General features: G+C 67.8%; 105 protein-coding genes and 2 pseudogenes (2 of these 107 cut by a window edge). 46 read left to right on the top strand and 61 right to left on the bottom strand.

Annotated features, from left to right (window positions below):
- Positions 1 to 1,439, bottom strand: the 5' portion of a protein-coding gene (gene aztB / locus OG405_RS16030; protein ID WP_327147304.1) for a zinc ABC transporter permease AztB. 607 nt of this gene lie to the left of the window's left edge; the window shows 1,439 of its 2,046 coding nt (coding positions 1–1,439); the start codon lies at positions 1,437 to 1,439; the stop codon falls past the left edge of the window.
- Between the two features lie 59 nt (positions 1,440 to 1,498).
- Here aztB and aztA point away from each other — a divergent pair, with 59 nt between their 5' ends.
- The 4 genes from aztA to OG405_RS16010 all read left to right on the top strand — a co-directional run bounded on the left by aztA (position 1,499) and on the right by OG405_RS16010 (position 4,991).
- Entirely contained in the window at positions 1,499 to 2,170 is a 672-nt protein-coding gene (gene aztA, locus OG405_RS16025) for a zinc ABC transporter ATP-binding protein AztA (protein ID WP_327147303.1), read from the top strand.
- 240 nt (positions 2,171 to 2,410) lie between these two features.
- A complete protein-coding gene (locus OG405_RS16020; protein ID WP_327147302.1) occupies positions 2,411 to 2,707 on the top strand; it encodes a DUF6285 domain-containing protein in 297 nt (98 codons plus the stop codon).
- A complete protein-coding gene (locus OG405_RS16015; protein ID WP_327147301.1) occupies positions 2,704 to 3,705 on the top strand; it encodes a phosphotransferase family protein in 1,002 nt (333 codons plus the stop codon). The genes OG405_RS16020 and OG405_RS16015 overlap by 4 nt, the downstream gene beginning before the upstream one ends.
- An 8-nt stretch (positions 3,706 to 3,713) precedes the next feature.
- Entirely contained in the window at positions 3,714 to 4,991 is a 1,278-nt protein-coding gene (locus OG405_RS16010; RefSeq protein ID WP_327147300.1) for an acyl-CoA dehydrogenase family protein, read from the top strand.
- Here the strand turns inward: OG405_RS16010 and OG405_RS16005 are convergent.
- Complete coding sequence (locus OG405_RS16005; RefSeq protein WP_327147299.1) at positions 4,988 to 6,253, bottom strand: cation:proton antiporter; 1,266 nt, start codon at positions 6,251 to 6,253, stop codon at positions 4,988 to 4,990. The two genes, OG405_RS16010 and OG405_RS16005, sit on opposite strands and share 4 nt — an antisense overlap.
- 118 nt (positions 6,254 to 6,371) lie before the next feature.
- Positions 6,372 to 6,833: a DUF7144 family membrane protein gene (locus tag OG405_RS16000; protein ID WP_327147298.1), complete on the bottom strand. Its 462-nt coding sequence runs from the start codon at positions 6,831 to 6,833 to the stop codon at positions 6,372 to 6,374.
- 262 nt (positions 6,834 to 7,095) lie between these two features.
- Here OG405_RS16000 and OG405_RS15995 point away from each other — a divergent pair, with 262 nt between their 5' ends.
- The 3 genes from OG405_RS15995 to OG405_RS15985 all read left to right on the top strand — a co-directional run bounded on the left by OG405_RS15995 (position 7,096) and on the right by OG405_RS15985 (position 9,651).
- Entirely contained in the window at positions 7,096 to 7,515 is a 420-nt protein-coding gene (locus tag OG405_RS15995) for a YciI family protein (protein ID WP_327147297.1), read from the top strand.
- A 12-nt stretch (positions 7,516 to 7,527) separates the two neighbouring features.
- Positions 7,528 to 8,829: an RNA polymerase sigma factor gene (locus OG405_RS15990; protein WP_327147296.1), complete on the top strand. Its 1,302-nt coding sequence runs from the start codon at positions 7,528 to 7,530 to the stop codon at positions 8,827 to 8,829.
- Between the two features lie 141 nt (positions 8,830 to 8,970).
- Positions 8,971 to 9,651 carry a lysophospholipid acyltransferase family protein gene (locus tag OG405_RS15985; RefSeq protein WP_327147295.1) on the top strand — a complete coding sequence of 227 codons (681 nt, stop codon included), beginning with the start codon at positions 8,971 to 8,973 and terminating at the stop codon, positions 9,649 to 9,651.
- Between the two features lie 217 nt (positions 9,652 to 9,868).
- On the opposite strand, the gene OG405_RS15980 is transcribed toward OG405_RS15985, so the two are convergent.
- Together OG405_RS15980 and OG405_RS15975 are read right to left on the bottom strand one after the other, a co-directional pair.
- Positions 9,869 to 10,072 carry a DUF397 domain-containing protein gene (locus OG405_RS15980; RefSeq protein WP_327147294.1) on the bottom strand — a complete coding sequence of 68 codons (204 nt, stop codon included), beginning with the start codon at positions 10,070 to 10,072 and terminating at the stop codon, positions 9,869 to 9,871.
- Complete coding sequence (locus tag OG405_RS15975) at positions 10,069 to 10,953, bottom strand: helix-turn-helix domain-containing protein (protein ID WP_327147293.1); 885 nt, start codon at positions 10,951 to 10,953, stop codon at positions 10,069 to 10,071. The genes OG405_RS15980 and OG405_RS15975 overlap by 4 nt, the downstream gene beginning before the upstream one ends.
- Positions 10,954 to 11,435: 482 nt before the next feature.
- Here OG405_RS15975 and OG405_RS15970 point away from each other — a divergent pair, with 482 nt between their 5' ends.
- From OG405_RS15970 to OG405_RS15960, 3 genes are all read left to right on the top strand, one after another.
- Complete coding sequence (locus tag OG405_RS15970; RefSeq protein ID WP_327147292.1) at positions 11,436 to 11,750, top strand: hypothetical protein; 315 nt, start codon at positions 11,436 to 11,438, stop codon at positions 11,748 to 11,750.
- A gap of 246 nt (positions 11,751 to 11,996) precedes the next feature.
- The gene (locus OG405_RS15965) at positions 11,997 to 12,563 is read left to right on the top strand and encodes a hypothetical protein (RefSeq protein WP_327147291.1); all 567 of its coding nucleotides are present in this window, start codon (positions 11,997 to 11,999) and stop codon (positions 12,561 to 12,563) included.
- Between the two features lie 15 nt (positions 12,564 to 12,578).
- Positions 12,579 to 13,460, top strand: a complete 882-nt coding sequence (locus tag OG405_RS15960; protein WP_327147290.1) for a hypothetical protein — start codon at positions 12,579 to 12,581, stop codon at positions 13,458 to 13,460.
- 122 nt (positions 13,461 to 13,582) lie between these two features.
- On the opposite strand, the gene OG405_RS15955 is transcribed toward OG405_RS15960, so the two are convergent.
- Entirely contained in the window at positions 13,583 to 15,751 is a 2,169-nt protein-coding gene (locus OG405_RS15955; protein WP_327147289.1) for an elongation factor G-like protein EF-G2, read from the bottom strand.
- A gap of 265 nt (positions 15,752 to 16,016) precedes the next feature.
- Here OG405_RS15955 and OG405_RS15950 point away from each other — a divergent pair, with 265 nt between their 5' ends.
- Entirely contained in the window at positions 16,017 to 16,526 is a 510-nt protein-coding gene (locus tag OG405_RS15950; RefSeq protein ID WP_327147288.1) for an MmpS family transport accessory protein, read from the top strand.
- Positions 16,527 to 16,577: 51 nt separating this feature from the next.
- Here the strand turns inward: OG405_RS15950 and OG405_RS15945 are convergent, their stop codons facing one another.
- Complete coding sequence (locus tag OG405_RS15945) at positions 16,578 to 17,687, bottom strand: nuclease-related domain-containing protein (protein ID WP_327152352.1); 1,110 nt, start codon at positions 17,685 to 17,687, stop codon at positions 16,578 to 16,580.
- Positions 17,688 to 18,020: 333 nt separating this feature from the next.
- On the opposite strand from OG405_RS15945, the gene OG405_RS15940 reads away from it, so the two are divergent.
- Both OG405_RS15940 and OG405_RS15935 read left to right on the top strand, forming a co-directional pair.
- Positions 18,021 to 19,124, top strand: a complete 1,104-nt coding sequence (locus OG405_RS15940; RefSeq protein WP_327147287.1) for a molybdopterin-dependent oxidoreductase — start codon at positions 18,021 to 18,023, stop codon at positions 19,122 to 19,124.
- Positions 19,121 to 19,513: a hypothetical protein gene (locus OG405_RS15935; protein ID WP_327147286.1), complete on the top strand. Its 393-nt coding sequence runs from the start codon at positions 19,121 to 19,123 to the stop codon at positions 19,511 to 19,513. The genes OG405_RS15940 and OG405_RS15935 overlap by 4 nt, the downstream gene beginning before the upstream one ends.
- Here OG405_RS15935 and zapE read toward each other — a convergent pair.
- Positions 19,464 to 20,639 (bottom strand): cell division protein ZapE, encoded by a 1,176-nt coding sequence (gene zapE / locus OG405_RS15930; RefSeq protein ID WP_327147285.1) that lies wholly within the window; start codon positions 20,637 to 20,639, stop codon positions 19,464 to 19,466. The two genes, OG405_RS15935 and zapE, sit on opposite strands and share 50 nt — an antisense overlap.
- A 100-nt stretch (positions 20,640 to 20,739) precedes the next feature.
- Positions 20,740 to 22,206: a flavin-containing monooxygenase gene (locus OG405_RS15925; RefSeq protein WP_327147284.1), complete on the bottom strand. Its 1,467-nt coding sequence runs from the start codon at positions 22,204 to 22,206 to the stop codon at positions 20,740 to 20,742.
- Between the two features lie 244 nt (positions 22,207 to 22,450).
- On the opposite strand from OG405_RS15925, the gene OG405_RS15920 reads away from it, so the two are divergent.
- Positions 22,451 to 22,939: an FBP domain-containing protein gene (locus OG405_RS15920; RefSeq protein WP_327147283.1), complete on the top strand. Its 489-nt coding sequence runs from the start codon at positions 22,451 to 22,453 to the stop codon at positions 22,937 to 22,939.
- Positions 22,940 to 23,126: 187 nt separating this feature from the next.
- On the opposite strand, the gene OG405_RS15915 is transcribed toward OG405_RS15920, so the two are convergent.
- The gene (locus tag OG405_RS15915) at positions 23,127 to 23,888 is read right to left on the bottom strand and encodes an ankyrin repeat domain-containing protein (RefSeq protein WP_327147282.1); all 762 of its coding nucleotides are present in this window, start codon (positions 23,886 to 23,888) and stop codon (positions 23,127 to 23,129) included.
- Between the two features lie 201 nt (positions 23,889 to 24,089).
- Between OG405_RS15915 and OG405_RS15910 the strand changes: the two genes are divergently transcribed.
- The gene (locus OG405_RS15910; protein WP_327147281.1) at positions 24,090 to 24,422 is read left to right on the top strand and encodes an ArsR/SmtB family transcription factor; all 333 of its coding nucleotides are present in this window, start codon (positions 24,090 to 24,092) and stop codon (positions 24,420 to 24,422) included.
- A gap of 9 nt (positions 24,423 to 24,431) precedes the next feature.
- Positions 24,432 to 24,977 (top strand): SRPBCC domain-containing protein, encoded by a 546-nt coding sequence (locus OG405_RS15905; RefSeq protein WP_327147280.1) that lies wholly within the window; start codon positions 24,432 to 24,434, stop codon positions 24,975 to 24,977.
- A gap of 32 nt (positions 24,978 to 25,009) precedes the next feature.
- Here OG405_RS15905 and OG405_RS15900 read toward each other — a convergent pair whose 3' ends face one another.
- The gene (locus OG405_RS15900; RefSeq protein WP_327147279.1) at positions 25,010 to 26,005 is read right to left on the bottom strand and encodes a zinc-binding dehydrogenase; all 996 of its coding nucleotides are present in this window, start codon (positions 26,003 to 26,005) and stop codon (positions 25,010 to 25,012) included.
- A gap of 184 nt (positions 26,006 to 26,189) precedes the next feature.
- On the opposite strand from OG405_RS15900, the gene OG405_RS15895 reads away from it, so the two are divergent.
- Positions 26,190 to 27,236 (top strand): NAD-dependent epimerase/dehydratase family protein, encoded by a 1,047-nt coding sequence (locus OG405_RS15895; RefSeq protein WP_327147278.1) that lies wholly within the window; start codon positions 26,190 to 26,192, stop codon positions 27,234 to 27,236.
- 11 nt (positions 27,237 to 27,247) lie between these two features.
- On the opposite strand, the gene OG405_RS15890 is transcribed toward OG405_RS15895, so the two are convergent.
- Both OG405_RS15890 and OG405_RS15885 read right to left on the bottom strand, forming a co-directional pair.
- On the bottom strand, positions 27,248 to 28,255 hold the full coding sequence (locus OG405_RS15890) for a sensor histidine kinase (protein ID WP_327147277.1): 1,008 nt from the start codon (positions 28,253 to 28,255) through the stop codon (positions 27,248 to 27,250).
- Positions 28,256 to 28,262: 7 nt separating this feature from the next.
- Positions 28,263 to 29,687, bottom strand: coding sequence for a hypothetical protein (locus tag OG405_RS15885; RefSeq protein WP_442790563.1), 1,425 nt, complete (start codon positions 29,685 to 29,687; stop codon positions 28,263 to 28,265).
- Between the two features lie 113 nt (positions 29,688 to 29,800).
- Here OG405_RS15885 and OG405_RS15880 point away from each other — a divergent pair, with 113 nt between their 5' ends.
- The 3 genes from OG405_RS15880 to OG405_RS15870 are packed head-to-tail and all read left to right on the top strand — an operon-like array spanning position 29,801 to position 31,844.
- On the top strand, positions 29,801 to 30,472 hold the full coding sequence (locus OG405_RS15880; RefSeq protein WP_327147276.1) for a glycosyltransferase family 2 protein: 672 nt from the start codon (positions 29,801 to 29,803) through the stop codon (positions 30,470 to 30,472).
- Positions 30,469 to 31,203, top strand: a complete 735-nt coding sequence (locus OG405_RS15875) for a TIGR04282 family arsenosugar biosynthesis glycosyltransferase (protein ID WP_327147275.1) — start codon at positions 30,469 to 30,471, stop codon at positions 31,201 to 31,203. The genes OG405_RS15880 and OG405_RS15875 overlap by 4 nt, the downstream gene beginning before the upstream one ends.
- On the top strand, positions 31,200 to 31,844 hold the full coding sequence (locus OG405_RS15870) for a methyltransferase domain-containing protein (protein ID WP_327147274.1): 645 nt from the start codon (positions 31,200 to 31,202) through the stop codon (positions 31,842 to 31,844). The genes OG405_RS15875 and OG405_RS15870 overlap by 4 nt, the downstream gene beginning before the upstream one ends.
- A gap of 10 nt (positions 31,845 to 31,854) precedes the next feature.
- Here the strand turns inward: OG405_RS15870 and OG405_RS15865 are convergent, their stop codons facing one another.
- The 3 genes from OG405_RS15865 to OG405_RS15855 all read right to left on the bottom strand — a co-directional run bounded on the left by OG405_RS15865 (position 31,855) and on the right by OG405_RS15855 (position 36,025).
- The gene (locus tag OG405_RS15865; protein WP_327147273.1) at positions 31,855 to 32,337 is read right to left on the bottom strand and encodes a nucleoside deaminase; all 483 of its coding nucleotides are present in this window, start codon (positions 32,335 to 32,337) and stop codon (positions 31,855 to 31,857) included.
- A gap of 113 nt (positions 32,338 to 32,450) precedes the next feature.
- Positions 32,451 to 34,220 carry a cutinase family protein gene (locus OG405_RS15860; protein ID WP_327147272.1) on the bottom strand — a complete coding sequence of 590 codons (1,770 nt, stop codon included), beginning with the start codon at positions 34,218 to 34,220 and terminating at the stop codon, positions 32,451 to 32,453.
- A gap of 212 nt (positions 34,221 to 34,432) precedes the next feature.
- Positions 34,433 to 36,025 (bottom strand): putative glycoside hydrolase, encoded by a 1,593-nt coding sequence (locus tag OG405_RS15855; protein WP_327147271.1) that lies wholly within the window; start codon positions 36,023 to 36,025, stop codon positions 34,433 to 34,435.
- 119 nt (positions 36,026 to 36,144) lie between these two features.
- On the opposite strand from OG405_RS15855, the gene OG405_RS15850 reads away from it, so the two are divergent.
- The gene (locus tag OG405_RS15850) at positions 36,145 to 37,158 is read left to right on the top strand and encodes a polysaccharide deacetylase family protein (protein ID WP_327147270.1); all 1,014 of its coding nucleotides are present in this window, start codon (positions 36,145 to 36,147) and stop codon (positions 37,156 to 37,158) included.
- A gap of 10 nt (positions 37,159 to 37,168) precedes the next feature.
- Here the strand turns inward: OG405_RS15850 and OG405_RS15845 are convergent, their stop codons facing one another.
- From OG405_RS15845 to OG405_RS15835, 3 genes are all read right to left on the bottom strand, one after another.
- Complete coding sequence (locus OG405_RS15845) at positions 37,169 to 38,134, bottom strand: TIGR00341 family protein (protein WP_327147269.1); 966 nt, start codon at positions 38,132 to 38,134, stop codon at positions 37,169 to 37,171.
- 10 nt (positions 38,135 to 38,144) lie between these two features.
- On the bottom strand, positions 38,145 to 38,342 hold the full coding sequence (locus OG405_RS15840; protein WP_327147268.1) for a hypothetical protein: 198 nt from the start codon (positions 38,340 to 38,342) through the stop codon (positions 38,145 to 38,147).
- Positions 38,343 to 38,461: 119 nt separating this feature from the next.
- Positions 38,462 to 40,978, bottom strand: a complete 2,517-nt coding sequence (locus OG405_RS15835) for a LuxR C-terminal-related transcriptional regulator (RefSeq protein WP_327147267.1) — start codon at positions 40,976 to 40,978, stop codon at positions 38,462 to 38,464.
- 336 nt (positions 40,979 to 41,314) lie between these two features.
- Here OG405_RS15835 and OG405_RS15830 point away from each other — a divergent pair, with 336 nt between their 5' ends.
- From OG405_RS15830 to OG405_RS15810, 5 genes are all read left to right on the top strand, one after another.
- Positions 41,315 to 41,689 carry an SHOCT domain-containing protein gene (locus OG405_RS15830; protein WP_327147266.1) on the top strand — a complete coding sequence of 125 codons (375 nt, stop codon included), beginning with the start codon at positions 41,315 to 41,317 and terminating at the stop codon, positions 41,687 to 41,689.
- Positions 41,686 to 42,837 carry an AI-2E family transporter gene (locus tag OG405_RS15825; protein WP_442790562.1) on the top strand — a complete coding sequence of 384 codons (1,152 nt, stop codon included), beginning with the start codon at positions 41,686 to 41,688 and terminating at the stop codon, positions 42,835 to 42,837. The genes OG405_RS15830 and OG405_RS15825 overlap by 4 nt, the downstream gene beginning before the upstream one ends.
- Positions 42,838 to 42,920: 83 nt before the next feature.
- Positions 42,921 to 43,349 carry a DUF7144 family membrane protein gene (locus tag OG405_RS15820; RefSeq protein ID WP_327147265.1) on the top strand — a complete coding sequence of 143 codons (429 nt, stop codon included), beginning with the start codon at positions 42,921 to 42,923 and terminating at the stop codon, positions 43,347 to 43,349.
- A gap of 200 nt (positions 43,350 to 43,549) precedes the next feature.
- Positions 43,550 to 44,209, top strand: coding sequence for a GAP family protein (locus OG405_RS15815; RefSeq protein WP_327147264.1), 660 nt, complete (start codon positions 43,550 to 43,552; stop codon positions 44,207 to 44,209).
- Positions 44,210 to 44,274: 65 nt separating this feature from the next.
- Positions 44,275 to 45,930, top strand: a complete 1,656-nt coding sequence (locus OG405_RS15810) for a SulP family inorganic anion transporter (RefSeq protein WP_327152349.1) — start codon at positions 44,275 to 44,277, stop codon at positions 45,928 to 45,930.
- A gap of 91 nt (positions 45,931 to 46,021) precedes the next feature.
- Here OG405_RS15810 and OG405_RS15805 read toward each other — a convergent pair whose 3' ends face one another.
- Positions 46,022 to 46,252: a LapA family protein gene (locus OG405_RS15805; protein ID WP_327147263.1), complete on the bottom strand. Its 231-nt coding sequence runs from the start codon at positions 46,250 to 46,252 to the stop codon at positions 46,022 to 46,024.
- 329 nt (positions 46,253 to 46,581) lie between these two features.
- Here OG405_RS15805 and OG405_RS15800 point away from each other — a divergent pair, with 329 nt between their 5' ends.
- Positions 46,582 to 48,405, top strand: coding sequence for an alkyl/aryl-sulfatase (locus tag OG405_RS15800; protein WP_327147262.1), 1,824 nt, complete (start codon positions 46,582 to 46,584; stop codon positions 48,403 to 48,405).
- A 141-nt stretch (positions 48,406 to 48,546) separates the two neighbouring features.
- Here the strand turns inward: OG405_RS15800 and OG405_RS15795 are convergent, their stop codons facing one another.
- From OG405_RS15795 to OG405_RS15760, 8 genes are all read right to left on the bottom strand, one after another.
- On the bottom strand, positions 48,547 to 49,278 hold the full coding sequence (locus OG405_RS15795; RefSeq protein ID WP_327147261.1) for a response regulator: 732 nt from the start codon (positions 49,276 to 49,278) through the stop codon (positions 48,547 to 48,549).
- Positions 49,278 to 51,821 carry a sensor histidine kinase KdpD gene (locus OG405_RS15790; RefSeq protein ID WP_327147260.1) on the bottom strand — a complete coding sequence of 848 codons (2,544 nt, stop codon included), beginning with the start codon at positions 51,819 to 51,821 and terminating at the stop codon, positions 49,278 to 49,280. The genes OG405_RS15795 and OG405_RS15790 overlap by 1 nt, the downstream gene beginning before the upstream one ends.
- 26 nt (positions 51,822 to 51,847) lie before the next feature.
- Positions 51,848 to 52,795 (bottom strand): potassium-transporting ATPase subunit C, encoded by a 948-nt coding sequence (locus OG405_RS15785; protein ID WP_327147259.1) that lies wholly within the window; start codon positions 52,793 to 52,795, stop codon positions 51,848 to 51,850.
- A gap of 1 nt (position 52,796) precedes the next feature.
- A complete protein-coding gene (gene kdpB, locus OG405_RS15780; RefSeq protein ID WP_327147258.1) occupies positions 52,797 to 54,944 on the bottom strand; it encodes a potassium-transporting ATPase subunit KdpB in 2,148 nt (715 codons plus the stop codon).
- Positions 54,944 to 56,614 carry a potassium-transporting ATPase subunit KdpA gene (gene kdpA / locus OG405_RS15775; RefSeq protein WP_327147257.1) on the bottom strand — a complete coding sequence of 557 codons (1,671 nt, stop codon included), beginning with the start codon at positions 56,612 to 56,614 and terminating at the stop codon, positions 54,944 to 54,946. The genes kdpB and kdpA overlap by 1 nt, the downstream gene beginning before the upstream one ends.
- Positions 56,615 to 56,704 (bottom strand): K(+)-transporting ATPase subunit F, encoded by a 90-nt coding sequence (gene kdpF / locus OG405_RS15770; protein WP_327147256.1) that lies wholly within the window; start codon positions 56,702 to 56,704, stop codon positions 56,615 to 56,617.
- A gap of 586 nt (positions 56,705 to 57,290) precedes the next feature.
- Entirely contained in the window at positions 57,291 to 57,722 is a 432-nt protein-coding gene (locus OG405_RS15765) for a hypothetical protein (RefSeq protein WP_327147255.1), read from the bottom strand.
- Between the two features lie 180 nt (positions 57,723 to 57,902).
- Positions 57,903 to 59,228, bottom strand: a complete 1,326-nt coding sequence (locus OG405_RS15760) for a bifunctional o-acetylhomoserine/o-acetylserine sulfhydrylase (RefSeq protein WP_327147254.1) — start codon at positions 59,226 to 59,228, stop codon at positions 57,903 to 57,905.
- A gap of 387 nt (positions 59,229 to 59,615) precedes the next feature.
- On the opposite strand from OG405_RS15760, the gene OG405_RS15755 reads away from it, so the two are divergent.
- Complete coding sequence (locus OG405_RS15755) at positions 59,616 to 60,839, top strand: cytochrome P450 (RefSeq protein WP_327147253.1); 1,224 nt, start codon at positions 59,616 to 59,618, stop codon at positions 60,837 to 60,839.
- Between the two features lie 37 nt (positions 60,840 to 60,876).
- A complete protein-coding gene (locus OG405_RS15750; protein ID WP_327147252.1) occupies positions 60,877 to 61,470 on the top strand; it encodes a TetR/AcrR family transcriptional regulator in 594 nt (197 codons plus the stop codon).
- A gap of 100 nt (positions 61,471 to 61,570) precedes the next feature.
- On the opposite strand, the gene OG405_RS15745 is transcribed toward OG405_RS15750, so the two are convergent.
- Complete coding sequence (locus OG405_RS15745; protein ID WP_327147251.1) at positions 61,571 to 62,692, bottom strand: NAD(P)/FAD-dependent oxidoreductase; 1,122 nt, start codon at positions 62,690 to 62,692, stop codon at positions 61,571 to 61,573.
- 472 nt (positions 62,693 to 63,164) lie between these two features.
- Between OG405_RS15745 and OG405_RS15740 the strand changes: the two genes are divergently transcribed.
- On the top strand, positions 63,165 to 63,962 hold the full coding sequence (locus OG405_RS15740) for an IclR family transcriptional regulator (RefSeq protein ID WP_327147250.1): 798 nt from the start codon (positions 63,165 to 63,167) through the stop codon (positions 63,960 to 63,962).
- Positions 63,963 to 64,043: 81 nt separating this feature from the next.
- Here the strand turns inward: OG405_RS15740 and OG405_RS15735 are convergent, their stop codons facing one another.
- Genes OG405_RS15735 through OG405_RS15720 form a run of 4 tightly spaced genes read right to left on the bottom strand, consistent with a single transcriptional unit; the run spans position 64,044 to position 69,254 of the window.
- The gene (locus OG405_RS15735) at positions 64,044 to 65,084 is read right to left on the bottom strand and encodes an ABC transporter permease (protein WP_327147249.1); all 1,041 of its coding nucleotides are present in this window, start codon (positions 65,082 to 65,084) and stop codon (positions 64,044 to 64,046) included.
- Positions 65,081 to 66,661: a sugar ABC transporter ATP-binding protein gene (locus OG405_RS15730; RefSeq protein WP_327147248.1), complete on the bottom strand. Its 1,581-nt coding sequence runs from the start codon at positions 66,659 to 66,661 to the stop codon at positions 65,081 to 65,083. Before OG405_RS15730 ends, OG405_RS15735 begins: the two co-directional genes overlap by 4 nt.
- Positions 66,643 to 67,815 carry a substrate-binding domain-containing protein gene (locus OG405_RS15725; protein WP_327147247.1) on the bottom strand — a complete coding sequence of 391 codons (1,173 nt, stop codon included), beginning with the start codon at positions 67,813 to 67,815 and terminating at the stop codon, positions 66,643 to 66,645. The genes OG405_RS15730 and OG405_RS15725 overlap by 19 nt, the downstream gene beginning before the upstream one ends.
- 26 nt (positions 67,816 to 67,841) lie before the next feature.
- Positions 67,842 to 69,254, bottom strand: coding sequence for an amidase (locus tag OG405_RS15720; protein WP_327147246.1), 1,413 nt, complete (start codon positions 69,252 to 69,254; stop codon positions 67,842 to 67,844).
- Positions 69,255 to 69,585: 331 nt separating this feature from the next.
- Here OG405_RS15720 and OG405_RS15715 point away from each other — a divergent pair, with 331 nt between their 5' ends.
- Together OG405_RS15715 and OG405_RS15710 are read left to right on the top strand one after the other, a co-directional pair.
- Entirely contained in the window at positions 69,586 to 70,116 is a 531-nt protein-coding gene (locus OG405_RS15715) for a hypothetical protein (RefSeq protein WP_327147245.1), read from the top strand.
- Between the two features lie 76 nt (positions 70,117 to 70,192).
- Positions 70,193 to 70,900 carry a hypothetical protein gene (locus OG405_RS15710; RefSeq protein WP_327147244.1) on the top strand — a complete coding sequence of 236 codons (708 nt, stop codon included), beginning with the start codon at positions 70,193 to 70,195 and terminating at the stop codon, positions 70,898 to 70,900.
- Positions 70,901 to 71,079: 179 nt separating this feature from the next.
- On the opposite strand, the gene OG405_RS15705 is transcribed toward OG405_RS15710, so the two are convergent.
- Genes OG405_RS15705 through OG405_RS15690 form a run of 4 tightly spaced genes read right to left on the bottom strand, consistent with a single transcriptional unit; the run spans position 71,080 to position 75,163 of the window.
- Positions 71,080 to 72,900 carry an acyl-CoA dehydrogenase gene (locus tag OG405_RS15705; protein WP_327147243.1) on the bottom strand — a complete coding sequence of 607 codons (1,821 nt, stop codon included), beginning with the start codon at positions 72,898 to 72,900 and terminating at the stop codon, positions 71,080 to 71,082.
- A 10-nt stretch (positions 72,901 to 72,910) separates the two neighbouring features.
- Positions 72,911 to 73,366, bottom strand: coding sequence for a MaoC family dehydratase (locus tag OG405_RS15700; protein ID WP_327147242.1), 456 nt, complete (start codon positions 73,364 to 73,366; stop codon positions 72,911 to 72,913).
- Positions 73,363 to 74,253, bottom strand: coding sequence for an amidohydrolase family protein (locus tag OG405_RS15695; RefSeq protein WP_327147241.1), 891 nt, complete (start codon positions 74,251 to 74,253; stop codon positions 73,363 to 73,365). The genes OG405_RS15700 and OG405_RS15695 overlap by 4 nt, the downstream gene beginning before the upstream one ends.
- 4 nt (positions 74,254 to 74,257) lie before the next feature.
- On the bottom strand, positions 74,258 to 75,163 hold the full coding sequence (locus tag OG405_RS15690; RefSeq protein WP_327147240.1) for an SDR family NAD(P)-dependent oxidoreductase: 906 nt from the start codon (positions 75,161 to 75,163) through the stop codon (positions 74,258 to 74,260).
- A 127-nt stretch (positions 75,164 to 75,290) separates the two neighbouring features.
- Here OG405_RS15690 and OG405_RS15685 point away from each other — a divergent pair, with 127 nt between their 5' ends.
- Complete coding sequence (locus OG405_RS15685) at positions 75,291 to 75,734, top strand: MarR family winged helix-turn-helix transcriptional regulator (RefSeq protein ID WP_327147239.1); 444 nt, start codon at positions 75,291 to 75,293, stop codon at positions 75,732 to 75,734.
- 24 nt (positions 75,735 to 75,758) lie between these two features.
- Positions 75,759 to 77,273, top strand: coding sequence for an acyl-CoA synthetase (locus tag OG405_RS15680; protein ID WP_327147238.1), 1,515 nt, complete (start codon positions 75,759 to 75,761; stop codon positions 77,271 to 77,273).
- A 196-nt stretch (positions 77,274 to 77,469) separates the two neighbouring features.
- Here the strand turns inward: OG405_RS15680 and OG405_RS15675 are convergent, their stop codons facing one another.
- The 11 genes from OG405_RS15675 to OG405_RS15620 form a co-directional block, all read right to left on the bottom strand.
- Positions 77,470 to 79,203: an FUSC family protein gene (locus OG405_RS15675; protein WP_327147237.1), complete on the bottom strand. Its 1,734-nt coding sequence runs from the start codon at positions 79,201 to 79,203 to the stop codon at positions 77,470 to 77,472.
- A 23-nt stretch (positions 79,204 to 79,226) separates the two neighbouring features.
- Positions 79,227 to 80,204 (bottom strand): glycine betaine ABC transporter substrate-binding protein, encoded by a 978-nt coding sequence (locus OG405_RS15670; protein ID WP_327147236.1) that lies wholly within the window; start codon positions 80,202 to 80,204, stop codon positions 79,227 to 79,229.
- Complete coding sequence (locus OG405_RS15665) at positions 80,201 to 80,980, bottom strand: ABC transporter permease (protein WP_327147235.1); 780 nt, start codon at positions 80,978 to 80,980, stop codon at positions 80,201 to 80,203. The genes OG405_RS15670 and OG405_RS15665 overlap by 4 nt, the downstream gene beginning before the upstream one ends.
- Positions 80,977 to 82,164 carry an ATP-binding cassette domain-containing protein gene (locus OG405_RS15660; RefSeq protein ID WP_327147234.1) on the bottom strand — a complete coding sequence of 396 codons (1,188 nt, stop codon included), beginning with the start codon at positions 82,162 to 82,164 and terminating at the stop codon, positions 80,977 to 80,979. Before OG405_RS15660 ends, OG405_RS15665 begins: the two co-directional genes overlap by 4 nt.
- The gene (locus OG405_RS15655) at positions 82,157 to 82,807 is read right to left on the bottom strand and encodes an ABC transporter permease (RefSeq protein ID WP_327152348.1); all 651 of its coding nucleotides are present in this window, start codon (positions 82,805 to 82,807) and stop codon (positions 82,157 to 82,159) included. Before OG405_RS15655 ends, OG405_RS15660 begins: the two co-directional genes overlap by 8 nt.
- Before the next feature lie 259 nt (positions 82,808 to 83,066).
- The gene (locus tag OG405_RS15650; RefSeq protein WP_327147233.1) at positions 83,067 to 83,201 is read right to left on the bottom strand and encodes a hypothetical protein; all 135 of its coding nucleotides are present in this window, start codon (positions 83,199 to 83,201) and stop codon (positions 83,067 to 83,069) included.
- A 98-nt stretch (positions 83,202 to 83,299) separates the two neighbouring features.
- On the bottom strand, positions 83,300 to 83,623 hold the full coding sequence (locus tag OG405_RS15645; RefSeq protein ID WP_327152347.1) for a hypothetical protein: 324 nt from the start codon (positions 83,621 to 83,623) through the stop codon (positions 83,300 to 83,302).
- 220 nt (positions 83,624 to 83,843) lie between these two features.
- Positions 83,844 to 84,809 (bottom strand): glycerate kinase, encoded by a 966-nt coding sequence (locus OG405_RS15635; RefSeq protein WP_327147232.1) that lies wholly within the window; start codon positions 84,807 to 84,809, stop codon positions 83,844 to 83,846.
- Positions 84,810 to 84,904: 95 nt separating this feature from the next.
- Entirely contained in the window at positions 84,905 to 86,362 is a 1,458-nt protein-coding gene (locus OG405_RS15630; RefSeq protein WP_327147231.1) for a catalase, read from the bottom strand.
- Between the two features lie 297 nt (positions 86,363 to 86,659).
- A complete protein-coding gene (locus tag OG405_RS15625; RefSeq protein ID WP_327147230.1) occupies positions 86,660 to 87,721 on the bottom strand; it encodes a tartrate dehydrogenase in 1,062 nt (353 codons plus the stop codon).
- Positions 87,718 to 89,190 carry an NAD-dependent succinate-semialdehyde dehydrogenase gene (locus OG405_RS15620; RefSeq protein ID WP_327147229.1) on the bottom strand — a complete coding sequence of 491 codons (1,473 nt, stop codon included), beginning with the start codon at positions 89,188 to 89,190 and terminating at the stop codon, positions 87,718 to 87,720. The genes OG405_RS15625 and OG405_RS15620 overlap by 4 nt, the downstream gene beginning before the upstream one ends.
- 235 nt (positions 89,191 to 89,425) lie before the next feature.
- Between OG405_RS15620 and trpB the strand changes: the two genes are divergently transcribed.
- Complete coding sequence (gene trpB / locus OG405_RS15615; protein WP_327147228.1) at positions 89,426 to 90,667, top strand: tryptophan synthase subunit beta; 1,242 nt, start codon at positions 89,426 to 89,428, stop codon at positions 90,665 to 90,667.
- A gap of 298 nt (positions 90,668 to 90,965) precedes the next feature.
- Entirely contained in the window at positions 90,966 to 92,429 is a 1,464-nt protein-coding gene (locus OG405_RS15610) for an MDR family MFS transporter (protein WP_327147227.1), read from the top strand.
- Between the two features lie 134 nt (positions 92,430 to 92,563).
- Here the strand turns inward: OG405_RS15610 and OG405_RS15605 are convergent, their stop codons facing one another.
- From OG405_RS15605 to OG405_RS15595, 3 genes and pseudogenes are all read right to left on the bottom strand, one after another.
- Positions 92,564 to 93,580, bottom strand: coding sequence for a 2-hydroxyacid dehydrogenase (locus tag OG405_RS15605; RefSeq protein WP_442790561.1), 1,017 nt, complete (start codon positions 93,578 to 93,580; stop codon positions 92,564 to 92,566).
- The gene (locus tag OG405_RS15600) at positions 93,556 to 94,494 is read right to left on the bottom strand and encodes a hydroxymethylglutaryl-CoA lyase (protein ID WP_327147226.1); all 939 of its coding nucleotides are present in this window, start codon (positions 94,492 to 94,494) and stop codon (positions 93,556 to 93,558) included. The genes OG405_RS15605 and OG405_RS15600 overlap by 25 nt, the downstream gene beginning before the upstream one ends.
- Positions 94,491 to 95,000, bottom strand: a pseudogene (locus tag OG405_RS15595) (CoA transferase); the annotation flags it as partial. The pseudogene OG405_RS15595 and the gene OG405_RS15600, both read right to left, overlap by 4 nt.
- 184 nt (positions 95,001 to 95,184) lie before the next feature.
- On the opposite strand from OG405_RS15595, the gene OG405_RS15590 reads away from it, so the two are divergent.
- Positions 95,185 to 95,982, top strand: a complete 798-nt coding sequence (locus OG405_RS15590; RefSeq protein ID WP_327147225.1) for a VOC family protein — start codon at positions 95,185 to 95,187, stop codon at positions 95,980 to 95,982.
- 50 nt (positions 95,983 to 96,032) lie between these two features.
- On the opposite strand, the gene OG405_RS15585 is transcribed toward OG405_RS15590, so the two are convergent.
- Positions 96,033 to 97,007 (bottom strand): TIGR03557 family F420-dependent LLM class oxidoreductase, encoded by a 975-nt coding sequence (locus tag OG405_RS15585; protein WP_327147224.1) that lies wholly within the window; start codon positions 97,005 to 97,007, stop codon positions 96,033 to 96,035.
- A 511-nt stretch (positions 97,008 to 97,518) separates the two neighbouring features.
- On the opposite strand from OG405_RS15585, the gene OG405_RS15580 reads away from it, so the two are divergent.
- Positions 97,519 to 98,343 carry a YceI family protein gene (locus OG405_RS15580; RefSeq protein ID WP_327147223.1) on the top strand — a complete coding sequence of 275 codons (825 nt, stop codon included), beginning with the start codon at positions 97,519 to 97,521 and terminating at the stop codon, positions 98,341 to 98,343.
- A gap of 30 nt (positions 98,344 to 98,373) precedes the next feature.
- Here OG405_RS15580 and OG405_RS15575 read toward each other — a convergent pair whose 3' ends face one another.
- Entirely contained in the window at positions 98,374 to 99,591 is a 1,218-nt protein-coding gene (locus OG405_RS15575) for a flavin-dependent oxidoreductase (RefSeq protein WP_327147222.1), read from the bottom strand.
- Positions 99,588 to 100,124 (bottom strand): chorismate--pyruvate lyase family protein, encoded by a 537-nt coding sequence (locus tag OG405_RS15570; RefSeq protein WP_327147221.1) that lies wholly within the window; start codon positions 100,122 to 100,124, stop codon positions 99,588 to 99,590. Before OG405_RS15570 ends, OG405_RS15575 begins: the two co-directional genes overlap by 4 nt.
- A gap of 140 nt (positions 100,125 to 100,264) precedes the next feature.
- Between OG405_RS15570 and OG405_RS15565 the strand changes: the two genes are divergently transcribed.
- From OG405_RS15565 to OG405_RS15545, 5 genes and pseudogenes are all read left to right on the top strand, one after another.
- Positions 100,265 to 101,350, top strand: coding sequence for an NAD(P)H-dependent amine dehydrogenase family protein (locus OG405_RS15565; RefSeq protein ID WP_327147220.1), 1,086 nt, complete (start codon positions 100,265 to 100,267; stop codon positions 101,348 to 101,350).
- Positions 101,340 to 101,855, top strand: a complete 516-nt coding sequence (locus OG405_RS15560; protein ID WP_327147219.1) for a carboxymuconolactone decarboxylase family protein — start codon at positions 101,340 to 101,342, stop codon at positions 101,853 to 101,855. Before OG405_RS15565 ends, OG405_RS15560 begins: the two co-directional genes overlap by 11 nt.
- A gap of 28 nt (positions 101,856 to 101,883) precedes the next feature.
- Positions 101,884 to 102,150, top strand: a pseudogene (locus tag OG405_RS15555) (nitrate reductase); the annotation flags it as partial.
- 92 nt (positions 102,151 to 102,242) lie between these two features.
- Positions 102,243 to 102,722: a hypothetical protein gene (locus tag OG405_RS15550; protein WP_327147218.1), complete on the top strand. Its 480-nt coding sequence runs from the start codon at positions 102,243 to 102,245 to the stop codon at positions 102,720 to 102,722.
- 231 nt (positions 102,723 to 102,953) lie between these two features.
- Entirely contained in the window at positions 102,954 to 103,682 is a 729-nt protein-coding gene (locus OG405_RS15545; protein ID WP_327147217.1) for a phosphodiesterase, read from the top strand.
- A gap of 152 nt (positions 103,683 to 103,834) precedes the next feature.
- Here OG405_RS15545 and OG405_RS15540 read toward each other — a convergent pair whose 3' ends face one another.
- From OG405_RS15540 to OG405_RS15530, 3 genes are read right to left on the bottom strand one after another with little or no spacing between them, the layout of a single operon-like run.
- The gene (locus OG405_RS15540) at positions 103,835 to 104,530 is read right to left on the bottom strand and encodes an NUDIX hydrolase (protein ID WP_327147216.1); all 696 of its coding nucleotides are present in this window, start codon (positions 104,528 to 104,530) and stop codon (positions 103,835 to 103,837) included.
- Between the two features lie 51 nt (positions 104,531 to 104,581).
- Positions 104,582 to 105,226, bottom strand: coding sequence for a transcriptional repressor LexA (gene lexA, locus OG405_RS15535; RefSeq protein ID WP_327147215.1), 645 nt, complete (start codon positions 105,224 to 105,226; stop codon positions 104,582 to 104,584).
- Positions 105,227 to 105,283: 57 nt separating this feature from the next.
- Complete coding sequence (locus OG405_RS15530; protein WP_327147214.1) at positions 105,284 to 105,901, bottom strand: NADPH-dependent FMN reductase; 618 nt, start codon at positions 105,899 to 105,901, stop codon at positions 105,284 to 105,286.
- 244 nt (positions 105,902 to 106,145) lie between these two features.
- Here OG405_RS15530 and OG405_RS15525 point away from each other — a divergent pair, with 244 nt between their 5' ends.
- Positions 106,146 to 106,607: a GNAT family N-acetyltransferase gene (locus tag OG405_RS15525; protein WP_327147213.1), complete on the top strand. Its 462-nt coding sequence runs from the start codon at positions 106,146 to 106,148 to the stop codon at positions 106,605 to 106,607.
- Positions 106,608 to 106,623: 16 nt separating this feature from the next.
- Positions 106,624 to 107,448 carry a hypothetical protein gene (locus OG405_RS15520; protein WP_327147212.1) on the top strand — a complete coding sequence of 275 codons (825 nt, stop codon included), beginning with the start codon at positions 106,624 to 106,626 and terminating at the stop codon, positions 107,446 to 107,448.
- A gap of 10 nt (positions 107,449 to 107,458) precedes the next feature.
- Here the strand turns inward: OG405_RS15520 and OG405_RS15515 are convergent, their stop codons facing one another.
- The 4 genes from OG405_RS15515 to OG405_RS15500 are packed head-to-tail and all read right to left on the bottom strand — an operon-like array spanning position 107,459 to position 112,216.
- Positions 107,459 to 108,436 (bottom strand): SCO2521 family protein, encoded by a 978-nt coding sequence (locus OG405_RS15515; RefSeq protein ID WP_327147211.1) that lies wholly within the window; start codon positions 108,434 to 108,436, stop codon positions 107,459 to 107,461.
- Between the two features lies 1 nt (position 108,437).
- Positions 108,438 to 109,439 (bottom strand): SCO2522 family protein, encoded by a 1,002-nt coding sequence (locus OG405_RS15510; protein WP_327147210.1) that lies wholly within the window; start codon positions 109,437 to 109,439, stop codon positions 108,438 to 108,440.
- The gene (locus OG405_RS15505) at positions 109,440 to 110,354 is read right to left on the bottom strand and encodes an SCO2523 family variant P-loop protein (RefSeq protein ID WP_327147209.1); all 915 of its coding nucleotides are present in this window, start codon (positions 110,352 to 110,354) and stop codon (positions 109,440 to 109,442) included.
- Positions 110,355 to 110,365: 11 nt separating this feature from the next.
- Entirely contained in the window at positions 110,366 to 112,216 is a 1,851-nt protein-coding gene (locus OG405_RS15500; protein ID WP_327147208.1) for an SCO2524 family protein, read from the bottom strand.
- 447 nt (positions 112,217 to 112,663) lie between these two features.
- Here OG405_RS15500 and OG405_RS15495 point away from each other — a divergent pair, with 447 nt between their 5' ends.
- On the top strand, positions 112,664 to 114,235 hold the 5' portion of the coding sequence (locus OG405_RS15495; protein ID WP_327147207.1) for a Na+/H+ antiporter. It continues 30 nt past the right edge of the window; the window shows 1,572 of its 1,602 coding nt (coding positions 1–1,572); its start codon is at positions 112,664 to 112,666; its stop codon lies off the right edge, out of view.

Below are 114,235 nucleotides of genomic sequence, written 5' to 3'. Positions count from 1 at the left end.
CCGGCATCGGCTACGAGCAGATGTCCGCCGTAGGGGAGCGCGGCTCCGCCGAGGACCGGACCCGGTGTGAGGGTGCCCTCGTCGAGCGCCGCCCGGTCGGTGAGGGCGGTGGAACCGTCGCCGAGAACCGGTGCGGCGAGCACGGTATCGCTGTGCGCGGTTCGAACGGACCCCGGTAGTGTGCCGAGGCGGCGTGGCTGGGCCCGGTAGTAGTGCACGTGGTCGCCGTGGTCGACGACCCAGCTGCCGCTGTCGATGATCGTGGTCGATTCGGTGGCCGCGAGATACGCGTACCGGCCGTCGTCCGCGATATGAGCGACGCCCGGGACCGGGTCCTGCGTGAGGACCTCCTCGGTCACCAGGTCCAGGATGCGCACGCCGCCCGAGGACCGCTCGGCGATCACCAGTTGTGCTCGGGCGCCGGCGCTCTCCTCGGCACCCTCGATATATCCGTGGGGCACCGATTCCGTTGTCGTCTCGCTCATGGCGCTGCCGCACGCGGCGACCGGCACGAGCAGCAACGCTGTGGTGACCACCCCGGCCGTCCGTCCGGCCCGGTACTTCCCGGTACGCGGGCGCGGGGAATCCGGACCGGTGCCGGGTCCACCGCGTGACCTACCGCGTAGCGCCGCGCGCAGGCGAGCGCCGGTCGCGACGGTGAAGAAGATGGCCACCGCTGTCGCGGCGATGGTTGCCCCTGCCGCGGTGCGGGCGTGCCAGGAGATGAGCAGGCCCGCGACGGTGGCCAGACCACCGAAACCCGCTGCCAGCAGCATGATCCGTGGAATCCGGTGCGTGCAGTAGGTAGCGGCCGCGGGCGGCGCGACCAGTAATCCGAACACCAGCAGGGTCCCCACGACATGGAACGACGCGGCGATGGCGAGCGTCAAGAGGGCGAGCAGCGCGATCTGCGCTCGGCGCGGCCGCAATCCGAGCGTCTGCGCGGTGCGCGGATCGAAGGCGAGGGCGAGGAAGGCCCGGTGACCCAGCACTGTGATCACCAGGGCGATACCGACTGCGCTCAGCAGGAAGAGGAGATCGCCCGGTCGCGTCGCGAGCACATCACCGAAGAGGAATCCGGTGAGGTCTACCGCGAAAGACTGTGAGCGCGAGATCAGGATGACCCCGATCGCGAGCATGCCCACGAACAGCAGTCCGATGCCGGTATCGGTGGACAGTCGCCGGTTCCGGCTCAGGACCGAGACCCCGGCCGCCATGGCGGAGGCGCTCACCACCGCGCCCAGCAGGAGGTTGCCGCCGAGTAGGGCCGCGACCGCGATCCCCGGCAGCATGCCGTGCGCCATGGCTTCACCGAGAAAGGCCATACCGCGCACCACGACCCAGGTTCCGGCGAGCGCACACAGGCAGGAGACCAGCAGCCCGCCCCATAGGGCTCGTTGTACGAAGGTGACTTCGAACGGGGCGATCAGCCAATCCATGAACAAAGACTCTAAACTGATAACGATTGTCATTACAAGTTATCGGTTGGAGTCACAGTATGCACACCGCGGGAATCGAGATCACCGGCCTATCTGCCGGTTACCGGGGGAATCGGGTATTGCACGAGGTCACCGCGGCGATACCGGGCGGGCAGGTCACCGCACTGATGGGCCCCAACGGCTCCGGGAAATCGACGCTGCTCGCCGTGCTCGGCGGTGTCGTCACGCCCCTGGCCGGATCGGTCACCGGACTCGGCGAGTCCCGGCCGGCGCTGGTCGTCCAGCAGCAGGCGATACCCGCGACATTGCCGATCACCGTCGGTGAAACGGTCGTCATGGGCCGCTGGGCGCACCGTGGCCTGTGGCGCCGCATCACCCGGGCCGATCGGGCGATCGTCGCGGACTGCCTGGCGCGCATGGATATCACCGACCTCACCGATCGCCGCCTCGACACCCTTTCCGGCGGGCAACGCCAGCGTGTGCTGCTCGCCCGCGCACTTGCCCAGCAGTCCGGTCTACTCCTGCTGGACGAACCCGGTACGGGATTGGACGCGACCGCGCGGACGGCCATCAGCTCGGCGATTCGGGATGTCGCCGCCGCCGGGGTCACCGTCGTGCACGCCACCCACGACCCGGTCGAGGCGCGGGACGCCGACCACTGTCTGCTGTTGCGCGGCGGCCGGGTCGTCGAGCAGGGCGAGCCGGAAGCTGTCCTGGCCGCGGCTGCCTGAGGCTCGTCGGGCCCGCGCCGACACCGCCGGCCTTCCCGGCCCCGCCGCGACCTGCCCGGCCTCGCGGCCGTTCGGACGCGGATCCCACGACCCTGGTGCGACGATGAGAACATCCTCTACTGTTTGTCTCACCGCTCGCTCGTAGCGACGACAAGGAGGTCGGATCGTGGTCGCTCCGCAACCGGCCACGGTACCCCCGGCCCTGTCCCGCCGAGCCGGAACCGACCGAGGGGAGCCGTAGTGCAGAACCGCCCGACCGCCGCCGAGCTGCTGGAATCTCTCGCCGAGCTGCTGGAGAACACACTGCTGCCGGCATTGCCGCCCGACCTGCGGCACAGAGCCCGGGTCGGGGCGAACCTGGCCCGCATCCTCGGACGTGAGGTCGAACTGGGACCGGCGGCGGTGCTCCGGGAGCAGGAACTGCTCGCGGCGGTACCGGTCGGCGACGACGAGGCGCTGTGGCAGGCACTCGCCGAGGTGGTCCGCGCCGACCTCGCCATCGCCAAACCGGGTTACGACAGCTGGGAAGGCGAATGAGTGCCGATCCGGTCGCGGGCCTGACCGACTATCTGAGCCGCGCGTTCGGCGATCCGGTCACGATCAGCGATGTCCAGTTCCTCTCCGCCGGCGCCCGGCGGCGCAATATCGCATTCACTGCCACCGCGGTGGATACGCCCCGCCGTCTGGTGGCGACCATCGTGCCGCCCACCGTGGAACTGATGCCGGTCGACGGCGAGGCCGGGGTCCGCGAACTGGCCCGGGCGCACGGGGTCCCGGTCCCGGCCGTGGTCGCGGTCTGCACCGATACCTCCTACGTCGGTGAACCATTCGTGATCTCCGAGCACATCGACGGTGAAACGGTCCCGCGCAGGGTGTTACGCACCCTCGCCGCGTCCGGCAACGCGGCGGAGACCGCGCGCCAGTGGGGTTCGGCCATGGCCCGATTGCACGGTATCGACCCGGCCGCCGCCCCGGAAACGGTTCCGGCTGCCGGTTCCGACCCGGCCGCCGAACATCTGGCCCGGGTGGCGGCCGGTGCCCGCGCGCTGCTCGCCGACCGGCCCGTGTTCGCCCTGGCGTTGCGCTGGCTGGAGAAACGGCTGCCCGGCCCACCACCCGCGCCCGCGCTGGTGCACACCGATATGCGCAACGGTAACTTGATCATCGGCGCCGACGGGTTGCGCGCGGTACTGGATTGGGAGGGGACCCAGCGGTTCGGTGATCCCATGCGTGATGTCGCCTGGCCGGCGCTGCGTATGTGGCGCTTCCGTGAGGATGCCCGTGAATTCGGCGGTTTCGCCGACCGCGAGACCTTCGTCGGCGGCTATGAGGAGGCGGGCGGGAACTTCGATCTGGACCGCTACCGCTGGTGGAAGGTCATGGGCACGCTGTACTGGGGGGTGGGGCTGGCCCAGCAGGCGGCCGCTCATCTCGACGGCACCGTCCATGACATCGTCATGGCCGCCAGTGGGCGCCGCGTATCGGAAATCGAATGGGATCTGCTCATGCAGATCCGGCCCCGCGTGAAAGCATAGGAGAGACAGTGGATTTCGAGCTTCCCGCCGATCTGTCGGCCTATCTCACCGAACTCGACGAGTTCATCGAACGCGAGATCCGGCCGCTCGAACAGGCCGACGACAACATCCGCTTCTTCGACCATCGTCGCGAGGACGCCCGCACAGACTGGGACCGCGGGGGCCTGCCCACCGAGGACTGGGAAGCGTTGCTCGCCGAATCCCGGCGCCGCGCCGACGCCGCGGGCCACTATCGCTACGCCTTCCCCCGAGAGTTCGGCGGCCGGGACGGCACCAATCTCGGAATGGCGGTGATCCGCGAACATCTGGCCCGCCGCGGCCTCGGCCTGCACTGCGATCTGCAGAACGAGCACGCTGTCGTCGCGAACAATGTCGGCCTGCTGTTGATGCTGCAATACGGGACCGCGGTGCAGAAGGCGCAGTGGGTCGACGGCCTCGCCGCCGGAACCCGCTTCTTCGCCTTCGGTATCACCGAACCCGAACACGGATCCGATGCCACCCATATGGAGACCACCGCCGTCCGCGACGGCGACGAATGGGTTATCGACGGCACCAAGACCTGGAACACCGGCGTGCACATCGCCGACGCCGACCTCATCTTCGCCCGCACCTCCGGCGCCGCGGGTGAGGGCCGGGGTATCACGGCGTTCCTGGTGCCCACCGATACGGCCGGATTCCGGGTCGAAGAATATCTGTGGACCTTCAACATGCCCACCGACCATGCCCGGGTCTCGCTCACCGAGGTGCGTGTCCCGGATTCGGCGATCTTCGGCCAGGAGGGTCGTGGTCTGGGCGTGGTCCAGCATTTCTTCAACGAGAACCGTATCCGGCAGGCCGCATCCAGTCTCGGGGCCGCCCAGTACTGCGTGGATCGCGCCGTTGCCTATGCCAACGAGCGCAAACCGTTCGGCAAACCGCTGTCGTCGAATCAGGCCATCCAGTTCCAGCTTGTCGAACTGCACACCCAGTGCGAGATGCTGCGGGCGCTGGTGCACAAGACGGCCTGGTCCATGGACACCTACGGCACCTTCGCGGTGTCGGAGCAGGTTTCGATGTGCAACTACTGGGCCAACCGGCTGTGCTGCGAGGCGGCCGATCGCGCCATGCAGGTGCACGGCGGCCTCGGTTATTCGCGCTACACCCCGTTCGAGCACATCTACCGCCACCACCGCCGCTACCGCATCACCGAGGGCGCGGAGGAGATCCAGATGCGCCGGGTGGCCGGCTACCTGTTCGGGTTCATGGATCGCGCCGTGGTGAAGGGCGTCGGAGCCGCGAAGCCCTAGTCGAAGCTCCATGGTCGCCACTGCCTGTTTCGCGACGACGTCGCGTGCGGCTCATCCGTCGGGGTAGCCGGGCCGCGCACCCACTTCGCGATCAGCGGGAACAACAGAACCGTGGTGGCCCCGGCCGCGACCAGGGTCGAGGCCAGATCCGCGTCGATGAGACCGGACCGGGTCGCTACCTGGGTGACCGCGACGATGATCGGCAACCCGGTGGCCGCGTACAGCGCGAGCTGCACCCGCTCGCGCGGGAATTCCAGATTGGCTCCGTGCGGGACGAACCGCTCGCTCAACCACACCGTCACCCCACGGGCGACGGCGATCGCCAGCACGAAGACGACCCACCGGACCGGTTCGTCGATCACCGACGCCGGGTCGATACCCATCCCGGACACGACGAAGAAGATCGGTATCAATACCCCGTACCCGATCGTTTCCAGCGAAGCCTGGATCTCGGGATGGGTTTCGGCGATGAGCCGGCGCAGGATCAGTCCCGCCGCGAAAGCGCCCAGCACGACGTCGAGATCGAAAACCTCGGCCACCGTCATGAGGATCAGCAACAGGAGGAACACGAGCCGGACCGGCAGCTGGTTGGCGCCGGTGGTCAGGGCGGCGAGGACGCGTTCGGTGCCGGGATGGCGGTCCAGAATGCGTTGCGGTACCCACGAAACCACTCCCGCGGCGGCCGCGAACAGCAGCAGTACCAGCAGGGCGGCCGGCAGGTTCTGGCGGGTGAGCAGTATCGACATCGCCAGTACCGGGCCGAGCTCACCCACCGCGCCGTGCGCGAGCACCGCCCGGCCCAGCGGCTGATCGAGGACACCGTCCTGTTTCACGATCGGTAGCAGGGTGCCCAGCGCGGTCGAGGTGAGGGCGATGGCAACCGCGATGGCGGTGGTGAACCCGGCGCCCGGCGCGGCCAGCCACACCATGAGCAGTGCGAACCCCAGCCCGGCCAGCCAGGTCAGCCAGGCGGCCCGGCCCGGTTTGCCGCGCAGCAGCCGGGTGTCCAGTTCGTAGCCGGCGAGCAGGAACAACATGCCAAGACCGAGTTCGCTCAGCAACTGCACCCCGCCCGCGGTATCGGCCAGCCCGGTCGCGAAGGGGCCCAGCACGATGCCGAGCACCAACAGGACGACTACATCGGGTATCAGCCCGCGGACCAGCCGCGACACCAGCGGCGCGGCCACCGCGGCGGCCGCGATCCAGAACAGCGAGACGATCGCCGACGACTCCTGATCCACGGGGGCCGCCGAGAGCGTCATCCGATCATGGTCGCACCGGCCGACCCGGGAACCGGCCGCCGACACGTTCGCCGTGCGGTGCGGTTTCCGGGCCGCCGCGGTACGGCACCGTACCCGGCGAGCTCAGAGCGGGACCGGCTCAGACCCGATCGGTGTCCCAGGTGGCGATGGCCCAGATGATCACGATATCGATCGCGATGATCAGGATCGACCACAGCGGATACCAGGGGATCCACAGGAAATTCGCCACGATCGACAGGGCGACCAGGCCGATCGCGGTGATCCGCGCCCACAGTGCCCCGGTGAAGAGCGCCAGACCGGTGAGGATCAGCAGGATGCCGAAGACGATATGGATCCAGCCCCAGCTGGTGAGGTCCAGTTCGTACACATAGTTCGGACCGGCGACGAACACATCGTCGTTGGCGGCCGCGGAGATCCCCTGGAACAGGGTGATGAACCCGGAGACCAGAAGCAGTGCCGCCGCCGCTATGGACGTACCGCCGGCGACGGCCTGTTTCACCGGCCGCTCGCCGGTGCCGGCCGCATGTGCCCCGGTGGCCGCTGTTCTACCGGCGGTCGGTGCTGCGGGGTCGGTGGTCATAACAACTCCCTTCGGATGGGAGGGGCCACACCGGACCTCGAGAACTGATCGCCGGTGACGCCCTCATATGCCACACTTCGATTCCTTTGTCCTGATCGAGAATTATGCCACTGGCCAGCGCGTTCCGGCCGATTCGTCGAGGAAACGGAACCGAGTCGCGACTTTCCGAAAAAATCTCCGGCGGGTTGTCGATTCGGGGTCCACCCCGTTCGACCTATAAGTGAAAGGGTCCGGAAGGGGCCCGAGAACAAGGAGACCGGATATGAAATACATGCTGATCATGCGCGCCACCGACGAAGCCTTCGCCGCGATGGGCGATATCGACTTCACCGAGATGCTGGAGACGATCGGCAAGTTCAACGACGAATTGATCCGGGCCGGTGTGCTGCTTGCCGCGGAAGGCCTCGACGACGCCGCCGAAGGAGTCGTCGTCGACTACTCGTCGGCGGACCCGGTGGTGACCGACGGACCGTACGGGGAGACCAAAGAGCTCTTCAACGGCTACTACATCCTCAATGTCGCCTCGAAGGAAGAGGCCGTCGAATGGGCCAAACGGATGCCGATGACCGGCGCCGGCTTCAAAACCGAGATCCGGCGGGTCAGCACCATCGACGAATTCCCCCAGGACAATGTCTGGATCCAGAAGGAACGGGCCTGGCGCGAAGCCACCGGGCAGCTCTGAGGCCGCCCGGTCGTGGATCGGCACGAGGGCCGGGCGGCGGTGGCTGCGGTCTGGCACATCGAATCGGCGCGGATCGTCGGTGCGCTCGCCCGCTACACCGGTGAGTTCACCCTCGCCGAAGATCTCGCCCAGGAAGCCCTTGCCGAAGCCTTGGTGACCTGGCCGCGCGACGGTGTGCCCCGCAATCCCGCTGGTTGGCTGCTCACCGTCGGGCGGCGCCGGGCGATCGACGGGTTCCGCCGCCGTGCCGCTCTAGACGACCGCTACGCCGCCCTCGCCCGGGAACTGGGTGAGGGCGGCGTCGCCGCCGGCAGCGACCCGGCGGACCCGATGCGGGTCGCCGAGCAGGTGCTGTGGGATCCGGACCGGATCGATGACGATGTCCTCGCCCTGATGTTCGTCGCCTGTCATCCGGTCCTGCTGCCGGAGGGGCGGGTGGCCCTCACACTCCGGGTGATCGGGGGTCTCACCAGCGACGAGATCGCCCGGGCATTCCTGGTGCCGACAGCCACCGTCCAGGCACGGATCACCCGGGCGAAGAAAACGCTGGCCGCGGCCCGAGTGCCGTTCGAGATTCCCCCGGCGGCCGAACGCGCGGGCCGGCTCATCTCCGTGCTGCGGGTGATCTACGTGATCTTCACCGAGGGATCGTCGGCCAGTTCCGGTACCGACCTCATCCGATTCGATCTGGCCGCCGAAGCCCAGCGACTGGCCCGGGTGCTGGCTCGGCTCCTTCCGGACGAACCCGAGGTACACAGCCTGTTGGCGTTACTGGAACTGACCGCGGCCCGGTTTCCGGCCCGGACCGGCCCCGAGGGCGAACCGGTCCTGCTGGAGGACCAGGACCGGCGGCGCTGGGACCGCTCGGCGATCCGTCGCGGCCGGGCGGCCCTGGCCCGCGCCGAACGGGCGCGCCGCGGGCTGGGGATATACGGGCTGCAGGCCGCGATCGCCGAGTGTCACGCGGTCGCGCCGTCGGTGGCCGATACCGACTGGGATCGGATCGTCCTGCTCTACGAGGCGTTGGGCCGGCTCGCGCCGGCGCCGGTGGTCGAGGTGAACCGGGCGGTGGCGGTCGCGATGGCGCGGGGTCCGGCGGCGGCGCTGCCGATCGTCGACGAGCTGGAGGCCGCCGGAGAACTGGCGAATTCGCATCTGCTGCCCAGCGTGCGCGGTGAACTGCTCATCCGGTTGGGTCGTACGGACGAGGCACGCGCCGAACTGCACCGGGCGATCGCCCGGTGCGGCAACGCACGTGAGCGGTCGGTACTGGAGCGAAAGATCGAACTTCTGGACCCGGGCACGGTCGCGTGAGGACGGCGGCCGAGCGAACCGGCCGCCGTCCACGTCATGTCCGGCGGGTGAGTAGTTTCCCGGTTCCCGCGCCCCGCTTCGGTGACGATGATCGATCCGGACCGGTGTGGAAGCCCATCGGCAGCGGATTACGGGGTGGACATGAACGAGCGAGTCGCGCGGCCCAAGGGGCTCGGTAAACGCGCCTGGGTGACCACGGAACTGGTCCGGCGGGTACTGCGGATATCGGCGTGGTCGAAATTCGTGCGGGTCACTGTGATCGGACGTGAGCTGGTTCCGCGGACCGGCCCGGTGATCGTGGCCGGCAACCACATCTCCATGCTGGACGCGGTGTTCCTGTGGGGTGCGCTGCGGCGGCGAGCGGTGGCCATTGCGATGGCCGAACTCTGGTCGTGGCCGGTGGTGGGATGGCTGGTGCGGCGGCTGGGGCAGATCCCGGTGGTGCGCCGCGACAGCGCGTCCGGGCAATCAGCGCTGGCCCAGGGCGAGCAGGTCCTCCGACACGGAGGTGTGCTCATCATCTACCCGGAGGGACGGCTGGTCGCGCCCGGCGAGTCCGAACCGTACAAGCCAGGGGTGGCGAAACTGGCTCTCGCGTCCGGAGTGCCGGTGGTGCCGGTGGGTACCACCGGCACCGACGAGGTCATGCCGATGCGGCGGCTCCGGGCCGGTCGCCCGGCCTTCGATCGGCGGCGCCGGGTGACCGTTCGGTTCGGAAACCCCCTCGACCCGGCGGAATTCGACGATCCGCAGCAGTTCCTCGATCGGCTGCGGCAGCGAATCGAGGAATTGCGCGATGCCCCGGAACTACGGGAACCGTGATCGATCGACGAATTCCCCAGGACAATCTAAGGATCCAGAAGCCACCGGGCAACTCTGAGTGAGCGTCCGGCCGTGGATCGGCACGAGGCCGGCCGGCGGTGGCTGCGGTGTGGCATCAGGGCACTTGTTTCAGCACCGCGTTGTTCGTCGATCTCTTCAGACAGAGAGCCCCTGACCTTCAACAGTTGAAGATCAGGGCTCATCCCAGGCGGCCGAATCAGGGGCGGTCGAACTCGCCGTCTTTCGCGCCGCCGATGAAGGCATCCCATTCGCTCGGGGTGAAGACGAGTGCGGGCCCTGTGGGGTTCTTGGAATCGCGGACGCCGACGTACCCGCCATACAGGTGGGCGGCCTCTACGCAATCCCGACCGCCTCCGCTCTTGGTGCTCTTGAACCACCGTGCGCCGGACAGGTCCATCATTTCAGCTCCTTATGTACTCGCAGCATCGCATCCCTGGATGCCGACTCGGACCACGCTACATGCCGAATTCGCTCGGCCTCCTGGGCATACCGATCCAGTTCCGGGCCTCGTTCCATGTAGAGGTCACCGGTCAGCAGCTCTGTGTAGGCCACCGGCGGTTCTTGGAGCCTGCTGGACGATAGGGGTGGGAAGGAGATCAGGACGAAGCTCTTGGCCAGAAGTCCCACCGGATCTGCTTCGGCGAATGGCACGATCCGGATCTCGACGCCGGAGAGCTCGGTCCGCTCGATGAGGTGCTGGAGTTGATCGGCCATGACCGCCGCCCCGCCGATCTGGTACCGGATCACCGCCTCGCTGAGCAGTGCTTCGAAACGGAACCCGGGCTGATCCAGCAAGTCTTGCCGCCGGGTGATCACGTCGAGCTTGCGTTCCACATCTTCGGTGGCGGCGTTCGGGTTCAATGACCAGTCGATGGCCCGACGGTATTCGCGAGTCTGCAACAGCCCGGGTATGACAGTCGTCTGCCAGCTGGTCACCCAGGACGCCGACTCCTCGAGCGACAGGTAGTGATCGAATCCCGAGGCAATCGCGTCTGTGTAACCGCGCCACCAGCTGCCGCCCGACGCCGTAGCTATCCGGATCTCCCGGGCCAGGTCCAGAAGTAGTTGGCGCTCTTCGTCCGTGGCCTTGTAGGCATTGGCAAGGGCGTTCAGTCCGAGATCGGTGACCTTCGTCTGTCGGCCGTCCTCGATCCGGCCGTAGGACTGCGGAGATATCTCGGCTACCCGTGACGCTGCCGTCTGAGTGAGACCGGCTCTATCGCGGAGTTTTCGCAGTTGGCGACCCAAAGCCCGTCGTGGAAGCGTAGATCCGTTTGCCATATTTTCCTTACCTTCGCTAACCGGATGGTCGAAATCTGGAAGCCCGCACATGGAAGCCCAAGCCTCGCAACATCTGTGCAGGAAAACCGCGACTTTCTTTTGGAATCTCCAGGTTATTGCTTCCCAATTAGCTTGGGGCGGAGTTCTACTGATTGAGCACCCGATGCGGGCCACCTCGAATCTCAGTCGAGGACACCAGATCGACGCCAGGATGGCCGAAAGATGGTGGTCCGCATCCAAATAGCTGACGCCACCGTCGGACCCCGCATCGGGTGCTCACCAAGACTATGCCAGGAGCAGGGGATCATGAGCGCCACAGCCCTAGAGCCATTGCCGACCAGACCGCGCGACACCGATGTCTCGGACGGACCGCAGTGGACACCGCCATCGACGGCCGCGTTCCTGGAACATCTCTTGAAGGTTATGCGCAGGTGGGTCGAGGAGGCGGACGCGCAGCAGGGTCGGGCGGTCGGAGGTGGAGCATGGACAACGCGGCGATCGGCCTGATCCGGCCGGGCGTAACGGCGCGCGACGTCGACCTGTACGCACTCGCCGCGATGCACGGATACCGGCTGGTTTTCACGGTCGAGATGGACACGACGAACCCACTGCTGGCGATGCACGGACTGGCCAGGCATGCGGCGGAGTGGGGCGCCCGGGCGGTCGCGGTGCCCGACTTCGCACACTGCCGCGACATCTTCGACCTCATTACCGAGAACGCCGTGCTGGTCACTCCGGGAGATGTCTACCCCCGGGGCTACCGATGGCCGCCGGTATCGAACAAACCCATAGCCTGAGACGCAAAAACCCACCGGGCTCGTGGTCCACCTGGGAGATGAGCGTCGCCACGCGAGCTGCGGTGTTGCAGTTGGCATGGACGAGCGCGGCATTCCATGCCGGGTGAGTTGTGCTTAGCCCGCCACGCTCAGCCGATTGCCCATGGCCTCGGAGCGGTGCGTGCGTCCATAGATCTCCTCTGATGGCGATAAAATGTCGGACACGATGCGCTGACCGGGGCAGCAGCGAGGGGAAGGAATCAGTCAGTGAGCGATGAGATCAACAGGTCGGCGCAAGATGACCCGGAGTGGGTGGTGTGGTCGAGCCCGGAACGCATCTCGGAGCGGATCGACAAGTTGTTCACCGAGACGCTGCCGGGGGTGCCCGCCGACTGGAAAACTCGTACCGGTTCGGCCAAGCCCATCGGTCCGATGCCAGTGGGCGTTGACCGCTACAGCGATGAAATGACGCTGCACTGGCTCGATGACGCGTTCGACTACGTCGTCCCGGACGAAGATGTGCTGTTCGAGCCCGGCAATACCGAGCTGGTGAATGCGTTCGTGGCCTACATCGGCGATTACTTCGTCAGGCACTGCGACGGCCGCTGGATCAACGACCCCGAGATGCAGCTGTTCCACAGCTTCGGTCCTACGATCAGCTACGACTGGACGGACGAGACCGACTACCCGATAAACCTGCTGCTGGACGCCGCAGCCCAAAAGCGCTTCGTAGTGATCACCACCGAGTGGTATTCCAGGTCGGTCGACTACGCCGCAACGCACGGGCTGGAGCACGAAGGTCTAGAGCTACGGCGGAAGCACGGCCTGGCCTGATCGGGGGGCCGGGGGATGTCCGACGAGGATGATGAGCGTCGGCGACGCCAGGTCGATCGCGAGCGTCGAGAGCAGCGCAAACGATCCGAGCGCGCCCGCAACTCCAATGACATCGGGCGCTGGTTTCACAACGGGATCGCAGAAATCCGGGGTGAGACACGCCAAAACGGCTGGGAGAACCAGCGATCCGTCAAGCTGCCGTCCGGCCGAGAGCGGATTCACGACGCCGCCAGGTCCCTGAACGATCACGAATTCAGGGAATACAAGCACGCCAAGTCCGTCGGTGGCGAATTCGTGATGGATCAGATATCCAAGGAGGGCGAACACCTTCGCAGCGATCCGAAAGCCAAGGGCGCGTGGATCGTCATCGAGGGTTCCCCTGATCCGGCCGCCCGTCGCGAGTTGGAGAAGCTGGAAAAGGAATTCGAAGGACGATTCCAGCTCATCGAGATTTCCGCAGAAGAGGCGGAACGGGCACGAGCAATCGGCAGGAACCTCGAGCGAAACCCCAATCAACTGGAACTCTTCGACTCCGGCAAGTTGCGGTCCCGGGAGCGGTTGAAAGAGGCGCGGGAGAAGAGGGAGGAGAAGCAGCGAGTCCAGGAGGCGGTCAAGAAAGCGCAGGAGAAGCAAGAGCGCGAACGGCAGATACGCGAGGAGCGGCGGAAACAACGTGAGGCCGTCGAACGGGTAGCCGAGCGGGCTCGTCTGGATCGAGAGGCAGTGGCCCGTGGGGAAAAGCCGCCCATGAGCCCCCACCAAGCGGCAGACATACTTCGCATCAATCGGCCCACGCCCGGGGTTCGGTCGGCCTTCCGGGAGCCCCCGCAGGTGACTCGCAGCAGGAGGGATGCGCCGGGCAGGGATCGAAACCGAGAACTGGAGCGAGACCGCTGACCAACCTCTCCACGACCGCCGCGAAGGCTTCCTCGATGTCTCGGCGCGGATTCACGCAACCGCGGCGGGAATTCGCGGGTCACCCCGGACCGGGCCGACCACACCCGGACGATGACGGTGGATCAGGTGCGCGCGCCGGTCGGGCGGTCGCGAACTTTCTCCGCCAAGTGGACCGGCATCGGGTCGTGCCGCAGATATTCGCGGGTGAACTGCGCGACCCCGTGCGCGAGTGACCGGAGTTCCGTGGCGTAGTGCACGAGTTCGGATTCCGGCACCTGGGCTCGGATCAGCGTCCGGCCCGGATCGGCCGGTTCGGTGCCCAGGATCCGGGCGCGTCGCACCGAGAGATCGGTCAGCGCGGCACCGAGGTGGTCGTCGGGAACCCGGACCTCCACCAGCGCAATGGGTTCGAGTAGCGCCATCCGGCTTCCCGCGGCAGCGTCACGCAGGGCCAGGGCTCCGGCGGTCTGGAAGGCGGCGTCGGAGGAGTCGACCGAATGCGCTTTGCCGTCGAGCAGGGTGACGCGGATATCGACGAGCGGATTATCGCCGGTCACCCCGTGTTCGGCCTGAGCCCGTACCCCCTTCTCCACCGAGTTGATGAACTGCCGCGGAACCGCGCCGCCGATCACCTTGTCCACGAACTCTATTCCCGAACCCTCAGCGAGCGGTTCGACCTCGATCTCGCATACCGCGTACTGGCCGTGCCCGCCGGACTGTTTCACATGGCGTCCACGCCCACCGGCCTTCTCCGCGAACGTCTCCCGCAGCGGAATGCGGGTCTCCTCCACATCGACATCGACGCCGAACCGATTGCGCAACCGTTCCAGCGCGACATCGCGCTGCGCTTCCCCCAGCGACCACAGCACCAGCTGATGGGTCCGTTCGTTGTTCTCCACCCGCAGCGCGGGGTCCTCCGCGACCAGCCGCGCCAGCCCCTGCGGGAGTTTGTCCTCGTCGGTTCTGCCGTGCGCGCGGATGGCGGTGGGCAGCAGTGGTTCCGGTATCGGCCACGGTTCGATGAGCAGGGGCGCACCGGTGCCGGACAGAGTATCTCCGGTCCGAGCGTGGCCGAGTTTGGTCACATAGGCGATATCTCCGGCCACCGCCTCGCTCATCGGCCGCTGTTCCCTGCCGAAGGGTGCGGTCACCCCGCCGATACGTTCGTCTTCGTCGTGGTCGGCCGCCGTGCCCTGCCCGCCGATATGGACGGTGTCGTCGGCATGCAGCGTGCCGGAGAACACCCGGACCAGCGAAACCCGCCCCACATACGGATCCGACGATGTGCGGACGACCTCGGCGGCCAGATCCCCCGCCGGATCGCAATGTAGCGCGACCGGTTCGGAACCGTCGCTCAGCCGCCGCGCGGAGACCGGATGCTCGATCGGTGTCGGAAATCCGGTGGTGATCAGGTCCAGCAGTTCGATCGTGCCCAGGCCCTGCCGCCCGTCTCCGGTGGCGGGCGCCGCGAACAGCACCGGATGGAAGCGGCCGCGCGCCACTGCTCGCTCCAGGTCCGCCATCAGGGTGGCGAGCTCGATCGGTTCGCCGCCGAGGTATCGATCCATGAGGGTTTCGTCTTCGCTCTCGGCGATGATCCCCTCGATGAGGCGTTCCCGCGCCCGTTCGGCGAGCGCCCGATCATCGAACACCGGCTCGGTCCAGGTGCGCTTCCCGCCGGAGTAGTCGGCGACCCGCTGTTCGAGCAGTTCCGTGAGGCCGGTGGCCGACCGGTGTCCGTCGGCTCCGGCGGGACCGTAGACCGGCAGATGCAGGGCCAGCACGTTCTCCGTCGATCCACCACCGAGCAGCGCCTGACAGGTCTGTCGCATCTCCTCGAAGTCCGCGCGCGCGGTGTCCAGGTGGGTCAACACGATCGCCCGTGGCATGCCCACGCTCGCGCACTCCTCCCACAGCGCCCGGGACGCGCCGCCGACGCCTTCCACGCCGTCGGCCGCGGACACCACGAACAGCGCCGCGTCCGCCGCGCGGAGCCCGGCCCGCAGCTCGCCGACGAAATCGGCGTATCCGGGGGTGTCGATCATATTGATCTTCACGCCGCCCCATTGCACGGGCACCACCGACAACTGCACCGAGCGGTGCCGGCGCTGCTCGATCTCGTCGTAGTCCGACAACGAGGTGCCGTCCTCGACGCGGCCGGCCCGGTTCACCGCGCCGGCGGCCAGGGCCAGCGCCTCCACCAGGGTGGTCTTACCCGACCCGCTACTGCCGACGAACACCACATTGCGGATGTTCTCCGCCCTCGTCACCCCGTTCGCTCTGACACCCATGACTCACCGTCCTCGGCAATCGGCACGCGGTCATCTACGAGCTTCCCACCGCCGCGGCCCGGGGTCCACGGTCTCTTGTCTTCTACCGGGCCGGCTGCGCCGGGCCCAGCGATCCGACCGCGCCATGCCGCGACGCGGCCCGTCTGTTCACCGCCCGGAGAAAAGGCCGTGAACAGCGAAAATAGCTATGTAACATCGATCGGGTCACATGTGATCCACCTCCTAGCGGCTGTGCTGGGCATGCCCCCGACCAGAGGAGTTCACATTGGCCGAGCCTCCCGGCGAGCGGCGGTACCGGCCCGGGCGACCCGGCCGGGACCCCGACGAGGCGTACCCGTCCGAGCCGACGCCCGCGAGCCACCGTCGCGCGCGCATGCGGGCGAGGTGGCCGTGGGCGGTGGGCGGTATCACCCTGTTGATCCTGTGTCTCGCCGGCGGTTGTGTCGCGGTCGTCGGGGGAATCGCGAACGAGGTCGGCGACAGATCCGACCGGGCGGTCACCGTGACCTACCGGGTCGAGGGCACCGGCGGCGATATCTCGATCACCTACCTCGGTAACGACCTGGGGATGGCCACGGAAACGGCGCCCGTGCTGCCGTGGCGCCGCGAGGTGACCATCGACGGATTCGGCACGATTGTCTCGCTCACCGCGATCAACGATGAGAACGGCGGGGAGGTCACCTGCCGGATCACGGTCGGCGACCGAGTCGTCTCAGAACAGACTTCGAGCGGTCCGTACGCATCGGCCGGCTGTTCGGGGGACGCCGCGCGGTGACCGCGTGCTGGACGACAGTGGATAGTCGTGCGCCCGAGCCGGCGCGCCTGGTCAGCAGTTCGGCTGGAACGGAAAACACACCCTGGTGACCGGAGGCGCGGGCGGCGGTACGAGAGGCGCCGGGGGTATTTCCGCGACCGAGCTGATCTGCTGCTGGTCGACCGTTTCCCGGGGCTCGGGCTCTCCACCGCCGCCGCGGGCCAGCAGCCACAGTCCACTCCCGACAACGGCGATCGCGGCGAAAGCGGCCGCGGTCTGCAGATGGGTGCGGCGTCGATCCGAGGAGCGGGCCGGTCCTGTCTGCGCCGCGGGCTCGGCCACCGGCGGCCCGGGTGGGGTAGCGGGCCGCGGCTGCGGTGCCGGTGCTTGCGGCGGTGGCTCGTGCGTCACCCGGGCGGTCGGTCCGCTCGGCTCGGCCCGGGGCGCCGGTGGCGACGGGGCGCGCGCGGTGACCGGCGGGACCGCCGCGCCCGTGGGTTTCGGCGCCGGAACCGGTGCGGGCAGCGCGGCGGGAACCGGCAGCGGTTCGACCGCGGGAAGTGTCGAATCGAGCGGGAAACCTTCTTCGGCCAATTCCGCGATCGTGATCCGTTCACCGTATTCCAGCGCTTCGACCACCGCGTAGGCCTGCTCCGCGGTCCAGACGACGGCACTGCGGTGATGAGCTCGGTGGAACCACGCGCGCAGCGGGTTCTGGGTGTTGCACAGCAGCACATCACAGCCCGGCGGCGGGGCCGATTTCTTCTCCAGCCGCATGGTCGATCCGCGCGGCGGCACGACGACCACGAGACCGGTCACGAACGCGCTACCGCCCACCTGTCCGGCGGTGGCCTTCAGTTTGAACACTCCGTCGCGGACCTGGTCGTAGGGGGTGGTGTCGTTCTCCCGCACACTGACCGGATCGCCCTCGATTCCCGGGACCTTCCAGCGACTGTTGGTGGTGCACTGCAGGACACTGCCGGTGACCTCGGGGTCGACGCCTTTGACCTCTCCGACGACGGTCGTGTACGGGGTGATGATCACCAGATCCACCTCCTGCCCGGAGATGAAGCAGTTGGTGATGGCGACGCCGGGGACCCGGTAATCTCCCTCCCATTTCCGGAGCCAGCCGACAACCCGTTTCTCCGCGCCCGATCTGAGCTTATCGGCGATGACGAGCATCCCGATCACCCCTCCCTGTCGCCGGTGATGTGCACACGATATCGGTAGTCGAACGCTCCGGCGCGAAACCCTTTGCCACAGAGGATCTTCATCGTTGTCGCGCATCCACGGGCAGGCCTTTTACCAGCGGCGTTACCGCCGGCGATCGCGGTAGCGGCATGCCGCCGCCTGGTGGCCGACGCGACGTCATCGTTTTGTCACGGATCTCGCATGCTTTCGCGTCTAGCGTGACACTGTGCCCGCAGATCAGAGCCGAATCGCCGGTCCCACTGTCGCGCTCGGATACCGGAACGGCCCCGGAGCGCCGGTCCGTGATCGAGCCGAGCGGTTGCGATGACGAGCGGCCGGGGACCCGAGGTCGCCGCGCGGGTCGGGCGATGGCTCGGTGCCGCGATCTTGCTCTGCTTCCTCACCGGGTTGCTGAGCCATCTGATCCAGCAGCCACCCGGCTGGTTCCGGTGGCCCGCGAACCCGGCCTGGCTGTACCGGGTCACCCAGGGGACCCATGTGCTGTCCGGTATCGCCGCGATCCCCCTGGTACTGGTGAAACTGTGGGCGGTCTATCCGCGTTTGTTCGCGCGCCCGATCCTGGGCGGGCCGCGGCGAGCCCTGGAGCGACTCTCGATCGCGGTACTGGTCGGGTCGGTGCTGTTCCAGCTCGCCACCGGCCTGTCGAATATCGCGCAGTTCTACTGGTGGGATTTCTATTTCCCGGCCGCGCACTACGCCATGGCTTATCTCGCTCTGGGCGCCCTGGCCGTCCATCTCGCGGTGAAACTGCCGGTGATCCGGGACGCGCTGCGCGCGCGTTCCACTGCCACGACGCAGCCCGATCCGGGCACCCGGTTGTCGCGGCGGGCCGCTCTGGCCGGAGCCGGTACCGCGGCCGTCGTCGCGGTCCTGTCGGTCGCCGGCCAGTCGGTGGGCTTTCTGCGGCCGCTCGCGGTGCTGGCGCCCCGCAGCGGTGCCGGGCCGCAGGGGCTTCCGGTGAACCGCACCGCCGCCCGCGCCGGTATCGAGGTGTCGGCCCGAGACCCCCGCTACCGATTGATCGTGACGGCCGGGGATCGGCACCGCGAATTCACCCGTGCCGATCTGCTCGCCCTGCCGCAGACCACCGCCCGCCTGCCGATCGCCTGTGTCGAGGGATGGAGCGCCACCGCTGACTGGACCGGGGTCCGGCTCCGCGATCTGCTGGCGGCGGCGGGTGCGACCGAACTCGGTGCGGTGCGGTTCGAATCGCTGGAACCCGCCGGTATCTACCGGGTTTCGCGGCTACCGCGCATCCACGTCGTCGACGACCGAACGCTGGTCGCACTCGCGCTCAACGGCGAAACCCTGGATCTCGATCACGGTTACCCGTGCCGCCTCATCGCCCCCAACCGCCCCGGTGTCCTACAGACGAAATGGCTGTCCAGCATGGAGGTGACCCGATGAGTACCGTGCGCATCCTGCTCCTGCTCGCCGGACTCGCCCTCGCGGGATACGGCTTCACCCTGCTCGCCGACCTCGGCCCCACCACCTTTCGCGAGGTCGCGTTGTGGGCCCTCGTCGCGATAGTGCTGCACGATGCGGTGTTCGCTCCGCTGTGCGCTGCCGCGGGGTACACGGCGCGCCGGATCGTTCCCGTCACCTGGTGGTGCTTGCTCACCTGCGGTGCGGTCTGCACGGTCGCTCTGGTATCGGTCGCGCTCCCGGTGCTGCTGTCACCGGCCTCGGGCAATGCGAGCCTGCTCGATCGGAACTATCCGGTGGGCCTGGCCGCGGCGATCGTGATCACCTGGGGCGTGCTGCTGTGTGGTCATCTGCTCGCCCGTCGTCGGTGACCGGTCGATCAGCATCGGCGCCGACCTGGCTCAGGCACTGATCGCCGGCGAGGACTGTCGTGGTGCCGGCACCCGGTAACAGTGCGAGGCGGCTGGCGGTGCGGTGGATGTCGGGCGGCAGGCGGTCGCCGGTGAGACATTCGGCGAGTGGTGCGCAGGCGATGAGGTGGAGACGCCGGTCCCGGTCGCACAGGACGTCCACGAGGTTGGCGAAACGTTGCGCGGCATCGCGGTTTGCGGTGGACAGCCGGGGTAGACCGGACAGCGTCCAGTCCCGGAACCGGTCGGCCAGCCACAGATAGTCGATGGTCGAGTACGGACCATCGCAGAGGTCGATGAAATCGAACCAGACGGCGTCCCCGCGTACCGCCCGGGCGGTCACCGAGCGGCTGCCGAGGGAGATGGGCCGCCGTTCGGCCGGGGTCGGCGGCACCAGGCCGGCCTGGGCCAGCCGAGTGCCGGTACCGGGCCAGAGGAAGCCGCCGCGTTCGAACTCCGTCGCGGTACTTCCGGGCCGGCGCACCCGCCGGTAATCGACGGGACCGGCGACCTGCACCACGTCCAGCGAACTCTCCAGCGTCGCGGCCAGCGGTTCGATCAGATGGTGGAACCTCGGATCGGGCAGCAGACCCGAGGGCGGATAGTTCGAGGTGGCGACCAGGGTGATCCGCTGGGCGAAAAGAGAATCCATGGCCTTGGCCATGATGGTCGCGTCGCCGGGGTCGTGCACGTGGAACTCGTCGAAGCACACCAGCCGGTAGTCGCCGAGCAGTTCCCGGACAGCCCGGTCGCAGGCGCGGTCCTCATGGCGGTGGGCGGCGTAGCAGGTGTGGAATTCGCGGAAGAACTCGTGGAAGTGCACCCGCCGTTTGCGGGTGGTGGGGACAGCGTCGTAGAAGGTGTCGACCAGCCAGCTCTTACCGCGACCGACCGGTCCCCACACGTACACCCCACGGGGCGCGCCTCGTCCGAAAAGAGGGCGCCGGCGCGATATTTCGGCACCGAGTCGTACCAGCTGGGTGGCCGCTTCCCGCTGGGACCGGTCGAGGTCGAATCCCGCTCCCCGGGCAGCTGCCTCGAAAACCTCCGGTGCCCGACCATGCGGTGTCCCGGCCACCTTCGTCACCTCCTCGGTCCCGGAAGCCAGCCTGGCAGGACGAGGCGGCCCAGCCCAGAGACCAGGAGCACATGTGAGGATGATCGCGCGGCAGGATCCGGCGCGGGGCTCAGGTCGTGGGGGTCAGGGTGTAGTCCCGCGGGTCGAGTGTGCGGACGCGGCGGCGATACCGGGTGACCGTCCCCGGCCAATTGTTGGTGATCTTGCCGGCCGCATTGCGATACCAGCTGGAACAGAAGTTCCATGGGGTGCGTTCGAGGCGTTTCTGCAGGGCGTCGTTGAACGCGCGTTCGGTATCGGAGCGCACCTCGAGGGTGTGCCCGGGATTGTCGCCGAGCAGTTGCACCGCTTGCCGGATGTAGCGGGACTGCGATTCGATCATGTAGATGATAGAGCCGACCCCCAGGTTCGTATTCGGTCCATAGACCATGAACAGATTCGGGAAATCGGGTACGGCCATCCCGTAATAGGCGTGCGCGCCCGCGGACCACACGTCGGCGAGTTCGCGTCCACCCCGGCCGGTGATGCGCATGGGCCACAGGAACTCGGTGCCCTTGAAGCCGGTGCCGTAGATGATCACATCGGCTTCGTGCAGGGTGCCGTCGGCGGTCCGCACGCCCTGCGGGGTGATCTCGGTGATACCCGACGTGGTCACCTCGACATTCGGTTGGGTGAGCGCCGGGTAGTAGTCGCTGGAGAACAGCGTGCGTTTACAGGCGATCGGATAGTCGGGGGTGAGTTCGGCCCGTAGTGCGGGATCGTCGACGTTCTCGCGCAGATTGCGGGCCGCGATCCGGGAGACGAGTCGGCCGATGATCGGCAGTTCCACCAAACCCAAGGAGGAGATCTCCGCAGTCAGCCACCAGCCCAGCCGCTCCACCAGCAGCATCCCGGGAATCCGGGCGAACAGTTTGTGCTGGATAGGGGAGTAGTCGGTATCGAATTTGGGCAGCACCCAGGCCGCGGTGCGCTGGAACAGCGTCAGGTGCTCGACCACCGGCTGGATCTGCGGAACGTACTGGACCGCGCTCGCCCCGGTGCCGATGCAGGCGACCCGTTTCCCGGTGAGATCGATATCGTGATCCCACAGCGCCGAGTGGAACGCGGGGCCGGTGAAACTGTCGACCCCCGGGATGGCGGGCAACTGTGGCCGCGACAGCTGCCCGACCGCGGAGATCACCACATCCGCGGTGCGCGGTTCGCCACCGGCGGTGTGCACCGTCCAGGTGCCCGCCTGTTCGTCGAACACCGCTTCGGTGACCTCGACGCCGAACTCGATCCGGTCGAGCAGCTCGTGCCGTTCGGTCACCCCGCGCAGATAACCGTGGATCGCCGCCTGACCGGAGTAGCGCTGGGGCCAGTCGGGCTTCTGCTCGAAGGAGTAGGAGTACAACGGTGACGGCACATCGCAGGCGGCGCCGGGATAGGTGTTCTCCCGCCACACACCACCGAGGTCCTCCGCTTTCTCCAGAATGGTGATGTGGTCGAATCCGGTCCGGCGCAGTTCGATCGCCACACCGATGCCGCCGAATCCGGCGCCGATGATCAGGATCGACACCGGGCGTCGCGCGCTCATACACACTCCTGTCGCCACTGTGGTCTCCCTCACTCTAGGGCGGGAGCCGGGCCCACTATCGGTACTTTCGGCCAAACGTTTCCCGCCTGCGCCGCCCCCGTTCGCGAGGGCGCCGAGCGGGACGTGAAAGACGGAATTCGGCAGGGTCCGCGCGGCCCTACCGAAAATCCGTTTGCCGGGGAACTGTCCGGTCGATAGGTTGTCGCGGTTTGTCCATCCCGATGACCGAAGGAGACGCAACCCCATGGAACCGCTGACCGATCGCGAGATCAGAGCGTCGTTCGTCAATTGCTCGAAAGGCGACGCCAAACGTCTCTCCCTACCCGCTGATCTGGCCGATCGCCCCTGGGCCGACCTGGACTTCCTCGGCTGGTCCGACCTCGGCGCGCCCGGGCGCGCCTATCTCGTAGTGCCCGAGGAACAGGGGCCTGCCGGGATCGCGCTGCGCTACGAAACCTCCGGACCACGGCGTTCGCAGATGTGCACGATCTGCTCGACCACCCACAGCAACGGTGGAGTCGCGTTGATGACCGCGCGTAAGGCGGGTGAAGCCGGTCGGCGCGGCAACTCGACCGGGACCTATATCTGTGACGATCTGGCCTGTTCGCTGTACGCCCGCCGGAAGAAGACGCCCGCGATGGGCCGCGCCTATCGCGACGATTTCGATCCAGAGGTCCGCATCCTGCAGATCCAGGAGAACCTGACCGCGTTCCTGGCCCGGGTTCGCGGCTGATCATCACGGCAGATGACGACTGAGGAGAAAGAGGTAGTGGCTGTGTGCCGATGCTCGAGACCCCGCCCGGGAAGCGCTCCGGATTCCGTGCTACGACAACGGAATCCGGAGCCTTTCGCATCCTCTCCGGCCGGGGCGGACCGGTCGCGCCGGGCCGTGCCGGTCGGAGAGGATGCGCCCGGGACCGTCAATTCGGATCCGGTTCGGCCTGCCCCGCTATGAGATCGCCCAGTAGCTCGGCGATGATCGCGTGCCCGTTCTGCATCGATGCCTCCCCACCCTCTCCTTCGCTCCCGTAACGCAGTGTGATCACGTCGGTGCCGTCACCGGCCGGGCGGCGATGAACTGTGAACTCGCGGCCGGGCTCGCCCCACTGCTCGGCGAGAAGTGCGACCGGGTCCGTGGCGGCGAGTTCGGTCGCGACGGCCAGGGCAGTACAACCCAGTTCGTCCGTACGGGCCGGATCGGCACCGTGGGCCAGGAGTGACTGCACGATCCCGTAGCGGCCACGCCTGGCGGCGATCGTCAGCGGGGTACCGGGGATATTCGGGTCGGCTCCGGCCGCCAGCAGCAGTTCGACTGTTTCCCGATGGCCGTTGCCGACCGCCCACAGCAGTGGTGGCGTGCCGGGACCGATCTGCTCCGGATGCGGTGGTTCGGGAAGGTCGGGGTCGGCTCCGGCGCTCAGCAGTGCTTCGACGACGCCGATATGGTTCCAGCACGCCGCCGCGCACAGCGGCAACCCTTCGTCGGCCGCGCCGCCGGGGAGCTGCGGGTCGGCGCCGTACGAGAGCAGCAGGCGCACCACCTCCGTGGAACCGTGCACCGCTGCCGCGTACAGGGCAGTGGTTCCGTGGTCGTCCGGCTGGTCGGGATCCGCCCCGGCGATCAATAGTTTCCGCACCCGTGCCGCGCTCGCCCAGGTAACGGCCGATACCAGATCTGTCACCTGTTCATTAGAGCTACGGCGTCAATCGGATATTCCGGTCGGGGATTGCGCGCAGTGTCGGCGCCGATGGGTTCAGCGCGTGCGGTATGACCGATCACGCTCTCGTCCGGTGTACCGGACGCCTCGTCCGTGACCTGTGACCGGCGGCCGGGAATATCATATGCCTTGACAGGAATATTCCCTTACGGAAATATGGTTCGCGTGGTACGTGATGTATTCGAGGTTCTTGCCGACCCGACCCGGCGCCGGATCCTCGACCTGTTGCGCGACGGTGAGCGCACCGTCGGTGAACTGGTGGACGCACTCGGCACGGCTCAGCCGAATGTGTCGAAACACCTGCGCATGCTCGCCGCGGCCGCGCTGGTCCGAGTCCGGGTGGACGGGCCGCGCCGGCACTACGATCTCGCGCCCGCCCGGCTGCGCGAGATCGACACCTGGCTCGCCCCGTTCCGGGAGATCTGGGCCGACCGGCTCGACGAGTTCGAGCGCTATCTGGACACCGTGCCCGACGGGCAACGACCCGACGACACCTGAGGAGTGACAATGACCGACGTGACCCAGCGGCTCGGTGAGGTCCTACGCGACGGCGACCGAGTAGGCACCCGCTACGAACGCACCTTGGCGCATCCGCCGGAGAAGGTGTGGCGGGCACTCACCGAATCCGATCATCTCCGGCACTGGTTTCCCGCCGACATCATCGGCGAGCGGCGGGCGGGCGCCGAGGTCCGTTTCCGGTTCTGGCCGGAGGCGGTGGAACGCGCCGATGCCGAACTGGCCGAAGCCGGTATCGATACGGAGGATCCGGAGCTCCCGGGTCGGATCCTGACCTGGGAGCCGCCGCGCCTCTTCGAATTCCGGTGGGACGACGAGCATCTACTGTTCGAGATCGTGCCCGAGGGCACTGGATCCCGGCTGCTGTGCACGGTCTGGTTCGGTACGCCCGGCCCGCACGGGATCTCGGGCACTGCCGCCGGCTACCACGTCTGCCTGGACGAACTCGTCGAGTCCCTCGATACGGGCTCGGCCGGCGTGGTCGACCGGGAACGGGTCATCGCGCTCGAGGGCCGATACGCCGAGGTCATCGGCTGACCGTGCCCCACCGCGGTAGGCGGCCACGGGTATCAGACCAGCAGCAGGGTCCGGCCGAGTGCGGCGCGGGCCTCGATGGCGGCGTGTGCCGCGGCGGCGTCGGCCAGCGGGAAGGTCTGCCCGACCACCACCTCGAGCTTTTCGGTGGCGAGTAGGTCGAGTATTTCCGTGGCGTAGCGGGCGCGGTTGTCGTTTCCGAGGCTCAGGTCGTAGAGGCCGAGCACCCGTACGCCGCGTTCGCGCGCTGCGTCCGCGGCCGTGCCGGCGAATTCGCCTGCCGCCGCGCCGTATCCGATGAAGAGCCCAGCGGCCGGGGTGATCCGCAGGGCGGCGTCGCCGAGGTCGCCACCGGCGCCGTCGAAGACCACATCGGGTTCCTTGCCGCCGGTCGCGGCGAGCACCTGTTCGGTCCAATCGGTTTCGGAGTAGTCCACGACAATCCGCGCCCCCAGCCGCCGGGTCAGGGCGAGTTTCGTCTCGCCCTGGGCTGCCGCGATCACCTGGGCCCCGGCGCGATGGGCCAGTTGGGTGAGCAGCGTGCCGAGACCGCCCGCCGCGGCGGTGATCAGTACCCGTTGTCCGGACCGGATCTCGGCGCGTTCGAACGCGGCGAGTGCGGTATGGCCGTCGTGGACCACGGCGGTCGCCTGTTCGACGGTGACCGCGTCCGGTATCCGGTTCAGTTGATCCACGCCGGCGAGGGCCTGTTCGGCGTAGCCGCCGATGGGCAGACCGCCGCCGACACCGCTGGCGACGGTCCGCGAGGTGACTCTGGTGCCCAGGAGCGCGGGATCGACTCCCGGCCCCACGGCCGTGACCGTCCCGCCGATCCCGCCGCCGGCCACGTACGGCGGTTGTACGGCGAAGAAGTCGGTGCCCCATCCCGAGCGCAGCCGGGTATCGAGGAACATCACATCCGCCGCGGCGACCCGCACCAGAACCTGTCCGGCCTCCGGTTCCGGGACCGGTAATTCCTGGACCTCCAGCACATCCGGTCCGCCGAATTCCCTGACCTGTACAGCCTGCACGACACTCTCCTCGGGTTCGATACGCGTTGAACTCGACCAGTCTGAAACCTTCACATAGGTTCAGGTCAAGGGTCGGCCGGCGACCACCGATTCCGGACGTGTTTCCGGCGGCCGGTAAGGACGAATTCGTGACATCGGCTTCCGGCTGCCCGGCGTGGCGGCATCCGAGGGGCAGGATCGGAGTATGCGAGTACTGCTGACCGGCGCGGCCGGATTCATCGGTTCCCATATCCACGCCGCGCTGCGGGCGGGCGGTCACGAGGTGGTGGCCGTCGACCTCATGCTGCCCGCGGCGCACGGCCCCGGCGCGGAACCGCCGGCGGGTGTGCACCAGGTGGATATCCGCGCGGCCGCCGGCCTCGACCCGCTGCTACCCGGTATCGATGTGGTCTGCCACCAGGCCGCCGTGGTGGGCGCCGGGGTGAACACCCAGGACGCCCCCGCCTACGCCGGACACAACGACTACGGCACGGCGGTACTGCTGGCGGCGATGGAACGGGCCGGCTGCTCCCGGCTGGTTCTGGCTTCGTCGATGGTGGTGTACGGGGAAGGGCTCTACCAGGGGCCGCGCGGGATCGTCGCGGTCATGGGTCGCAGTCGCGAAGATATTGCGGCCGGCCGGTTCGAGCACCGTGACAACGGAACGGACCTCAGGTGGGCACCGGTCCCCGAGGACACGCCGGCGCGGCCGCGGAGCCTGTACGCGGCGAGCAAGGTGGCACAGGAGAATTACGCGACCGCCTGGGCCGCCGCGACCGGCGGTGCGGTCACCGCACTGCGCTACCACAATGTCTACGGTCCCGGAATGCCCAGGGATACACCGTATTCCGGAGTAGCCGCCATATTCCGATCCGCGCTGGCGGCGGGGCGGGCGCCGCAGGTCTTCGAAGACGGACGCCAGGCCCGGGATTTCGTACACGTCACCGATATCGCCGCGGCCAACATGGCCGCGATCGAGGCCGCGCTGCCCGGGTTCGCGCCGTTGAACATCTGCTCGGGACATCCCGTCACGATCGGTGAGGTCGCCCGGACCCTCGCCGCCGCGCACGGTGGCCCGGACCCCGTGGTCACCGGTGCGGTGCGGTCCGGAGATGTGCGGCATATCGTCGCCGATCCGGCCCGGGCTCGGCAGGTGCTCGGGTTCTCCGCGCGGATCACACCCGCGGCCGGACTGATGGAATTCGCGACCGCGCCGCTGCGCCCGACAGCTGCCGGCGCGACGGTCGGATGAGCATTCGGCCGCTAGCCCGAATCGGCCGGTAACCGGATCTCGAACCGGCAGCCCACCTCCCGGTTCGCCACCGTTATCGCACCCCGATGCGCCTGCATGAGACCAGCGGCGATGGCCAGGCCCATCCCGCTACCGGTGGGAATGCCGGTATCCGCCACAGGGGAGTGTGCCGCGTTGCCGCGGTAGGCGAAGACTCGGGGGAAATCGGTGGCCGCTGTCCCGGGTCCGGAATCGTCGACCAGGGTCCAGACCCGACCGTCGGCCTGCTCGGCGGTGATCACCACCTCGCCGCCCGGCGGGGTGTGGGCGATGGCATTGGACACCAGATTGGCCAGCACCCGGCCGAGCGCCTGATCGTCGGCCGCGACCGGTAGCGGTGCGGCCGGCAGGCAGGCGCTGAACCCGACCCCGGCACGGTCGGCCGTGGCGCGAGGGGCGGCGTAGATCTCGTCGATCAATTCGCACAGATCGAGCGGTTCGAGGTCGAGCCGCAACGCACCCGCCGAGATCTCGGACATCTCGAAGAGATCGTCGACCATCCGGGACAGCCGCCGGTTCTCCCGGCCGATCTGCTCGGCGTACCGGGCGATATCGGCCGGATCGGCCACCACGCCATCGCTGAGCGCCTCGGTCATCGCTCGAACTCCGGCGAGCGGGGCCCGCAGATCGTGGCACACCCAGGCCACGAGTTCCCGGCGCGACTGTTCGACGGCGCGTTCCTGTTCGCGGATCTGCCGCTCCCGCGCAATTTTCCGATCCTGTACCCGGCCCAGGAGAACGGCGGCCGGAACGGTGACCGCGGCGACCAGCAGCAGCACGATGGACGTCCGCCGGAATTCGCCGGTGATAGACCCGCCGGTCGCGGTGATCCCGGCCAGGGCGGCCAGCGTCGGGATGAGTACCAGCACCGCCGTGCTCGCGGTGTGCGAACGGTCGCGCAGCGCGCGCAGGGCCAGGACGCCCGCCAGCACCACCGCGAGTGAACAGGCCAGCGTGTAACCGATGATCTCCATGTACATGGATGCCTCACCAATTCGTCATCAGCAGATGGACCAGGAGCAGGGCTCCCGCGGCCTGCACCGTGAGCCAGGGGCGAACATGTCCGCGCGGCAGGAAGGCCGTCGCCGCGAGCAGCCACATATCGAACGGCAACCAGATCCGTTCGGTTTCCGCCTTGCTCAACCCGCTGAGGTCGGCGGCGGCGACAGCGCATACGGCGGCGGCGACCAGCAGTGCGGCCGGGTCGAGCGTACGCAACCGGGCCGGCGCCAGCGCCCGCGACAGGGCCGCGGCGGTCGCGAGTCCGACCGCGCAGATCGTGGCGGCGAGATTGCCCCACCACCAGTAGCCGAAGGGGCGCGTGGCGGCGATTCCCTGGTAGTAGCGCTCGACCACCAGGTGGTAACCGTCCATCCACCAGAAACCGGCGGCGGCGAATCCGGCCACCACCAGGAGCGCACCCGATAGAGCGGGTAACAGCGGGCGGACGGTGCGGGCGCCGATCAGGACGGCGACGGCGAGGAAACCCATCAGGATCAGGCCGTAGTTCAGGAAGATCCCGAAGCCGAACAACACTCCGGCCGCGAACGCGACCGGTACCGCGGCCCGGCGGGTCCCGGGGGGAGCGGGTCCCGGATCCGGGGGCCGACCGGCAGCACGTAGCGATGCAGTTCTGGCGAGATATGTGGATTCGGTGCCCGCGGCGACAGCCAACAGCGCCACCGCCCACGCGGTGACACCAGCGAAGAAGGCATCGGCGGAGACCGCGATCCAGATCGCCGCGGGGGCGAGCACGAGGAAGGGGAGTGCGGTCCGCGCGCGCTCCTCGGCGCCGAGGGCACGCAACGCCACCGCGACCGCGACCGGCGCACTGCATCCGGCGAGGACGCAGACGATGCCCGCCCAGGTGGATCCGCCCAGACCGATCCGATCGAGCAGTACGAAGAACAGCAGGGCGCCGGGAGGATGGCCCGAGACATGTGTGGTCCAGGAATCCGGTTGCCCGTCGACGATCCGGTCGGCGAACGACCGCAGCATCGCCGGAATATCGGTGACACCTGATACCTCGGCGAGATATTCGTGACCATCCGCGAGCCGCGCGGTGAACCCGCGCCGCCACCCGTCCACCAGGGCCAGTGCGAACGCCCATACCACCGCGCAGAGATAGCCGACGGTGAGCAGCCGGCGCCACGGCAGGCGGTCGGCCAGCGCCGGACCTCCGATGATCACGGCCGCGGCGAGAGCCACGGCGGGGAGAGTGCCCCAGCCGATATGCGGCGACCAGTGGCCGAAAACGGGGGCCGCGGCGGCGAACAGGCTGCGCCGCCATGGTTCGCTCGCCAGTTGCGGGACGGTGAACGCCACCGCCACGAGGAGCGCGGCGGCCGCGGCACCGAGTAGTTCGCCCCGGACCCGGCTGCGGGGGGCGGTGATCTCGATCAACTCCGGCACAGAGGCCACCCTAGGCCGGTCCGCCCCGGTGAAAGCGCATTCACCAGGGAACCGGACACGACGTCATGGTTTTGTCACAGGTTTTCCGCCGATTCGGGCTTAGCGTTGCACCTATGCCGACAGAGCACCGCGAACCGGCCGGCATCACCGTGGTGATCCCGTGCCGGAACGAAGCCGAAGCGTTGCCGGCGGTTCTGGCCGCGCTACCGGCCGGATATCAGCCGATCGTGGTCGACAACGGCTCGACCGACGACACCGCCGCCGTCGCGACCGGATACGGCGCCCGCGTAGTCGTCGAACCGCGGCCCGGCTACGGGTCCGCGGTGCAGGCCGGTATCGCTGCGGCCGGGATCGGACTGGTCGCCGTTCTGGACGGTGACGGATCGATGGATCCGGGGGAGTTGCCCCTGCTGGTCGCCGAGATCCGGGCCGGCGCCGATCTCGCGGTCGGCCGACGGTGTCCGGTGAGCGGCGGAATCTGGCCGTGGCACACCCGGCTCGGCAATCGTGTCGTCGCGCGCCGGTTGCGCCGGCGCTACGGATTGCCGGTGCACGACATCGGCGCGATGCGGGTCGCGGACCGGCAGCGGCTGGAATCGCTGGGCCGGTTGCACGATCGCTTCGGTTACCCGCTGGAGCTGCTCGTGCGCGCCGCGGCCGCCCGGTGGGATGTCCGGGAGGTCGATATCAGTTACCGGGCACGGGCCGGTGGGCGATCGAAGGTATCCGGGTCGGTCCGGGGATCGTTGCGAGCCACCCGGGATTTCCTGACGGTCCTGCGATGAGCCGGGCCGGGGATTCGCCCGCCGCCGACGGAGATACCGGCGACACAGCGGATGCCGAGCGCGTGCCGGTAGCGCTCTTGGTGGTCGCCAAGGCGCCGGTCGCCGGATACGCCAAGACCAGGCTGACTCCGCCGCTGACACCGGTGCAGGCGGCCCGGCTGGCGGCCGCCGCCCTGCTGGACACACTCGACGCGGTGGGCGCGTGTCCCGTCGCGCATCGGGCGGTCGCGTTCACCGGCGATCTGGCCGCCGCGGAGTCCGGCGCCGAGATAGCGGCGAAACTGGCGGAATTCGAGGTGATCGCGCAGCGTGGCCCGGGTTTCGCGGTGCGGCTGGCGAACGCCCACGCCGATACCGCGCGTACGGGCCTGCCCGTCCTGCAGATCGGGATGGACACCCCGCAGGTGAGTACCCGGGTGCTCACCGAGGCGGCCCGGGTGCTCGCCGCGGGGTCCGACGCGCTGCTCGGCCGGGCCACCGACGGCGGCTGGTGGGGGCTGGGCCTACCCGATCCACGGGCCGCCCGCCTGCTCGCGGAGGTGCCGATGTCGACCGCGCGCACCGGCGACCACACCCGGGCGGTCCTACGCGCGAACGGGTATCGGGTCGCGGAACTGCCGGCGTTCACCGATGTCGACCACTACGCCGACGCCCTACGGGTCGCCGCCGACTGTCCCGGTCGATTCGCTGCGGAGGTGGCGATCCTCGGCGCGCCGCGGGCCGTGCGGTGATCGGCCGGTTCGATCCCGCTCTGACCGGCCGCGACTGCTGGATTCGTTCCGCCGACGGTGATCGCACCCGGTTGCCGACCCGCCGCTGGCTCGGCGGCACCCGGATCACCGCCGTCGACCGGCATGTGGACTCGGCGCTCGTCGGCTGTTGCGACGGACCGACAGTGGATCTGGGCTGCGGGCCGGGCCGGCTGGTGGAGGCATTGTGCCGGCGCGGCGTCATCGCGCTCGGTGTCGATGTCTCGCCCACCGCGATCGCGGTGACCCGCCATCGTGGCGCGCCCGCGGTGGCCCGCGATATCTTCGGTCCGTTACCCGGTGACGGCCGATGGCACTACGCCCTGCTCGCCGACGGCAACATCGGGATCGGCGGCGACCCGCACCGTATCCTGCGCCGGGTTTCCGGGCTGCTCCGCCCCGGCGGCCTCGCGATAGTCGAATTCTCTTGTCCTGGAACAGGTATCAGTGTCCGGCAGATCCGACTCGAAACCCGCACCGAGGCCGGCGACTGGTTCCCCTGGGCGGAGGCGGGTATCGATCACGCGGCCGGGCTGGCGGGCGAGACCGGATTCGATCTGTTGACCACAGCGGATATCTCGGGTCGCCATATCGCCTGGTTGCGCAGTGCTGCGCGCCGCTGAACCGGCGGGATCAAGCCGGGGCGAAGCACTGTCGATAGAGGGCACGCATCTCCGGTTCGAAATCGGATACCGGCCCCTCCGCGACCACACCGGGCACGACCTGTGCGATCGGCAGCGCGGCAACCGGCGACGACGGCGCGTCCCATTCGCGCAGCCAGCCGGTGAGCTGACCGGACGAGGTGGCGAACACGATCCGGCCGAGCCCCACCCAGCCGTGGGCCGCCGAACACATCGCGCAGTGCTCACCCGAGGTGTACACCGTTGCCGCCGCGCGCGCGGCCGGGCTCAGGTGGGCGGCCGCCCAGCGGCAGATCTCGAATTCCGGATGCCGGGTGGCATCGCCGCCGGCGACCCTGTTGCGGTCCTCGAACAGCACCTCTCCGGTCGCGGCGACCAGTAGCGAGCCGAACGGCTGATCGCCCGCGGCAAGCGCCTCGCGCGCGAGTGCGACACAGCGGCGCAGGTGATCCACATCGTGCGAGGAAAGCGTCATGGGCCCATCCTCGCCGATATCGCCCCGCATATCCGGCGCGATCCCGCGGCGGCCCTGCTCCCGGCACAGATACGGCCGGTCGCGTGTGGCGGCCGGCCGATATCTGTCGCGGATCAACGCGCGGGTTGTTCGGGAGTGGTGGTCTCCTCGGTGGTCGTGCTCGGGTGCGGCGCCCGCGAGGTGCTGTTCGCCGCGATCTGGGTGGGTACGGGGCGGGTGGTCGTGGCTACCGGCGCAGTGGTCGGTTCCGGAGTGGCCGGGGTCGCGCCGATCTCCGTCGACTCCGGGGTGGGGGCGGGCTGCTCGGTCGTGGATGCCGTGGCCGGCGGAGCCGTGGAGCTATCGGTCGTCGACGGCACAGCGGTGGATGAACCGGTCGAGGGTTGCGTGGTGACCGGGGCGGTTCCGCTCGTCGTCGGCGCCGTGGTCGTACCGGTGGCCGGTGTGTTCGTCGGGGCGGTCGTGGTCTCGGCCGCCGCGCGGTAGGCGTCGTCCAGATCTTCGGGCGTGGGCGTCGACTGCGTGTTCACCGATTCACCGGCCTGTGCCTGCTTCGCCAGATGGGTGAGCCAGGCGGCCGCGTATTCGGCCGAGGTCAGCGTTTTGCCGTTGCCCGGATCGGCGTCACGCCAGTAGTCGAAATGGTGACCGGTGGCGTTGGGGCCGAGTGTGAGCTTGTAGGGGTCGGACAGGATCACCGGGATGGTGTTCTGGTTGGTGACGATCAACCCGACGATCTCGTTGAGGACCTTCTGTGGCAGATAGGCCAGCGGTGACATCTCATCGGTCGAGATGGAATCTGCCGGGGTGGGATCCGGTGTCGTGGTCTCGCCGGGCTTGTAGGCCGGGTCCGAGACCCGCAGCAGCACCTCGAGGAATGTTTCGTCACTGGCCATCCAGTTCGGCTGCGACTGGATATCGGCCAGTGCCAGCAGCGCGACCCGGCTGAGGACCACCGCGACATCCTGACCGGTGGCGGGGTTGAGTCCCTCACGTTCGAGGGCGTCGACGTTCATCTGCCGCGCCACGTTGACCACCAGTTGCAGCAGCGAGATATTGTCCGGCGCCGCGCAGGTGAGGTCGCCGTCGGAGCAGAAGGAGGCGATCTTGCCGTTCAGCGAACCGAAGTCGCCGCTGGTCCCGGCGACCGCGCCCTGTCCGGGGACCGGCTTGCCGCCGTTCTGGTAGAGCTGGTCGAAGTTGTCCGGGTTGCCGTGGGGGTTCTGGGCGCCGGGGAACGGTCCGTCGCCGGCCGAGCGGCCGGAGTCGGCGAGGATGACCACACCGGTGACCTTGTTCGGATCGACGATGGCGTAGCCGCCGTCCTGTTGTTCCTGATGGCCGATCTCCATCGCGACCCGGCGCACCACATCGGCGCCCTCGCTGTACCCGACGATCGCGAACTGGGTATCGGGGCAGGCCTGGGCGATCTCGCGCATCACCTGCCGGGTGTTGGCGACACCGGTGGTGACGGCGTCCTCATACGTGGCCATATTCGCCGGGTAGGCGATGTAGACGGCGGCGTACGAGCCGGGGTCCACATCGTCGGCGGGCGCGTTGACCACCGGGTCGACCCATTCACTGCTGTGATCCCCGGACAGCGCGGCGGGCAGCGGATTCCCGTTCGCGTCGACCAGGAGTTTCGTGGTCCCCGCGGCCGGTGTGTCGCCGCGACCGGCCACCGAGACGGTGACCATATCGTGGCATTCGGTGACCGATGCCTTCAGGAGCGTGTCGGCCTGCTGGGCCGGTGAGGTCACCGAGTACGCGGCGGCCACCGCGGCCACCACGCCGAGGGTGGCCGGGGCGGCGATCGCCGTGGCGAGCCGATGCTGCACGAGGTAGGTGCGGCAGCGCACCAGGTAATCACTTCGGAAAGCCATGTCCCGAGCTCCATCCCATTGTTGATAAATGGACGGACAGGCCCCCCGACGGGCCATTGCGTCACCGATGAGTTCGCGCGGCGGGTGCGCAACGTTACGGCGTGCGATCATGCGGTCCGGCGGAGGCCGTAGCGAAGGCGGAGGTATCGCCTTGGCTACGGTGTGTGATCATGCGGTCCGGCGGAGGCCGTAGCGAAGGCGGAGGTATCGCCTCACTTCGGGTCGAGTGCCCCCTCGTGGTAGCTCACCGCCGGGTTCCACAGGAAGAAACTGTCGATCCCAGTCCGACGGGTCGCATCGATCTGTGCTCTGACCTGGGCATCTCCATAATCGGCGCCGTGGCTGAAGTCTTGGAGCCACGGGATCACCTTCGCGTTCGTGCCTTTGGTCACGGTCTGGAAATCCCGGAGCGACGCCGCCACAATGTCGTAGGGCTGGTTGTTCGGATCCGCTACGCCGTACTCTCCGGGACCCCAGTGCGAGGGGTAGATCATCGGTGCCACGAAGTCCACCTGGCGCGCGATGAGCCCGATGTCCTGGGCAATCTGGTCGGGCCGGGAGGCGGCGATACCGTAGACCGCCGCGCTGAGATGGGCACCGGCCGCGTGCACCGGTTCCCGGGCCTGTCCCAAGAAGCCCGCGACAGCCTTGGTGGCCGGTCCGGCCAGTCCGGGAAATTTCATACTCGACAGGCTGCCGTCGGGCCGGCGTACGTAGTCGTACATGATTCCGTCGAAGCCGAGCTCGCCGGCCTCGACCGCGAGCGCGATGTTGTACGCGCGCACTTCGGCATGGGCGAAATTGGTGAACGCGATCGCACCGTAGTGGCTGGAGTAGGGCTGCCCCGCCGGATCCTGGACCACCCAGTCGTGGCGTCCGTTGTGCCAGGCCCAGCCCGCGAGAGTGGGATCGCGGAACGCCACGATCCGGCCGACCACCTGCACACCCATATCGTGTAGCTGCCGCACCGCGTCGCGGGCCCGATAGATCGGGGTGGCGGCGCCGGTACTGCGGGCCAGCGGGACTTGCGAGGCGTAGCCGACCACGCCGTCCTCGTCTTTGATATCGAGCTGGACGGTGTCGATACGGCCCTGCCGGGCCATGTTCAGGACGGCTTCGCGCATACCGGTGTCCGACCACGCATACGCGGTGACGTGGACCGCGCGCATCCGCGGCAGATCGATCCCCGCGGCCAGCGCCCGGCTCGTCGCATTGCCCGCCGCGTCGACCGCGACCACCTCGGAGCCGGAGGGATGGTGCGGCAGTTCGGTCTCGAAGCTGCCGTCCGCCGCGGGCGTCACGGTTGTCGCGCCGATCGAGACCCGTGCGGCGTCGGGTGCGCGACCCCGCACGGTGACGGGGTCGCGATAGGAGGCCGCGGCGTCCGGCGGTGTGACCTCGAGTTGCGGTGCGGTGGTGTCGACGGTGAAGGTCGCCGCGGCGGTGGGACCGTCGCGCAGCCGGCCTAGCGGCCCGCCGGCCGGGATCTCCGCGGTGAAGGTGTGCTCGCCGTCCGCCAGCCCTTCGGGTCGGTAGAGGACCGAGTCGCCGTCCACTCGGCCGGTGACCGCCGTACCGTCCACGGTGAGTTCCACCGCGTGCGGATCGTGACCGGTGGCGTCCACGCGCAGGACCAGATCCCGCAGGGCCGCGGCGCCGACCGGGCCCGGGGGCAGACCGGTCAGGGGGAGTGCGGGGGCCGGAGATCGTCCGGCCCCGATCCCGGCCGAAACCAGCAGAACCGCCAAGAGAACACCGAAGGTCAGGGCCACCAACCGTTTACGATCGACAGCCCGGAACCGCATGAGCACAACGCATCAACTCCCACGAACACTTGTCCCGTCAATATGGACAGATCGCGCGCTTTCCAATCCCTTTCCCGGAGATGGAACGTAAATCGTTGTCGGCACGTAACATTCGGGCGATGGTGCGATTCCCGGGAGCAGTCGGACGGGCAGTCGTGGTGGCTCTCGCGTTCGTGAGTGCCGCTGCCTGCGGGGGAACACCCGAGGCAGCGCCCCCGGCGCCGGCTCCCCCCGCACCACCACCGGCGCCCACACCCGCCTTGCCGGATCCGGCGGCCGTCGGTGCCGACGAACTCGGCCGCGTCCCGATCCTGATGTACCACCAGCTGTCCGCGCGGCCCGGTGGTGAATACGACCAGACACCCGCCGAGTTCCGAGCGGAACTCGACCGCCTCCACCGCGAGGGCTACCGTCCGATCACCGCCGCGCAATACGCCGCGGGGACCGTGGACATCCCGGCGGGCACACATCCGGTCGTCCTGACCTTCGACGACTCCACGACCAGCCAGTTGCGGTTCACCGCCGACGGCGCACCGGCCCCGGACTGTGCGGTGGCGATCCTCGAGGAATTCGCGGCCCGGCATCCGGATTTCCCCGCCCGCGCCACCTTCTATGTCACCGACGCCCCCTTCGGCGGCGATCCGCGGGCCCTGCCGTGGCTGGCCCGGCACGGTTACGAGATCGGTGCGCATACCGCGACCCACCAGGACCTCGGATCGCTGGACGCCGGGGGAGTGCAGCGCGAACTCGCCCAGAACGTGCAGGCGATCGGCGCCGCCGCTCCGGGCACCGAGGTGACCACCATGGCGTTGCCGCTCGGGTCCTCTCCCGCCGATCCGGGGCTGGCGCTCGCGGGGGCCTGGGGCGGCACCCCCTACCGTTTCGGGGCGGTCATGCTCGTCGGCGCGAACCCGGCGCCCTCACCGTTCGGCGCGGTGGATCCGGGCGCGGTACCGCGAATCCGGTCCGGCCTCGGGCGGGTCCCGTTCGATTCGGCGTACTGGCTCGACGAACTCGCCGCGAACCCGGGCGGGCGTTTCACCTCCGACGGTGACCCGGAGCGGATCTCGTTTCCGCGCGCCGTGGCGGGTGAGCTCGGTCCGCGCTGGGCCGGGCGGGCCGCCCCGTACTGACCGGCCGGGATCAGTCGGTGACCCGGGAGCCGACGGTATGGACCACGACCACCCGCGGATCCCACGGCACGAGCGTGTCGACGGACTGCTGTAGCGGCTCGAGCGGTGGCAGGTCCTGTGGCGCGCGGATCTGGAGGGTGGCGGTATCGCCGTGCAGTGTCACCTCGGTGACCTGCGCGCCGGGCACCTCGCGGAGCCACTGACGGGCGGCATCGGCGATCTGCTCGGCCCACAACGAAGTCAGCGAGTTGACGACCATGGGGACAGCGACCAGTACCAGAGCCCCGGCGAGAACCGCGTAAGCCCGGCCGCGACGAGCGGCTCCCGCACCCGCCTCTTGGGCGTATCCGGTGAGCACCAGCACCAGCGCGGCGGTGATGACCATCGCGATCACATTGGAAGCGAACAGCACGAAAGCACCCAGCGCGAGCGTGGGCGCACCCGAACCGAGGCAGACACCGACCACGGCCAGCGGCGGCACGAGCGAGATGGCGATCGCCACGCCGGGCAGCACATCGCCGACATCGCGCCGGGTGACGGCGATGGCACCGACCAGACCGGTGGCCAGCGCGGCGGTGAGATCGACCAGCCGTGGCGAGGTCCGGCCCAGAACCTGGGAATTGTCGAGTACATCGGTGGGATTCGGCAGCACCTGCGCGACCGAAATGCCCAGCACCACGACCACGATCGCCCCGGCCGCCACCGTCAGCAGACTCCGCGCGACGAGCCGGGCGCGCCCCGTGGTGATCCCCAGCCCGATGCCCAGGATCGGCACCGACAGCGGCGCCACGATCATGGCGCCGATCACCGTGGCGGTGGAATCACCCACCACGCCCGATACCGCGATCACACCGGACAGGACGAGCATCAGCCAGAAAGCCGACCGTTTGGCACGGGTATCACCGGCACCCAGGTCCAGGCGTTCGGTGACCTCCGTGAGGTCCCGGCGCTGACTCGCGGGAACCAGCAGCGACATCGCCGCGGCCTCAGTCCGGCAGGCGGCGCATCTCGAGCACGGTGAGCCCGAGATTGTCGATCCGGGCGAGTACCGCGCGGACACCGGTGGGGTCGGTGAGCGGACCGGACAGCACGGTGGTGCCGTGGTCGCGGTCGCCGTCGAGCTCCGGAAAGGCAGCCAGCGCGCGTTCGGAGAGTTCGCCGTCGATGGTGAACTGGTATCGCATCGCCGTCTCCTGACTCGTCCGGACCCTCCGACGGCCGTTGCCGTGGTGGCGAATTCGAGTCTGCGCCGGAAGCGCGGCGCGGCGCATCCTCCGCACCGGGTGAAGCGAGCCCGCCCGCCTCAGAGCAGACCGGTGCGGCGCGCCTCCTGCAGGGCCTCCATCCGGGAGCCGGTGCCGAGTTTGGCGTAGATCCCGCGCATATGGGTTTTCACGGTGTTGATGGAAACGCCGAGATCGTCGGCGATGTGCTGAGTGGTGCGGCCCGAGGGGAGCTGGCGCAGGATGGTCAGTTCGGTCGCGGTCAGCGCGGGATGGTCGACCCGCCGGCGCTGATGTCCGGCCCGGACCGTATCGGCGAACGCGCTGCGGTGACCGAAACATCCCGCGTAGTAGTCGAGTAGTTCGACGGTGCCCGGAACATCGAAGAACGGACGGGCGATCCGGTGCGTGGCGGCGATGCACAGCCCGTTGTCGACCGCTTCGCGGGTCTTGGTGTCGTTTCCGAGCTGGTGGTGGGCCCGGGCGAAGAGCAGCCAGCCGGTCAACTGGGTGACCGGATGCAACCCCGGGGTCGCCGTCAACAGGGGTTCGACCTGGAGAACCACCCCGTGATGGTTGCCCGTGACCGCCGTCAGCGCGGCGCCGGACAGCACCGTATCCGGGGTGCGGCCCAGCACCGTGCGGGCCCGCTCGGTCAGCTGCTGCGCAGTGACGTTTTCGCCCGCGCTCAGCAGTGCCCATACCGCGGAACTGAGCAGGCCGCCGCTCAGCGCGGGCGGCGGGTCGGCGTCGAGAAGCCGGCCGATACTGCGCCGCAGCCGTTCCGCGGCCGCACCCCGGTCGGCCGAATGATGGCAGTCCAGCAGACTGCCCACCACATGCGGTAGCCAACCCGCCACCGGGCCCGGTGTTCCGTCGCGGCGGATGTGCTCGGCGCACAGGATCCGGATATGCCCGGGTTGCGGTTCGGTGCCCTGCAGATAGGCGCCGTAGGCCTCCAGCGCGGTGGCGTGCACGGTTTCCGGGAGGTCCAGCAGATCGTGGTCGCGGGCGATGGCGCAGGCCCGTTCGGCGCGCTGGCGCATGGTCGTGATCGATCCGGCCAGCCCCGCGGTGACCGCGAGCCGGGTCACCGCGATCAGCCGGAGCCGGGGATGGCAGCGGGACCGGGTGCGGGTCAGCGCGATCCGTAATCGTTCCTCGCCGCGGGCCAGTTCACCGCGCAACGCCAGGGCCGTTCCGGTGGTCACCGCGAGATAGCCGTCGAGATCCGGCCGGTCGGCGGGCGGCATCCGGTCCGGGAACGTACCTGCCTCCGCGGCACTGCCCGTGGCCACCGCGAGTTCCGCGTCCACCGCAGTGGTGAGCGCCTCGAGCCGGTACGGGCCCGCCAGTGAGTGTGGGTCGTCGTCGGCGAGCAGGCGGGCAGTGTCCCGGTATGCCTGCGCCGAACCGCTGTCACCGTGCAGCAGCGCGTCGGTGACCTGCAGCAACCGCAGATACGGGTCGGCCAGTACATCCGGCGCCGTCTCCGCCAGCGCGTCGAACAGCGCCTCGCCGTCGCCGGCGAACACCAGGGCCAGCGCGTGCTCGGCCAGAAAACCTGCCAGCGGCCGATGATCGGCCACCGTGAGCAGATGCGGAAGCGCGGCTCGCAGCTCGCCGGCCGACATCAGCTGCCGCGCGGCCCGCAGCCGCAGATCCGCGCACAGATCCGCGCCGAGCCGGTTCGCCTCGGCGAGGAAGTAGGCGCGCAGCATCGGATGGTAGGTGTGCCAGACCTTGCCGCCGCGGGTCGTCGAGGTCATCGGGAAATTGATCCGGTCGAGTTCGTAGAGCCGATGCGCCGAACCGCTGCCGACCATGGCGTCGGCGAGTTCCTCGGTGAACTCCTCCGGGATGCTGGTGCAGGTCAGGAATTGGCGCAACGCCGGCGAGAGCGTATCGATGAGTTCGCCCACCAGCAGGTCGGTGAAGGCGTGTGGCGGCCGCGCCAGCGCGGTGAGGGCGTCGCGATGGTCACCGTCGTGGGCGGCGAGGTAGATCGCGGCGATCCGGACCAGCGCGGCCCAGCCCTCGGTGAGCGACATCAGGGTCCGCAGCGAGTGCTGGTCGAGATCGCAGTCGTGCTCCGCGCACAGCCCGGCGGCCTCCTCCGGTACGAGCGCCAGATCGGGAGCACTCCACCGGGTGAGCCGGGAATGCAGTTCCAGCAGATGCCAGCGGATCGGCGGCTCGAACCGCGCGCACAGCACTGTCGTCACCGTCGGCGGGGCATACTGCAGGAAATATTCGAGTCCGGCCAGTGCGAGCGGGTCGGTGATCAGATGGGCGTCGTCGAGGACCAGCACCGTCGGCGTGGAATCGTCGGCGAGCGCGGCGATCACCGCCTCGGCCTCCCCGACTCCGGCGGCCGGCTGTCCGGTGCCCGGTCCGGAACTGCCCAGGCACGACCGCAGCTCCGGCCACAGCGAAGTCTGATCGCGGATCGTGACCCAGGCGACCCGCGTGTCGTGATGTGTGCGCGGCGCCTGCCGCCCGGCCCACTCCGCCACGGCCACCGTTTTGCCGATTCCCACCGCGCCACAGATCAGCAGGACGCCACCGTTGCCGCTGTCGACCACCGCATCCAACATCGAATGCAATCGTGGCCGTGACACGGGCGTGAAGGGGAACACCGGGATGGGTGATCGGGCCCGGGTTCGCGGTACGGAGCGACCTGTCAGATCCAGTGTCGGCGAAGTGGTCACGGTGCCTCCCGAAGACGTCGTCCGAAGCAGCACAAGCACGCACTCGGCCGCAGCCTACCGGAGCCGCGAGGGCTCTCAGCCGGTCGTGAACCAACCTGTTACCAGGGCGTATCCGGTCGAAATCATCCGCATCGGGTGAGCCGCGCGGCCCCGCGTCGGCCATAGCGTGCAAGTGTCGCCGGAACCCGGGGACCCCTGTACCCGATGTGAACGAGGTGGGCCATGTCCTTCTGGGAAGCGCTCTGGCTGGTTATCGTGAGTTTCGCGTTCATCGCCTATCTGCTGCTGCTCTTCTACATCCTCGGTGATCTGTTCCGGGACAAGCAGACCTCGGGCTGGGTCAAGGCGATCTGGGTGGTGCTGCTGATCGTGCTGCCGCTGCTGGCCTCGCTGGTGTACCTGATCGTGCGCGGCCGGGGGATGACCGAACGCTCGGCCGCCGAGGCCGAGCAGGTCGAGGCGGCGCAGAAGAAGTACATCCAGCACACCGCCGGGACCAATCCGGCCGCCCAGATCGCCGACGCGAAACGGCTGCTCGCCGAAGGCACCATCACCGAGTCCGAATTCGAGCGGCTCAAGGCCAAGGCCATGTCGTGACCGCACCGTCCGACGGTGCGGACGACGCCGCGTCGAAGCGCGCCGGGACGGCACCGGAAGATGCTGTCCCGGCGCAATGGGCGATCCCTCGCGGTCTGATCGTGCTACTGGTCGCGGCGGCCACGGTCGTGGCCATCACCGGGGCGAGGGCTTTCTCCGGTGTGCTCGGCCCGGTGTTCCTGGCGCTGATGTTCGCTATCGCGGCGCAGCCCATCCAGAACCGGCTCCAGCGGCGCGGCCGTCCCGCCTGGCTGGGAATGCTCGCGGCGCTGGTGGTGGTCTATCTGGTGCTGCTCGGCCTGGTCGCCGCGATGGCGCTATCGGCCGCCCAGCTGGCGACCGCGCTACCGGACTATTCCGATCAGTTCTCTTCACTGTTCGATCAGGTCCGCTCGCTGCTGGAACAACTGAACGTGGATCAGAACCGGATAGAACAGGCGCTGAGCGGCTTCGATTACGGTGAGCTGGTCGGGATGCTGGAATCCGCGTTGCGCGGACTCGCCGGCATCTTCTCGAATCTACTGTTCGTGCTGGCCCTGCTGCTCTTCATGGCCTTCGACGGGATGACCATCGGCCGCCGGATGAGTGTGGTGGGGCGAATGCGTCCCGATATCTCGCACGCGCTGAGCACCTTCGCCGCAGGTACCCGCAAATACCTGATCGTCTCCACCGTTTTCGGGCTCATCGTGGCGGTGCTCGACGGTGTCGCGCTCTGGATGCTGGCGGTTCCGTTCCCGATCCTGTGGGGACTGCTGTCGTTCATCACCAACTACATCCCGAACATCGGATTCGTGATCGGGTTGATCCCACCCGCGCTGCTGGCCCTGCTCGACGGCGGCTGGATGAAGATGGTGTGGGTGATCGTGCTGTACTGCGTGTTCAACGTGGTGGTGCAATCGGTGATCCAGCCGAAGTATGTCGGGGACGCGGTCGGGTTGAGCGTCACGGTCACCTTCCTCTCCCTGGTCTTCTGGTCCTGGGTGCTGGGCGCGCTGGGCGCCCTGCTGGCCATACCGCTCACCCTGCTGGCCAAGGCGCTGCTGTTCGACATCGATCCGTCGACCCGCTGGATGGGTGTACTGATCAGTGATCGGCCGCCCGACGACGAACCGGACGAAGAGACCGCCACCCCCGACCCGGCAGGCTGAACCCGGTTCACCCCGGACGGGTGAGGCGGCCCGGCCGCGGCCGGGCCAGAGTCGACGCACACCTGCGCTCGGAAGGAGTGGAGATGACAACCGCACCCGAACCGATGGCGAGCACCTCCCGTGGTCGCGCCCCGGTACGGCAGGGGGTCGCCGCCGGCACCTCCATCGCCGCCGCGATTCTGCTGCTGACAGTCGGCGTGCTGTCGGTCCTGGAAGGGATCGCCGCTGTTGCCGAGGACGAACTGTTCGTCGTCGGTGTCGACTACGTCTACGAGTTCGATATCACCACCTGGGGCTGGATCCATATCGTGCTCGGCGCCCTGTTGATCGTCAGCGCGCTCGGGCTGATGACGGGCACTTCGTGGGGTCGCGGCGTGGCGATCGGTATCGCGGCGCTGTCGATTCTCGCGAATTTCCTGTGGCTGCCCTACTACCCGTGGTGGTCGATCTTGATCATCGCGCTGAACATCGTCGTGATCTGGGCGATCGCCACCTGGCGGCCACAGACCTGAGGCGGGCGCGCGATACCGGCGCCGACCGGTCTCGCGTACCGGGCGGCGAGTACCCCGGCTCGACGGTTGCCGGGGTGCTCGCCGCCGCGCGTCCGACCCCAGGTGAAGCTCCGCCGCGGGTTCGGCCGACGATCCGCGACGACGGTGTTCACCCGCCGCGTATGACGAAATACCCGGCGACCTCGGCTTAGCGTGGCGCTATGGGCACAGTGCTCGGCGATCTGCTTCCCCTGGCGGTGGGGGTTTCGATCTCACCGATTCCGCTGGTGGCTGCGATTCTGATGATCCTGTCGAAGAACGCGTCCGCGGCCGCCGGCGGTTTCGCCGCGGGGTGGACCGGAGGAATCGTCGCGGTGACCGCGGTGTTCGCCGTACTGGCCGCCGCGCTCGGCCTGTCCGCGGACTCCCGACCCGGAGCTGCCGCGGCGTGGATCAAAATCGTGCTGGGCCTGCTGCTGCTGGCGGTCGCCTACACACAGTGGCGACACCGCGCCGATACCGCCGAACCGGGTTGGATGCGCGGTATCGATTCGCTGACCACCGGTAGAGCCGCTCTCCTGGGGGCCACACTCGCGGCGGTGAATCCGAAGAACCTGCTGTTGTGTGTCTCGGCGGGGGTGGCGGTGGGCGCGAGCGGAGTCGGGGTCGGCGCGCAGATCGTCGCGGTCGCCGTGTTCACGGTTCTCGCCGCGGCCAGTGTGCTCGGCGTGGTCATCGGTTATGCCGTCGCGGCCGACCGATTGCGCGGTGGCCTCGAACGCGCCCGGGGCTGGCTGGAGGCGAACAACCATGTCGTGATGGCGATCGTGCTGCTGGTGATGGGCGCGGTCGTCCTCGGCAAGGGGATCGGTAGCCTGTGACCGATTCGGGCGCGGCGAATCCGAGGGCCGGGCGTTCCGGCCTCGCCCGTTCACTGGGTGGCGCGCTGTTCCCCTCCCTGCACGGGTATCGGCGCGTATGGATCCGGGCCGATCTGGTCGCGGGTCTCACCGTCTGGGCGGTGCTGGTACCGGAAGCCCTGGCCTACGCGACGATCGCCGGGGTGCCGCCGGTGATCGGGCTCTACGCCGCGGTCCCGTCGCTGATCCTGTACGCCCTCGCCGGCAGTTCCCGGCACCTGGTCGTCGGGCCCATGTCTGCGACGGCCGCGCTGTCCGCCGCGTTGATCGCCCCGCTGGCCGGCGCCGACGGCGGCAGCTACCTGGCGCTCACCACCGCGCTGGCGATCGCCACCGGAGTGGTGGGACTACTGGCCGGACTGCTGCGCCTCGGGTTCGTCGCGTCGTTCGTCTCCGAGCCGGTACTGAAGGGCTTCATCATCGGATTGGCGCTGGTCATCATTATCGGCCAGGTGCCAAAGCTGCTCGGTATCGAGAAACACGACGGTGATTTCTTCGACCAGACCTGGGGTGTGCTGACCCACCTCGGTGATATCGACGGGCGGACGCTGCTGATCGGCGGGCTGAGCCTGGCACTCGTGCTCGGTGTGAAGCGCTGGCTGCCGCTGGTTCCCGGTTCGCTGCTCGCCGTACTGGCCGGGATCCTGGCCGTGACCCTGCTCGACCTGGACGACAAGGGCGTCGAGATCGTCGGCACCATCGACTCGGGTCTGCCCGCGCCCGGACTACCCGATGGCGTGACGCCCGGCGACTACCTCGACCTGCTCGGGCCGGGTGTGGGTGTGCTGCTGATCGGATTCGCCGAAGGGTTGGGCGCCGCCAAAACCTATGCGGCCAAGGCCGGTTACGAGGTGGACCCCAACCGTGAGCTGCTGGGTCTGGGCGCGGCGAATCTGGGGTCGGGCGTCTTCTCCGGAATGGTGGTCAACGGCAGCCTCTCCAAAACCGCGGTGAACGGGTCGGCCGGGGCGAAGAGCCAGGTGAGCGGTCTGGTGGTTGCTGTACTCACGGTGCTCACCCTGCTGTTCCTCACCGGGCTGTTCGAACAGTTGCCCGAGGCGACGCTGGCCGCGGTGGTGATCGCCGCCGTGATCGAACTGGTCGATATCGCGGCGCTGCGCCGGCTGTACCGGGTCTGGACCGAATGGCTGGGCGGGATCTACGGTCGGGCGGCGCGGGCCGACTTCATCGCGGCGGTGGCGGCGATGCTCGGGGTGCTCTTCTTCGATACTCTGCCCGGTCTGCTCATCGGAATCGGTATCTCGATGGTGCTGCTGGTGTACCGGACCTCGCAGCCACATATCGCGACGCTGGCACCGCAGGGGTCGCTGTGGCTGGATGTATCCCGGCATTCCGGGCTCACCCGGAGCCCGGACCTACTCGTGGTGCGGGTGGAATCGGGGCTGTACTTTGTGAACGCCGACCATGTTCGGCATCGAATCGAGCAGGAGTGCACGGAGCGAACCCGGCTCGTGGTCCTGGATGCCGAGACCTCACCCGCCATCGACGTCACCGCCGCGACCATGCTCGTCGACTTGCGCGACTCCCTCGCCCGCCGCCGTATCGATTTCCGTATCGCGCGGTCCATCGGGCAATTCGGTGACGAACTCGAGGCAGCCGAGTTCGGCAGCAACCGGATCGGGGTGTATCCCACGATCGCGGCCGCGATCCGCACCGGATGACGCGACACGACCGGACGGGCCCGCCGCCGGCAGCACCACCTGATCGGTGCCCGGCCGTGCGATCACCTGCCGGGTGCGGGAGTTCGCCGAATCAGCGGCGGGATCGCCGACCGAGCAGCAGACCGGCCACCAGACCGATCAGGAACATGATCAGCAGGATCAGCCACATCGGTGAGCTCACTGTGACAGGTAGGAACCGGATCTCCACATGGTCGCGGTTCTCGACGATGAAGATCACGGCGACGACGGTCAGGGCGAGCGCCAGCCACTGGTACATCGTGATCCGGGACAGCAGTGACGGCTTGGGTGCGCGTTCGGTCATCGCGGTCCTCCGGGAGGTCGCAGTGGTCGGAATGTCGCAGTGGTCGGAACACTGTGCAGTCTTCAGCGCGGGCCGGTCCGGGGCATCACCCGCTGAGGATGAGCTGTGCGGTCGCGGGCGTGCCCGGAGGACATGTGGTGGGTCCGGCGGGCGGGGCGACAAGGAGGAGGTTCACCCGCCGCAGGTGATACAGCCGGTCCTCACGGTACCTAGCGTGGACGACGCCGGTGTGCCGAAACCGCGACTCGTACGCGCGCGATCGGCCGAGCGGCGGCGAGCGATCGCCCGCACCGGGAACCGAAAGTCGGCCGACAGATCGCGAGGTAACGATGACCGGGCAGTTGGACTTCGACGACACCGCCGACTTCGGCAATGCGACGCGCGGATTCATGGCCGAACTCGACCCGCCGGTGGTCACGGCCGGCGACGGCCGGGTGGTCTACGACATCGGCGCCTACGAATTCCTCGACGGCGACTGCCCGGACACCGCGAATCCCAGCCTGTGGCGGCAGGGACAGCTCTGCAGCAGACAGGGCCTGTTCCAGGTCACCGAGGGTATCTACCAGATACGCAATCTGGATCTGTCGAACATGACGCTGGTCGAGGGGCGGGAAGGCGTTATCGTGATCGACCCGCTGCTGTCGGTGGAGACAGCTACCGCGGGTCTGGCACTGTACCGGGCACAGCGTGGCGATCGTCCGGTCACCGGCATGATCTACACCCATTCGCACGCGGACCATTTCGCGGGCTCGCGGGCGGTGGTTCCGGAGGGGCATCCGCCGGTGCCGATCCTGGCTCCGGCCGGATTCCTGGAACACGCGGTGAGCGAGAACGTCTACGCGGGCAATGCCATGAACCGGCGGGCGGTGTACATGTACGGGGCAGTCCTCCCGAAGGCGCCCGACGGTCAGATCGGTGCCGGGCTGGGGATGACGACCTCCACCGGGACCATCACGTTGGTCCCGCCGACTGTCGACATCACCCATACCGGGCAGGAAGAGGAAATCGACGGCGTCCGGATGGTCTTCCAGCTCACCCCCGGTACCGAAGCCCCGGCCGAGATGAACTTCCTGTTTCCCGACCACCGCGCACTGTGCATGGCCGAGAACGCGACCCACAACATGCACAATGTGCTGACCCTGCGCGGTGCGGTGGTCCGCGACTCCCGGGTCTGGGCACAGTATCTCGACGAGGCCATCGCCCGCTTCGGCGACAAGGCCGATGTGGCGTTCGCTTCGCACCACTGGCCCACTTGGGGCCGGGAGAACTGGACGACGTGGCTGGCGAACCAGCGCGATATGTACGCCTATCTCCACGATCAGACGCTGCGCCTGACCAATGAGGGATACACCGGGCCGGAGATCGCCGAACGGTTCGAGTTCCCGCCCGCGCTCGACAAGATCTGGGCCAACCGCGGCTACTACGGCTCCACCAGTCACAACGTCAAGGCGATATATCAGCGGTATATGGGCTGGTACGACGGTAATCCGGCGCATCTGTGGGAGCATCCGCCCGTCGCGCTGGCACAGCGGTACGTCGCCGACTACGGCGGGATCGACGCGCTCGTGGCGAAGGCACGCGAGTATGCCGACAGCGGTGACCTGCGGTTCGCGGCGACCCTGCTCAACCACGCCGTATTCGCCGAACCCGGCCACGAGGGTGCCAAAGAGGAATTGGCTCAGGTGTACGAGCAGCTGGGGTACGGTGCCGAGAACGGTACCTGGCGCAACTTCTTTCTGACCGGCGCGCAGGAACTGCGCAAGGGCCCGTCCCCGACTCCGATCAGTTCGGCGAGCCCCGAGATGATGACCGCGCTGACGCTGGACATGATCATCGACTCGCTCGCGGTCCGGGTCGACGGCCTGCGCGCCGCCGCAACCGATTTCACCATGGACTGGGAACTCACCGACGAGAACACCGTTCACCGCATCACCCTGTCCAACGGCGCGCTGACCCATCGCGCGCCGACACCGGACGCCCCCGCTGCCGGGTCCGCGGACCTCACCCTGACACTGACCAAGGAACAACTGCTGAAAGCGGTGAGCGGCCAGGGTTTCGACGGTGTGACGATCACCGGCGACCGGAGCCTGCTCGATACGTTCATCGGGCTGCTGGACGCACCCGACCCGCAGTTCCCGATAGTCACACCGTGAGTGGGGACACAACCTCGGACCGATCGCGCCGTACCGGCGGCCCGCCGTCGGTACGGCAACCCACTCGGCAGTCGGTCGCCGCGGTCGCCATCTGGGCGGTCGCGACCTGACATCCCGACGAGATGTAATCCGCGGCCGGCGCTACTGGCGGAACCGGTGGCCCATACCGGGTTCGGTCAGCAGATGTTTGGGATGGGACGGGTCGTCCTCGAGTTTCCGCCGCAACTGGGCCAGATAGACGCGCAGATAGTGGGTTTCGGTCTGGTAGGCCGGGCCCCAGACCTCACGTAACAGTTCGGTGCGGCCCACCAGTTTTCCGCGATTGCGCACCAGCATCTCCAGGACCCCCCATTCGGTGGGGGTCAGATGTACCTCGGTGCCGCCCCGGACGACCTTCTTCGCGGAGAGGTCCACGGTGAACGAATCCGTCACCACCACCGGTTCGTCGGTTTCCACCGACGCGGCCGCGCGGCGCAGCGCCGCGCGCAGCCGGGCCAGGAACTCGTCCATGCCGAACGGTTTGGTGATGTAGTCGTCGGCGCCCGCGTCCAGCGCGTCCACCTTGTCGGCCGAATCGGTGCGGGCGGAGAGCACGATCACCGGCACCCGGGTCCAGCCGCGCAATCCCGCCAGCACCTCGATACCGTCGATATCGGGCAGTCCCAGATCCAGGACCACCGCATCGGGCCGGCGTTCGGTGGCCGCGCGTAGCGCGCCCGCACCGGTGGCCGCGGTCACCACCTCGTATCCGCGCACCGACAGGTTGATCCGCATGGCGCGCAGGATCTGCGGTTCGTCGTCGACGACCAGAACGGTCGGATGCGGTCCCTGCTCCTGCTCCTGTTCCTGGCCGTGCTCCGGCGCGGACTTCATCACGACACCTCCGTAGGCAGCGACTCGTCGCCGACGTTACCGGTCGCGTCCGCCAGTTCGACAGTCACGGTCAGACCCCCGCCGGGAGTGGGCTCCGCGCTGACCGAACCACCCATGGCGACCACGAATCCGCGGACCACCGAGAGACCGAGGCCCAGCCCGCTGGTGTTGTCACGGTCGCCGAGTTGCTGGAACTGGTCGAAGGCCCGTTCGGGATCGGTGCCCGGCAACCCCGGGCCGTGATCGACGACCCGGACGGCTATATGACCGTCCACCGCTGTGGCGTCCACCTTGACCGGGGATTCCGCGCCGTAGCGCAGCGCATTGTCGATCAGGTTGGCCAGAACGCGCTCGAGGAGATCGGGATCGGCCTGTACCACGGTCGGCCCCACCCGCACCGTGACCCGTTCCAGCGCGCCCCGCCGGGCGCCACGCGGGCTGACACCCACGCTGACCAGCGCCCGGTGCACCACCTCGTCCAGATAGACCGGCCGTAGCCGCGGCCGTACCACCCCCGCGGCCAGCCGCGACGAGTCGAGGAGGTTGCCGACCAGGGCGGTCAGCTGATCCGCCGACTCCTCCACGGTGGCCATCAGTTCGGCGCGGTCCTCGGGGGAGAACTCCACATCGACGGACCGCAGGCTCGAGATGGCGGCCTTGACCCCGGCCAGCGGGGTGCGCAGATCGTGGCTCACCGCCGATAGCAAATCGCGACGCAACCTGTCGGCCTCGGTCAGCGCCGCAGCCTGATTGGCCTCCTCGGCCAGTTGTTGTTGCCGGACCAGCCCCACGGCCTGGTTCGCCACCGCCTCGAGGACACGCCGGTCCCGGGCACGCAGGGTGGGCCCGGCCAACAGCAGCCAGTAGTCACCGTCGCCCACCTCCACGGCGGTGTCGGCGGTATCCGGCCGATCCGGAGGATCTTCGCCCACCGCGGCGATCACACCGTCGGTGAGGTGGCGCAAGCTCACCGCACGCTGGCCGTAGGTCTGGCAGAGCCGGTCCAGCAGGTCGGCCAGATCGGCGCCGCGCAGGATCGAACCCGCGAACAACGCGAGCAGTTCGGCCTCCCGGGACGCCTGCCCGGCCTGTTCGGCCCGGCGGGCGGCGGTGTCCACGAGTATCGCTACGCCGACGGCCATGACCAGCAGTAATACGGCCGGCAGGAAATTGTTCGGTTCCTGGATGGTGATGCTGTAGCGCGGATCGGTGAAGAGAATATTGAGCAGCAGGCCCGCGATCAGTGCCGCGGCCGCGGCCGGGAGAACGCCGCCGAACAGGGCCACTCCCAGCACCGCGACGAAGAACACCGCGCTTTCGCTGACCAGCCCGAGGTGGCGGTCCAGCCAGACGGCGAGCAGTACCGCGATGGCCGAGGGCACCGCGAACGCCGCGATCCAGGCGAGCGCGCGCCGGCGTCGGGGCCGCGGCCTGCGGCGCCGACGGCGTCCGGCAGCCTCGTGGGTCACCATGTGCACATCGGTCTTGCCGGAGCGCTGGACCACCTCCGCGCCGATACCCTCATCGAACATCCGCGCCCAGCGCGAGCGCCGGGAGGTGCCCAGGACCAGCTGGGTCGCGTTGACCGTCCGCGCGAAATCGAGCAGGGCCGTGGGAACATCGTCGCCGACCACCGTATGTAGTTCGGCCCCCAGATGCGCGGCCAGCTCGCGCACCGCCGCCATCTGCGGCGCCGCCACACCGGTCAACCCGTCGCCCCGGACCACGTGCACGACGATCAGTTCGGCACTGGATTTGGCCGCGATCCGTCCGGCACGCCGGACCAGAGTTTCCGATTCCCGGCCGCCGGTGACCGCCACGACCACGCGTTCCCGGGCCTCCCAGGTATCGGTGATCCGATGGTCGGCACGGTATTTCGCGAGGGCCGCGTCGACCTGGTCGGCCAGCCAGAGCAGCGCCAGTTCGCGGAGCGCGGTGAGATTACCGCGCCGGAAGTAGTGGGCGAGCGCGGCATCGGCTTTATCCGCCGCGTACACATTGCCGAGACCGATCCGCCGCTGCAGCGCCTCCGGGGTGATGTCGACGAGTTCGATCTGATCCGCGGCCCGCACCACGGCGTCGGGCACGGTTTCGCGCTGGGTGACCCCGGTGATCTGCTCGACCACATCGTTGAGTCCCTCGAGATGCTGGATGTTCACCGTGGACACCACATCGATCCCGGCGGCGATCAGCTCCTGGACATCCTGGTAGCGCTTGCGGTTCCGGCTGCCCGGGGTGTTTGTGTGCGCGAGTTCGTCCACCAGCACGAGTTCGGGCCGTCGCGCCAGGACGGCGTCCACATCCAGTTCGAACTGCACCGTTCCCCGATAGGGGATCGCGATCCGCGGCAGTTGTTCTATGCCCTCCAGCAGTTCGGCGGTCTGGGCGCGACCGTGCGTCTCGACGATCGCGGCCACCACATCCTGGCCGCGGCCCAGCCGGCGATGCGCCTCGCCCAGCATCGCGAAGGTCTTACCGACCCCGGGGGCCGCGCCGAGATAGATGCGCAGCTCACCCGGGGTCCGGTCGTGTGTGGTGCTCACGTCGGAATCATGTCACCGCGCACCGGTCAGGCACCGCCCGCGGGGCCGGAAACCGGATAACGGCGGTCCAGATCGAGGTTGAGTTCCAGCACGTTCACTCGCGGTTCGCCGAGGAAGCCGAGTTCGCGGCCGGCGGTGTGCGCGACCACCGCGTCGCGGACCGCCGCCGGGTCGATATCCCGGGCCGCGGCAATCCGGTTCACCTGGATCTCGGCGTAGGCGGGAGAGATGTGCGGGTCCAACCCGCTGCCGCTACCGGTCACCGCGTCGGCCGGGACCGTCGGATCGGCGGGAGCGTCGCCGGGAACGGGCACGATCCGCCCGGCCGAATAATCCTCGCCGTACTGTGCGCATTCGACCCGCACACCCTGGTATTCGGCCAGGAAGACCTGGCCGGGCCCGGTGCGGCCGGCCACGCAGGGCTCGTTCACGCTGACCACCCGAGTGGGCGTGACCGTTCCGTCGTGTGCGAAGGTTCCCAGCACCGCGAGCACCGCCCCGACACCGTCCGGGGTGCAGAAGGGCCGCGAGCCGTCCACGCCCTCGCGCGCGCCGATCTCGTGGCTGCGGGTGCACACCTGGGTGAGAAGGCTGGGTTCGAATCCGGCCGCCGCCGCATCGGAACCGGCGGCGAGTAAGGCCGGATCGGCGGGAGCGTCGACGATATCCTCGGGCCCGCGGTTGCTGGGGCCCGAGGCCAGCCCGTCGTAGCCGTCCCCGGCGGCGGAGGGCCGGCTCTGGAAATACCAGGTGATCGGCGCACCGTCCGCGTCGGTGAACGACTGGCCGATCAGCGAACTGCCGGCGATACGGCCGTCGTTCTCGATGATCGAACCGTTCGCCTTGTCGCGCAGTCCGGGCAGCTGGCCCACTGCCCAGATACCGGCCGGATAGAGCAGGCCGGTCACCAGGGTCAGCGCCAGCAGCGCGCGCAGTGCCGCCAGGTGCTGCCGGATCAGATCGGAGAGAGACATATCAGGACATCCCAGGGAGGTATCGGACGAAGAGGTCGATGATCTTGATCCCGAGGAACGGGGCAATGATCCCGCCCAGCCCGTAGATCGACAGATTGCGGCTCAGCAAGCTCGACGCACTGCTGGGCGTGTACGGCACGCCGCGCAGCGCCAGCGGGATGAGCGCCACGATGACCAGGGCATTGAAGATGACCGCCGACAGGATCGCCGACTGCGGGCTGGCCAGCCGCATGACGTTGAGCAGGTCGAGTCCGGGGAACAGCCCCACGAACAGCGCCGGGATGATCGCGAAATATTTGGCGATATCGTTGGCGATCGAGAACGTGGTCAACGCTCCGCGGGTGATGAGCAGCTGTTTGCCGATCTCCACGATCTCGATCAATTTCGTCGGATCCGAATCCAGATCCACCATGTTCCCGGCCTCTTTGGCCGCCGAGGTGCCGGTATTCATCGCGACCCCGACATCGGCCTGGGCCAGCGCGGGCGCGTCGTTGGTGCCGTCACCGGTCATCGCGACCAGTCGGCCGCCTTCCTGCTCGCGCCGGATCAGCGCGAGTTTGTCCTCCGGTGTGGCCTCGGCCAGGAAATCGTCCACCCCGGCCTCGTCGGCGATCGCCTTCGCGGTGCGCGGATTGTCACCGGTGATCATGACGGTGCGGATCCCCATCCGGCGCATCTCGGCGAACCGTTCCCGCATCCCCTGTTTCACCACATCCGCGAGGCGGATGACGCCGAGCACGCGGGCGTTACCGTCGGCGATCTCGCCCACCACCAGGGGAGTACCGCCCGCGGCGGAGATCCCGTCGACAATGGTGCCCAGTTCGGTGGGTACCTTTCCGCCCTCGCTGCGTATCCATTCGGCGACGGAATTGGCCGCACCCTTGCGCAACCGGTGCCCGTCCACATCCACCCCCGACATCCGGGACACGGCGGTGAACGGAACCCAGTGGGCGTGGGTGAGTTCACCGGGAGTGCGTTCGCGCAGGCCGTACTCCTGTTTGGCGAAGACCACGATCGAACGACCCTCAGGAGTCTCGTCCGCCAGGCTGGACAGCTGGGCCGCGTCGGCGAGCTGCCCGGCACCCACACCCGCGAGCGGGACGAAATCGGCGGCTTGCCGGTTACCGAGGGTGATGGTCCCGGTCTTGTCCAGCAGCAGGGTGTTCACATCGCCGGCAGCCTCGACCGCGCGCCCCGACATGGCCAGCACATTGCGCTGTACCAGCCGGTCCATCCCCGCGATACCGATGGCCGAGAGCAACGCGCCGATGGTGGTCGGGATGAGGCACACCAGAAGCGAGACCAGCACGATCCCGGTGACCCCGTGGCTGTCGAGCGCGAGCCCGTCCGGCACGCCCGGGTTGTTGCCCTTGGCGTAGATCGCCAGTGGCTGCAGCGTGACCACCGCGATCACGAAGATGATGGTGAGGGCGGCCAGCAGAATGTTCAGCGCGATCTCGTTCGGCGTTTTCTGCCGCGCGGCGCCCTCGACGAGCGCGATCATCTTGTCGATGAAGCTCTGGCCCGGCTCCTGCGTGATCCGGACGACGATCCGATCGGACAGCACCGTGGTCCCGCCGGTCACCGCCGATCGGTCGCCGCCGGATTCCCGGATCACCGGCGCGGATTCGCCGGTGATGGCCGATTCGTCCACCGAGGCGATGCCCTCGACCACGTCACCGTCGCCCGGGATGATCTGCCCGGCCTCCACCACGACGTGATCGCCACGCCGCAGATCCGGTGCCGGGACCGGTTCCTCGGCAACCGTCGCACCCGGCGACCAGTCGGGCAGCAGGCGGGCGACGGTATCGGCTTTGGCCTTGCGCAAGGTATCGGCCTGCGCCTTCCCCCGCCCCTCGGCGACCGCCTCGGCCAGATTGGCGAATACCACGGTCAGCCACAACCAGGCCACGATGGTCCACGCGAAGAAGCTGGGTTGGGCAATCGCCAGCACGGTCGCCCAGACGGCGCCGATCTCCACGATGAACATCACCGGATTGCGCCAGAGCGTGCGGGGATCGAGTTTGCGCACAGCCTGCGGCAACGCGGTCAGCAGCAGCCGCTGGTCCAGCAGTCCGCCGCGTACCTGGTTCCGGCCGGGTCGCGGGCCGGCCGGGAGACCGGGGGATTCGACAGTGGGAGTGGACATCAGTGCAGCCCCTCGGCGAGCGGCCCGAGCGCGAGCGCGGGCAGGAAGGTGAGAGCGACAAGGATCACGGTCACGCCGACGACGAGGCCGACGAACTGCGGTCGATGGGTCGGCAGGGTCCCCTCGGACATCGGGGTGGTGCCCTGCCGGGCGAGTGAACCGGCAAGCGCCAGCACCAGGATCATCGGCAGGAAGCGGCCGAAGAGCATGGCCAGGCCGAGAGCGGTGTTGAACCATTCGGTGTTGCCGGTCAGGCCGCCGAACGCCGAGCCGTTGTTGTTACCGGCCGAGGTGAAGGCGTAGAGCACTTCCGACAGCCCGTGCGGCCCGGAGTTCAGCATGGACGCGCGCTGCCCCGGCAGGGCCATGGCCACGGCGGTACCGGTCAGCACGATCACCGGGGTGACCAGGAAGTACCCGGCGGCGAGTTTGATCTCGCGGGGAGTGATCTTCTTACCGAGGTATTCCGGGGTGCGCCCGACCATCAGCCCGGCGACGAATACGGTGATCACCGCCAGGATCAGCATCCCGTACAGACCGGACCCCACACCGCCGGGCGCGACTTCACCCAGTTGCATATCGAACATCAGCATCATGCCGCCGAGGCTGGTGTAGGAATCGTGTGCGGAATCGACCGCGCCGGTGGAGGTCAGCGTGGTAGCCGCGGCGAAGGTCGCCGAATTCGCCACGCCGAAGCGCTGTTCGACTCCCTCGGAGGCCGCGCCGACCGCGGCCGGCACGGTGCCGTGGTGCTGGAGCTGGAAGAGGTTGACCAGCGCGATGCTGAGCAACGCCAGCACGCTCATGACCGCGGTGATGGCGTAACCCTGTTTCGGGCTGCCCACCATGCGGCCGAAGGTGCGCGGCAGCGAGAACGCGATGACCAGCAGCAGGAAGATCTCCAGCCAGTTGGTCCAGGCGACCGGATTCTCGAACGGATGCGCGGCATTGGCGTTGAAGAACCCGCCGCCGTTGGTGCCGAGGTTCTTGATGGCCTCCTGCCCGGCGACCGGGCCACCGGGCAGAGTCTGTTCGGCCCCACCCAGCGTGGTCACGACCTGATCGTGCAGCTGGAAATTCTGGATCACGCCGCCCGCGATCAGTGCGATGGCCGCCACGGTCGCGATCGGCAGCAGGATCCGCAGCGTGCCGCGTACCAGGTCGACCCAGAAATTACCCAGTTCACCCGCCCGCGAACGGACGAACCCGCGGACGAACGCCATGGCGACCGACATCCCGACCGCGGCCGAGACGAAGTTCTGGACCGACAGCCCCGCCGCCTGAACCAGATGGCCGAGCGTGGATTCGCCCGCGTAGTTCTGCCAGTTCGTGTTGGTGACGAAACTGACGGCGGTGTTCCAGGCCAGCGCCGCGGTCATCGGGGTGCCCGGGTCGGCGGGGACCAGTGGCAGCCTGTCCTGGACCAGCAGCAGGACGAAGAGGAAGAGCACGCTGATCGCGGAGAAGGCGAGGGCACTGCGGGCGTAACCGCCCCAGGTCTGCTCCCGTGCCGGATCGGCGCCGATGATCCGGTAGATACCGCGCTCGATACGGGAATGCCCGGTGCGGGTGTAGACGCGGTACATGTAGTCCCCGAGCGGAACGTGCACCGCGGCCAGCGCGATCACCAGGGCGGCGAGGAACAGAATCCCCGCGGTGGTGGTACTCACTCAGAACCTCTCGGGAAACAGCAGGGCGGCCACCAGGAACGCGGTCACCGCGACGGCCAGGACGAGCCCCACGGCATTGACGGCGTTCACAATCGCTCCACCATTCGCTGCACGAATCCGAGCACACCGAACACCGCGACCGTGACCACCAGAAAGGTCAGGATCGACACTTTCGCCTCCGTTCCGAAACCTGGGGCAGCGTCGTGCGGCCGATCGACCGCTGCTGCCGAACCGAATCGAAGCTACGAGCTGTTCGTCCGCCCGGCCGGGGACGTTGACGCGTCCTTTACGGGCCGCTGCCCCGCATTGACGCCTTCCTTGCGCGTGTCACCCGCCTGTTGTGCGGTGTGTCTCCCCCGGTCGTGTTTGCTGGGGGAGCGGTTGTATCGCACTGTACGTCCTTCCCGACGAGGCGGCCGTGGATGTCACCGGTCGATCATCGCGAGTCGCAACCCCCGATCGGTACCGCCCGGCACGCACAACGGAGGACTGCTCATGCACCCGTTCGCCTATGACCCGATCGAACTGATCCAAGCCGTCATCCTGGCCGTGCGCTGTGTGCTGCACGTGTACTCGTCGGGCACCCCGTGCCTGCCCATCTCATAATGTCGTGAGTGGAATCGGGGGCGCGCCCACCGGTCTCGGGAGGGACCGGCGGCGCGCGGCGACCGGCTCGTCAGAAGCAGTCGTTCGGCTCGCCCACTTTGACCACCGACAGCACCGCCTCGCCTTCGCCGATCGGCGAACCGGCCTCCGGTGTCTGCGCGACCACTACCCAGTTTCGATCCACCACCTGATTACGACCCCGGCCGGTGGCGTCCTCGCTACGGGACAAGAAGACCCCGGTGGTCTGGATGAGATCTTGTGCCGCTTGCAGATTCATGCAGACGACCGCGGGCATCGTCGCCTTCACGGCTGGGGGTGCGGCCTCGGTCGCGACGGGCTGCGGTACGGGCGCGAGTGCGGGTTCGGTGAGGGGGACCGTGGTGATCCGAACCGGGACCGCCGTAGCGACAGTGGTATACGACGCCGGATCCGGCTCGGGAGAGCCGCACGCGCCGAGTACTGCCGCGGATACAACGATTACGCACACGCTGAGAATTCTCATGAGCATCCTCTCGACCTTCGATTGAGTGAGGTGGATCACCCACAGATCGATCGGCTACCGGTACTCGTTACGTATGGATCAATTTCGGTGATTCGCACGCGGATGCGAAGGCCGAAGGGCCGGACCCGCCGCTCGCACGGCGGGTCCGGCCCTTCGGGTCCGATCGGTGAAGGTGCGGGGTCAGTCGGCCACGGCGGCGAAACCCGTGCGCAGGTCGTCGAGGATATCGTCGATCCCCTCGATACCCACGGCGAGCCGGACCAGCCCCGGCGTGACACCCGAGCTGAGCTGCTCGTCCGGCGTCAACTGGGAATGAGTGGTCGAGGCCGGATGGATCACCAGCGAACGCACATCGCCGATATTGGCGACATGGCTGTGCAGGGTCAGCGCGTCCACGAACTTCTTGCCCGCGTCGACACCTCCGGCCAGCTCGAAACCGACCACCGCGCCGGTGCCCTTGGGTGCGAGCTGTTTGCCCCGCTCGTACCAGGGGGAGGACGGCAGGCCCGCGTAGGACACCGAGGTGACCTCCGGCCGTTCGGTGAGGAACTCGGCGACAGCCTGCGCGTTCTGCACATGCCGTTCCACTCGCAGGCTCAGTGTCTCCAGACCCTGGCTGATCAGGAACGCGTTGAACGGTGCGATCGCGGCGCCGAGGTCGCGCAGTAGCTGGACGCGCGCCTTGAGCGCGTACGCCGGGGCGCCGAGATCGGCGAACACGGCACCGTGGTAGCTGGGGTCGGGTTCGGTGAAGCCCGGGAAGCGGGGCGCGTCACCGGCGCGGACGGTCCAGTCGAAGGTGCCGCCGTCGACGATCACACCGGCGATGGCCGCACCGTGGCCGCCGAGGTACTTCGTCGCCGAGTGCACGACGATATCGGCACCGTGCGCCAGCGGCTGGATCAGATACGGGGTCGCGACCGTGTTGTCCACGATCAGCGGCAGGCCCTCGGCGTGCGCGACCTCGGCGATCCCCGAGATGTCGAAGATGTGGTTCTGCGGGTTGGACACCGTTTCGCCGTAGAAGGCCTTGGTGTTCGGCCGGACCGCGGCCCGCCACTCGTCGAGGTTGTCGGGATCCTCGACGAAGGAGATCTCGATCCCGAGCTTGGGCAGTGTGTAGTGGAAGAGGTTGTAGGTGCCGCCGTACAACTTGGGGCTGGAGACGATGTGGTCACCGGCGCCGGCGATGTTCAGGATCGCCAGCGTTTCCGCGGCCTGCCCCGAGGACAGCAGCAGCGCCGCCACCCCACCTTCGAGGGCCGCGATCCGCTGCTCTACCGCGTCCTGGGTCGGGTTCATGATCCGGGTGTAGATATTGCCCGGCTCGGCCAGCCCGAACAGCGCCGCGGCGTGCGCGGTATCGCGGAAGGTGTAGGAGGTGGTCTGGTAGATCGGGAGGGCTCGGGCGTTGGTACTGGCGTCGGGGTCCTGGCCGACGTGGATCTGCTTGGTCTCGAAGCTCCAACCGGCGGACGGGTCGGCCGGCGGGGTGGATTCGGTCATCTCGAAAACTCTCCTGTAGGTGAGGGGGAACGGCAGATCACGCCGGATGCAGCGAATCCGCCTCGTGCAGCACGCTTTCCGGTCGGCCGCGGCCCGATACCTCGCTGCGGCCCGTTCACGCTAGGGGTGGCCGGGCGTAAATGTCCACCCTTATGTTCGGGCTGAGTTCAATGATGCCGTGGGGCACGCGGCGCGTCGACCTTTCCCGCCGGTCCGGCGCCGGACCGGGTTCCGTCGGTCGCGAACGGTGTTATCGCTCGGCGCGGACATGATCGGGGTGCCATCGGGGCCGGTGCGGAGGTCGCCGAAGCGTGCGGGTGGCCCGGGGCGGAGAGCTGATCCGCCGAATCGTAAGACAGAATGTTCAGAGTGTCTTACCGTCGATACATGATGGCAGAAACGCGTCAGGATCGGGCCCGCTTCGAATTGCGCTCCGGGGAGACATGGCGCGAACCGTGGTCCATGTACGCCGCATTGCGGGACCACGATCCGGTGCATCGCGCGGTGCCCACCGACCGGCCGGAGAACGATTACTGGGTGCTCACCCGGCACGAACACGTGTACGCCGCCGCCCGGGACACCGGCACGTTCTCCTCGGGTCAGGGGTTGACGGTCGAATACGGCGAACTCGAGCAGATCGGGCTCACCGGAAATCCGCCGATGGTGATGCAGGATCCGCCGGAGCACACCGATTTCCGCAAACTGGTCGCGCGCGGTTTCACCCCGCGTCAGGTCGCCGAGGTGGAACCGGTGGTGCGCCGGTACGTTCGCGCGCGGCTGGACCGGCTCGCCGAACAGGGCGGTGGCGATATCGTGGCCGATCTGTTCAAACCGCTGCCGACGATGGTGGTCGCCTACTATCTCGGGGTTCCGGAGGAGGACCGTTCCCGGTTCGACGGCTGGACGGACGCGGTGGTCGCGGCCGGTACCCAGCGCACAGCCGAGGCCCAGGCCGCCTCGATGGAGATGCTGGGTTATTTCGCCGAGCTCATCAAACGCCGCCGCACCGATCCGGGCGACGATACGGTGTCGCTGCTCGTGCAGGCCGGAATCGGTGCCGAGGACAGCGATATCGACGGTCTGGTGCAGATTCTGGCCTACACCTGGACCATGGTCGCCGGTGGTAACGACACCACCACCGGCCTCTTGGGCGGCGCGGTGCAACTGCTGCAGCGCTACCCCGAGCAGCGTGCGGCGCTGGCCGCCGATCCGGCGGGCATCCGGGTCGCGATCGAGGAATTCGCCCGGCTCACCTCCCCGGTGCAGGGCCTGGCCCGGACCAGCACCCGGCCCGTGGAGCTGGCCGGGGTAACGATTCCCGCGGGCCGTAAAGTGCTGCTCGTGTACGGCTCGGCGAATCGCGACGAACGAGTCTTCGGCACCGATGCCGCGGAACTCGATATCGAACGGAACCCGCAGCGCATCATGACCTTCGGCCACGGCCCGCACCACTGTCTAGGCGCGGCCGCGGCACGGATGCAGGCCCGGGTGGCGTTGGAGGAACTGCTGGACCGGTTCCCGGACTACCTGGTCGATATCGACGCCGTCACCTACGCCCCGGGGCCCTATGTCCGGCGGCCGACCGGTGTCCCTTTCCGGTGCGTGCCGTGACCGGAGCACACGGCTGGTCGAGGGCCGGGGTGCTGTGGTGACCGGTGACTGGCTGGCCGGTGGCCGGGTCGAACTGGCCGGCGAACGGATCCTCGACGCGGTGCGCACCCTGGTGATCGACCTGGGTGCCGGGACGGTCGGTATGGCCCAGGTGGCCGAGGCGGCAGGTTGCTCGAGGGCGACGCTGTACCGCTATTTCGCGAACCGGCAGGCGCTGTACGTGGCCTTCGCCGGCCGGGAGGCCGCCCAGCTCCTCGCGCGGGTCTGGCGCGACCGACCACTGGACGGCCCGGATCGCGCCGAACTACTGCTCGACGGTATGACCGCCACGCTGGCCGAAGTCCGCAGGACGCCGCATCTGGCCGTGTGGTTCGAACCGGCGAATGTGGGCATTGTGGCGCGGCTGTCGGACTCCTCGGAGGTGATCGACGAACTCGTAGCCGTGTTCGTGGCGCGACTGCGTCCCGAACTGTCCGCCGCGGCGGCGCATCGGCTGGGCGGGTGGGCGATCCGGGTGATGATCTCGTTGCTGACGCTGCCGTTGCCGAGCGACGACGAGGAGCGCGCCCTGCTGCGTGATTTCCTGCTTCCGTTCCTCTCGGAATCCGGTCTCGCGGTGCCGCCCAGCTGACTGCCGGGCGGCCCTCTCGGTGTCCACTACCCGGGTGAGCCTCAGAAACTCACCGCTCGGCTCGGTGTGAGCGATATCCGTACGCGTGGCCTCGGACCGCTCACACTTCGCGTCCTCGAATCTCCCGGGCCGCGGAAAGTATGGCGTCGGCGTCGTCGACCGGTGGGTGAATCAGTTGCATTATGTATTCTTTGATCTTCTTTCCCTCGGAGCCGGACGCCTGCACTCGGCGGTCCCAGCCTTCTGCCAGCACTGCGCCGGCCGCACCCAGGTCGAGGCAGGTCACATAGGGGTCCGGTGCGAATGGCAGGGCCGCGAGGCCGAGAAGGTCGGCGGCAGCGTTGTGTCCGGCGGTCTTGCCGAGCGGGACCGCGTATTGGCAGCTCTGCACCGTCGAGTGATCCGGATCGATTCGGGCTGCGGCCGTATCACCCGCGGCGAAGACATCATCGGTGACCCGCAGCCACTCGTCCACCTCCAACCGGCCCAGATGATCCCGAGGACCTGGGATCTGCAGGGTGAGCGGGCTGGCCTGCAAGCCGGCGGTCCACACTACCGCGTCGGTGTCGATCCGCGAGCCGTCCGACAGTGCTGCGAAGCCGTCGCCGACCTCGGTGACCGTGACGCCGAGCCGGCATGCGATACCCAATTCGTCGAGCGCCATCAGGATCTGTGGCCGCGGGCCCGCGCCGAGCTCGGGACCGACGTCGGTAGCGCGGTCGACCAACAGGACTCGACCTCTGGACGCGAGTTCGGTCGCCAGCTCCAACCCGGTGAATCCGGCGCCGACCACCATCGCGTGAAATCCTGGCCGTTCGCCCAGGTGGGCCTGTAAACGCTGAGCCCCGTCCAAGGTGTCGATATCGAACAATCGATCCGCACCGGGTAGCTCCGGCCGAATCAGGCGACTGCCGCTAGCCAGCACGAGACGGTCGTAGTCGATATCGCGACCGTCGTCGGTGGTCACCCGGCGTCGCGCGACGTCGATCCGGCGAACGCTCGCGCGGACGTGTTCGACGTCGATCGGTTTCACTATGCGGTCGAGCGCGACAGTGGCCCGGCCCGGGTCTGCTTCGTACAGTCGGGGGCGCAGCACCAGATCGCTATTGGGCGCGATCAACGTAATCCTCAGTTCGGCACCGGTCGAGTGCCGAACCTGCGCGGCCGACGCTGCGCTCCATACGCCGGCGAATCCGCCGCCGATGACAACGATATGAGGCATCCTCGATTCCTTCTCTTTCGGTAGTTCACCGCGAACCGATGCCCTCGTTGGGAAACGGTATCCCGTTTCTCGGTAGAGGGATTGATGGGTTCCGGCGGGATGAGCGGGAGTAGTGATGGTCGCTGGTCGGTCGGCACAGCCGGGCTTCATCGAGATGCCACAGGTCCCGGTTCCGGAGCCGGTAGAACTGCTCGGATCGGTCCAGCTGGATTGTGTCGCCGCGTGTTCGGACGACTGTTTTCTACCGGCATCGGATCACCGATCGCGGTCCGCGACGATATCGGAAAATTCTGTCCGAAAACGCGATACAGCGCAGTCGATGCCCAGTTCGGTCCGCGCCGATATGAGGCGGTCCCGGTGGCGACCGGGACCGGGTGGCTGAACGAGGTCGGTCATAAAACTCCATCGGGCCTGATTTACGGTCTCGCACTATCGTGGCCGACTTCGATATAAAGGAACAGCGTATTCTGGATTGCAGAAGATTGGAGCAACAATGGCGGGCCCTCTCAAGAAGCAGCCGTCATACGCGATTACCAGTGTCGACCACGCCCTCCACATCGCCGTGATGTTGCAACTCGAGGGTGAAGTCACCGTGTCGCAGATCGCCGACCGCCTGGGTGTGGCGAGGTCGACCGCGCACCGCCTCCTCGCGATGCTGGTGTATCGCGATTTCGCGGTACAGAGTGAGAACCGTTGCTACCGTGCCGGTCCGGTACTCGAGTTGGCCGCGCACTCGCATTCCCGGACATCGCAGCTACGCACGGCGGCCCTCCCGCATCTCCATCGGTTGGTCGATGTCCTGGGGGAGTCGGCCAACCTCATCATCCGCACCGGCAACACCGCGCGGTTCATCGCGAGCGTGGAAAGCCCACGAGCGTTGCGGATCGGAAGCCGCGAAGGCATGGTTTTTCGCGCCCACAAGATCACCGGAGGCCTGCTCTTGCTCGCCGAGTTATCCGACGAGGAGTTGCAGCAGGTCTTTTCCGATAGTAATAAGTCAGGCCAGCCCGATGACGACCGGCCTGATCTGTCGCAGCTACGCCGGACCCTGGGCCAGATCCGCAAAAACGGGTTCGTTGTCAACAAGGATGTGTCCGAGCGTGGAGTTACCGCGATCGGACGCCTCATCCGTGCCGATGACGGTCATGCCTTGGCCGGTGTGTCCATCTCCATGCCGAGCGTTCGCTACGACCCGGAAAAGCTTCCCGCGATCGTGGCGACACTCGCGCTCGCCGTGAAAGCGATCCAGGCCGACTTCACGAAGAGCTGAACGAACTCGAACCAGCCTCCGAACAAGGCCGTATCCGGCGATAGCGCAGATGAGTTCGTCGACTCGACCGCGTGAGTCGAGTCAACCGGTGCGTGCTCTCGACCGGCCGATGTTCCCGATGCTCGACACGCCGACGGCGACGAGCAGAGCGGCCCCGTTGAAGAACTGGCCTACCCACGCCGGTGCTCCGATCAAGGTCAGTCCGCTGACACTGACTGCCAGGAACAGCACGCCGATGACCGTCCCCAACACCGACGGCCTCCCGAGGTGTACGACGATCGTGCTCAATAGAACGGCCGTCAACGCGGGAAACAGCATGCTCATTCCCGGGTCGGACGTCGCCGAGCCCTGCCGGGCGAGCAGTAGAGCACCCGCGGCGCCGGCAACGAGACCGGACAGGGCGAAGGAGATGAACTTGACTCGGACGACATCGATGCCGGTGAGTCGAGCCGCGTTCGAGTTGGAACCGACGGCGAAAAGATAGCGCCCGAGCGGTGTGTGTTCCATGACGAACCACACCCCGAAGGCAATCGCCACGGACACGACCACGATCCTCGGCATCCCGAACCACGTCCCCGAACCCAAGGCAGTGACCTGGGGTGAAATCCCATTGGTGATCTGCAGGCCATCGGTGTACGCGAGGATCACCCCGCCGAGCAGCGTGGCCATCCCGAGCGTCGCGATGAACGGATTCATCTCGAACTTCGCCACGAGCAGACCGATGAACCCGCCGATTGCCACTCCGCCGAGCAATGCCATGCTGATGGCCGCCAGGGGCGGAAGACCGAAGTGCGCCATCGCCGCCGCTGCGGCGACACTGGTGGTCGCGGTCACGGCGCCGACCGAGAAGTCGAGGAACCCCGCGGCCATCGGGAAAAGTAATGCGAGTGCTACCACCAGCCCGACGGCTTGGTTCGCCACGAGCGCCCGCAGGTTGGCTTCGCTCCGGAACGCCGCACCGGATTCGGGGAGAACGGCGAACATAGCGGCCATGGCGACGAGTAGGAGCAGCAGTCCGTACCGCTGTACAAGGCGAGGCCAGCCGGGAAATTTCCGGTTCACAACGTAGGTATCGGATGCGGCCGCCGGCGTGGCAGCAATGGCCTGGTCAGTGTGAATCACAGGTATTCTCCTTCAACTGCATGTGAGAGCGCCGAGAGGCGTCCCTCGGTTGCCTCGGCGGCATCGAGCTCGGTGCGTATCCGCCCACCCGTCACCACGATGACGCGATCGCAGAGCGCCGCCAATTCCGCGAAATCCGACGACACGACGATCGCGGCGTTGGCACCGTCGCGAACATGTGATCGAAGGGCAGCGTGGATCTCGGTGCGGGCTGTGACGTCCACGCCCTGGGTCGGCTCGTCGAGCAAGAGCACTTTCGGTCGTCGCCGGATCCATCGAGCGATGACGACCTTCTGCTGGTTACCGCCGGACAGCGTGGTGAAAGTGGTGTCCGGCCCGGCTGCCCGGACGTCGAACTCGGCCATCAACTCGCCGGCCTCCCGGCGCTCGAGGCCATGGGCCATGCGCCAGATCCGCCAATATCGACCGACGATCGACATGGAGAGGTTGGTTACCAGCGACTGCTCGAGAAACGCCGCATCGCGCGCGCGGTCTTCGGGTACAAAGGCGAATCCGGCACGGATGGCATCACCGGGTCCGCTGAACTCGACGGCCGCGCCATCGACCTCGATCCTTCCTCCGTCGATCGCACGCGCGCCGAACAGGGTGCGCAGCAAGGTTGATCGGCCGGAGCCGAGCAGCCCCGCGACACCGAGGATCTCACCTCTGCGCACCTCGAAACTCACCGATTCGAGCGGGCCGGCCGCGAGGTCGCGCACCGCCAGCAACACCGGGCCCTTGGTAGCCGGCGTCTTGTCACGCCGCTGTGGTCGAGGAGCGGAGCCGGTCATGAACTCGATCAGCGCGGCTTCATCGAGATCGGCGTGGGCATCGGCGGTGGCGACTATCGCGCCGTCGCGCAGTACGGTCACACGATCGGCCAGGCGCAGGACCTCGGGCAACCGGTGGCTGACATAGATCACCGTCTGCCCGCGCGCCCGCAGCTGCTCGACCGCCTGCAGCAACAAGTCGACCTCGTGGCCGGGCAGGCTCGCCGTGGGTTCGTCGAGGACCAGTGTCACGGTTTCGCCGGTGTCGGTATCGCGGAGTGCGCGGGCGATGGCAACCAGGGTCCGGTCGCTCGGACGTAGCTCGCGCACGAGTGTGCGAGGATCGATATCCGACCCGATATGCGCGAGTTGCTCTGCGGTAGTTCGATGGAGCGCGCGCCAAGCGATCGCCGGCCCGAGCCGCCGCGGATAGCCGGACTCCAGCGCGAAGTTCTCGCTGACCGTGAGATCCGGCACGAGACCGAGATCCTGGTGGACAAACCGCAGGCCCGCTGATCTCCCGACCGCCGGACTGTATGCGTTCCACGCGTGCAGATGACCGTTCAGTCCGATGGTTCCGCCACGATCGGCCTGATGAACACCCGCGAGGATCTTCAGGGTCGTCGACTTACCGGAGCCGTTGCCGCCGAGAAGTGCGTGCACCGTTCCCTGGGCAACTTCGATGTCGATGCCGCGGAGGACGCGCACACCGCCGAAGGTCTTGCTGATACTCCGCAGGTCGACCGCGGGCGGCCTGCTTTCTCTGAATTCTCTCTCCTCGACAGCGGTCATCGCGATCGTCCCCATGCCTGCTGATAGTGACTCGAGAAGTCGATCGTTCCCACGTACTCCGAACCCGGAGCGGGCAGGTTGTTGTCAGCGTCCACGATCTGCATGCCTACGCCTGCCGGAACGGCTGCCGCACCGTTGAACACCCGGTTGAGCGAATCGATGGATGCGTAAGAGCGGTAGCCGCTGGACACGCCGACACAGAGTTCCTCGCCCTGCCCGCTCCGGATGTAGTCGAGGTCGTTGCGTTGACACTCGCTGCCCAGCACCAGCAGCCCCGGGCGGCCGGCGGTGACGAGAGCCTGCTGGATCCCGGCGACGAAGAAGTAGTCGACATCGACCGCGACGACACTGGCTTCGGGATGTCTCGCCAGCGCCGTTTCGAACCGCTGCCGGATGTTGGGGACGTCCGGCGGCACGATGGACACGGTGTCCACGATCGTGCAACCGCCACATTTCTCTATCCGCTTTCGGAAGCCATCGGCGAGATAGGTCCCGAATGCCACGTCCTGGAAGGCGACGTGCAGGACCTTCGCGGAACCTCCGGTCTTCGAGATGACGATGTCGGCGCGCAGCTCACCGAGTCGGGTGTAGAGGTCCGCGATCGAACCGCCACCGGCGAGGTAGCTCGCGGGGGCGTCGAACAGTGGAGTACTTGCGCCCTGAGTGGGGTCATCGCAGTCGAAACCGCTGAAAGAGGCGATCTTCACGTTTGCCTGCCGTGCTTCGACCAGTGCTTGTCGGACAGGAGCGCAGTCGACGGAGACCAGGACGATGCCTTCGGCCCCCGCCGCGGTCGCTTGGCGGATACATTCCGACCACCCGCCGTTGACGTTGTTGCGGCCGTCGCACACTCGCGTGGTCCAGCCGATCGCCGTGCCGGCTTCCACAAGTTGTTCGGATTGGTAAGCCAGGGCATGTACCTGCTGGAAGGCGGAGATGATCCATATCTCCTTGTCGGCAGCCGGTGCTGGTGCGGTGGCCGGGGGCTCCGTGGAGGAACCTCGGTACGCGGCCTCGGTCACCGCGGTAGCCTCGGCGACGAGCCCGGGATCAGTGCCTGCACTTGCCGGATCCGCGGCGTTGCCACCCTCCGAGGCGCACGACACGAGCAGTGTCAAGGCGAGGGCGATACCGGTCAGTGCGGTCCGACCGGGGGTGATCCACTTCATTTTCTGATGCCTCCAAAAAGCCTGATTCACCGGAAGTTCTCCGGAATACGAGTCGTCCAGGCGACGTCACGTTCGAGGGCGCTTGCCAGGCGCAATAGGGTGGACTCATCGAACGGCGACCCGATGAGCTGCACTCCCACCGGTAGTCCGTCCGGACCGAGATGGACCGGCAAGCTGATGGCCGGTAGCCCGCTGATGCTCGCAACAGTCGTGAACGCGACCATTGCCAGGGCGCTCGGCCGTGCTTCGTCGGGATATCGGTTCGCTTCGTCGACGATGGTTCCCGCCAGCGGGGGTGTGCAGGCCATGGTGGGCGTGAGTAGGACGTCGAAGTCCCGTTTCCATTGCGCGACAACCATTCTCGACTCGGTCTCGAGAATGCGCGCGGCCTGTACATATTCACCGGCATGCGTTCGCCGGGCCTGCAGCCACCGGTGTCGGTTGTACGGTTCGGCGAGTTCCGGATCTTCGAACGGGTAGGTGTAGAGCGAAGCCGGAATCACTGTTTCGACGTATGCGCGGATGGCGTTGCCGCTGAACAGCTCTGGAGCTACCGGCTCGACGATGTGCCCGTATCCCTCGAGCAGTCGCGCCGTCTGTATCGTCGCCGCCTCGCACTGTGGATCCACCGGCTGCCCCGTCGGCGCGTCGAGCAGCAGACCGATTCGCAACCTGCCGGACTCCCGGCCGATCTCGTCGACGAATGCCCGCTCGGGTGGCGGTGCCTGGAACCACGACAGCGGGTCCGGCTCGGAGATGCAGTCGAGGACTGCCGCGGTATCTCGGACCGTTCGTGTCAGCACACCGTCAGTGGTGCAGTAGAGCCACCAGGACTGGACGCGCTGCGGAACTCGCGCGCGGCTCGGCTTCAAACCGACCAAACCACAGGCCGACGCCGGCATGCGCAGTGATCCGCCGCCGTCGTTGCCGTGTGCGATGGGGGCGAGGCCGGCGGCGACGGCAGCCGCCGCACCCCCACTCGACCCGGCCGGTGAGTATCGGACGTTCCACGGATTCCGGGTGATTCCGTACCGCCGATTCTCGGCGACGGTCATGACACCCATCTCGGGGGTGTTGGTCCGGCCCGTCAAGTTGAATCCCGCCCGCAGAAACGCATCGACCACCAGTTCGTTCTCCGGTTTCGGCTCGTTCGAGATGCCGAGCGAGCCGCGGGTATCGGGTTGACCGGCAGCTGCGGTCAGGTCCTTGAGTGGCAGCGGGACGCCGTGGAAGGGTGGTAACTCGTCTCGCCGGATCACCGCTTGCTCCGCCGCCCTGGCCGCGGCCAGAACCTGGTCGTCGTTTCGCCAGACGAATGCGTTGAGTTCACCGTCGAAGCGGTCGATGCGGTCGAGATACAACTCCGCGACCTCAACCGGACTCACTTCACGAGTGCGGATGAGCCGAGCTACTTCGACTGCCGACATGAACGGGTCCACAGTTGATCCGCCTCCTTTGGGCTCGCCCGCGCTGAACGAGGTCGTGTCGAGCTCTCGGAGCGGGGGATTGCAACGATATCCAGATTCCGTCTGGCCGTACTCGAGATTCTGGATGAAAGAATCTTTGCCTCGGCAAAGCAGTTTTCCGGTGCTGCGGCGAAGATCTTGGATCAAGTGAAAACCGCACATTCTGTTGTGCAGAATATTCTCACGTCGAATGTGATCCGGACCATATTGTCACCCACTGCGGGCACATCGTTCCACATTTCGGAACACAAACCAGGTTTGCCGCAATTGTCATCGGCAAGTCCCGACCTGTTTATGAGGAGCTATGAAAACGACCACGCGATTCACGGCCGCGGCGACACTTGTCTTCGCCGTCACGACATTCACCGTGGGGGTGGCGTCGGCCACGCCCACCGAGCCCACTGAGCTCGCCGCACCGGCCATCGTGTCGGACGTCGGCGACTCCATCGAAGCGGCAGGCGTTAACGGGGCCCCCTCCGCTCCGTTGGACCGCGGCGCGGAGATCGACAAGGCTGTCGCAGCGGCAGGTGGCGCATACGCCGCGGCCAAAGGCGACGGTCAATTGTTCGGGACGGCTGCGGGCATCATCGTGGGCTGCCCACTCGGCGCGGTGACCGGCGGCTCGCTCACCATGCTGGTGAGCGCGGGAGCCCTGACTCCCCTCGGCGTGATCGGCGGCTGCATTCTGGGTGGCGGTGCTCTCGGGTTCCTCGGCGGCACCATCGGCGGCGCCGTCACCGGTCTGCCTGCGCTCGCGGCCGCCGCAACCGAACAGTACAACGGATTGCAATCCAAGGGCCTCGTTTCGGCGCCTACCGCGATGCCGGCCTCCTGACGCCGACCCACCAAGCCAATAATTCTTCGATTCCTGTGTTCCGGATCGATCCGGAACACAGGAATCCGGACCAGATATGAGTATCGGAATGAACACCATCAGCAAAGCCACTGTCCTCACCGCCTTCACTGCCCTCGCGGTCACCACACTCGCCACCGCGACAGCCGGTGCCGACCCGGGCCGGCCGGCAGCCCCGCAATCCTCCGACCGTCACCCCGTCGGAGTCGAGGCGCTCCCCGGCGTGCACTACACCGGTTACGCTCCGGAAAACCGCAGTGTGCTCACCACCCCCCTGGGGACTTTGACCATGCGCGGAACCGAATTGCATGCTGCGGATACCTCCGGCCGGCCACTGCTCGGCAACCCTGCCGCCGCCACGGCGGATATGGCGGCGGCCCCCATCGAGAGCTCGGCCGTAGCCGTCCAGGTAGCCGCTCCCGGTGGGGACTTCCTCGCTGACGCCCGCGCCGCGTGGAATGCCGCGGGACCGCACACCGGCCTTGCCGCCGGTACCGGGGCAGCGGCCGGCGGCCTGATCGGCATCGCGGTCGGCTGCCCGCTGGGTGCGGTCACCGGCGGTGCTCTCACCACCGTCGTCTCGGGCGGAGTGCTGACCATTCCCGGCGCGATCACAGGGTGTGTCGTCGGTTCGGTCGCCGTCGGCGGATTCGGAGCTTCGGTCGGCTCTGTAGCAGTCGGACTTCCCGTCGGCATCGCCGTCGCTACACAGAAGTACAACGACATCCAGGCCCAGCGAGCAGCACACGCAGCGCCCGCGCAATAAACATTTCGGCCGGTCTACCGGAAACGGAATTGCTGTAGGTAGCTTATTCGCCGGACCAGGAGGGAGCGTCGTCGGCGGCCATCGAATTCCCCACTTTTACCTGAAACTCGCAGCCGAGATCTGAAGAACACAAGCCCGAATGTCATCGCGAGGGCAATGAAATCCAGTCGACCTGCGCGTCAGAATGCCTCCGGGGATAGTTCGGTGAGCTCGTCGTCGTCGACGACGATTTCCCTGCGCGCAGCGAGTTCAGGAAGTACAGAACGCGCGAAGAAGCGTGCGACCGATATCTTCGCCTCGTAGAAGGAACGGTCGTCGCCCGCTTCTCCCGCAGCAAGCTGTGCGTGGGCGACCGTAGCGTGCCGAAGCAACAGATAACCCACGAGCAGGTCGCCTACCGAGAGCAGGAGTCGCACAGATTCTTCGCCTACTCGACGGGCATACCGCGCCGCGTCGTGTCGCCGCGCCCACCGGTCGGTCAGGACCTCGATCATTTCTGCGACATTGTCCAGCGCCCGATCCACCTCCCTGCTCGCGCGCCGGAGCTCCTCGCACGAGCCGGCGGCGGCCGCGTGCGAACGGATCTCCGCGGCGAGCAGGCGCCACGCCCGTCGGTCGTCACGGATCACCTTGCGCAATAGCAGATCGTTGGCCTGGATCGCCATGGTGCCCTCGTACAGGGAATCGACCTTCACATCGCGGACGTACTGCTCCATCGGGAAGTCCTGAAGGTACCCGGACCCGCCGAATACCTGGAGTAGTTGCGAGAGCTGCTCGTCGGCCCGTTGGGCTCCGGCGCCCTTCACAACAGGCAGTAGGAAATCCACGATCGCTGAGGCATCACGAGCGTTGCTGTCCAGTTCGTCGCCGGTCGCGAGCTCTTGCCAGGACGCTGTATAGAGGACCAACGCGCGCAACCCTTCGGCGTAGGCCTTACCGAGGAGCAGGGTCCGGCGCACTTCGGGATGTTCGATGATCGCGACCCTCGGCGCATCGGCATCGTTGAAGTGCCTCTGGTCTGCGGACTGCACCCGGGTCCGCGCGTATTCGACAGCGTTGAGATAGCCGGTCGAAAGGGTAGCGATCGCTTTGGTTCCCACGAGCATGCGTGTATGCCGGATTATTTCGAACATCTGCTTCATTCCGTCGTGGACGTCACCGACGAGCCACCCGAGGGCCGGTTCCCGCGCACCGAACGTCAGCTCACATGTCGCCGAAGCCTTGATGCCCAGCTTCTGCTCCAAGTTGGTGGCGTACACGCCGTTTCGGGCACCGAGTTCCCCTGTTCGCGGATCGACGTGGAACTTCGGCACCATGAACATGGACAGCCCTCTGGTCCCGTTGCGCGCTCCGACGGGCCGCGCGAGAACGAGGTGCACGATATTCTCGGTGAGGTCGTGCTCCGCCGAGGTGATGAACCGCTTGACACCCTCGATATGCCAGGAGCCGTCGAGCTGCTGGACGGCACGGGTTCTGGCCGCGCCGACGTCCGAACCTGCTTCCGGCTCGGTGAGAACCATGGTGGCGCCCCAGCCTCGCTCGATGATCCGAACGGCCATGCGACGTTGTGCGGGGGTGCCGTGTCTGTGCAGGGTCGAGGCGAAAACGACAGAGGCGAGGTAGAGCTGCAACGCCGGGTTGGCTCCGACGAGGAGTTCGTTGACCGCCCACGCCAGCGGCCGCGACACGTCGATGCCCCCGAGTTCCTCGGGCACATCCACGCGCCACCAACCCGCGGCGTGCAGGACTCGGAAAGCGGCCCGTACCGGCTCGGGGAGAGTGACCGAACAGGTTCGAGGGTCGTAGACGGGTGCTTGCCGATCACCATAGGTGAACGAGGCCGCAATCGGCCCCTCCGCCAGCCGAGCCGCCTCGGCCAGCACCTCCCGCGCGGTTGCCTCGTCGTCGAGTTCGCGACTCGGCCGCGACGTCCGCGCGGGCCCGAGGACCTCGAACAGATTGAAGTAGAGATCTCGTAGGTTGCTGCGGTAATGATTCACCTGGAGGCCCTCATTCGTACAAGCGGAAGACCTGCTGTGCGACACATACCGGCTTCTCGACCCCCTCGGCCTCGACGGTCGCGTCGAGGAGGATCTGCTGTCCGCCGGCGATATGCGTCGCATCACGCAGGACGACACCGAGTCGGACACGGGAGCCGACCGGGGTCGGCGCGGGGAACCGAACCCGCTCGAGCCCGTAGTTCACTTTCGTCGTCACACCGGTGATCGTCACGAGTGCCTCCCAGAGCGGGATCACCAGCGAAAGCGTCAGGTATCCGTGGGCGATTGTGGTACCGAAGGGACCGTGCGACGCACGAGCGGGGTCCGTGTGGATCCACTGGTGATCATCGGTCGCCGCGGCAAAGGCGTCTATTCGGTTCTGCTCGATCGACAACCAGTCGCTCCGACCGAGATGTTCCCCGATCAGTTCGGGCAGCTGCGTCAGCGGTATCCGGCGCGACATCATCTACCTCCGGAGGGGGCCAGCCCGAGTACCCGTATCGCGTTGTCACGCAATATTTTCGGTCGGACCTCGGGTTTCATGTCGAGCCGTTCGAAGTCCGAGAGCCACCGCTGCGGCGTGATCACCGGGAAGTCGGAACCGAACAGCACCTTGTCCTGCAGCAACGAGTTGGCGTGCCGCACGAGGTTGGGCGAGAAGTACTTCGGCGACCACCCGGAAAGGTCGATGTAGACGTTCGATTTGTGCGTCGCGATCGCCAGCGCCTCGTCCTGCCAGGGCACCGACGGGTGCGCCATGATAATCGTCAACTGGGGGAATTCGGCCGCGACCTCGTCGAGCAACATCGGATTCGAGTTGGACAGCCGGATACCGGCGCCTCCGGGTAGTCCCGCGCCGATGCCGGTCTGCCCGGTGTGGAAGACGGCGGGTACCCCGAGCTCGGCGATGGCCTCGTACAACGCGAAGTGCGCGGTATCCGATGGGTTGAACGCCTGGAGGCTGGGGTGGAATTTGAACCCGCGAACGCCGTGGTCGGTGACGAGCCGGCGGGCCGCGGCGACCGCTTCTCTACCGCGCGCGGGATCGACGCTCGCGAACGGGATGAGCACGTCCGGATGTCTCGCTGCCGCTTCCGCGACGAATTCATTGGCGATGGGGGGATGTCCCGTAGCCGACTGGTGATCGACAGTGAAGACAACCGCGGCCATCCGGAGCTCACGGTACCGCTGGGCGATCTCGTCGACGCTCGGAGTTCGGTCCCCGGCTCCGAAGTAGTCCGAGGAGGCGTCCATGAGTTCGGGACCGAGCGACTGATGACCGGCGTCGTCCACTTCTATGTGCACGTGCACATCGATTGCCTCGAGGTTGTCGAGATTCAGTGACAGTGGCATGTGCTCAGGCCTTCCGCTGGAGTTTCGGGTCTCCCACGGACTGGAGGTGATGCCGGAGCAGGTCGTCCCAGACGTCGTGGAGATCATCGGCGGACCACCCTTCATCTGTCACCGCAGTCACGACCTCCGTGGGATGCGACCAGACCGTCACCCGGTCTCCGCCGATTCCGATTGCCTGACCGGTGATGTAGGACGCTGCGTCGGACGCCAGAAAGGTCACGAGGCCGGCGACATCCTCGGGCGACCCGAAGCCGAGGCCGCGACGAACCTTCGCCGGTAGCGCTTCTCCGGCCTGCAGCGCCGCGGCATAGGGAGCGAGAAACGGAACGGTCTCCGTCATTCCCGTGGCGGCTACCGGGACTATGGCATTGACCGTCACCCCGGCCTTCTGGAGTTCCATGGCCCACGTGCGCACCATCCCGACGATGCCTGCCTTGGCGGCGGCATAGTTCGACTGACCGAAGAGCCCCTGCTGACCGGTCGGTGATCCGACGCAGATGATGCGACCGCCCGCACCTTGCTCGCGCATGACATTCGATGCCGCGCGTACACAGGTGAATGTGCCGCGTAGATGGACTTCGATCACCTTGTCGAAATCGTCATCGGTCATCTTCCAGACGACGGAGTCCCGCAGTATGCCCGCGTTCGCGACGAATACATCGAGGTGTCCATAGGCCTCGACGGCGCGTCGGACGATCCGCTCGGCGACCTCGGTAGCGCCCACCGCCCCGACCTCGGCGACCGCCTCTCCACCGTCGCGGCGAATGTCGGCGACCAACTTTCGAGCGTTTTCCGCATCGATGTCGTTGACGACGACTCGCGCCCCCGCGTGTGCGAGTCCCAGGGCGTACGCGCGCCCCAAACCCTGCCCGCTGCCCGTGACGACCGCCACTTTGCCCTGCAGATCCATCTTGCCTTCCCTGATACATCTAGGTAGATTCGTTGAACATCTCAATAGTTGTTTATCTAACTGATAGTAGATGTGACTGTCAATAGATGACAGTTTCAATCATTTATGAATGTATGGAGGTGCACGGATGGGCCAGCTGACAGACTTCGAAGCGCTTGCCGAGGACGCGGGTTTCCTGCTCGCCAGGTTGAGTGGAATCGTCGTACGCAAAACGAACGAACACCTCGTCCCCCATGAGCTCAGAGTCCGCCAGTTCGCCATGCTCGCCCTCCTCTGCGCCAATGAGGGCATCCCCCAACGCCGACTCGCAGAACAACTCGGGCTCGACTCGAGCCAGGTCGTCGCGCTGGTCGACGAGCTAGAAGCAGCCGGTCTCGCGGAACGCACCGTCGATGCGGCCGACCGGCGACTTCGCCAGGTCACCGCGACGCAGCAGGGAAGGATGACCCAGCAGCGAGCGCAGGCGGCGATCACGGCCGCGCGGGAAGAGGCCCTGCGCATGCTCGCACCGAGCGAGCAGCAAACACTGCTGACCCTGCTCCGCAAGGCAATGACCGAACGCCCCACATAGGGCCCTACAGGAGGAACTCGAACAATGAGGAATCAAGGTGTCGGCTCCTGGCCGGCCCGTCGGAGCCGCGGCTCATCCGGACAGACCGCGCTGATCTTCGGCGATCAGCGCCGCACATACGCCGAATTGCACGAGCGCGTCAACCGGCTGGGAAACGCACTGCGGGGGCTCGGGGTCGAGAAAGGCAGTCGGGTCGCGTATCTCGGCCCGAACCTGCCCTCATTCGTCGAGTCGATGTTCGCCGTCCAGGCACTCGGGGCGATCTTCGTCCCGCTCAACACTCGACTGACCACCGCCGAGCTTCGCTACCAGCTCGACGATTGCACCGCACAGGTGTTGATCGCCGCGCCTGCGAATACAGCGACCGCACAACAACTCCTGGGCGGTACGGTTCGAATCCTCATCAGCGAGAACGCTGCATCCCCGGCCGATACCCACGACTACGAGACCCTGCTACAGGGTGCCGACTCGACCGAACTCGACGAGGCGGTGGACCTGCGTGACCCTGCCCTCATCCTGTATACGTCCGGCACCACCGGGAAGCCGAAGGGCGCCACACTCACGCACGGAAATATCACCTGGAACTGTATGAATGTCGTCGTCGACATCGACGTCGCCAGCACCGAGATCACGCTGGTGAGCGCACCGCTGTTCCATGTCGCCGCGTTGAACATGACGATGCTGCCGACCATTCTCAAAGGTGGCACCGCGGTTCTGATGGACCGCTGGGACACCGATGCCTGCTACGACCTGATCGAGCGGCATCGGGTGACTTTCATGTTCGGCGTGCCGAGCATGTTCGCGGGCCTCGCTGATACGCCTCGCTGGACCACAGCGGATCTCTCGTCGGTCCGCTTGCTCGTGACCGGTGGAGCTCCTGTGCCGCGTGGCCTGATCGAAACGTTCCAGCAGCGCGATCTGACCTTTCTGCAGGGCTTCGGAATGACCGAGGCAGCACCCGGCACCATGATCGTCGGCAGTGTGGCCAGCACACAGAAGATCGGTACTGCCGGGGTCCCCCATTTCTTCACCGACGTGCGGATCGCCCGCGATGAGCTACGGAATGTCGAGGTGGGGGAACCGGGGGAGATCCTCATTCAGGGGCCGAACGTCATGCCCGGCTACTGGGAGGCGCCCGACGCGACAGCCGCAGCGTTCACCGATGACGGCTGGTTCCGCAGCGGCGACGTCGCGGCCTACGACGAGGAGCGCTACATCTACATCATCGATCGGATGAAGGACATGTACATCTCCGGCGGCGAGAATGTCTATCCGGCCGAGGTCGAGTCGATTCTCGAACAGCATCCTGCTGTGTCGGAATGCGCGGTGATCGGCGTCGCGGACGAGACCTGGGGTGAGGTCGGCCATGCCTTCGTCATCCTCAACGGACAAGCCGAACCTTTCACAGGCGATCTCCGCGCCTATCTGGAATCGCGCTTGGCGAAGTACAAGCTGCCGCGCTTCGTGACCTTCGTCGACGACCTCCCCCGAACAGGGTCCGGCAAGGTCGCCAAACATAAGCTTCGTTCACCGGCCTGAGTGGGTGCTCGACGGCCCGGCGCCCACAGCCGGTGCGGTATTCGGGGACCGCCGAAGGGCCGGCACTGCTGCGGTGGGGGCGGGCGAGTGCGGAAGAGGCGGACGTTGCCGTGTCGGGTGACCGGGACGAGATCGATGCGATCCTGCGCCGGCCCATCGTGCCGTGATATCCGCTCGGTTGTGCCCGACCGGCGGGCTATGCCAGTTCGGCGAGGCTGCTCGACCAGCGACCCAGCTGTGCGGTATCACCGGGGATATTCCCGTTCCCCGGGGCCTGCCGGGTCGCAGCGAGCACTTCGTGGCCCAGTCGACGGATGCGCTGATGCCGAGTCCAGTGCGCACGCGCCCATTCGGGTTCGTTGTGGGCGGCGTCGATCGCGCCGAGGGTGGAACCCATCAGTTCGAATTCCAGCTCCCGCCGCAGGACCGCTGTCCCGGGTGCCACTGTGTGGGCATGCGGTGATGCGGGGTGCCGAGGGCTGGGGGCGATGTCCCGTTCGGCCCGGCTCGGTGCTATCCGGGGCAGGAGCCGATCGAGGACTTCCAGCACCCGCTGATCGTTGCGCAGCAGGACCCGCCGGTGAGCACGCCGGTCGATCGCCCACAGGGCGGTCAACCCGATCGCCACTCCGATCAGGCTCTCGAGCAGGCGGTCGCGCAGCACCGGGAAAATATCGCCGTATTTGCCGCCGCCGCCCATCAGCAGGGCGAGCGGAGTGATGAACACGACCGCGAGCCCGTAGTTGCGGGCCACGAACATTTCGATCGCGAACTGCAAGGTCATCAGGATCAGTATCAGCGCCCAGCCCCGCGGCTCCAGGGTATAGAGCGCGGCGAACAGCACCAGCCCCAGCGCGGTACCGCCGATCCGGTGCACGCCGCGATAGGTGCCGCGCACCCGGTCCGGGCCCTGGTGCAGCAGCACGGTGACGGTGAGCACCGCCCAGTCCGGTCGGCCGAGATCCAGTGCGACCGTCGAACAACCGGCGAGCACCGCGGCGATTCCGATCCGGTTCGCCGACACCACCGCATGACTGTCCGGGGACAGTGACCGCAGTATCCGGTAGCGCAACGACGGCCGAGGGGTCGGTGCCGGACGGCCGGTATCGAACAGCAGATCCGATTCGTCGTTGCCGGACCCGTTGCGGTGGAGTGCTCCGGCGAAGGTGCGCTGGGCGTCGGCCAGCGTAGCGGCGAGCGGGTCGTCGCCGGTGCGCCGGGCATCGTCGAGCAGCGCCCAGGCCGCCTGCATCTTCATCGCGGTCGCGTACCGCGCGTCCACCCGATCACCGGCCACGGGATCGAGTGCGGCATAGTCGCCTACCGCCGCGACCGCGGCCACCACCGCCCGCTCTTCCGGGCTGTGCGTCCTGGTCAGCGCCGCCGACATCCCGACCAGCAAAGCGCTGACCCCACCGATGGCCGTCCACAGCGCGGCCTGACCAGGCGGGACCCCGTGCCCCACGATCAGCGCGCCGACACCGGCGGCCAATACGAAGAAGAAACCGCCCGGGGGACCCAGACGCAGTGCCGAGTTCACGAAAGTGCCGGTCACCGCTACCGCCGACATCAGCAGGACGAGCAGTAACTGCCACCAGTGCGAGCCGCCCGCGGCGATCCGCTGGTGGATCAGTTCGCCGGTCAGGCCACCGGCGAAGCCCGAAATCGTGAGGGACAGCGCGGCCGCGCCGACAATCCGCCACCGTCGGCGGTAGACCTGACCTTCCCCGAAGATCACCGCCAGCGCGCCGGTCGCCGCCATCAGACCCTGCTGTTCGTGCCCGAGGGCGACCGCGATCAGTGCGGGAGCACCGAAAGCCAGGGCCGCCCGCGCCGCACCGGGCAGCCGCCGACCGGCCGGCGGGAGCCCGAAGAGCACCGATCGGGCCGGAGCGGGTGAGGGAAGCTTCGGGCCGTCCGGGGCTACCATCCGTCAACTCCTTGTCCGGCCGTTTACTCCTCGGTGACGAACCCTTGTTCGATCATCCAGTCGCGAGCCACCTCCGCGGGCTCGCGGCCCTCGACATCGACCTGCCGGTTCAGTTCGGTGATCGACTCGTTGGTCAGCAGCCGCGAGATGGGCGCCATGACCTCGGCGACCCGCGGATGCGCCCGGGCGAAGTCCGCGCGCATCACCAGAGCGGCATTGTACTTGGGGAAGAAGGATCGGTCGTCACGCAGCAGGACCAGGTCCAGGCCCGGGATGCGGCCGTCGGTGGCCGCGACCGAGCCGAATCCGCACTGGGTGGCGTCGGCGGTCGCCTGGTAGACCACCGCGTCCTGGACAATGCGTTTGGGCACCCGGCCGCCGTCGATACCGTAGGCGCGGGTCACGCCGGGGAACCCGTCCTGACGCACATTGAACTCGGTGCCGACACAGGTGCTCGCCGCGGCGGGGTCGGTGGCGACGAGATCCGCGTAGTCCGACAGAGTCCAGGTGCCGGTGCGTTCGGCGGTGCGCCGCGCGGTCGCCAGGGCGTAGGTGTTGTTCATCGGCGCCATCGCCGTCCACAGCATCGCGTGCGCGGCCAGATCGGCGTCGCGCACGGCCTCGAACTGTCCCTGTTCGTCCGGGACGGGTTTCTCGTTGCCGAGATAGTTGACCCAGCCGGTACCGGTGTAGTCGTAGGCGATATCGATCTGGCCGTTCACCTGGGCGTCGCGCAGACTGTTGGAGCCCTGGATATCGGTCAGATCCCGGACCTCGGCCCCGGCGGCGACCATCGCGAATTCGATGATGTAGCCGAGGATGTTCTGTTCGGTGAAATCCTTGGACCCCACGGTGATCGATACGCCCGCGAGTTCTGGTGCCGGGCGGATGCTGCCCGGGCCCACCTGCAGCGGCACCGCGCTACCGGCTTGCAGACCGCATCCGGCCAGTAGCAGTACGGCCACCAGGAGCAGAAGTCGCGGTGATCGAGTGGCTCTCATTTCAGCCCCCGTGGGCCGAGGAACTGTTCGGCCACCGCGCCCAGCCAGTCGACCAGCAGCGCCAGCGCGACCGCCAGGACCGCGCCCACCACCAGCGTGACATTGTCACGCAGCTTGTAGCCGGTATCGATGAGGATCCCCAGACCGCCCGCGCTGACCAGGAACGACAGTGTCGCGGTGCCCACGGCCAGTACCAGCGAGGTGCGCAATCCGGCCAGGATGTAGGGGACCGCGAGAGGGAATTCGATCCGGCGCAGCACCGTCGCCGCCGACATTCCCTGTCCGCGCCCGGCGTCCACGAGCAACGGATCCACCTCCTGGAAACCGAGGATGGTGTTGCGCAGCACCGGGAGCAGCGAATAGAACGCTATCGGCGCGACCCCGATCCAGAACCCCGTGGTCCGCGTGACGAGGTAGAAGAGCACGATCAGCCCGATCGCCGGTGCGGCGGCACCGATATTGGCGATACCGACGAAGAACGGGGCGAGCCGGCGATACCCGGGCCTGGTGAGCAACGTGCCCAGCGGTACCGCGACGACCACCACGAGCGATACCACCGTCGCGGTGATCAGCACGTGCTGCCGAGTGACGGTGGCGATATTGCCCGCGTTGAGACTGGCCTGCTGGGTGATCGTCAGGTCACGCCGGAACGCCCAGAGCAGGACTCCCGCGGTGAGCAACACGACGAGCACCGGCTGGATCAGCAGCCGCAGCCGTTCGGCCCGCCACTGCGCGGTTCGCTTTCCGGGCACTCCCGCCGTCACAGTGGCGGTCATGCCGGCACATCCGCGGCCGGTGCACCCGCGCCGTCAGCGGAACGCAGCGCGGCCAGATGACCGACGAGGGTGTCGATGGTGACCAGTCCCGCGTACTCGCCGCGCGGCCCGGTGACCACCGCGGTCGCGTTCCCATCGCCGAGCAGCGCCGCCAGCGCCTCCTGCAGGGTCGCTTCCGCGGGCAGTGTTTCCACCGGTGTGGACAGGGCTTCGCTGATCGAGCCGGCGTGGGCGAGATGCTCGGCCGCGATCCAACGCAGCGGGCGGCCCGCCGTGTCGAGTACCAGCGCGCGTGGCTGCTCGGCGAGCGCCGCGCGCGCCGCCTCCACCGGAGCGTCCTCGGTGACGGTGGCGCATGCGCCCAGCGCCACTTCGTGGATACGGGTCAATGTCAACTGTTTGAGCGAGGCGTCGGATCCGGCGAATCCGGCCACCGTATCGTCGGCCGGGTCGGCCAGGATCGCGGCCGGCCGGTCGTACTGCAGGATCCGGGAGTGATCGCCCAGCACCGCGATCCGGTCGCCGAGTTTCACCGCCTCGTTGAAATCGTGGGTGACGAAAACGATCGTCTTGCCCAGTTCGGCCTGTAGCCGCAGCAGTTCGTCCTGGAGCAGCCCCCGGGTGATCGGGTCCACCGCGCCGAACGGTTCGTCCATCAGCAGGATCGGCGGATCGGCGGCCAGCGCCCGTGCGACTCCCACCCGTTGCTGCTGACCGCCGGAGAGTTGGCGCGGATACCGGCGCCGGTAGATATCCGGGTCCAGGCCGACCAGTTCCAGCATCTCGTCGGTGCGGGCGGCGATCCGTTTACGTTCCCACCCGATCAACCCGGGGACTGTCGCGATGTTCTTCGCCACGGTCATATGCGGGAACAGACCGGCCTGCTGGATCGAGTATCCGATCCCGCGGCGCAATCGGTCGGCATCGATTCCGGCGGCGTCGTGGCCGTCGATGGTGACCGTCCCGGAGGTGGGTTCGATCAACCGGTTGATCATCCGCATGGTGGTGGTCTTGCCGCAGCCCGACGGCCCGACCAGTACCACGATCTCACCCGCCGGAATCGTCATCGTTACCGCGTCGACAGCCGGATCACGTTGGCCCGGATACTGTTTGGTCACGGCGTCGAGCACGATCTCCACACCGGACACCGCCGGTGCGCCGGTACGGGTCTCGGAATCAGGCACGAATTCCCCTCGGGATGGTGAAACGACCGACGAGGACGAAGATCCCGTCGAGAACCAGGGCCAGCACGACGATCAGTACTGTGCCGGTGAGCGCCTGCGGTACCGCGTTGGGGCTACCGAGCCGGGCCAGACCGGAGAAGATCAGATTGCCCAGACCGGGGCCTTTCGCGTAGGCGGCGAGCGCCAGAATGCCCATGATCAACTGGGTACTCACCCGCATACCGGTCAGGATCGACGGCCAGGCCAGCGGCAGTTCGATCGCGGCGAGCACCCGTAACCGGTTCATCCCGACCCCGCGAGCGGCGTCCACCACCGCGGTATCGACCGAGGAGAGACCGATGAGCGTATTGCGCAGGATCGGTAGCAGCGCGTAGAGCACCAGAGCGGTCACTGTCGGCGCGACACCCAGGCCCATCAGCGGGATGAGCAGACCGAGCAGGGCGAAGGAGGGAACGGTCAGAATCGTGCCGGCCGCGGCGGTCGCGGCCGCTGATCCGAACGGACTCCGATAGACCGCCACCCCGACGAGAACCGCCACCGTTGTCGCGATGAGCAGCGACTGAACGACCGCCGATACATGCAGATAGGAGTCCACGAAAAGCTGATGCCGCCGTCCCACGACGAAGTTCCACCACGTATCCAGGATCCGACCTCCCCTTCCGGGCCTGCAGCGAGGCTATCGCGACCTCGCCACGCCCGGACCGGTTTTCCCGGAGCACGTGCGACCGTCGAGAGTAGGCGCGGACCCGGCGGCTGCCCACCGCGTCCCGCGGGGAGAGTGCCCCGGGTGGGCGGAATCGAAACACGGTAGGCCCGGTGTACCGCTTCCGAGGTGGGCACCCCGCACCGGCGCGGCGCGGCTCGCCGACGTCGCGCCGCTGTGGGACGCGGAGTCGGGCAGGCTACTGGTCGTCGCGGTGCGGGTTGCCGTCGTTGTCCGGGGAATCGAGGGCCCCCGGCCGCTGCCCCTTCCACATCCGGTACCCGACCACTGCGGCGACCAGGATCGCTATCGCGAGGATGATCAGTAGTTCCATACGGTGCGCTTACCCTTGCCCGGCTCGTTCAACCAGCGGATCGGCGCTGTTCAGCGTGACTGTGAGGGACGAGCCCGGTGACTCGACCCCGGCGCTGATCAGTGGCCACGCGGTTCCCGCAGGGGCACACCCTCCTCGGCCTTGATGCGCCGATGCTCGGCCACCACGATCAGTCCACCGGCGATCAGGCAGATCACGCCGGCGATCCCGGCGATGACCGCCCAGCCGGCGAAACCGTAACCGGCCGCCGTCAAGGTCAGGCCCACCATCACGATGCCCACGGCAGCCAGAATGATGCCCGGCCAGTTGCGCCGGTCCTCGATGGATTCTCCGGCGTGCGAGCGCGTGGTCCGTGCGTCGTCGGGGAAACGATGTTCACTCGGGGAATTGCTCTGATTCGGATCGTCGTGTCCGGCGACCATGGTCATGTCCTTCCTGTCGAGCCTGCGACCAGGGACATCGCAGCGAATACCCGTTGGGCGACGGTTGAATCAACCGGCCGGCGGCGGGTCCGGGCCGCCATGGCGCGGCCGAACCAATCGCTCATCCGTATGGAGATCCAGCGGTGGGGTCCGATCGCCACCGGTGGATTCCCGCCCGATCTCGACACCGCGGCCTGACCGATCACCCGGTACGCGCCGGTCAGGGCGCGACGGCGCCGATCCGTCGTCCCGCCGCGCGCATGGCGTCCGTGTCGGAGGCCACGATGATCTCGGCGAACCGTGATCGAAAGTCGCCCAGATCGGCACCGACCGAGCCCACCACCGCGTAGACCGGGACGGTCCCGGCCCGCGCGAGGACAGCCGAGATGATCTTGCCGGCCCGGGTCTGACCGTCGAGCCGGCCTTCGCCGACGACGATCGTGCTCGCCCGGTCGGCGAGAGTGTCGAATCCCGCGCTGTCGAGCACATACTCGGCGCCCGAGCGCAATTCGGCCCCGTACTGTGCCCACATTCCCCCCGAGAAACCGCCCGCCGCCCCGGTCGAGTCGACGTCGGAGGGGTCGCGCGGCAGTGTTCGAGCGGTATCGGCGAGGCGCCGGGTGAGTAGTTCGACCGTGGCGGGATCGGCACCCTTCTGCGGCCCGAAGACGCGTGCCGCCTCCACATAGCGGGTGGTCACATCGGTGAGCACGATGAGGGATGCCCCGCCGAGGCCACCCGATTCCTCGATGGCCGCGATCGCTCCGGCGCCGCCGTCGGTGGTGGCCGAACCGCCCGCAGTCACCACGATCCGCCGCGCCCCGCGCCGCACCGCCTCCGCGACCAGCATGCCCGTGCCGTAGGTACTGGCGGTGACGGGATCGCGCGGGCCGTCGTGCGGGGTGGTGATACCGCTGGCCGCGGCGATCTCGATGACGGCGGTGCCGTCCCCGGACAAGCCGAAGGTCACCGCGTGCGGGGCGCCCCAGGGGTTTCGTGCCGCGGCCGTCACCGTGCGGAGTCCGAGTGGCGCGGTGAGCGCGGCGAGGGTGCCCTCTCCGCCGTCGGCGACCGGGAGCCGAACCGCGGTCGCCCCGGACTCCTCGGCGCCCCCGGCGATGGCGTCGGCGACCTCGGCGGCGGTGAAGGTGCCTTTGAAACTGTCGGGACAGATGAGGATGGTCATATCACGCACACGCTCATGGCGGACGACTCTAGCGGGCTCGAATCGGCCCGGCCGAACGACGGCCGCGGGGGCTCCCGCGGCCGTCGTCGCGGCGATCAGGACTTCGCGGCGACACCGTTCTCTACGCGGTCACCGAGTTCCTTGTCGACATTGCGCCAGTATTCGAAAGCACGCTCGAGCACCGGCCGGCTCACACCGTCCAGCAGATGGCCGACGATATTGTGCACCAGCCGCTCCCGGGCCGCGTCGTCGAGGACATCGCGCACCATGGTCCCCGCCTGCCCCCAGTCGTCGTCCTCGGCGTGCAGCGTGTAGGCGCCGCGCACCAGATCGCCGTCGGTATGCCAGCCCGCCGGCTCACCGTAGCGGGCGGTATCGGGTCGCGGTCCGCCCTTGGAGTTCGGCGTGTACACCGGATCCGAGACCGGATGGATACGCATCGCGCCGTCCTTGCTGTAACTGTGCACCGGGACGTGTGGCGCGTTCACGGGGATCTGCTGGTAGTTGGAGCCCAGCCGGGCTCGGTGCGCGTCGGCGTAGGAGAAGATCCTGGCCAGCAGCATCTTGTCCGGACTGGGGCCGATACCGGGCACCAGATTGTTCGGCTGGAACGCCGCCTGTTCGATCTCGGTGTGGTTGTCGGTGGCGTTGCGGTCCAGCGTCATGCGGCCGACCTCGATCAGCGGATAGTCGCTGTGCGGCCACACCTTGGTGAGGTCGAAGGGATTGAACCGGTAGTTCTGTGCTTCGCCGAACGGCATGATCTGCATGTAGAGCGTCCAGCTCGGGTATTCGCCCCGATCGATGGACTGATAGAGATCACGCATGTGATAGTCGCTGTCGGCGCCCGCGAGGCGGTCGGCTTCCTCCTGGGTGAGGAAATCGATGCCCTGGTCGGTTTTGAAGTGGTACTTGACCCAGAACTTCTCACCGCCGGCATTGACCCACATATACGTGTGGCTGGAGTAGCCGTTCATATGCCGCCAGGTCTTGGGGATACCGCGATCGCCCATCAGCCAGGTGACCTGGTGCGCGGACTCCGGCGACAGGGTCCAGAAATCCCACTGCATATCGTGGTCGCGCAGATTGTTGTCCGCGCGGCGCTTCTGGGAGCGGATGAAGTTCTGGAACTTCATCGGGTCGCGCATGAAGAACACCGGAGTGTTGTTGCCGACCATGTCGTAGTTGCCCTCGCCGGTGTAGAAGCGCAGGGCGAAACCGCGCGGGTCGCGCCAGGTATCGGGGCTGCCGCGTTCCCCCGCGACCGTGGAGAACCGGGCGACCATCTCCGTCTCGGTACCCGGCTGGAAGACGGCCGCCTTCGTGTACGCGCTGACGTCGTTGGTCACCTGGAAGCGGCCGAAGGCGCCACTGCCCTTCGCGTGCGGCTGACGCTCCGGGATCCGCTCCCGGTTGAACTGCGCCATCTGTTCGATGAGGTAGTGGTCCTGCAACAGAATCGGCCCGTCCGGGCCGACGGTGAGTGAATGCTCGTCGCTTTCGACCGGAATGCCGGCATCGGTCGTCAGGATTTCGGGCTGCTCGCTGGTCATACTCTCGGCGTCTCCTTCCGAGCGAATGGACCGGCTCCGGGGCTGCGGAACCGGTGGCCTGATCGCGTGGCCGAATCGAGCGCGAGGAAGCGAAACCTGGCCCGGGCCGTCCACACACTAGCTCTTCCCAGAATGTCACCGGGCAATCAGGAAGGAAAGAAACGCGGCTGTCGATACGGTTGTATACGCAGGTCACCGTACATCGAGCAGTATCGCAGGGGGTCGGAGCCCAGGGCCCGCCCCGGGCCGAGAGGTGTCCGGGACCGACGGGCGACGGCGTCGGTCCCGGATCCGTGCTCAGACGTGCAGCAGCGCCGACGCGCGGTCGGCGATCTCGGTCCCTACCTCGGTGGTGGTCGCGGTGCCGCCGAGGTCCGGGGTGCGCGGACCGTCGTTGCCTAGGACATCGGTGACAGCCCGGTCGACCGCCGCGGCGGCGACGTGCTCGCCGAGGTGGTCGAGCAGCATGGCGCCCGCGAGAATCTGCGCCACCGGGTTGGCGATGCCCTGGCCCGCGATATCGGGCGCGCTGCCGTGGACGGCTTCGAACATCGACGGCGCGTCCCGGGCGGGGTTGATATTGCCGGAGGGGGCCAGCCCGAGACCGCCGGTGACGGCGGCGGCCAGGTCGGAGAGGATGTCACCGAAGAGATTGGAGCCGACGATGACATCGAGCCGGTCGGGGTGCAGCACGATTTCGGCGGCCAGCGCGTCCACGTGCATCTGCCGGGTCTGCACCGCCGGATACTCCGCGGCGATCCGCTCGAACACCTCGTCCCAATAGGGCATGGAGTGGATGAGGCCGTTCGATTTCGTGGCCGAGCAGACCCGCCCCGCGCGTTCGGTCGCCCGCTCGAAGGCGTAGCGGATGATCCGCTCGCAGCCGACCCGCGTGAAAACGGACTCCTGCAGAACGAATTCGTCCGGTCGGCCGGGATTGTGCCGGCCGCCGATCTCGGAGTACTCGCCTTCGGAGTTCTCTCGCACGATGAGCAGGTCGAGATCGGCGGCGGTGCGATCGCGCAGCGCCGAGGTGGTGCCGGGCAGCAGCCGGACCGGGCGCAGGTTCACGTACTGGCCGAAGGCCCGGCGCAGTGGGATCAGCAACCCCCACAGCGAGATGTGGTCGGGTACTCCCGGGAAACCGACCGCGCCGAGCAGAATCGCGTCGAACCCGGCGAGCTGCTCGGGACCGTCGGCGGGCATCATCGCGCCGGTACGCAGATAGTTCTCGCAGGACCAGTCGAATTCGGTCCATTCGATTCCGGGCAGTACCCGGTCGAGAACTCTCACCGCCTCGGCGGTGACATCGACGCCGATGCCGTCGCCCGGAATCGTCGCGATCCGATAGGAATTCACAGTGGCACTCCGATGTATTTGATCTCGAGGAATTCGTCGATGCCGATCAGGCCGCCTTCGCGGCCGAGACCGGATTCTTTCACCCCGCCGAACGGGGCCGCCGGGTTGGATACGACGCCCTGGTTCAAGCCGACCATTCCGGTGTCCAGAGCTTCGCAGATCCGCAGACCACGCCGCAGACCTTCGGTGTACACATAGCTGACCAGGCCGTAGGGGGTGTCGTTGGCGCGTTCCACGGCCTCGTCTTCGGTATCGAAGGTCGCGATGCTCGCGACCGGGCCGAAGACTTCGGTATGACAGATCTGTGCCTCGTCGGGCACATCCACCAGGACGGTGGCCGGGTAGAAGTGCCCGGGGCCGTCGAGTAGTTCACCACCCAGTAGGGCGCGGGCACCGCGGGCGCGGGCGTCGGCGACGAGTTCGGTCACCTTGGCCACCGCGTCGGCATCGATCAGCGGGCCGACCACGACCCCGGGTTCGGTACCGCGTCCCAGCGGCAGTTCGCCCATCCGCGCGGCCAGCCGTTCGGCGAATTCGCCGACGACGCCGCGCTGCACGAAGAACCGGTTGGCGGCGGTGCAAGCCTGGCCGATATTGCGCATCTTCGCTGCCAGCGCTCCTTCGACCGCCGCGTCCAGGTCGGCATCGTCGAAGACGATGAAGGGGGCGTTGCCGCCCAGTTCCATCGAGGTACGCATCACGGTCCGCGCGCACTGCTCCAACAGTTTCTTGCCCACCGCGGTCGATCCGGTGAACGACAGTTTCCGCGAGCGCGGATCGTGGATCAGCGGTGTCATCAGTGCGCTCGGGTCCGAGGTAGTCACCACGTTCACCACCCCGGCGGGAACCCCGGCTTCGTGCAGGATCTGGGCCAGCGCCAGGGTGCACAGCGGTGTCTGCTCGGCGGGTTTGACCACGCTGGTGCAGCCGGCGGCGAGCGCGGGCCCGATCTTGCGGGCGCCCATGGCCATCGGGAAGTTCCACGGCGTGATGAGCAGGCTGGGGCCGACCGGCTGCTTGGTCACCAGGAATCGGGCGCCGCCGCCGGGCGCGGGCATGTAGCCGCCGTCGAGGCGGACGGCTTCCTCGGCGAACCAGCGGAAGAACTCGGCGGCGTAGGTGATCTCACCGCGTGCTTCCGCCAGCGGTTTGCCCATTTCGAGGGTGGCGATCAGCGCGAGCCGATCGGCGTCGTCGAGCAGCATGCGGTGCGCGCGCATGAGGATCTCGCTGCGCTCCCGCGGGGCGGTGCGTGCCCAGTCGGCCTGTGCGGCCGCCGCGGCATCGAGTGCGGCCAGGCCCTCTTCGGGACCGGCGTCGGCGACGTCGCACAACCGGTGTCCGGTAGCCGGATCGAGAACGGGCATGGTTTCGGCGGTCGCACGTACGTGGCCGTCGATGAAGAGCCCGGTGGGTACCGACTCGACGGCTTTCCGTTCGGCGGCGGTGAGTATGGCTTCCGTGAGCATGGTGGATGCTCCTCCCTGTCGGCGGCCGGCCAGCCTGGCCATATTGTCGACAATCCTACAATACGGGGCAGTTCTCGTGGTGGGGAAGGGTCGGATTGCGCACATCGCGACGTCGCGACGACAATCCATCCATTTAGGACTGTTAACTAATTCGTTGCCGGGAAGTGACCCGAAGCTCGCGCCGGGCCGACAGACTTTCCGCAGCGGAATCGGGAACAGGGAATGTGAGTGTTGGATGGTCGTCGGTCACGGGGTCGAGCGGAATATCTTTCGTCCCGGGGATTTCCCGGATGAGCGCGGCAGATACGGGAGATTCGGCGGCAGATACGTCCCCGAGGGTCTCATGGCCGCACTGCTCGATCTGGAGAACGCTTACGATCTGGCGCGGGTGGACCCGGCTTTCACCCGGGAACTGACCGGATTGCTGCGGACTCGCGTCGGCAGACCCACATTGCTGCACCAGGTGCCGCGTTTCGCTGCGCGACTGGGAGCGGCGGCACCGAAGGTCTATCTCAAACGGGAAGATATGGCCCACACCGGGTCGCACAAGATCAACAATGCGCTCGGTCAGGGGTTGCTGGCCCGGCGGATGGGCAAACGCCGCCTCGTTGCCGAAACCGGTGCGGGGCAACACGGAGTAGCGGTCGCGACAGTGGCGGCGATGCTCGGTTTGAGTTGCACCGTATATATGGGTGCCGTGGATGCTGAACGGCAGCGGCCGAACGTGATCCGGATGCGGCTGCTCGGTGCCGAGATCAGGGTGGTGGAAACCGGGAACCGCCGGATCAAAGAGGCGATCACCGAATCCGTCCGGGATTGGGTCTCGCAGGTGGATACCACCCACTATCTACTGGGCAGTGCGGCCGGGCCGGCCCCTTACCCGCGTATCGTGCGGGATTTCCAGTACCCGATCGGAGCCGAGGCCCGGTCCCAGATCCTGACCGCCGAGGGCCGGTTGCCCGACTATGTGATCGCCTGTATCGGCGGGGGTAGCAACGCTCTCGGCGCGTTCCGGCCGTTCGTGGCCGATACCGGTGTCCGGTTGGTCGGCGCGGAGGCCGCCGGGCGCGGCATGGAGACCGGGGCGCACGCGGCCGCGCTGAGCGCCGGCAGCCCCGGGGAGATCGACGGCAGTTTCAGTTACCTGCTACAGGACGAGGACGGCCAGATCGCGGCGACGCACAGCGTCGCCGCGGGACTGGATTATCCGGGAGTCGGCCCGGAACTCAGCTACCTGAAGGACAGTGGCCGGCTCAGTTCGCTCCCCGTCACCGACGACCTCGCCTTACGCGGGATGCAGGAACTCGGGCACAGCGAGGGGATCATTCCCGCCCTCGAGTCGGCACACGCCGTGGGCTGTCTGATGGCCCTCGCCGAGCGCGGTGAACTGGCCGCCGACGCGGTCGTCCTGCTCTGTCTGTCCGGGCGCGGCGACAAGGACCTCGATATCGCCGCCCGGCAACTGGGCCTGTCCTGACCCGTCGGTAGCCGTGGTCGGGGCCGGCGGCCCGCCGGACGAACCGGCATGACCTCACTCACATGAGCCCGAGGGCCGGTCGGCGCCGGCCCGCCCGGACCAGCCGGTTCCGGCTGTGACCGGGAATACGGACGCCCGAAAACCGATTGATCCCGTGCGTAGCCGTCAGAAAAACTGGCTCGTCACCGATGAGCGCAGCGCAGCTCACCCGTCTGTTCTCACGTATACGCCGGCCAACGGTCCTCGCCGACCGGGCCGGGTGACATGCCAGTTCGCTCACGACCGCCGGAGGTAGCCGATGCCCGCCCTGTTATCCGTTCGCCGGACCGGAGGAGGTACCCCGGCCGTCGTCCGGTTGCTGGTCATCGCGACCTTCGTGGTGATCCTCAACGAGACCATCATGATCAATGCGATCCCGCGCCTGATGAACGACCTCGAGGTCACCGAGCGGGCTGCCCAGTGGGTCTCCACCTCCTTCATGCTCACCATGGCCGCCGTCATCCCGGTGACCGGCTGGTTCCTGCAGCGGGTCACCACCCGGCGGGCCTATGCGCTGGCGATGGGCATCTTCCTCGCCGGCACCGCGCTGTCGGCCGTGGCGCCCTCGTTCGCGGTGCTGCTCGTCGGCCGGATCATCCAGGCCGGCGGTACCGCGGTGATGATGCCGCTGCTGATGACCACGCTGATGACGGTGGTGCCCGAACGCGACCGCGGGCGGGTCATGGGCAATGTGACGCTGGCGATCTCGGTGGCACCGGCCATGGGCCCGGTCGTCTCCGGCCTGGTATTGCAGGTCGCGTCGTGGCGCTGGCTGTTCGTACTCGTGCTGCCGATCGCGGGTGTGGTCACCTGGTTCGGGCTGCGGCGGCTGGAGGACATCGGGGAACCGGAGACGGGTGCGATCGACTGGTCCAGCGTGGCTTTCGCCGCCCTCGGCTTCGGGAGCCTGGTGTACGGGCTGAGCCGCTTCGAGGCCGGTACGGTGACCACCCCGGCGCTGATCACCCTGGCCGGAGTGGCCCTGGTCGGCCTGTTCGTCGCCCGGCAGCTGTGGCTGCAGCGGCACGGTACTCCGCTGATGGACCTGCGGATCCTGCGTTCGGGTACCTACACCAAGGGCTTGATCCTGATGGCGATCGCGTTCCTGGCGATGCTCGGTTCGATGATGCTCTTACCGTTGTATCTGCAGAATCTGCGCGGTCTGTCGCCGCTCGAGACCGGTCTGCTGGTCATGCCCGGCGGTTTGGCCATGGGTCTGCTCGGACCGGTGATCGGCCGCCTGTTCGACCGGTTCGGGGGGCGCCTCCTGGTGATCCCGGGTTCGATCGGTATCACCGCCGCGCTGGCCGGGTTCACCCAGATCTCCGCCACCATGCCGTACTGGCAGCCGCTGGCCCTGCACGTCCTGCTGATGGTGTCGCTGGCCGCGGTGTTCACGCCGGTGTTCACGCTGGCGCTGGGTGCGCTGCCCGAGGACCTCTACTCGCACGGCAGTTCCATGCTGGGCACCCTCCAGCAGGTCGCCGCCGCGCTGGGTACGGCACTGGTGGTGACGGTGATGGCGAGCCGTACCACCGCACTCGAGGCCGCCGGCACCGATGCCCTGACCGCGCAACTCGACGGTATGCGACTGGCCTTCGTGGTATCGGCGGCGCTGTCGGTCATCGTGATCGTCACAGCGGTCCTGTTGCCGAACAGGGCCGACGCGCACGGCGAGACGGACGAGACCGAGAAGCCCGATCCCGAACTCGTGGAGGTCTGATCGCCCGATCCCGGATGTATTCGGCATATCGGTGCACCGGATCAGGCGAGGTCACCGCCGGGCCCGGACTGCCTCGCGGCGTCCTGCGGCCGCGAATCACCAGCCGTCACAAGAGCCCGCCCGCTGTCCGGTGATCAACGTTCCCGTGCTTCCGGATTGACCGGATACGGCGGAAGTTCGCCGCGCGCCATGGCCACGGCGTTCTCGGCGCAGCGGCGGGCCATCTCGGCGCGGACCGGGACCGTAGCGCTCCCGATATGCGGCAGCAGCACGGTATTGGGCAGTTCGGCCAGACCCGGCGCCAGCCGCGGTTCGTCCTCGTACACATCGAGACCCGCGCCCGCGATCGTCCTCGCGCGCAGCGCTGCGACCAGCGCGGGCTCGTCCACGATCGGTCCGCGCGCGGTATTGATCAAGATCGCCGATGATTTCATCGATCGGAGCACGGATTCGTCTACGAGGTGACGGGTCTGCTCGGTCAGCGGGACGTGGACCGAGAGATAATCGCTGGTGGTAATAAGTTCGGGCCACGGCAATTGCCGTACCCGCCCGGCGAATTCACCGAGTTCCTCCTCGCTCACGACGCGATCACCGGGTGGGCGTGGGCTGAAGTTCACCGTCATTCCGAAGGCGAGCGCGCGCCGCGCGGTGGCCCGTGCGATCCGGCCGAATCCGGCCAGCCCCAGGGTTCGGCCGCTGACATCGTGGCCCAGCAACAGCTCCGGTTCCCAGCCGCGGAATTCCCCGGACCGGACCAGACTGTCGGCTTCGACGCACCGGCGCGCGACGGCCAGGATCAGCAGCAGCGTCAGGTCGGCCGTCGCATCGGTGAGTACCCCGGGCGTATTGCCCACAAGGATCGAGTTCGCCGTGGCCGCGGCGATATCGATGTTGTTGTAGCCCACCGCGAAATTGCTGATTCCGTCGATCTTCGCCCGTTCCAGCAGCGCGGCGTCGAATTCGTCCTGTAGTTGAGCCACGACTACCCGATGATCACCGGACGCGCAGGCATCCGCCAGCTCGTCACGCGTCATCCGGGCCGCGGCCACGGTTACCGATCCGGCAGCTTCCAGCAACCGCATACCGGGGTCGGGCAGCGGGGTGGTGACCAGGAAATCGGTGGCCGTCACGACCGGTCGCCGATCACCCATTCGAATGCGCGCGCCTCCGAGCGCGCGCCCTGGGCAGTTCTGGCACGGTTGGGTTCGCCCAGATCGGCGAGCAGCGCCTCCCCGGTCTCGATCACGGTCGCCAGGACGGCGGGCGTGAGCCAATCGGGCCGGGTGGCGAACAATATGTCCTCGGTGGCGGTGTTGCCGCTCGCGCCGGGCGCGAACGGGCAGCCGCCCAGTCCGCCCAGCGAACCGTCCACCAGCGTGGCGCCCGCGTCGATGGCCGCCAGGGTGTTCGCCACGCCGAGGCCCCAGGTGTCGTGGCCGTGGTAGACGATTCGGCGTGGGGGAGTACTCTGCCCAACCGCTTGTATCAGCTGTTGTACCTGCGCGGGTACCGCCTGGCCCAGGGTATCGGCGACGACGATATCGGCGGCGCCTTCGGTACGCGGATCCGCGGCGATGCCCAGTACCCGCGCGGGATCGACGACACCCTCGAACGGACAGGTGAACGCGGTCGCGATACACAACTGGATGGCGCCGTCGCAGTCACGTGCGAGTTCGATAGCGGCGGGCATCGCGGCGACACTGTCCTCTGTACTGCGTCCTATATTGGCCTGGTTGTGTGAGTCGGACGCCGACAAGCAGTACTGGAAATTTCGCGCGCCCGCCGCGGCGGCCTTCTCGACATGGCGTGGTGTGGCGACCCACACCCAGCATTTCGCGAGTTCGGACGGTGTCAGTGCCGCGATCACCTCGAGCGAATCGGCCAGCGGAGGCACCAGGTCCGGGCGGGCCATGGACCCGATCTCCAGCTCCGGCACACCGAGTGCGAGCAGTTCACGGACCAGCGCCACCTTCCGCTCGGTGTCCAGCTGTTTTCCGGTGAGCTGCAGTCCGTCGCGCAGCGTCACATCACGCAAATGCGCCGTGGGTGTGTAGGTGAAGGTCATCCCGAAACCTCTGCTTCCGAAGTGCCTGTGACGGCGTCGATTTCGTCCCGGTGCGGCGTAGTACCGTGGCGAGTACCTCGCGTGTGTGTTCACCCAGGTCGGGGCCGATTGTACGGATCGGCAGCGAGGCCCCGCCGATCACCGGGACGATCCCGGCGAAGCCCACGGTCGCCGGTTCGTGGGTGCCGGGGTCCACCTGGAACCGCTGGATCATGTTCCGCCCGGCATATTTGTCGTCGGCGCAGATATCGGCCGCAGTGTATATCGGCCCGACGGCACCCGGCCGCGTCGAGGATCCGCAATGCGTCGGACCGGGTGTACCGAATGGTCCAGTCGGCGATCGCGGCAACCAGTTCGTCGCGGCGGGCCCAGCGGCCGGCGTTACCGCCCAGATCCGGGTCGGCGCCCAGATCCGGCCGGCCGATGGTTTCCACATAGCGCCGGAAGACGGCATCGCCGTTGCCCGCCACGATGATGCTGGCGCCGTTGCGACACGGATAGGCGTCAACGCATTGCCAGGTGGTTGCCCACCTGCCGTGAGCTGGATACGGTGGCCTCACCACCGGCTGCGGCCCGCAACTGATCCGCGGCCCCACTGTGCCTGTCTCATCCGGGCTCGTCCCATCCGGCCGCAAGGCCCCGTCATCGCCCGACTTGTGCGACCCCGTCACGGAACACGGAGGACACGCAATGCCGATACACGAAACCCCCTGGCCGGCCGGCACGCCGTGCTGGGCCGACTGCCAGGTCGACGATACGAACCGGGCCCGCGAGTTCTACCGCGCCCTGTTCGGCTGGGAGATCGCCGACAGTGCACCCGAGGCCGGTGGTTATCTGATGGCGTTGCGTAACGGTCGCCCGGCCGCCGGAATCGGTCCCAAACCGCCCGGGTCCCCGGTGCCCTCGACCTGGACGACCTACATCGCCAGCGATAGCGCCGATGACACCTCCGCCGCGATCGTGGCCGCCGGCGGCACCGTCCTTGCCGCACCCTTCGACGTGCTGGACGCGGGCCGAATGCTCGTCGCTACCGATCCCACCGGCGCGGCGTTCGGAGTCTGGCAGGCGAAACAGCATTTCGGTGCCGGGGTCTACAACGAGCCCGGAGCCTATTGCTGGAACGAGCTGCACACCGACGGCTACCAGCGGGCGCAGGAGTTCTATGCACAGGTGTTCGGCTGGACGTTCACCGAGATCGGTGACGGTGTGAACGTCGACTACGCGACCTTCGCCCTCACTCCGGACGGTGAACCCGTCGGCGGTCTCAACGATTCCACCAAGAATCCCGGTGCCGGACCGTCCTATTGGCTGGCCTGGTTCCAGGTGGAGGACACCGACGCCGTTCTCGCCTCGGCCACCGGTTCGGGCGCGACACTGCTGATGGGTCCCGACGACAGCCCGTTCGGTCGAATGGGCGTGCTCACCGCGCCGCAGGGCGAGACCTTCGGCGTCATCGATACGTCACAGGCCACCGAGATGCGGTCCTGACCCCTACAGGCGGGCGATGCGACCGCGCCGACCCGGCGGCCGCGGCTCGGTCAGGCCGGTTGCGGGGCAAGTTTGCGTAGCGGCTCGTCCAGTTCCGCGCGGTAGAAATCGAGGAACCCGTCGGGGTCCGGCCCAGCGTTCTGCATCACCAGATGATCGAACCCGGCGTCCACGAAGGGTTGGGTGACGTCGAGGTAGCGCTGCGGGTCCGGGCCGCAGGCGAACTTCTCCACCATGTCCTCCTCGCGCACCGTCGCGGAGGCTGCCGCGAAATTCACCGGGTTCGGCAGTTCGCTCATCACCTTCCAGCCGGTCACCGCCCAGCGCGTGGTGTCCAGGGCGGCGCGGGCCGCGGTGTGCTCGTCGGGTGCCCAGGCCATCGGGACCTCGGCGTAGCGCGGGCCGTTGCCGCCGGCTGCCTCGTAACGGGCCACCAGTTCGGGCTTCGGTTCGGTGGCGAAGAGCCCGTCGCCCAGTTCCGCGGCGATTTCGGCAGCGTTCCCACCACCGGCTGCTACCGCGATCACCGGCAACTCTTCGGGGAGGTCGAACACCCGAGCGTCGGACAACTGCAGATACCGGCCGTCATATGACCGGTATCCGCCGCGCCACAGCAACCGGATGATCTCCAGCGCCTCCCGCAGCAGCTGATGGCGGCCGGCGACATCGACCGGGAAACCGGTCCCGACGATATGCTCGTTGAGGCGTTCGCCGGAACCGACACCCAGGGTGAAACGGCCCTCGGAGAGCAGGGCCAGGGTGGCGGCCGCCTGCGCGATGATCGCGGGGTGGTATCGCACGGTCGGACAGGTGACACCGGTGGCGAGTCCGATCCGATCGGTCTCGGCCGCGATGGCGCCGAGTACGGACCAGACGAAGGGCGAGTGCCCCTGGTTGTCGAGCCACGGGTGGAAATGGTCGCTCATCTCGACGAAATCGAATCCGGCGGCTTCGGCGCGGACGGCCTGCCGGACCAGTTCCGCGGGGCCGAATCCCTCGGCGGCGAGTTTGTAGCCGATTTCCATGGTTCCTCCGAACGCTGTAGTCGTCGATGGGCACCGGGTGCCGGGGCACGCGGGTGGCGGCGCCGGACGCATGCGCGATACCCGGACGCCTCCATCGGAAACCGGCGGCGCGCCGTCAGCCGGCCGGGGGCCAGGTTTCGGTGAGGCGCTGGGCCCAGGTTCGCAACGCGCGGCCCGGTTGTTCTCGAGTACGTCGTGGATACGTGGGGACCACCACGATTCGCGCCGAGTTGCCGCCGGGCGCCCGGTTCGGGCCGGGCCCCGCACTCGACCGCCTAACCCTCGCTCGGCCTCGGTGTGGACGCAGCGTTCGGGTGCGCGCCGAGGATTCGGTGGATCTCCAGGCGCCAGTGTGCCGCTGCCGGCGATCCGGGCCGACCCCGCCCGCCCTTACCGGTCATCGAGCGGTGCGGCGGGCGCCTCTGTCGCCGGTCCGGTGGCGTGGGTATATTCGGCACCGGCAACTAGTTGCTTGTGCTAATCAACTCTGAGTGGTGAAAAGGTGATGCTCATGTCCGGTTTGACCGGTCGCATCCACGGCGCCGACGGCTGGCCCGTACCCGAAGCGGTGCTGACCGTAACGGATATGCGCGGTCGGCAGATCTGCCGCGCGATATCCGACGAGAGCGGAGCGGTATCCACCGAGCCGGTGCGTCCGGGTGTGCACACGGCCGTGATCACCGCCGCCGGATACCAGCCCGCCGCGCGGGCGGTGCAGATCTCGTCGTCGGGTTCGGGCATGCTGGGCGAGATCGCGCTGGCGCCCGTGGTCGATGCCGTCGCCCTGCCTCCGGCCGGCCCGTGGACCATCGATCCGGTGCACTCCTCGGTGATAGCGACGGCGCGCCACCTGGGCATCTCCAGTATCAAGGCGCGCTTCGCCGAGGTGAGCGGCCGGCTCGATATCGCCGACCGATTCGAACAGACCTCCGGCTACGCCGAGATCAAGGCGGCCACCATCGACACGGGCATCGAAATGCGCGACACCCACCTGCGGTCCAGTGATTTCCTCGACGTCCAGAACTATCCGCTGATCTCTTTCCTCAGCAACGGCCTCAGCCGCACGGGCGGCGATACCTGGGTGATGTCGGGCGATCTGTCCCTGCACGGGCAGCGCCGTCCGGTCGACCTCGCTCTGACCTACGGCGGGTTCGGCCCGGATCCGTGGGGCGGGGTGCGGGCCGCCTTCCACGCCGAGACAACCCTGCGGCGTGACGATTTCGCCATCGACTACAACGCGGTGGTGCGCGCGGGTGTCGCGGCGGTCGGGACCACGGTCAAGATCGACCTGGATATCCAGGTTGTGCAGGGAGACCGGCTTCCCGAGTCCGCGTAGCGGTACGGACGTGGTAGCCGGGTTCGCCGGCTACCGAGTCGCGCTGGTCCGGCGGTATCCGTCGCCGATCGCCCGTAGTTCGGCTTCGGACAGCACATCCTGGATGCGATCGAACCCCGCCGGTGCCCGCTCCGCGACGGTACGCAGAGTCCGGTCCATCGGAATGTCGCGGTTGGCGAGTACGACGGCATTGGCGGATTCGCGCCGCGCCGATTCGTAGGCCGCCAATCCGGCGACGGGATCGGCGGTGCCCGCCAGTCCGGCGGCTACCGCCCTGGCGTCGAGGATCGCCTGCGAGCCGCCGTTGGAGCCGACCGGATACATCGGGTGCGCGGCATCGCCCAACAGGGTGATCCGGTCGAAACTCCAGCGCGGCAACGGGTCCCGATCGACCATCGGATACTCCAGTAGCGGCTCGCTGGAGGACAGCACGGCCGCGGCGTCCAGGCCCGCGATCCGCCAGTCGCGATAGTGCGGAAGTACATCGTCGAGCCGCCCGGTACGGGTCCACTCGGCCTCGCCCTGCGCATCCTGTGCCATCCGCACCTCGGCCACCCAGTTGACGAGGACCTCGTCGTCACCGGGTGTGGCGGTGGTGAGTGGATAGGCGACGAGTTTGGCGGCGTGATTGCTACCGGCCATCAGCATCGACGTCCCGCTGAGGAACGGCGCAGTGGTGGCGACACCGCGCCACATCCGGATCCCGTTCCATCGCGGCCGGCCTTCGTCCGGATACAGATGCGCCCGTACTCCGGAGTGCAGCCCGTCGGCACCGATCACCACATCCGCCGCCAGGTGGGCGGTGGTACCGGTCGTATGGTCTTCGACCGTCACTTGTACCCGCCGGTCCTCCTGTGTCGCGGCGGTGAACCGATGGCCGGTGCGTACCGCGCCGGGGCCGAGTCGTCCGAGGACCGCGTCCAGCAGCAGGGCTTGTAACCGCCCCCGGTGTAACGAATATTGCGGCCACGAGTGCCCGGCCGCGATTCCGCGGGGTTCCCGCCAGATCTCGTTACCGAATTTGTCGTAGTGCACCAGTTCGGAGGTGGCGACCCCTTGGGCGGCGAGTGTGTCGTGCAGGCCGAGTTCGGCGAGGGCGCCGGTCGCGTGCGGGAGCAGATTGATGCCGACACCCAACGGGTGCAATCTCTGCACCCGGTCGATCACTCGGGCGTCGATACCGGCCGCGTGCAGGCTCAGCGCCGTCGTCAGCCCGCCGATCCCCGCGCCGACGACGAGAACTTTCACCGAGCTGTTTCCAGTAACGGTACGTAGGCGGGGTTGAAACGCTCGTGCAGATGCGCGACCACGGTCGATCCGTGGTCGAACAGCACACTCTCCTTGTAGGCGCAGGCCAGGTTTTCCTGGCTCCCGGCCACGGGCCAGCGGGTGACTCCCGCGCCCAGTACGGTGCGGGCGAGGTGGCGGCGGGCGGCGGCCAGGCTGTGACCGATGGGCAGCCGCTCGTCGGTGAGCAGGGCGGTGAGTTCATCGTCGGTGGCGACCACAGCGACGCAGTTCCAGGAGACGGCGGCACCGTCGCTCATGGTGAGTGTCGAGCGTCGGACCACGACGGGGTCGGCATCGTCGCAGTGCAGTGCCGCGCGCACGGCGGGGTCGAGATCGCCGCCGATGGTGATGCGCTGGTCGGTGAGGTCGAGTGCCAGCGGTCGACCGACCAGCGCTTCCAGCAGTCGCGTCATGGATCCGTCAGCGCGCAGCAACATCCGGGTAACCGACGGTAGATCAGATTCCATTGTGTCCGTGAGGAATTCCGTCACCGCGGCAACGATACGGGGGTCGTGGCGGGGCGGGCATTCCCCTCGGCGGAGATATCGGCCACCCGGCGAGCCGTTCGGTATCTTCGGCAAAGCTGCCAGATTCGCCCCATTCGCAACCAAGCGCTTGTTAGAATCCGGCGATGATCTCGACGGTCGTCTGGGGGACCGGCAATGTGGGCCGCGCCGCCATCCGGGCGGTCGACGCCCACCCCGGACTCGAACTCTGTGCTGTTCTCGTTCACGATCCGGCCAAGGCCGACCGGGACGCGGGCGAGCTGGCGGGGCTGGACCGAGCCCTGGGCGTCGCCGCTACCACCGATATCGACGCGGTGCTGGACGGTCGGCCGGGTGCGGTGCTGTACGCCGCCTCCGGTGAGATCCGGCCCGACGACGCTCTCGCCGATATCGTGCGCGCGATCGCCGTCGGAGCGGCGGTGGTGACGCCGGCGCTCTATGCGCTCTACGACCAGCGCAACGCGCCATCCGAATTCCGCGAGCCGGTACTCGCGGCGATCGAGTCCGGGCGCGGCTCGCTGTTCGTCTCCGGGATAGACCCCGGCTGGGGCAATGACGTGCTGCCCCTGCTCGTCAGCGGTCTGGGCAGCGTCGTCGACGTGGTTCGCTGCCAGGAGATCTTCGACTACTCCACCTACGACCAGCCCGATTCCGTCCGCTACCTGGTGGGTATGGGCCAGCCCATGGACCAGATGCCACCGATGGTGGCGCCCACCGTCCCGACCATGGTGTGGGGCGGGCAGATCCGGCTCATGGCCCGCGCGCTCGGCGTCGAACTGGACGAGATCCGGGAGACCCTGCAGCGGCTGCCGCTGGAGACCACGGTCGAGACCGCGACGATGGGAAAATTCGAGGCAGGCACGCAGGGCGCGATGCGCTTCGAGGTACAGGGGATCGTGGCGGGTGAGCCCCGGATCGTGGTGGAGCACATCACCCGGATCCACCCCTCGTGCGCACCTGATTGGCCCGCCCCGCCCAACGGCGAGGGTGCACACCGGGTGATCATCGAAGGGCGCCCACGGATCGAGGTCACCGTCGAAGCCACCGACGAGGGCGGTAACTACGCCGCGGGCGGTAATGCCACCGCCGTGGGCCGGCTGGTCGGTGCGATCGACTGGCTCGTCACCGCCGGACCCGGCCTCTACGACGCGCTCGATGTGCCGCTGCGTCCGGCGGCCGGAAAGCTGGGAAGGAACGGTCATGCGAGTTGACATCCCCGAAGACAAGGACCCGATCGGTTACGTCTGGGGCGAGATGGTGCCCGGGATCGGTATCGCCGCGTCGAACTTCTCGATGGCGGTGTACGCGCACACCACCCTCGGACTGCGCGAATTCGAGGCGGCGCGGCTGCGGATCGCCCAGATCAACGGATGTCTTTTCTGCCTGGACTGGCGCACCGAACGCGACGGCGTGAAGGTAGAGGAGGGCTTCGATGCCGCCGTCGCCGACTGGCGCGCGACCGGCGTCCTGGACGAGCGGGCGCGGCTGGCCGCCGAGTACGCCGAACGATATGCCCAGGACCATCACAATCTCGACGACGACTTCTGGTCTCGGATGACGGCACAGTACAGCCAGGCCGAGATCGTGGAACTGAGTATGTGCCTGGGCTCCTGGCTCGCGTTCGGCCGGCTCAATCATGTGCTCGGGCTCGACGCGGTGTGTGTGCTTCCGGGGCATGCCGCCCCGAGTTCGCCGGGGGCGCGGCCAGGCGCTTGAGTTCCCGGACCGAGGCCACCGCGACCAGAAGCTGCGCGGGGGATCGGGCATCCAATGGTTGTGTCACGAGGCGGCTCCTGAGGGGGCCGAGCGGTTGGACGCGGACAGCAAGTTCTGGAGCACTCCGGAATACTGCGAGTCGTACGGGAAAGATCTGATCACCGGAGCACCCTTGGAACCCACCGAATATCGTGCGCTGAACCCGTTCGGCAGAGCGGTCATCAAGGCGGCCGAGTATCTGCCCGCACACGAACGACCCGATGCCCGGCGGCCGTTTGCGCTGATCACCGGCCGAGTACCGCAGTGGCAGGCCGCAGCAGTGCGGCCGACCGTCGGAGCGGACGCAATAGTGCGCGGTGTGGTTCAGGCGCTTCGGGGCGGTGCCCGGTGAAACTGCATATCGTCATCGAGGAACTGCAGTTCTCCGAGCGGGAACTCGCCGGGGAACTGTCCGCTGTCGCGATCCGGCACCGCTCCGAGCACGAAATCCACCACACCGCAGAAAATCTGGCCGGATGGTCACGTGACCATCTGCGCGAACTCGACGAGCTCGCGCCTCGCTTCGGCGTGGGCGCGGGGCAGGGTCGCCGCACGCTGCGGTCCCGGCTGCCCCGCGCCCGGCGGTTGCGGGAGCGGGCAGGTCGGCCGCCGGACACCGGCTTACGGCTGCTCCGCGACCTGCGCCGTCTGCATCAGCTCGCGGCGGGCGTATCGGTGGACTGGGAACTGCTCGCCCAGGGCGCCCAGGCGGCACGTGAACCGGAGTTGCTGGAGCTGGCGGCGCGCTGCCATCCCGGCACCCTGCGGCAGTTGCGCTGGACCAACGCCATGCTGAAGGTGCTCTCACCGCAGATCCTCGCCGGCTGAGGAGCCGGCACCGCTGCCTGCCAGGAGGAAGTCGGCGCCGGATGCCGGAGGCGCGGCCCGCCATCGGGAACTGACCTCGGGGGTCGTGATCCGGTCGACGACGACCTGTGTGATCGCGGCCCGTCCGGGTAGCCGCGTGCCATGGCTACTATCGCTCGGCCGCGATGGGGCCACAATCCAGCCGGCTCGTCGAAGACGAGGCCTGGCGCGATCCGAACGGTGGAACCGACGATGACTGATCAACTCCCGGCAAACCCGGTCTCGGCAGCGGTGCGTGGCGCCTTCGACGTCGGCGCCCGGCTGCGGCACGCCCGCTTCTTCCACCCGCGTGGGGTTAGGCTGTCCGGCCGGTTCCGCGCCGAACCCGAATTCACCAGGTTGTTCGGCGCGGGCGACCGCGCGACCATCGCGCGTCTGTCGAAAGGCGTCGGCACCCCGGGCGGTGTCCCGGATATCCTCGGCCTCGCCTTTCGGGTGCTCGATCGCGATGAGAAACCCTGGGATTTCGCGCTCGCCACCACGGGGCAGGGCGTCGCCGCTCGGTTGAGTCTGACCGTCGCGCGCGGCTGGCACAGTGCGCGATTCGGCAGTCTGCTGCCCTACCAGTGGGACGATTCCGGTCCGCTCTGGGTGCTCGCGGAGCCCGACCCCGGACAACCGCCGGGCGCGTCGCTGTCGTCCCTGGCACGGCATGTGCACGAGCATCAGATCGGCTATACGGTGTCGGTCGCCGGGTTCGGGTCCGGGCGCCGGACGGTCGGACATCTGTCGTTGCGTGCTGCGGATCCCGGCGAGCATCGGACGGATTTCTACGATCCCGTGCTCAACCATCCGGCCGAGGTATCGCTGCTGCCCCGTGCGGTGCAGTGGCTGCGGGAATCCGCTTATGACGGTAGCCGTCGCGGCCGTGGCGCCGAGGACCGGGAAACCGGTCGGGTCGAGGTCCTTCCGCCCCGGTGACCGGCGAACCGAGGCCCGGATACCCCAGCGCCGCGCCGAGCGGCTTCGAAACTCGAGGGTTCGCCTCAGATCTGCGGGCAGGGCCTGGGCCCGATTTCCCGCGCACGATATTCGCCGGTGTCCCGGAGTGGTGGCTCGCCGGGAACGACCGATCAGTGATGCGTCCAGTCGGGCTGGGCGAAATCCGCGACCCGGGCGGCCTTCGGGTCGCTGCCCAGTAACACCACTTCCCGGAACTGCCACAGCATGGCACCGGTGGGTGCGTGGATCGTCATATCCGAGCTCAGCCGCATCTGCAACAGGCCGGGTTCCCCGGGAGCCGCGTCGACCCCCGGCGTCGCGTCGTGCATCCGGGCGGAGTCCCGCACCACCCAGTGCGGTGAGTCGTCGGCGGCGAGCCGGTCGAAACCGGCCCGGTGCACCGAATGGACCTCGTCCGGACTCGGGTGCAACCGGGTGATATCGGACAGCGTCGCGACCAGGGGAGTGATGGCGAATCCGGACGCGGCCGGAAAGTCGTCGAGTGTGCCGAGCACATCGCCGGGGCTCATGGCCAGCCCGAGCTCTTCGTGTAGTTCGCGCAGCGCGGCCTGCTGCGTGGTCTCCCCGGGCTCGACGCGCCCGCCGGGTAGCGCCCATTGTCCCGCGTTGCGCCCCCGGTAGGCACGTTTGATGACCAGGACCGACAGCGATCCGCCGGTATCGACCACGCACAGCACCACGGCGGCCCGGCGCAGGCCCTCGGTATCCGGTACCGCGATCCGGGGGAACACCGAGAGCCGGGCCCGTGCCAGGGTGCGGAATTCGTCGAGGTCGTCGGGGACCCGTGGTCCCGGGTCTGCTCCCATACTTCGATCATGCACCATCGGCACGGTGCGGCCGGGCGGCGGGCGTCGCGTTCACACCCGCCGCATCACCGATACCACCTTGCCCAGCACCACCGCCTGATCGCCGTCGATCACCTCGTAGGCGGGATTTCGCGGTTCCAGATACACATGGCCGGCACGGCGACGGAACACCTTGACCGTCGCCTCCCCGTCCAGCATCGCGGCGACGATCTCCCCGGTCTGCGCGTCGGGCTGGCGCCGCACCACCACGATATCCCCGTCACAGATGGCTGCGTCCACCATCGAATCCCCGCGTACCCGCAGCCCGAAAACAATGCCGCGGCCGACGAGTTCGCGAGGCAGGGTGAGGACGTCGTCGGTGTGTTCGTCGGCGAGGATCGGTGTGCCCGCGGCGATATCGCCGACGACCGGTACGGCGACCCCGTGCCCGTCCGGTCGCGCCGCCGCCCCGCTGTTCAGGAACATCCGGATATCCATCGGCCGGGAGACACCTGCACCGCGGCGCAGGAATCCCTTCTCCTCCAGACTCTTCAGATGTTTCGACACCGAGGACGGCGACCGCAGCCCCACGGCGTCGCCGAGCTGCCGGGTGTTCGGCGGGAAACCGTGACGCACCACCCATTCCTGTATCGCCGCGAGGATCCGGCGCTGGCGGTGCGGCAGTGTGGAGGTGTCGAGGTGGTCGTATTCGGTCACCGGAACATCGTATGACCAGGCGCGACGGCGGCTTCGGTCCCGGTACCGGTACCGAGCTCAGCGGCCGCCGTAGGGCCGAGTCGCGCGGGCGGTGCGCAATGCCTCACCCCACCAGACGAGCTGATCGAGCAGGGCGGTGGCCGCGGCATCGGCCTCGACGCCGGTGATCAGGGCGCCCGTATCGTCGCATTGCGCCCAGGGATTGTGGAAACTGACGGTGTCGCGGACGGTCGCCGCATGGAGTTCGGCGAACACCGCGCGCAGATGTTCGGTCGCCCGCAGGCCGCCCGAGATCCCGCCGTAGCTCACGAAACCTACCGGCTTGGCCTCCCATTCGGAGTGGTGCAGATCGATGAAGTTCTTCAGCGTGCCCGGATAACTGTGGTTGTACTCCGGGGTGACGACGACGAAAGCATCGGCGGCGCCGAGTATCTCGCGGGTTTTCGTGATAGCGGGAGCCGGGGCGCCGAAGACGTGGGGAAGTTCGGTGGCCGCGATATCCACAGTGACAGAGGACAGGTCTTCCCGGCGCGCGGTCCTGGTCAGGAACCAGTCGCCGATCGCCGGTGCGAATCGACCATCTCGGCTGCTGCCGATGATGACCGCGACGCGCAGCGGGCCGGTGCCGGACGCGGCGTCGGCGTTGGGGTTGGGGTTGGCGTTGAGGTTGTTCACGATTCCTCCAGAAGGTGTCCGGGGCGGCGGATGCGTCGCTCCGGACATCACTCTGTTTCCTCAACTATTGTTGAGGTCAAGTTCGGGTTGTGGCCATGCTGTGACGGAAGCCAGAGAGCGGGTATGCCGACGATAGAACGTGGCGCATCACGGAACGGTTGCGCGAGCTCTACACTGACCGCGGTCGGCGAGTTGACGTTCTAGGCTGGTATCGGACGGCTTATGCCCTGGCATTAGGGAGCACATGGATATCGCGGAGGCGCCACAGCCGGTGTACCGGCAGGCCCGCTTCACCGACCTCGAGGACATCGCGGCGATCGAATCCGAGGTGTTCGGTGAACCGTACCTGTACCTGATGCTGCGCCAGCTCTACGACCTGCACAGAGCCGAATGGCTGGTCGCCGAAGTCGCCGGTGCCGTCATCGGCTACGCACTCACCCTGGAGAAGTCCGGACGAGCGTTGCTGTTCACCTTCGCGGTGGCGAAGCGGTATCAGGGTGCCGGATTCGGTCGCGCGCTGCTGAACCAGACACTGCACGTATGCCGGGAACTGGGTGCCGATACGGTGTATCTCACCGTCCGGCCCGACAATCATCCGGCCGGAAACCTGTTCAAACAAGCCGGTTTCGAGTTCACCGAACACGACGACCGCTACTTCGGTCCGGGCGAGCCCCGAGATCTCTACGAGTACCGGCTCCATCCCTGACCGCTAGACTGATGTCATGGGCGAGATCTCGCCGTTCGTGGCATCGGTCTCCACCCGGATCGCCAGGCACGCAGCGGCTTACACCGCCGAACTGGATGCCGCCGAGCACCCTGGACGGATGTCACCGGACTCCTTCGCCGTGCACGTCGAAGCTGTCCTCGACGATTACGACCCGCCCAGTACGCGACGCCGGCACTCGGACACCCTGGTGTTTCCCCATCTCTACAGCGCGGCCCGTGATCCGAGCGCGGACGAGGAGGGCTGGCGGGTGCCCAGTGCCGTCCTCGCCGGGCTGATGGCCGCCGAAGTGGAATTCCGTGGGCCGCTGCGGCTCAGTGCCCGGCAGAACACCCTGCTGGCCGAGGAATACGAGACGATCGGGGCGCAGCTGTCGGCGGTCGGCCTGTCCACCCACGCGGCCCTGGCATTCCGGCGCGCCATGGCGCTGTATCGGGTGAACGAAGACGACCGAGCCGAAGACCGATGTGGCTTGGAACTCGCCCGCTCGAACACCCGGGCGCTGCCGCACGGGGTGCGGCGCTGGGCCGGACAGGGTTCCTACCTGCTGTGCGGGCACGGGTATCGCCCGTCGTGGCTCCTGGGCTGGGTGGTGTCGCAGATGCTGCTCTTCACCGGAGTGGCCCTGCTACTGGACAGTGTCCAGCCCCCCGCCGACACGATCTACATGGGTGTGACCGGATTCCTGAATCCGCCTGGGCCCGGAGATACCCAGGACCTGCACGGGGCCGTGCGGGTGCTGTTCGTGATCGAAGCGTGGACGGGCGCGGTATCGATGTCGGTGTTCTTCGCGCTGCTGGTCCGCAAATGGTTCCGGATGTAGGGCGACGGTCTCACCACTCCGCGTCGAATATTTTGTGCCGCAACGCCGAAAGGGTCGCGACCGAGATATTGTCGCGTAATCGGCCGACGAGAGTGTTCCACTGCCGGGAGAAACCCGGATCGTTCTGTAGGTCCTTCCACAGGGCCCGCAGCACCGGCGGAGTATGCGCACCCGGCATCCAGAGTCCGGCGAGATGTTCGAGAGCGGGCGCGAGGATATCGATCCGTTCGCGGCTGTGCGGGGCGAACCGGTCGGCCTCGTCGAGGACAGCCGCCAGCACCGTCAACAGCCAGTCATGGGCGGCCAGATCCGCACAGAACCGTTGCGCCGCGTCCAGATCGATCTCGTCGCGCACGATCAATCGCACCGAGCGGACGGTGTCGTCGTCCATGTGCAGAGTGGCGGCCGGACCACTGCTGCCACCGACCCGGGCGGTCCAGCGCAACCTGGTCGTGCCTGCCTGCACCGGCGGGTTCTGATCCAACCGGGAGTCGGCGCGCACCCGGGCCAGTAGGCGTTCACTGATGGAAGCCAGGTCCAGCGGGGTCGACCCGGGCAAGGGTGCCGCGGCGAGATAACCGTCGGCCAGTCCGGCTCCGGCCGCCATCCGTTCGGGAATCCGGGTGACGACTTCGGTGACCCCCTTCTGGCTGATGTAGTGGGACCAGGTCTGGCGCCGCCGCTCCGCGGCCCGTACGACGCGGGTGCGGGCCGAGGACTGCAGCACCCGGCCTCCGGCCAGCGCGAGGCCGGTCGCGACGGTACCGACGATCCGGGCGGTCTGCTCGCCGAGTCGGAGATCGCAATCGACCCCGACCGCCGTGGTCGGTGACAGGCCCAGCGTGCCGGGGCGTTCCCGCCACCGCACCCCACAGCCGGGCAGCAGCGCGAGAAGTTCACCGGCTTCGGCGCGGGTCAGCGCCGTGGCAGACGGTAGTAGGCAGGTGCGTACCTCGCCGAGGACGACCAGGGGAGCGGTAGCGGCCATATCAGGACCCGTCGAGCAGCAGGTGGGACAGCCGCTCGCTGATCTTGCGCGATACGACGACACCCTCCGCGGCGCCGGCCGCGATGGTCTGCGCGAGCACATCCTCGTCCAGATCGAGATGATCGAGCACCAGCCGCACCGCGTGTTCGATACCGAGATAGCGTTTGGGCAGCATCGACAGGGTCTGGTAGGCCGCGAACGGCGCGGCCTCCGGATTCAGCTGCACCACCGGCGGTACCTCGTGCCAACGGCGTGGCCACGGTTGGCCGTCCCACTGTTGTGGATCCACCACGGCGGCCCCGTGATATCGCAGCATCCCCAGCCGCAGCAGATGCCACACCGCGGCCAGGAACGGACACGACCAGCGGGTCACCGCGATACCGTCGGCGACCTGAGTGCTCCACAACTGCACATCGAGGAAGATCGAGTGTTCGCGCCGCCCGAACTCCTCGGGCGGTTCGAAGGTACGGCCGCGCATGGCCTGCGCCGGTTCGTGTTCGGAGGACCGGCGCCCGTTGCACAGCCACCCCGACTGAGCGGTAGGTGGCCGACGTCCGGTATCGGGTGGCGCCGGTTCGGCGACGATCCGCGCGGCCACCACCTCGGCGACCGGTATCGGCTCGCCGAGAGGGACCCCGTCCATGAACTGTGAGGTCTGCCAGCAACCCGACTCGCGCGCGAGATAGTCGATGGTCAGCCCGGATTCGGTGGCGGCGGTAAGCAGTTTGCCCAGCACCTCCGCCGGATCGGTACCGGGTTGGAAGTAGTCGTCGATCAGATAGCAGGTGCTGACCCGGACCTGCGGACCGAACCGGACCCGAGCCGATTCGGTGAACGCCGTGACCAGCGGCACTATCCGGCGGAACTCCTCCTTCACCCGCTCGAGATCGCCGAGCAGGTCGTTGAGATAGAAGTGCCCGACCTCGATCGACAGATGTGACAAGGGAACCGGGGCGACCCAGGGCTGTTCGGTGGCCTCGGTGTAGATCTGCCTGTCCCGCATCTAGAGCCTCTCCCAGCTGGCGACGTCCACGAGACGGCGCGCGAGTTCGGTGTAGGCCTGCGCGGTTTCGTGGTTGGCGATGTGGGCGTTGACATCGCTGTCGAGGATCAACTGTTCGCGCCACTGCAGCACCGGTTCCATCGGTGTGGCACCCAGTACGGCGGTCGAACCGAGGCGGTTGGCGGTGGCCAGCCGCCGCAGTGCGACATCTTGTTCCTGTAGCCACGCCGCCTGCGCCGCGCGCTGCGCGGTGAGATGCGAATCGGCGGCCGGTACGGCGGTCCGGATATAGCGGGTCGAGCCGAGTAGTTCATCCGGGTCGTGGCCGCAGGCGGCGCCGGTCTGCAGGAGGCCGTGCGGTCCGTGGACCAGGCCGGCGGCGGCCAGGATGTGCTGGCGCGTCCAGCGGTGGAAGATCAGCCAGCGCGCCGTCCGGCGGCGCAGTTGCGGGAGCGCGGTCGCCTGCAGGGCGATCTCCAAGGCGACCGATCGGCCGGCGCTCAGATCGACCACCACCACGCGGAACTCCTGTTCCAGCGCCACCAGCAGTTCCGCGCAGCGCGTCACCACCGCGTCGTCGGCGGTGAGGAATTCGGCTCCGCCCTCGTCGCCCGGGAACAGGACCAGCCGTCCGGAGCGGGGAGCGACCCGTTTGAGTTCCGAGCGGTCGGTGGCGGTACCGACGTCGACCCGGGCCGCGGTACCGGTCTGGCCGAGCAGATACGAGTGCACACCGCCGTCGACGATGCCGCGTTCGACGGTGCTGATCTCGAACAGCGCCCCGGCCGTCGGGGACCCGAAATCGAAGTCCACATAGGCGACATTGCGACCCGACATGCACAACCGGTACGCGACATTGCTGCTCGTCACCGAACGTCCGGTGCCGCCCTTGTCGGATGTGGAGAAAACGAGCATCTACGCCACCCTCACCGCGTCGCGTCCTGGCGCGCGTACGCCAGTTCGTCGAGCTGGATCAGGGCCTGCGTGGCCAGACTGTAGGCGGTGCCGGGACGCTCGTGCAGCACACCGCGGGCCCGGTCCAGCGACTGCCGGATACGGTTCACGGCAGCCTGTTTCGGGGTCAGATCGTCTCCGCCGACCTTGAGCTCTTCCTGGTTGAGCAGATGCTCGGCCTCGCTCAGCAGATCGACCGCACGGGCGACCATGGTCGCGGGGGCCAGCGGCGGTTCGCGGAAGGTGTCGTAGGCGATCACCAGGCATTCCATGACCCGCTCGGTGACGAACCAGGACGGGCCCTCGGGAACCTGCGGCGCCGGTCCGAGCAGGGCCGCCGGATCGTCCCAGAGTCCGGCCGCCGGTCCGTCGCGCCGGACGCGCTGGTCGAGGTGCTCCATGGCGGCTTCGGCGAGGGCCATCAGCTGGTCCCGGGTATCCACATCGGTGCGCAAGCGCGCCGCTTGCAGACAGCGTTTGAGCATCAATGTCACGAAATCGGGGACATACCATTCCAGGGCGGGGCCACCGCCGATCTCCTCACTACCGGCCAGACCCAACCGGACACCCGGATAGTGCAGTACCGCGGCCGCGTCCCCGGCGGTGAGGCGACTGGTGATCCGGCCGCGGCGCGCCAGCTGGTCGAATACGGCCACCGTCCGGGCCAGGTCCTCGGTGCTGTCCCGGTATACGAGGTCCTGGATCAGGATGGCGGTGACGGTCAAACTGAAATAGTCCGATTCCTCGCCGTCGGAGGTGCGCCACGGAATATCTTCCAGCGGCCAGCGCCCGCCACCGAATCGAGCCACCGTCGACCAGTAGTTGCGGGCGAGTTCGAATCGCAACTGCAGGGCGTCGGCGAGTTTGCGCTGTTCGTCGGTCAGCAGGTCCAATTCCCGGATACGTTGCGAGGAGAGATCGATGATGCCGTCCAGGGCGACAGCGGTGAAGTACAGGTAGGGGCGCGGTTCGGCATGGCCGGGGGCTTGCCCGGCGGCACCGGGGACGAATTCGATCGGTTCGGCGGTGCGCACGATGCCCCAACCCCAGCCACATTCGAACAGTCGCTCGTCGTCGGCGACGTCCACCTCGGTGGTCTGACTGAGCCGCACTTCGTTGGCGGCCTGGACACGTAACCGTTCCAGCCGGGCGGACAAGCGGCGGATCACTTCGTCGGCGGGGGCGTGGTTCTGGTTGATCATATGCAGGATCGCGTGCCCGGCATCGGATTTCGGCTCGGGAGTGTGGATGACGAAACTGCGCACCAGACCCGCCATCGCCGCGGTGAGGCGAGTACCGACCGCCTCGATCACCAGCGGGATCCGTTCGCTCAGCTGGCGGGCATCGCGCCGGACCTCGCCGCCCACGAACCGCTGGAATCCACGCAGGAAGCGCAGTGCGGCGATGCACAGACTCAGCGACATGGAATAGGAGTCGACGATATCCAGCGCGAGCTGGGCGTCGGTGGGCCGGCGATCACCGGCCGCGCGGAGATAGGAGCCGGCCGCGAAATCCGGATGACCGTCGGGACCGGTATAGCGCTGCAGATAATCCTCGAGCAGACCGACCAGCGCGCCGCCGATGCGGGTTTCCTCCCCGAAGGGGTCGAGCGCCTGCCGGGCGTCGATCGCCATATCGTCGGGTTGGTCCAAGGCGAACGCCTCGAGTTCGGTCGCCGGATACAGCAGGCACAGCAACTGTTCGGCGTCGCTGATCGAATTGGTGCCGTCCCGGCCACCCCAGCGCCACGTGTCGTCCCGGTAGGAGCAGGCCAGCACGGCCCGCCACAGGTCCAGCAGCTGTTGCCGCGGCCGAATTCTCATATTCCGTGTCCCTCGCCCCCGCGTTCGATCGGCGCGCCGAACGTCGTCACCTAAAGTGTGCCCCGAAGTCGTTCGCCGGGACAACTGATTGTTCGGTTGCCGTTTTGCCGCGAGATAACTTGGGGGACAGGTTATTCGAGTCGTGCGGGTCGGTGAGTTCCCGCTCCGCCACTACCCGCGGGCGCCTGAATCTGTTTGCCGTACTTCCGAAATCGCGGTGTGATCACCTCGGCTCCGGCCACAGGCCGCCGGTGTCGGTCCACGTATACCCGGTGGTTCCCGGCGAACCTCTCGGCCGGGCACATCGATAGCGGAGTATTTCGGCAGACATCGGCGATCGTCCGGCCTTCCGGACGGTGGGTTCCTCGGCCGAGTGAAGCGGCGGCCGGCGCCCGCGATCGGCCGATCCGGCGCGTACCCGGCATTGCGTGCGACCCGAAGCGGCCGATGGCAGCAGACTGGACCGCCATGGACCAGTTGGTGCTGACATTCGTGATCCTGTTCGCCGCGGTGCTCGCCGAGGCGATCGGGCGCCGGATCGGTATCGCGTCCGCGGTCCTGATGACGCTGTTCGGTTGCGCTCTGGCGCTGGTGCCGTTCGTACCGCAGATCGCGGTGCCGTCGCATCTGATCCTGCCGCTCGTCCTGCCCCCGCTGCTGTACGCGGCGGCCCGGCGTACCTCGTGGCGGCAGTTCGCGGAGAGCTGGGAACCCATCGTGCTGCGGGCCGTCGGACTGGTCCTGGCGACCGCGGCGGCGGTCGCGGTGGTGTTCCACGCGTGGTACCCCGCTCTGCCGGTGGCCGCGGCCGTCGTGCTCGGCGCGATTGTCGCACCACCGGATCCGGTCGCGGCGACCGCGCTGGCCGGGCGGCTCGGATTGCCACGCCGCCTGGTGGTGGTCCTCGGCGGGGAGGGCCTGTTCAACGATGTCACCGCGATCGTCGTCTACACCGTCGCGATACAGGCGGTACTCACCGGGCAGTTCTCGGCGCCGCGCGCTGCGCTGGAGTTCGTGGTGTCGGCGGTGGTCGCCGTGGCGGTCGGGTTGGTGCTGGGCAGGGTCGGCAGCCGGCTCACCCGCTATCTGGCCGAGGCCGGCCAGCAGGTCGCGCTGAGCCTGCTGCTGCCCTTCGCGGCGTATGGACTGGCGGAGTCCTGGGGCGGATCCGGGGTGCTGTCGGTGCTGGTGTGCGCGCTCTACCTGACCGACGCCGTCACCGCATTCGGTGACGCCGACTACCGAGTGGTCGGCGATTCGTTCTGGGAGATCACCGAGCTGCTCATCAGCGGTTTCGCCTTCGGTCTCATCGGGTTGGAGCTGAGTGCGGTGCTCGCGGCCACCGGGGACAGCTGGCCGCAACTGCTCGGGGGCGCGGGTGCTGTGCTGGCCGTGGTGGTGGTGCTGCGCCTGGTCTGGCTCATGGCGACCTGGTGGTTGCGCGGGAGGCTTCGGCGCGACGAGGACACCGACGAGCCCTACACCTGGCGGGAAACCGTCGTGACCTGGTGGACCGGTATGCGCGGAGTGGCCACGGTGGCGCTGGCCCTGGCCATCCCCCTGTCGACGGAGGCGGGCGCGGATTTTCCGGGCCGCACCCAGATTCTGTTCACCGCGTTCGCGGTCGTACTGTTCACGCTGCTCGTCCAGGGGCCGACCCTGCCCCTCGTCGTCCGGCTCACCGGTGTGCACGCCGATACCCGCGCTGAACGCCGGCTCGAGCGGCAACTGTGGGAACGGGTGGCCGAGGCCGAGCTGGCCCGCCTGAAACAACTTTCCGAGGCCGAGCACGTGCCCGACGAGCTCTACGAGCGGCTCCGCGAGGGCATCCGGCGGCGGCTGGCCCGAGCGGATCCGGAGGCGGCCGATCAGGACGCTCGCGCCCAGACAGAACGCGACGCGCGGATGGCGGCCGCGGTCGGCCGTATCCGGGCCGAGGTGACCGAAGCAGGTCGCCGCGAGGCGCAAGCCGCCCGGCGCGAACCCGGTATGCCCCCGGATCTGGTGGACCGCGTCACT

The sequence above is a fragment of the Nocardia sp. NBC_01329 genome (assembly GCF_035956715.1).
GTDB lineage: Bacteria > Actinomycetota > Actinomycetes > Mycobacteriales > Mycobacteriaceae > Nocardia.
The sequence above is the reverse complement of the archived record's forward strand: the minus strand, read 5'-3'. Positions and strand labels throughout refer to the sequence as shown.

Excerpts from the sequence above, each read along its gene's own strand:
- aztA (WP_327147303.1), top strand. The coding sequence starts at position 1,499 with ATGCACACCGCGGGAATCGAGATCACCGGCCTATCTGCCGGTTACCGG.
- OG405_RS16015 (WP_327147301.1), top strand. The coding sequence starts at position 2,704 with ATGAGTGCCGATCCGGTCGCGGGCCTGACCGACTATCTGAGCCGCGCG.
- OG405_RS16005 (WP_327147299.1), bottom strand. The coding sequence starts at position 6,253 with ATGACGCTCTCGGCGGCCCCCGTGGATCAGGAGTCGTCGGCGATCGTC.
- OG405_RS16000 (WP_327147298.1), bottom strand. The coding sequence starts at position 6,833 with ATGACCACCGACCCCGCAGCACCGACCGCCGGTAGAACAGCGGCCACC.
- OG405_RS15995 (WP_327147297.1), top strand. The coding sequence starts at position 7,096 with ATGAAATACATGCTGATCATGCGCGCCACCGACGAAGCCTTCGCCGCG.
- OG405_RS15985 (WP_327147295.1), top strand. The coding sequence starts at position 8,971 with ATGAACGAGCGAGTCGCGCGGCCCAAGGGGCTCGGTAAACGCGCCTGG.
- OG405_RS15980 (WP_327147294.1), bottom strand. The coding sequence starts at position 10,072 with ATGATGGACCTGTCCGGCGCACGGTGGTTCAAGAGCACCAAGAGCGGA.
- OG405_RS15975 (WP_327147293.1), bottom strand. The coding sequence starts at position 10,953 with ATGGCAAACGGATCTACGCTTCCACGACGGGCTTTGGGTCGCCAACTG.
- OG405_RS15970 (WP_327147292.1), top strand. The coding sequence starts at position 11,436 with ATGGACAACGCGGCGATCGGCCTGATCCGGCCGGGCGTAACGGCGCGC.
- OG405_RS15960 (WP_327147290.1), top strand. The coding sequence starts at position 12,579 with ATGTCCGACGAGGATGATGAGCGTCGGCGACGCCAGGTCGATCGCGAG.
- OG405_RS15955 (WP_327147289.1), bottom strand. The coding sequence starts at position 15,751 with ATGGGTGTCAGAGCGAACGGGGTGACGAGGGCGGAGAACATCCGCAAT.
- OG405_RS15945 (WP_327152352.1), bottom strand. The coding sequence starts at position 17,687 with ATGCTCGTCATCGCCGATAAGCTCAGATCGGGCGCGGAGAAACGGGTT.
- OG405_RS15940 (WP_327147287.1), top strand. The coding sequence starts at position 18,021 with ATGACGAGCGGCCGGGGACCCGAGGTCGCCGCGCGGGTCGGGCGATGG.
- OG405_RS15935 (WP_327147286.1), top strand. The coding sequence starts at position 19,121 with ATGAGTACCGTGCGCATCCTGCTCCTGCTCGCCGGACTCGCCCTCGCG.
- OG405_RS15925 (WP_327147284.1), bottom strand. The coding sequence starts at position 22,206 with ATGAGCGCGCGACGCCCGGTGTCGATCCTGATCATCGGCGCCGGATTC.
- OG405_RS15920 (WP_327147283.1), top strand. The coding sequence starts at position 22,451 with ATGGAACCGCTGACCGATCGCGAGATCAGAGCGTCGTTCGTCAATTGC.
- OG405_RS15905 (WP_327147280.1), top strand. The coding sequence starts at position 24,432 with ATGACCGACGTGACCCAGCGGCTCGGTGAGGTCCTACGCGACGGCGAC.
- OG405_RS15895 (WP_327147278.1), top strand. The coding sequence starts at position 26,190 with ATGCGAGTACTGCTGACCGGCGCGGCCGGATTCATCGGTTCCCATATC.
- OG405_RS15890 (WP_327147277.1), bottom strand. The coding sequence starts at position 28,255 with ATGTACATGGAGATCATCGGTTACACGCTGGCCTGTTCACTCGCGGTG.
- OG405_RS15880 (WP_327147276.1), top strand. The coding sequence starts at position 29,801 with ATGCCGACAGAGCACCGCGAACCGGCCGGCATCACCGTGGTGATCCCG.
- OG405_RS15875 (WP_327147275.1), top strand. The coding sequence starts at position 30,469 with ATGAGCCGGGCCGGGGATTCGCCCGCCGCCGACGGAGATACCGGCGAC.
- OG405_RS15865 (WP_327147273.1), bottom strand. The coding sequence starts at position 32,337 with ATGACGCTTTCCTCGCACGATGTGGATCACCTGCGCCGCTGTGTCGCA.
- OG405_RS15860 (WP_327147272.1), bottom strand. The coding sequence starts at position 34,220 with ATGGCTTTCCGAAGTGATTACCTGGTGCGCTGCCGCACCTACCTCGTG.
- OG405_RS15855 (WP_327147271.1), bottom strand. The coding sequence starts at position 36,025 with ATGCGGTTCCGGGCTGTCGATCGTAAACGGTTGGTGGCCCTGACCTTC.
- OG405_RS15850 (WP_327147270.1), top strand. The coding sequence starts at position 36,145 with ATGGTGCGATTCCCGGGAGCAGTCGGACGGGCAGTCGTGGTGGCTCTC.
- OG405_RS15845 (WP_327147269.1), bottom strand. The coding sequence starts at position 38,134 with ATGTCGCTGCTGGTTCCCGCGAGTCAGCGCCGGGACCTCACGGAGGTC.
- OG405_RS15840 (WP_327147268.1), bottom strand. The coding sequence starts at position 38,342 with ATGCGATACCAGTTCACCATCGACGGCGAACTCTCCGAACGCGCGCTG.
- OG405_RS15835 (WP_327147267.1), bottom strand. The coding sequence starts at position 40,978 with ATGTTGGATGCGGTGGTCGACAGCGGCAACGGTGGCGTCCTGCTGATC.
- OG405_RS15830 (WP_327147266.1), top strand. The coding sequence starts at position 41,315 with ATGTCCTTCTGGGAAGCGCTCTGGCTGGTTATCGTGAGTTTCGCGTTC.
- OG405_RS15820 (WP_327147265.1), top strand. The coding sequence starts at position 42,921 with ATGACAACCGCACCCGAACCGATGGCGAGCACCTCCCGTGGTCGCGCC.
- OG405_RS15815 (WP_327147264.1), top strand. The coding sequence starts at position 43,550 with ATGGGCACAGTGCTCGGCGATCTGCTTCCCCTGGCGGTGGGGGTTTCG.
- OG405_RS15805 (WP_327147263.1), bottom strand. The coding sequence starts at position 46,252 with ATGACCGAACGCGCACCCAAGCCGTCACTGCTGTCCCGGATCACGATG.
- OG405_RS15800 (WP_327147262.1), top strand. The coding sequence starts at position 46,582 with ATGACCGGGCAGTTGGACTTCGACGACACCGCCGACTTCGGCAATGCG.
- OG405_RS15795 (WP_327147261.1), bottom strand. The coding sequence starts at position 49,278 with ATGAAGTCCGCGCCGGAGCACGGCCAGGAACAGGAGCAGGAGCAGGGA.
- OG405_RS15785 (WP_327147259.1), bottom strand. The coding sequence starts at position 52,795 with ATGTCTCTCTCCGATCTGATCCGGCAGCACCTGGCGGCACTGCGCGCG.
- kdpB (WP_327147258.1), bottom strand. The coding sequence starts at position 54,944 with ATGTCCACTCCCACTGTCGAATCCCCCGGTCTCCCGGCCGGCCCGCGA.
- OG405_RS15765 (WP_327147255.1), bottom strand. The coding sequence starts at position 57,722 with ATGAGAATTCTCAGCGTGTGCGTAATCGTTGTATCCGCGGCAGTACTC.
- OG405_RS15760 (WP_327147254.1), bottom strand. The coding sequence starts at position 59,228 with ATGACCGAATCCACCCCGCCGGCCGACCCGTCCGCCGGTTGGAGCTTC.
- OG405_RS15755 (WP_327147253.1), top strand. The coding sequence starts at position 59,616 with ATGATGGCAGAAACGCGTCAGGATCGGGCCCGCTTCGAATTGCGCTCC.
- OG405_RS15745 (WP_327147251.1), bottom strand. The coding sequence starts at position 62,692 with ATGCCTCATATCGTTGTCATCGGCGGCGGATTCGCCGGCGTATGGAGC.
- OG405_RS15730 (WP_327147248.1), bottom strand. The coding sequence starts at position 66,661 with ATGGGGACGATCGCGATGACCGCTGTCGAGGAGAGAGAATTCAGAGAA.
- OG405_RS15725 (WP_327147247.1), bottom strand. The coding sequence starts at position 67,815 with ATGAAGTGGATCACCCCCGGTCGGACCGCACTGACCGGTATCGCCCTC.
- OG405_RS15715 (WP_327147245.1), top strand. The coding sequence starts at position 69,586 with ATGAAAACGACCACGCGATTCACGGCCGCGGCGACACTTGTCTTCGCC.
- OG405_RS15710 (WP_327147244.1), top strand. The coding sequence starts at position 70,193 with ATGAGTATCGGAATGAACACCATCAGCAAAGCCACTGTCCTCACCGCC.
- OG405_RS15700 (WP_327147242.1), bottom strand. The coding sequence starts at position 73,366 with ATGATGTCGCGCCGGATACCGCTGACGCAGCTGCCCGAACTGATCGGG.
- OG405_RS15695 (WP_327147241.1), bottom strand. The coding sequence starts at position 74,253 with ATGCCACTGTCACTGAATCTCGACAACCTCGAGGCAATCGATGTGCAC.
- OG405_RS15690 (WP_327147240.1), bottom strand. The coding sequence starts at position 75,163 with ATGGATCTGCAGGGCAAAGTGGCGGTCGTCACGGGCAGCGGGCAGGGT.
- OG405_RS15685 (WP_327147239.1), top strand. The coding sequence starts at position 75,291 with ATGGGCCAGCTGACAGACTTCGAAGCGCTTGCCGAGGACGCGGGTTTC.
- OG405_RS15680 (WP_327147238.1), top strand. The coding sequence starts at position 75,759 with ATGAGGAATCAAGGTGTCGGCTCCTGGCCGGCCCGTCGGAGCCGCGGC.
- OG405_RS15675 (WP_327147237.1), bottom strand. The coding sequence starts at position 79,203 with ATGGTAGCCCCGGACGGCCCGAAGCTTCCCTCACCCGCTCCGGCCCGA.
- OG405_RS15670 (WP_327147236.1), bottom strand. The coding sequence starts at position 80,204 with ATGAGAGCCACTCGATCACCGCGACTTCTGCTCCTGGTGGCCGTACTG.
- OG405_RS15665 (WP_327147235.1), bottom strand. The coding sequence starts at position 80,980 with ATGACCGCCACTGTGACGGCGGGAGTGCCCGGAAAGCGAACCGCGCAG.
- OG405_RS15650 (WP_327147233.1), bottom strand. The coding sequence starts at position 83,201 with ATGGAACTACTGATCATCCTCGCGATAGCGATCCTGGTCGCCGCAGTG.
- OG405_RS15645 (WP_327152347.1), bottom strand. The coding sequence starts at position 83,623 with ATGGTCGCCGGACACGACGATCCGAATCAGAGCAATTCCCCGAGTGAA.
- OG405_RS15635 (WP_327147232.1), bottom strand. The coding sequence starts at position 84,809 with ATGACCATCCTCATCTGTCCCGACAGTTTCAAAGGCACCTTCACCGCC.
- OG405_RS15630 (WP_327147231.1), bottom strand. The coding sequence starts at position 86,362 with ATGACCAGCGAGCAGCCCGAAATCCTGACGACCGATGCCGGCATTCCG.
- OG405_RS15620 (WP_327147229.1), bottom strand. The coding sequence starts at position 89,190 with ATGCTCACGGAAGCCATACTCACCGCCGCCGAACGGAAAGCCGTCGAG.
- trpB (WP_327147228.1), top strand. The coding sequence starts at position 89,426 with ATGGTCGTCGGTCACGGGGTCGAGCGGAATATCTTTCGTCCCGGGGAT.
- OG405_RS15610 (WP_327147227.1), top strand. The coding sequence starts at position 90,966 with ATGCCCGCCCTGTTATCCGTTCGCCGGACCGGAGGAGGTACCCCGGCC.
- OG405_RS15605 (WP_442790561.1), bottom strand. The coding sequence starts at position 93,580 with ATGGGTGATCGGCGACCGGTCGTGACGGCCACCGATTTCCTGGTCACC.
- OG405_RS15600 (WP_327147226.1), bottom strand. The coding sequence starts at position 94,494 with ATGACCTTCACCTACACACCCACGGCGCATTTGCGTGATGTGACGCTG.
- OG405_RS15590 (WP_327147225.1), top strand. The coding sequence starts at position 95,185 with ATGCCGATACACGAAACCCCCTGGCCGGCCGGCACGCCGTGCTGGGCC.
- OG405_RS15585 (WP_327147224.1), bottom strand. The coding sequence starts at position 97,007 with ATGGAAATCGGCTACAAACTCGCCGCCGAGGGATTCGGCCCCGCGGAA.
- OG405_RS15580 (WP_327147223.1), top strand. The coding sequence starts at position 97,519 with ATGTCCGGTTTGACCGGTCGCATCCACGGCGCCGACGGCTGGCCCGTA.
- OG405_RS15565 (WP_327147220.1), top strand. The coding sequence starts at position 100,265 with ATGATCTCGACGGTCGTCTGGGGGACCGGCAATGTGGGCCGCGCCGCC.
- OG405_RS15560 (WP_327147219.1), top strand. The coding sequence starts at position 101,340 with ATGCGAGTTGACATCCCCGAAGACAAGGACCCGATCGGTTACGTCTGG.
- OG405_RS15545 (WP_327147217.1), top strand. The coding sequence starts at position 102,954 with ATGACTGATCAACTCCCGGCAAACCCGGTCTCGGCAGCGGTGCGTGGC.
- OG405_RS15540 (WP_327147216.1), bottom strand. The coding sequence starts at position 104,530 with ATGGGAGCAGACCCGGGACCACGGGTCCCCGACGACCTCGACGAATTC.
- OG405_RS15525 (WP_327147213.1), top strand. The coding sequence starts at position 106,146 with ATGGATATCGCGGAGGCGCCACAGCCGGTGTACCGGCAGGCCCGCTTC.
- OG405_RS15520 (WP_327147212.1), top strand. The coding sequence starts at position 106,624 with ATGGGCGAGATCTCGCCGTTCGTGGCATCGGTCTCCACCCGGATCGCC.
- OG405_RS15515 (WP_327147211.1), bottom strand. The coding sequence starts at position 108,436 with ATGGCCGCTACCGCTCCCCTGGTCGTCCTCGGCGAGGTACGCACCTGC.
- OG405_RS15510 (WP_327147210.1), bottom strand. The coding sequence starts at position 109,439 with ATGCGGGACAGGCAGATCTACACCGAGGCCACCGAACAGCCCTGGGTC.
- OG405_RS15505 (WP_327147209.1), bottom strand. The coding sequence starts at position 110,354 with ATGCTCGTTTTCTCCACATCCGACAAGGGCGGCACCGGACGTTCGGTG.
- OG405_RS15500 (WP_327147208.1), bottom strand. The coding sequence starts at position 112,216 with ATGAGAATTCGGCCGCGGCAACAGCTGCTGGACCTGTGGCGGGCCGTG.